The sequence below is a fragment of the Streptomyces sp. NBC_00876 genome (assembly GCF_045207435.1).
In the GTDB taxonomy this organism is placed as follows: Bacteria; Actinomycetota; Actinomycetes; order Streptomycetales; family Streptomycetaceae; genus Streptomyces.
Genome location: NZ_CP108800.1, coordinates 1,545,417 through 1,659,344, shown reverse-complemented (window position 1 = coordinate 1,659,344; position 113,928 = coordinate 1,545,417). Strand labels below are relative to the sequence as shown.

The 113,928-nt window shown below is 71.1% G+C and carries 98 protein-coding genes, 1 tRNA gene and 1 pseudogene (2 of these 100 running past the window's edge); 58 read left to right on the top strand and 42 right to left on the bottom strand.

From position 1 onward, the window contains the following. On the top strand, nt 1–390 hold the 3' portion of the coding sequence (gene soxR / locus OG782_RS07250; protein ID WP_406448569.1) for a redox-sensitive transcriptional activator SoxR. Its footprint begins 96 nt before the window's first position; 390 of the gene's 486 nt are visible here — the last part of the coding sequence; its start codon lies beyond the left edge, outside the window; the stop codon is at nt 388–390. Nucleotides 391–553: 163 nt separating this feature from the next. On the opposite strand, the gene OG782_RS07245 is transcribed toward soxR, so the two are convergent. After that, entirely contained in the window at nt 554–1,165 is a 612-nt protein-coding gene (locus OG782_RS07245) for a hypothetical protein (protein WP_406448568.1), read from the bottom strand. A 230-nt stretch (nt 1,166–1,395) separates the two neighbouring features. Here OG782_RS07245 and OG782_RS07240 point away from each other — a divergent pair, with 230 nt between their 5' ends. After that, nucleotides 1,396–4,242 (top strand): penicillin acylase family protein, encoded by a 2,847-nt coding sequence (locus OG782_RS07240; RefSeq protein ID WP_406448567.1) that lies wholly within the window; start codon nt 1,396–1,398, stop codon nt 4,240–4,242. A gap of 137 nt (nt 4,243–4,379) precedes the next feature. Here the strand turns inward: OG782_RS07240 and OG782_RS07235 are convergent, their stop codons facing one another. Next, nucleotides 4,380–5,660: an exo-beta-N-acetylmuramidase NamZ domain-containing protein gene (locus tag OG782_RS07235; RefSeq protein ID WP_406448566.1), complete on the bottom strand. Its 1,281-nt coding sequence runs from the start codon at nt 5,658–5,660 to the stop codon at nt 4,380–4,382. 184 nt (nt 5,661–5,844) lie between these two features. Between OG782_RS07235 and OG782_RS07230 the strand changes: the two genes are divergently transcribed. The 4 genes from OG782_RS07230 (at nt 5,845) to OG782_RS07215 (ending at nt 9,142) form a co-directional block, all read left to right on the top strand. Then, nucleotides 5,845–6,609 (top strand): SDR family oxidoreductase, encoded by a 765-nt coding sequence (locus tag OG782_RS07230; RefSeq protein WP_406448565.1) that lies wholly within the window; start codon nt 5,845–5,847, stop codon nt 6,607–6,609. Beyond that, the gene (locus OG782_RS07225; protein WP_406448564.1) at nt 6,606–8,273 is read left to right on the top strand and encodes a class I adenylate-forming enzyme family protein; all 1,668 of its coding nucleotides are present in this window, start codon (nt 6,606–6,608) and stop codon (nt 8,271–8,273) included. Before OG782_RS07230 ends, OG782_RS07225 begins: the two co-directional genes overlap by 4 nt. Before the next feature lie 28 nt (nt 8,274–8,301). Beyond that, nucleotides 8,302–8,895, top strand: coding sequence for a TetR/AcrR family transcriptional regulator (locus OG782_RS07220; RefSeq protein ID WP_406448563.1), 594 nt, complete (start codon nt 8,302–8,304; stop codon nt 8,893–8,895). 82 nt (nt 8,896–8,977) lie between these two features. Then, nucleotides 8,978–9,142, top strand: coding sequence for a hypothetical protein (locus OG782_RS07215; protein WP_406448562.1), 165 nt, complete (start codon nt 8,978–8,980; stop codon nt 9,140–9,142). A 44-nt stretch (nt 9,143–9,186) separates the two neighbouring features. Here the strand turns inward: OG782_RS07215 and OG782_RS07210 are convergent, their stop codons facing one another. Further along, nucleotides 9,187–10,401 carry an acyl-CoA dehydrogenase family protein gene (locus OG782_RS07210; RefSeq protein ID WP_406448561.1) on the bottom strand — a complete coding sequence of 405 codons (1,215 nt, stop codon included), beginning with the start codon at nt 10,399–10,401 and terminating at the stop codon, nt 9,187–9,189. 9 nt (nt 10,402–10,410) lie between these two features. Further along, nucleotides 10,411–11,451: a phosphotransferase family protein gene (locus OG782_RS07205; protein ID WP_406448560.1), complete on the bottom strand. Its 1,041-nt coding sequence runs from the start codon at nt 11,449–11,451 to the stop codon at nt 10,411–10,413. 155 nt (nt 11,452–11,606) lie between these two features. Here OG782_RS07205 and OG782_RS07200 point away from each other — a divergent pair, with 155 nt between their 5' ends. Next, nucleotides 11,607–12,896 carry a glucarate dehydratase family protein gene (locus OG782_RS07200; RefSeq protein WP_406448559.1) on the top strand — a complete coding sequence of 430 codons (1,290 nt, stop codon included), beginning with the start codon at nt 11,607–11,609 and terminating at the stop codon, nt 12,894–12,896. A 68-nt stretch (nt 12,897–12,964) separates the two neighbouring features. Continuing rightward, the gene (locus OG782_RS07195) at nt 12,965–13,909 is read left to right on the top strand and encodes an NADP-dependent oxidoreductase (protein WP_406448558.1); all 945 of its coding nucleotides are present in this window, start codon (nt 12,965–12,967) and stop codon (nt 13,907–13,909) included. 45 nt (nt 13,910–13,954) lie between these two features. Here the strand turns inward: OG782_RS07195 and OG782_RS07190 are convergent, their stop codons facing one another. The 6 genes from OG782_RS07190 to OG782_RS07165 all read right to left on the bottom strand — a co-directional run bounded on the left by OG782_RS07190 (nt 13,955) and on the right by OG782_RS07165 (nt 17,670). Next, complete coding sequence (locus OG782_RS07190; RefSeq protein ID WP_406448557.1) at nt 13,955–14,266, bottom strand: DUF202 domain-containing protein; 312 nt, start codon at nt 14,264–14,266, stop codon at nt 13,955–13,957. Beyond that, complete coding sequence (locus OG782_RS07185) at nt 14,263–14,658, bottom strand: YidH family protein (RefSeq protein ID WP_406448556.1); 396 nt, start codon at nt 14,656–14,658, stop codon at nt 14,263–14,265. The genes OG782_RS07190 and OG782_RS07185 overlap by 4 nt, the downstream gene beginning before the upstream one ends. 43 nt (nt 14,659–14,701) lie before the next feature. Continuing rightward, nucleotides 14,702–15,214, bottom strand: coding sequence for an NUDIX domain-containing protein (locus OG782_RS07180; RefSeq protein ID WP_406448555.1), 513 nt, complete (start codon nt 15,212–15,214; stop codon nt 14,702–14,704). 32 nt (nt 15,215–15,246) lie between these two features. Then, nucleotides 15,247–16,020: a glucose 1-dehydrogenase gene (locus OG782_RS07175; RefSeq protein WP_406448554.1), complete on the bottom strand. Its 774-nt coding sequence runs from the start codon at nt 16,018–16,020 to the stop codon at nt 15,247–15,249. A 35-nt stretch (nt 16,021–16,055) separates the two neighbouring features. Next, the gene (locus tag OG782_RS07170; protein WP_406448553.1) at nt 16,056–16,685 is read right to left on the bottom strand and encodes a TetR/AcrR family transcriptional regulator; all 630 of its coding nucleotides are present in this window, start codon (nt 16,683–16,685) and stop codon (nt 16,056–16,058) included. Nucleotides 16,686–16,776: 91 nt separating this feature from the next. After that, the gene (locus OG782_RS07165; protein ID WP_406448552.1) at nt 16,777–17,670 is read right to left on the bottom strand and encodes a DMT family transporter; all 894 of its coding nucleotides are present in this window, start codon (nt 17,668–17,670) and stop codon (nt 16,777–16,779) included. Between the two features lie 218 nt (nt 17,671–17,888). Between OG782_RS07165 and OG782_RS07160 the strand changes: the two genes are divergently transcribed. Then, complete coding sequence (locus OG782_RS07160; protein WP_406448551.1) at nt 17,889–19,544, top strand: FAD-binding dehydrogenase; 1,656 nt, start codon at nt 17,889–17,891, stop codon at nt 19,542–19,544. 177 nt (nt 19,545–19,721) lie between these two features. On the opposite strand, the gene OG782_RS07155 is transcribed toward OG782_RS07160, so the two are convergent. Then, nucleotides 19,722–20,171, bottom strand: coding sequence for an ASCH domain-containing protein (locus OG782_RS07155; protein ID WP_406448550.1), 450 nt, complete (start codon nt 20,169–20,171; stop codon nt 19,722–19,724). A gap of 209 nt (nt 20,172–20,380) precedes the next feature. Here OG782_RS07155 and OG782_RS07150 point away from each other — a divergent pair, with 209 nt between their 5' ends. Then, nucleotides 20,381–21,046, top strand: coding sequence for a molybdopterin-dependent oxidoreductase (locus OG782_RS07150; RefSeq protein ID WP_406458897.1), 666 nt, complete (start codon nt 20,381–20,383; stop codon nt 21,044–21,046). Next, nucleotides 21,030–21,671, top strand: a complete 642-nt coding sequence (locus OG782_RS07145; RefSeq protein WP_406448549.1) for a cytochrome b/b6 domain-containing protein — start codon at nt 21,030–21,032, stop codon at nt 21,669–21,671. Before OG782_RS07150 ends, OG782_RS07145 begins: the two co-directional genes overlap by 17 nt. Here OG782_RS07145 and OG782_RS07140 read toward each other — a convergent pair. Continuing rightward, nucleotides 21,657–23,054: a GntP family permease gene (locus tag OG782_RS07140; protein ID WP_406448548.1), complete on the bottom strand. Its 1,398-nt coding sequence runs from the start codon at nt 23,052–23,054 to the stop codon at nt 21,657–21,659. The two genes, OG782_RS07145 and OG782_RS07140, sit on opposite strands and share 15 nt — an antisense overlap. An 11-nt stretch (nt 23,055–23,065) precedes the next feature. Next, the gene (locus OG782_RS07135) at nt 23,066–23,575 is read right to left on the bottom strand and encodes a gluconokinase (RefSeq protein ID WP_406448547.1); all 510 of its coding nucleotides are present in this window, start codon (nt 23,573–23,575) and stop codon (nt 23,066–23,068) included. A 173-nt stretch (nt 23,576–23,748) separates the two neighbouring features. On the opposite strand from OG782_RS07135, the gene OG782_RS07130 reads away from it, so the two are divergent. Continuing rightward, nucleotides 23,749–24,450: a FadR/GntR family transcriptional regulator gene (locus OG782_RS07130; protein ID WP_406448546.1), complete on the top strand. Its 702-nt coding sequence runs from the start codon at nt 23,749–23,751 to the stop codon at nt 24,448–24,450. A 104-nt stretch (nt 24,451–24,554) separates the two neighbouring features. Here OG782_RS07130 and OG782_RS07125 read toward each other — a convergent pair whose 3' ends face one another. Then, nucleotides 24,555–25,286 (bottom strand): TetR/AcrR family transcriptional regulator, encoded by a 732-nt coding sequence (locus tag OG782_RS07125; protein ID WP_406448545.1) that lies wholly within the window; start codon nt 25,284–25,286, stop codon nt 24,555–24,557. A 101-nt stretch (nt 25,287–25,387) separates the two neighbouring features. Between OG782_RS07125 and OG782_RS07120 the strand changes: the two genes are divergently transcribed. The 4 genes from OG782_RS07120 to OG782_RS07105 all read left to right on the top strand — a co-directional run bounded on the left by OG782_RS07120 (nt 25,388) and on the right by OG782_RS07105 (nt 30,509). Further along, complete coding sequence (locus OG782_RS07120; RefSeq protein ID WP_406448544.1) at nt 25,388–26,944, top strand: APC family permease; 1,557 nt, start codon at nt 25,388–25,390, stop codon at nt 26,942–26,944. Between the two features lie 53 nt (nt 26,945–26,997). Continuing rightward, nucleotides 26,998–28,635, top strand: coding sequence for an amidohydrolase (locus tag OG782_RS07115; RefSeq protein WP_406448543.1), 1,638 nt, complete (start codon nt 26,998–27,000; stop codon nt 28,633–28,635). A gap of 159 nt (nt 28,636–28,794) precedes the next feature. Next, nucleotides 28,795–29,880, top strand: coding sequence for an S-(hydroxymethyl)mycothiol dehydrogenase (locus tag OG782_RS07110; protein WP_406448542.1), 1,086 nt, complete (start codon nt 28,795–28,797; stop codon nt 29,878–29,880). Further along, the gene (locus tag OG782_RS07105) at nt 29,880–30,509 is read left to right on the top strand and encodes an MBL fold metallo-hydrolase (RefSeq protein WP_406448541.1); all 630 of its coding nucleotides are present in this window, start codon (nt 29,880–29,882) and stop codon (nt 30,507–30,509) included. Before OG782_RS07110 ends, OG782_RS07105 begins: the two co-directional genes overlap by 1 nt. A 9-nt stretch (nt 30,510–30,518) precedes the next feature. Here the strand turns inward: OG782_RS07105 and OG782_RS07100 are convergent, their stop codons facing one another. From OG782_RS07100 to OG782_RS07090, 3 genes are all read right to left on the bottom strand, one after another. Then, nucleotides 30,519–31,454, bottom strand: a complete 936-nt coding sequence (locus OG782_RS07100) for a pseudouridine synthase (RefSeq protein WP_406458895.1) — start codon at nt 31,452–31,454, stop codon at nt 30,519–30,521. 181 nt (nt 31,455–31,635) lie between these two features. Then, entirely contained in the window at nt 31,636–32,865 is a 1,230-nt protein-coding gene (locus OG782_RS07095; RefSeq protein ID WP_406448540.1) for a hypothetical protein, read from the bottom strand. 14 nt (nt 32,866–32,879) lie between these two features. Beyond that, nucleotides 32,880–33,944, bottom strand: coding sequence for a hypothetical protein (locus tag OG782_RS07090; RefSeq protein WP_406448539.1), 1,065 nt, complete (start codon nt 33,942–33,944; stop codon nt 32,880–32,882). Between the two features lie 221 nt (nt 33,945–34,165). Here OG782_RS07090 and OG782_RS07085 point away from each other — a divergent pair, with 221 nt between their 5' ends. Then, nucleotides 34,166–35,236, top strand: coding sequence for a rhamnogalacturonan acetylesterase (locus OG782_RS07085; RefSeq protein ID WP_406448538.1), 1,071 nt, complete (start codon nt 34,166–34,168; stop codon nt 35,234–35,236). A gap of 54 nt (nt 35,237–35,290) precedes the next feature. Here OG782_RS07085 and OG782_RS07080 read toward each other — a convergent pair whose 3' ends face one another. Further along, a complete protein-coding gene (locus OG782_RS07080; protein WP_406448537.1) occupies nt 35,291–38,176 on the bottom strand; it encodes a glycoside hydrolase family 2 TIM barrel-domain containing protein in 2,886 nt (961 codons plus the stop codon). A gap of 246 nt (nt 38,177–38,422) precedes the next feature. Next, nucleotides 38,423–38,510: transfer RNA gene (locus tag OG782_RS07075), tRNA-Leu, on the bottom strand. A 183-nt stretch (nt 38,511–38,693) separates the two neighbouring features. Between OG782_RS07075 and OG782_RS07070 the strand changes: the two genes are divergently transcribed. The 3 genes from OG782_RS07070 to OG782_RS07060 all read left to right on the top strand — a co-directional run bounded on the left by OG782_RS07070 (nt 38,694) and on the right by OG782_RS07060 (nt 41,317). Beyond that, entirely contained in the window at nt 38,694–40,028 is a 1,335-nt protein-coding gene (locus tag OG782_RS07070; RefSeq protein ID WP_406448536.1) for a M20/M25/M40 family metallo-hydrolase, read from the top strand. A 143-nt stretch (nt 40,029–40,171) separates the two neighbouring features. Next, a complete protein-coding gene (gene chpH, locus OG782_RS07065; protein WP_406448535.1) occupies nt 40,172–40,405 on the top strand; it encodes a chaplin ChpH in 234 nt (77 codons plus the stop codon). A 138-nt stretch (nt 40,406–40,543) separates the two neighbouring features. Then, the gene (locus tag OG782_RS07060; RefSeq protein ID WP_406448534.1) at nt 40,544–41,317 is read left to right on the top strand and encodes a chaplin; all 774 of its coding nucleotides are present in this window, start codon (nt 40,544–40,546) and stop codon (nt 41,315–41,317) included. A 68-nt stretch (nt 41,318–41,385) separates the two neighbouring features. Here OG782_RS07060 and OG782_RS07055 read toward each other — a convergent pair whose 3' ends face one another. Further along, nucleotides 41,386–41,574, bottom strand: coding sequence for a DUF5703 family protein (locus OG782_RS07055; RefSeq protein ID WP_136328229.1), 189 nt, complete (start codon nt 41,572–41,574; stop codon nt 41,386–41,388). Between the two features lie 47 nt (nt 41,575–41,621). Here OG782_RS07055 and OG782_RS07050 point away from each other — a divergent pair, with 47 nt between their 5' ends. Beyond that, nucleotides 41,622–42,281: a hypothetical protein gene (locus OG782_RS07050; protein WP_406448533.1), complete on the top strand. Its 660-nt coding sequence runs from the start codon at nt 41,622–41,624 to the stop codon at nt 42,279–42,281. A gap of 98 nt (nt 42,282–42,379) precedes the next feature. Here OG782_RS07050 and OG782_RS07045 read toward each other — a convergent pair whose 3' ends face one another. Next, nucleotides 42,380–44,656: an ATP-dependent RecD-like DNA helicase gene (locus OG782_RS07045; protein WP_406448532.1), complete on the bottom strand. Its 2,277-nt coding sequence runs from the start codon at nt 44,654–44,656 to the stop codon at nt 42,380–42,382. Further along, nucleotides 44,653–45,636, bottom strand: coding sequence for an aldo/keto reductase (locus tag OG782_RS07040; RefSeq protein ID WP_406448531.1), 984 nt, complete (start codon nt 45,634–45,636; stop codon nt 44,653–44,655). The genes OG782_RS07045 and OG782_RS07040 overlap by 4 nt, the downstream gene beginning before the upstream one ends. Nucleotides 45,637–45,776: 140 nt before the next feature. On the opposite strand from OG782_RS07040, the gene OG782_RS07035 reads away from it, so the two are divergent. Beyond that, a complete protein-coding gene (locus OG782_RS07035) occupies nt 45,777–46,826 on the top strand; it encodes an LLM class F420-dependent oxidoreductase (protein WP_406448530.1) in 1,050 nt (349 codons plus the stop codon). A gap of 329 nt (nt 46,827–47,155) precedes the next feature. Continuing rightward, complete coding sequence (locus tag OG782_RS07030) at nt 47,156–47,944, top strand: ferritin-like domain-containing protein (protein WP_406448529.1); 789 nt, start codon at nt 47,156–47,158, stop codon at nt 47,942–47,944. 27 nt (nt 47,945–47,971) lie between these two features. On the opposite strand, the gene corA is transcribed toward OG782_RS07030, so the two are convergent. Continuing rightward, the gene (gene corA, locus OG782_RS07025; protein WP_406448528.1) at nt 47,972–48,958 is read right to left on the bottom strand and encodes a magnesium/cobalt transporter CorA; all 987 of its coding nucleotides are present in this window, start codon (nt 48,956–48,958) and stop codon (nt 47,972–47,974) included. A gap of 123 nt (nt 48,959–49,081) precedes the next feature. Here corA and OG782_RS07020 point away from each other — a divergent pair, with 123 nt between their 5' ends. The 5 genes from OG782_RS07020 (at nt 49,082) to OG782_RS07000 (ending at nt 55,831) form a co-directional block, all read left to right on the top strand. After that, nucleotides 49,082–49,804, top strand: a complete 723-nt coding sequence (locus OG782_RS07020) for a histidine phosphatase family protein (RefSeq protein ID WP_406448527.1) — start codon at nt 49,082–49,084, stop codon at nt 49,802–49,804. A 105-nt stretch (nt 49,805–49,909) separates the two neighbouring features. Next, complete coding sequence (locus OG782_RS07015) at nt 49,910–50,500, top strand: DUF3090 domain-containing protein (protein ID WP_406448526.1); 591 nt, start codon at nt 49,910–49,912, stop codon at nt 50,498–50,500. Continuing rightward, nucleotides 50,464–51,303 carry an SCO1664 family protein gene (locus tag OG782_RS07010; RefSeq protein ID WP_406448525.1) on the top strand — a complete coding sequence of 280 codons (840 nt, stop codon included), beginning with the start codon at nt 50,464–50,466 and terminating at the stop codon, nt 51,301–51,303. The genes OG782_RS07015 and OG782_RS07010 overlap by 37 nt, the downstream gene beginning before the upstream one ends. 138 nt (nt 51,304–51,441) lie before the next feature. Beyond that, nucleotides 51,442–52,671 (top strand): cysteine--1-D-myo-inosityl 2-amino-2-deoxy-alpha-D-glucopyranoside ligase, encoded by a 1,230-nt coding sequence (gene mshC, locus OG782_RS07005; RefSeq protein ID WP_406448524.1) that lies wholly within the window; start codon nt 51,442–51,444, stop codon nt 52,669–52,671. Between the two features lie 109 nt (nt 52,672–52,780). Continuing rightward, nucleotides 52,781–55,831: an NPCBM/NEW2 domain-containing protein gene (locus tag OG782_RS07000; RefSeq protein ID WP_406448523.1), complete on the top strand. Its 3,051-nt coding sequence runs from the start codon at nt 52,781–52,783 to the stop codon at nt 55,829–55,831. Between the two features lie 79 nt (nt 55,832–55,910). On the opposite strand, the gene OG782_RS06995 is transcribed toward OG782_RS07000, so the two are convergent. Further along, nucleotides 55,911–56,945, bottom strand: a complete 1,035-nt coding sequence (locus tag OG782_RS06995; RefSeq protein WP_406448522.1) for a PAC2 family protein — start codon at nt 56,943–56,945, stop codon at nt 55,911–55,913. A 257-nt stretch (nt 56,946–57,202) separates the two neighbouring features. On the opposite strand from OG782_RS06995, the gene OG782_RS06990 reads away from it, so the two are divergent. The 5 genes from OG782_RS06990 to OG782_RS06970 all read left to right on the top strand — a co-directional run bounded on the left by OG782_RS06990 (nt 57,203) and on the right by OG782_RS06970 (nt 63,054). After that, nucleotides 57,203–58,543 carry an L-fuconate dehydratase gene (locus OG782_RS06990; protein WP_406448521.1) on the top strand — a complete coding sequence of 447 codons (1,341 nt, stop codon included), beginning with the start codon at nt 57,203–57,205 and terminating at the stop codon, nt 58,541–58,543. After that, nucleotides 58,540–59,319 carry an SDR family NAD(P)-dependent oxidoreductase gene (locus tag OG782_RS06985; RefSeq protein ID WP_123468715.1) on the top strand — a complete coding sequence of 260 codons (780 nt, stop codon included), beginning with the start codon at nt 58,540–58,542 and terminating at the stop codon, nt 59,317–59,319. The genes OG782_RS06990 and OG782_RS06985 overlap by 4 nt, the downstream gene beginning before the upstream one ends. A gap of 128 nt (nt 59,320–59,447) precedes the next feature. Next, entirely contained in the window at nt 59,448–60,488 is a 1,041-nt protein-coding gene (locus OG782_RS06980) for a sugar ABC transporter substrate-binding protein (protein ID WP_406448520.1), read from the top strand. Between the two features lie 2 nt (nt 60,489–60,490). Then, a complete protein-coding gene (locus OG782_RS06975; RefSeq protein WP_406448519.1) occupies nt 60,491–62,005 on the top strand; it encodes a sugar ABC transporter ATP-binding protein in 1,515 nt (504 codons plus the stop codon). Continuing rightward, nucleotides 62,002–63,054, top strand: coding sequence for an ABC transporter permease (locus OG782_RS06970; RefSeq protein ID WP_406448518.1), 1,053 nt, complete (start codon nt 62,002–62,004; stop codon nt 63,052–63,054). The genes OG782_RS06975 and OG782_RS06970 overlap by 4 nt, the downstream gene beginning before the upstream one ends. A gap of 117 nt (nt 63,055–63,171) precedes the next feature. Here the strand turns inward: OG782_RS06970 and OG782_RS06965 are convergent, their stop codons facing one another. From OG782_RS06965 to OG782_RS06945, 5 genes are all read right to left on the bottom strand, one after another. Next, entirely contained in the window at nt 63,172–63,843 is a 672-nt protein-coding gene (locus OG782_RS06965; RefSeq protein WP_406448517.1) for a FadR/GntR family transcriptional regulator, read from the bottom strand. Nucleotides 63,844–64,054: 211 nt separating this feature from the next. Continuing rightward, nucleotides 64,055–65,668 carry an FAD-dependent oxidoreductase gene (locus tag OG782_RS06960; protein WP_406448516.1) on the bottom strand — a complete coding sequence of 538 codons (1,614 nt, stop codon included), beginning with the start codon at nt 65,666–65,668 and terminating at the stop codon, nt 64,055–64,057. A 5-nt stretch (nt 65,669–65,673) separates the two neighbouring features. Then, nucleotides 65,674–67,215: a glycerol kinase GlpK gene (gene glpK / locus OG782_RS06955; protein ID WP_406448515.1), complete on the bottom strand. Its 1,542-nt coding sequence runs from the start codon at nt 67,213–67,215 to the stop codon at nt 65,674–65,676. A gap of 56 nt (nt 67,216–67,271) precedes the next feature. Continuing rightward, on the bottom strand, nt 67,272–68,063 hold the full coding sequence (locus tag OG782_RS06950; RefSeq protein ID WP_406448514.1) for an MIP/aquaporin family protein: 792 nt from the start codon (nt 68,061–68,063) through the stop codon (nt 67,272–67,274). 228 nt (nt 68,064–68,291) lie between these two features. Continuing rightward, nucleotides 68,292–69,074 carry an IclR family transcriptional regulator gene (locus tag OG782_RS06945; protein ID WP_406458893.1) on the bottom strand — a complete coding sequence of 261 codons (783 nt, stop codon included), beginning with the start codon at nt 69,072–69,074 and terminating at the stop codon, nt 68,292–68,294. A gap of 220 nt (nt 69,075–69,294) precedes the next feature. Here OG782_RS06945 and metH point away from each other — a divergent pair, with 220 nt between their 5' ends. From metH to OG782_RS06930, 3 genes are all read left to right on the top strand, one after another. Next, nucleotides 69,295–72,807, top strand: a complete 3,513-nt coding sequence (metH, locus tag OG782_RS06940; protein ID WP_406448513.1) for a methionine synthase — start codon at nt 69,295–69,297, stop codon at nt 72,805–72,807. 119 nt (nt 72,808–72,926) lie between these two features. Beyond that, entirely contained in the window at nt 72,927–73,628 is a 702-nt protein-coding gene (locus OG782_RS06935; protein ID WP_406448512.1) for an HAD family hydrolase, read from the top strand. 357 nt (nt 73,629–73,985) lie between these two features. Beyond that, nucleotides 73,986–75,587 (top strand): ABC transporter substrate-binding protein, encoded by a 1,602-nt coding sequence (locus tag OG782_RS06930; protein WP_406448511.1) that lies wholly within the window; start codon nt 73,986–73,988, stop codon nt 75,585–75,587. Nucleotides 75,588–75,612: 25 nt separating this feature from the next. Here the strand turns inward: OG782_RS06930 and OG782_RS06925 are convergent, their stop codons facing one another. Further along, complete coding sequence (locus OG782_RS06925) at nt 75,613–76,284, bottom strand: response regulator (RefSeq protein ID WP_406448510.1); 672 nt, start codon at nt 76,282–76,284, stop codon at nt 75,613–75,615. 9 nt (nt 76,285–76,293) lie between these two features. Then, the gene (locus tag OG782_RS06920) at nt 76,294–77,139 is read right to left on the bottom strand and encodes a RecB family exonuclease (RefSeq protein ID WP_406458891.1); all 846 of its coding nucleotides are present in this window, start codon (nt 77,137–77,139) and stop codon (nt 76,294–76,296) included. A 171-nt stretch (nt 77,140–77,310) separates the two neighbouring features. Between OG782_RS06920 and OG782_RS06915 the strand changes: the two genes are divergently transcribed. From OG782_RS06915 to OG782_RS06905, 3 genes are all read left to right on the top strand, one after another. After that, the gene (locus OG782_RS06915; RefSeq protein ID WP_406458889.1) at nt 77,311–78,561 is read left to right on the top strand and encodes a site-2 protease family protein; all 1,251 of its coding nucleotides are present in this window, start codon (nt 77,311–77,313) and stop codon (nt 78,559–78,561) included. 60 nt (nt 78,562–78,621) lie between these two features. Further along, complete coding sequence (locus OG782_RS06910; protein WP_406448509.1) at nt 78,622–79,527, top strand: tRNA (adenine-N1)-methyltransferase; 906 nt, start codon at nt 78,622–78,624, stop codon at nt 79,525–79,527. Nucleotides 79,528–79,858: 331 nt separating this feature from the next. Then, on the top strand, nt 79,859–80,443 hold the full coding sequence (locus tag OG782_RS06905) for a hypothetical protein (protein ID WP_406448508.1): 585 nt from the start codon (nt 79,859–79,861) through the stop codon (nt 80,441–80,443). Nucleotides 80,444–80,483: 40 nt separating this feature from the next. Here OG782_RS06905 and OG782_RS06900 read toward each other — a convergent pair whose 3' ends face one another. Continuing rightward, on the bottom strand, nt 80,484–80,795 hold the full coding sequence (locus OG782_RS06900; RefSeq protein ID WP_406448507.1) for a ferredoxin: 312 nt from the start codon (nt 80,793–80,795) through the stop codon (nt 80,484–80,486). 241 nt (nt 80,796–81,036) lie between these two features. Here OG782_RS06900 and arc point away from each other — a divergent pair, with 241 nt between their 5' ends. The 6 genes and pseudogenes from arc (at nt 81,037) to prcA (ending at nt 86,905) form a co-directional block, all read left to right on the top strand. Then, nucleotides 81,037–82,803: a proteasome ATPase gene (arc, locus tag OG782_RS06895; RefSeq protein WP_406448506.1), complete on the top strand. Its 1,767-nt coding sequence runs from the start codon at nt 81,037–81,039 to the stop codon at nt 82,801–82,803. A gap of 237 nt (nt 82,804–83,040) precedes the next feature. Then, nucleotides 83,041–84,552: a depupylase/deamidase Dop gene (dop, locus tag OG782_RS06890; RefSeq protein WP_406448505.1), complete on the top strand. Its 1,512-nt coding sequence runs from the start codon at nt 83,041–83,043 to the stop codon at nt 84,550–84,552. Between the two features lie 120 nt (nt 84,553–84,672). After that, on the top strand, nt 84,673–84,891 hold the full coding sequence (locus tag OG782_RS06885) for a ubiquitin-like protein Pup (protein ID WP_406448504.1): 219 nt from the start codon (nt 84,673–84,675) through the stop codon (nt 84,889–84,891). Between the two features lie 93 nt (nt 84,892–84,984). Further along, nucleotides 84,985–85,176: pseudogene (locus OG782_RS06880) on the top strand (endonuclease domain-containing protein); the annotation flags it as partial. Continuing rightward, nucleotides 85,128–85,973, top strand: a complete 846-nt coding sequence (gene prcB, locus OG782_RS06875; RefSeq protein ID WP_406448503.1) for a proteasome subunit beta — start codon at nt 85,128–85,130, stop codon at nt 85,971–85,973. The pseudogene OG782_RS06880 and the gene prcB, both read left to right, overlap by 49 nt. Before the next feature lie 59 nt (nt 85,974–86,032). Beyond that, a complete protein-coding gene (prcA, locus tag OG782_RS06870; protein ID WP_406448502.1) occupies nt 86,033–86,905 on the top strand; it encodes a proteasome subunit alpha in 873 nt (290 codons plus the stop codon). A 54-nt stretch (nt 86,906–86,959) separates the two neighbouring features. Here the strand turns inward: prcA and OG782_RS06865 are convergent, their stop codons facing one another. Continuing rightward, on the bottom strand, nt 86,960–87,997 hold the full coding sequence (locus tag OG782_RS06865) for a LacI family DNA-binding transcriptional regulator (protein ID WP_406448501.1): 1,038 nt from the start codon (nt 87,995–87,997) through the stop codon (nt 86,960–86,962). 131 nt (nt 87,998–88,128) lie between these two features. Between OG782_RS06865 and OG782_RS06860 the strand changes: the two genes are divergently transcribed. The 12 genes from OG782_RS06860 to OG782_RS06805 all read left to right on the top strand — a co-directional run bounded on the left by OG782_RS06860 (nt 88,129) and on the right by OG782_RS06805 (nt 100,213). Beyond that, a complete protein-coding gene (locus tag OG782_RS06860; RefSeq protein WP_406448500.1) occupies nt 88,129–89,388 on the top strand; it encodes an MFS transporter in 1,260 nt (419 codons plus the stop codon). Between the two features lie 9 nt (nt 89,389–89,397). Next, nucleotides 89,398–90,759 (top strand): Pup--protein ligase, encoded by a 1,362-nt coding sequence (pafA, locus tag OG782_RS06855; RefSeq protein WP_148016152.1) that lies wholly within the window; start codon nt 89,398–89,400, stop codon nt 90,757–90,759. A 127-nt stretch (nt 90,760–90,886) separates the two neighbouring features. After that, nucleotides 90,887–91,843 carry an FKBP-type peptidyl-prolyl cis-trans isomerase gene (locus OG782_RS06850; protein ID WP_406448499.1) on the top strand — a complete coding sequence of 319 codons (957 nt, stop codon included), beginning with the start codon at nt 90,887–90,889 and terminating at the stop codon, nt 91,841–91,843. A 43-nt stretch (nt 91,844–91,886) separates the two neighbouring features. Then, nucleotides 91,887–92,261 carry an FKBP-type peptidyl-prolyl cis-trans isomerase gene (locus tag OG782_RS06845; RefSeq protein WP_406448498.1) on the top strand — a complete coding sequence of 125 codons (375 nt, stop codon included), beginning with the start codon at nt 91,887–91,889 and terminating at the stop codon, nt 92,259–92,261. A gap of 114 nt (nt 92,262–92,375) precedes the next feature. After that, nucleotides 92,376–93,329, top strand: a complete 954-nt coding sequence (locus OG782_RS06840; protein WP_406448497.1) for a helix-turn-helix transcriptional regulator — start codon at nt 92,376–92,378, stop codon at nt 93,327–93,329. Nucleotides 93,330–93,342: 13 nt separating this feature from the next. Next, a complete protein-coding gene (locus OG782_RS06835; protein ID WP_406448496.1) occupies nt 93,343–94,299 on the top strand; it encodes a helix-turn-helix transcriptional regulator in 957 nt (318 codons plus the stop codon). A gap of 18 nt (nt 94,300–94,317) precedes the next feature. After that, a complete protein-coding gene (locus OG782_RS06830; RefSeq protein ID WP_406448495.1) occupies nt 94,318–94,596 on the top strand; it encodes a hypothetical protein in 279 nt (92 codons plus the stop codon). Nucleotides 94,597–94,644: 48 nt separating this feature from the next. Next, nucleotides 94,645–94,842: a hypothetical protein gene (locus tag OG782_RS06825; protein WP_406448494.1), complete on the top strand. Its 198-nt coding sequence runs from the start codon at nt 94,645–94,647 to the stop codon at nt 94,840–94,842. Nucleotides 94,843–95,101: 259 nt separating this feature from the next. Beyond that, nucleotides 95,102–95,392 carry a Sec-independent protein translocase subunit TatA gene (gene tatA / locus OG782_RS06820; protein ID WP_406458887.1) on the top strand — a complete coding sequence of 97 codons (291 nt, stop codon included), beginning with the start codon at nt 95,102–95,104 and terminating at the stop codon, nt 95,390–95,392. A gap of 49 nt (nt 95,393–95,441) precedes the next feature. Next, nucleotides 95,442–96,407 (top strand): twin-arginine translocase subunit TatC, encoded by a 966-nt coding sequence (gene tatC, locus OG782_RS06815; RefSeq protein ID WP_406448493.1) that lies wholly within the window; start codon nt 95,442–95,444, stop codon nt 96,405–96,407. Between the two features lie 18 nt (nt 96,408–96,425). Beyond that, nucleotides 96,426–97,334, top strand: coding sequence for a diacylglycerol kinase (locus tag OG782_RS06810; RefSeq protein WP_406448492.1), 909 nt, complete (start codon nt 96,426–96,428; stop codon nt 97,332–97,334). Between the two features lie 44 nt (nt 97,335–97,378). Continuing rightward, entirely contained in the window at nt 97,379–100,213 is a 2,835-nt protein-coding gene (locus OG782_RS06805; RefSeq protein ID WP_406448491.1) for a DEAD/DEAH box helicase, read from the top strand. Nucleotides 100,214–100,332: 119 nt separating this feature from the next. Here the strand turns inward: OG782_RS06805 and atzF are convergent, their stop codons facing one another. From atzF to OG782_RS06785, 4 genes are read right to left on the bottom strand one after another with little or no spacing between them, the layout of a single operon-like run. Then, complete coding sequence (gene atzF, locus OG782_RS06800) at nt 100,333–102,090, bottom strand: allophanate hydrolase (RefSeq protein WP_406448490.1); 1,758 nt, start codon at nt 102,088–102,090, stop codon at nt 100,333–100,335. 43 nt (nt 102,091–102,133) lie between these two features. Then, nucleotides 102,134–105,730 carry a 5-oxoprolinase/urea amidolyase family protein gene (locus OG782_RS06795; RefSeq protein ID WP_406448489.1) on the bottom strand — a complete coding sequence of 1,199 codons (3,597 nt, stop codon included), beginning with the start codon at nt 105,728–105,730 and terminating at the stop codon, nt 102,134–102,136. Further along, nucleotides 105,727–106,350 (bottom strand): urea amidolyase associated protein UAAP2, encoded by a 624-nt coding sequence (locus OG782_RS06790; RefSeq protein ID WP_406448488.1) that lies wholly within the window; start codon nt 106,348–106,350, stop codon nt 105,727–105,729. Before OG782_RS06790 ends, OG782_RS06795 begins: the two co-directional genes overlap by 4 nt. Then, nucleotides 106,347–107,165: an urea amidolyase associated protein UAAP1 gene (locus tag OG782_RS06785; RefSeq protein ID WP_406448487.1), complete on the bottom strand. Its 819-nt coding sequence runs from the start codon at nt 107,163–107,165 to the stop codon at nt 106,347–106,349. The genes OG782_RS06790 and OG782_RS06785 overlap by 4 nt, the downstream gene beginning before the upstream one ends. 171 nt (nt 107,166–107,336) lie before the next feature. Here OG782_RS06785 and OG782_RS06780 point away from each other — a divergent pair, with 171 nt between their 5' ends. Then, on the top strand, nt 107,337–107,981 hold the full coding sequence (locus OG782_RS06780) for a TetR/AcrR family transcriptional regulator (RefSeq protein ID WP_406448486.1): 645 nt from the start codon (nt 107,337–107,339) through the stop codon (nt 107,979–107,981). A 457-nt stretch (nt 107,982–108,438) separates the two neighbouring features. Here OG782_RS06780 and OG782_RS06775 read toward each other — a convergent pair whose 3' ends face one another. The 5 genes from OG782_RS06775 to OG782_RS06755 all read right to left on the bottom strand — a co-directional run. Then, entirely contained in the window at nt 108,439–108,888 is a 450-nt protein-coding gene (locus OG782_RS06775; RefSeq protein WP_406448485.1) for an SPW repeat protein, read from the bottom strand. 97 nt (nt 108,889–108,985) lie between these two features. Beyond that, nucleotides 108,986–109,975: an ADP-ribosylglycohydrolase family protein gene (locus OG782_RS06770; RefSeq protein ID WP_406448484.1), complete on the bottom strand. Its 990-nt coding sequence runs from the start codon at nt 109,973–109,975 to the stop codon at nt 108,986–108,988. 4 nt (nt 109,976–109,979) lie between these two features. Continuing rightward, nucleotides 109,980–111,518 carry an amino acid permease gene (locus OG782_RS06765; protein WP_406448483.1) on the bottom strand — a complete coding sequence of 513 codons (1,539 nt, stop codon included), beginning with the start codon at nt 111,516–111,518 and terminating at the stop codon, nt 109,980–109,982. Nucleotides 111,519–111,673: 155 nt separating this feature from the next. Next, nucleotides 111,674–112,324, bottom strand: coding sequence for a fasciclin domain-containing protein (locus OG782_RS06760; protein ID WP_406448482.1), 651 nt, complete (start codon nt 112,322–112,324; stop codon nt 111,674–111,676). A 108-nt stretch (nt 112,325–112,432) separates the two neighbouring features. Continuing rightward, on the bottom strand, nt 112,433–113,928 hold the 3' portion of the coding sequence (locus OG782_RS06755; protein WP_406458885.1) for a molybdopterin-dependent oxidoreductase. The gene runs 43 nt beyond the window's last position; 1,496 of the gene's 1,539 nt are visible here — the last part of the coding sequence; the start codon falls outside the window, past its right edge — the gene reads right to left on this strand; its stop codon occupies nt 112,433–112,435.

The following is a 113,928-nucleotide window of genomic DNA, read 5'->3' as shown; positions in this document are numbered from 1 at the left end:
AAGGGCCTGATCAGCAGCACCCGCACCAGTGGCAACCAGCGCCGCTACAGCAGGGACGCGCTGCGCCGGGTCGCCTTCGTCCGCGCGGCGCAGCGGGTCGGCATCCCGCTGGCCACCATCCGTGACGCCCTGGCCGAACTCCCCGAGGAGCGCACCCCCAACCGCGACGACTGGGCGCGGCTCTCCGAGGCGTGGCGCTCGGAGCTGGACGAGCGGATCCAGCAGCTGGCCCGGCTGCGCGACCACCTCACCGACTGCATCGGCTGCGGCTGCCTCTCGCTGGAGAACTGTGTGCTGTCCAATCCGGACGACATCTCCGGTGAGCGGATCAGCGGCTCGCGCCTGATGCCGGAGCGCAGGTCCCCGGACCGGCCCGCCGAGGGTTGCTGAGGCCGCACCCGGCGTACATGCCGGGCGTGCGTGCCCGGCGTGCATGCCCGGCGTGCATGCCCGTCCGGCTGCCGCGGTCCCGGGCACCGGACGGGCCGTCCCCGGCCTCGGGCCACTGGTCGCCGGCCCCCGTCCCCGGGCGCCGGGCGGGCCGTCCCGTTCCTCAGGCCGCCGATGCCAGGCCGCCCAGCCTGGCCCGCCGGGCCTTGGCCAGCGCGGCCGGGGTGAGCACAGGCTGCGGCACCACGATCCCGCACCCGGCGCACACCGGGCCGGACCAGGGCTCGCGGTCCAGGTCCTGCCGCCAGACGATCCGGGCCTGCGCGCACACCGGGCAGTCGGTGCCGGGCTCCGCCTCCAGGGCCCGGATCAGCCGGGCCAGTACCTCGGCGAGCGGCGCCGCCGGGTGCACGGCCGGGTCGTCGCACCGTGCGACCCCGTTGCCGCCCCAGGTGCGCCGGTGCCAGTCGTCGAACGCGCCCGGCCGGCGCAGCCCGTCGTGCTTCTCCCGCCTGCGGCGCTCGGCGAACCCCGCCTCGTAACCGAGCCAGACCCCCCGGGCCGTCTCCAGCTCCTCCAGCGCGCGCATCAGCCGCGCCGGGTCGGGCGCCCGGTCCTCGGGGCCTATCCCGTGCCGGGCGCACAGGTGGTCCCAGGTCGCCCGGTGTCCGTACGGTGCGAAGCGCTCCAGGCATTTGCGCAGCGAGTACCGCCGCAGTGCCAGATCGCTCCGCGGATCACGGACCTGTCTCGCAAGACTCCGGAACCCGGCCATCGCGCCGCCACCTCCGTCGCTCGTACTCCGTCGCCCGCACTTCGGCGTCAGTGAGTGGACGTACGAGTGCCCGGATCGGCTCCATCCAAGGGTGCGGCCGTCCGGTGGGTGAGATGACAGGCCGTCATGTGACGGCATGTGGCGATTCGGAGAAGGTGATTGATGTTCACCTTACCGAGGGGTCATACCGTCGGTAACCTCCGGCGCACAGGCCTCTCGGAGGAGCACGCATGCCCCCACGCACCCGTATGTCCGCACGCACCGGCAGGACGCGGGCCGCCGCCGTCGCAGCCGTTCTCGCACTCGGTACGTCCCTGCTGGCCTCCGCGCCCCACGCGGGCGCCGCCGAGGCGGAACCCGTCCCCGTCGTCGACTACTGCCGGGGGCAGTGCGACGACATCCTGCCGCCCGGCGAGAACGGCAACGCCACCCTCGTCGAGATCCTCGGCAACAAGGCGTTCGGCACCCATCCCGCGCACAGCGACGACCAACTCGACCGGTACGACGGCCTGGTGGCCGGACACACCGGCCTCACCGACCGGAAGCTGACCGACTTCTTCAACGACGCCTCCTTCGGCGTCGCGAAGGATCAGGTCGAGTCCGTCACCTCGCCCCGCGACGACGTCACCATCACCCGCGACAAGGTCTCCGGCGTCCCGCACATCAAGGGCACCACCCGGTACGGCACCGAGTTCGGCGCCGGATTCGCGGCAGGTCAGGACCGGCTCTGGCTGATGGACCTCTTCCGCCACATCGGACGCGGTGAACTGACCTCGTTCGCCGGCGGCGCACTGGCCAACCAGGGCCTGGAGCAGCAGTTCTGGCCGCAGGCCCCGTACACCGAGGCCGATCTGCAGGCGCAGGTCGAATACATCAGGACCCAGGAGGGCGCCCGCGGCGAACAGGCGATGGCCGACGCGCAGGCGTATGTGGACGGCATCAACTCCTACCGGGAGAAGTCGAAGAAGGGCCGCTACTTCCCCGGCGAGTACGTCCTCACCGGCAAGGTCGACGCCATCACCAACATCGGTGAGATCCAGCCGTTCCAGCTGACCGACCTGATCTCGATCGCCTCGGTGGTCGGCGGCCAGTTCGGCGGCGGTGGCGGCGGCGAGGTGCAGGCGGCGCTCTCGCTGCTGTCCGCCCAGCAGAAGTACGGCGTCGCCGAAGGGACCAGGGTCTGGGAGTCGTTCCGTCAGCGCAACGACCCCGAGGCCGTGCTGACCGTCCATGACGGAACCGCGTTCCCCTACGCGAACAAGCCCGACCACGCCGTCGGCACGGCTCTTCCCGATCCCGGCTCCGTCACCGCGGAACCACTGATCTACGACCGCACCGGCTCCGCGGGCACCAACGCGAAGGCCCCCGTCAAGGCCCCGGCCATGCTGAAGAAGGCCCAGGGAATCTACGACGGGGGAGTCATCCCGGAGGGCTCGCTCCCGGGCTCCGGCTCGGGCGCCCAGAAGCGCGGCATGTCCAACGCCCTGCTGGTCTCCGGCAGGAACACCGCGAGCGGAAACCCGATCGCGGTCTTCGGCCCGCAGACCGGGTACTTCGCCCCGCAGCTGATGATGCTCCAGGAGCTCCAGGGCCCCGGCATCAGCGCCCGAGGCGTCTCCTTCGCCGGAGTCGGCATGTACATCCAGATGGGGCGCGGCCAGGACTACGCCTGGAGCGCCACCTCGGCCGGCCAGGACATCACCGACACCTACGCCGTCGACCTGTGCGAACCCGACGGTTCCGCCCCCACCAAGAACTCCACGCACTACCTCCGTGGCGGCGACTGCACCGCCATGGAGAAGCTGGAGCGCTCCAACTCCTGGAAGCCGACCGTCGCCGACTCCACGGCGAAGGGCTCCTACCGGATGCAGGTCCGGCGCACGGACTACGGCATCGTCACCCACCGCGCCACCGTGGACGGCAAGCCCGTCGCGTACACCACGCTGCGCACCACCTACCGGCACGAGGCCGACTCGATCATCGGCTTCCAGATGCTCAACGACCCGTCCTACGTCACCGACGCCGCCTCCTTCCAGCGGGCGGCGAGCAACATCGACTACGCATTCAACTGGTTCTACGCCGACTCCCGCACCGCCGCCTACTACAACAGCGGCATGAACCCGGTGCGCGCGGCGGGCGTCGACCCGGCGCTGCCCGTCAGGGCCGGGAAGGCGTACGAGTGGAAGGGCTTCGACCCGGCGGCCAACACCGCCGCCTACACCCCCTTCGCCGAGCACCCGCACTCCAGCGGCCAGGACTACTACGTCTCCTGGAACAACAAGCAGGCCGAGGGGTTCGCCTCCGCGGGCTTCGGGCTCAGCGCCGTGCACCGCGCCGACCTGCTCGACGACCGGGTGTCGAAGCTGGTGGAGGAGGGCGGCGTCACCCGCGCCTCCCTCACCCGTGCGATGGCGGACGCCGCGCTCACCGATCTGCGCGGGGAGCAGCTGCTGCCCGAGCTGCTGAAGGTGATCCGCTCCCAGCCGGTCACCGACCCGGACCTCGACGCGGTGGTCCAGCAGCTGGACTCCTGGCGGGCGGCGGGCGCCCAGCGCAAGGAGTCCAGCCCGGGTTCGCACGCGTACACCCACGCGGACGCGGTACGGATCATGGACGCGTGGTGGCCCGAGCTCATCGAGTCGGAGTTCAAGCCGGGGCTCGGTGACGACCTCTACGGGGCGCTGACCGCCAACCTCGCCACCGACGAGTCCCCGGCCGCCAGCCACGGACCGAGCGGTGCGCACAGCGGATCGGCGTTCCAGTACGGCTGGTGGGGCTTCGCCGACAAGGACCTGCGCCAGGTGCTGGGGCAGCCGGTCAAGGGGCCGCTCGCCAGGACGTACTGCGGCAACGGTGACCTGAGCAGCTGCCGCGCGGCGCTGCTGTCCACGCTGAAGCGGGCGGCGGCGGTTCCGGCGGCCGAGGTGTACCCGGCCGACGGCACCTGCAAGGCCGGTGAGCAGTGGTGCACCGACTCGATCATCCACCGGGCCCTGGGCGGGATCGGGCAGAAGGCGGTCCACTGGCAGAACCGCCCGACCTACCAGCAGGTGGTGGAGTTCCCGGCACACCGCTGAGGCCGAACCCGCCGGGCGGGCAATCCAAGCCCGTCCGGCGGGTCAATCAAGCCCGTCCGGCGATTGAGGACGGAACCGGAAGGCCGGGCGGGCCCGCACACATGGTTCACCCATGCACGCGGGCCCGCCCGCCAGGCTCACCGGTACTGCAGGTACCGCTTCCGTACAGCCCGGAACGCGGCGAGGTCCGCCGCCCACGCGCCGACCACCTCGTCCGTGTCCGCGCCCGCGTCGATCATCGTGCGGACCCGGGTGTTGCCGGTGAGCTTGTCGATCCAGTTGTCGGAGCGCCAGGCGAACCCGCTCCAGGTCTGCTTCGCCGTGACCAGCAGCGCGATCCCGGTGCGCACCGGGTCGAAGACCTCGCGGTCCAGGACGTGCACCTGCACCCCGCCCACCGTCCTGCCCTGGAACTTGGAGAACGTCGGCGCGAAGTACGCCTCGCGGAAGGCCACCCCGGGCAGCCCGAGCGCGTTCGCGGCAGCCGCCCACGTGTGGTCGATCCCCTCCGCGCCGAGCAGCTCGAACGGCCGTGTGGTGCCCCGCCCTTCGGAGAGGTTGGTCCCCTCGAAGAGGCAGGTGCCGGAGTAGACGAGCGCGGTGTCGGGCGTCGGCATGTTGGGGCTCGGCGGCACCCACGGCAGCCCGGTCCCGTCGAAGAAGTCCGAGCGCGACCACCCCGACATCTTCACGATCTCCAGCTCGGCCGGACGGTCCGCCAGGAACTCCCCGTTGAACAGCAGCGCCAGCTCGGTGACCGTCATGCCGTGCGCCTGCGCGATCTCCCGGCGGCCCACGAAGGTGCCGAACGCGGGGTCCAGCACCGGGCCGAGCGCCGCCCGCCCCGTCACCGGGTTCGGCCGGTCCAGGACGACGAACCTCTTGCCCGCGAGGGCCGCCGCCTCCATGCAGTCGTACAGCGTCCAGATGTACGTGTAGAAGCGGGCGCCCGCGTCCTGGATGTCGAAGACGATCGTGTCCACGCCCGACGCCGTGAAGACGTCGGCGAGCGCCTGCCCGCTCTTCAGATACGTGTCGTAGACCGGCAGCCCGGTCGCCGGGTCGTCGTAGCGCCCCTCCGAACCGCCCGCCTGCGCGGTGCCGCGGAATCCGTGCTCGGGGCCGAAGACGGCGGTCAGGTTCACCCGGTCGTCCGGGTGCATCACATCGACGATGTGGCGCACGTCGGAGGTGATTCCGGTCGGGTTCGTGACGATGCCGACCCGCTGCCCCTTCAGCAGCGCGTAGCCGTCCGCCGCCAGCCGGTCGAAGCCGGTGCGCACCCGGCCGCCCTGCCCGCCGCCGTGCCCCTTGCCCTGTGCGGCCCGGGCGGCGGCGGGTCCGGCCGACGCGGCGGTCGCCGCGAGAGCTCCCACCGCACCGCCGGCGGCCAGCAAACCACGTCTGGACAGGCTCATCGGGCTACCTCCATGATCGCGACGACTGTCATGGCCACGCACGCTAGCGCGCGTTCGGGCCGCAGGGAACGTGCCGGACGGGGCGGCTGTGCACGGAGTGGCGGATGAGAGGCTCCAGCCTCTTCCCGGACGACATACCGACCGGTTAGTCTGCCGGTGCAGTCGGCTGAGAGAGGCGGGAGCGATGAGTACGGTGCAGGGCGCGGGCGTAGTGGTCACGGGGGCCGGAGGCGGCATCGGCGCCGCGCTGGCCCGCAGATTCGCCGCCGAGGGCGCGCGGGTCGTGGTCAACGACCTCGACGAGGGCCGGATCAAGGCACTCGCCGAGGAGATCGGCGCCGTCGCGGTCGCCGGTGACGCCTCGCGGATCGTCGACGCCGCCCGTGACGCGCTGGACGGCACCGTGGACATCTACTGCGCCAACGCCGGCCTCGCCTCGCCCGGCGACGTCTTCGCCGACGAGGAGGTCTGGGCCGCCGCCTGGGACGTCAACGTCATGGCCCACGTCCGCGCGGCCAAGGCGCTGGTGCCGGACTGGCTGGAGCGCGGCAGCGGCAGGTTCGTCTCCACCGCCTCCGCCGCCGGACTGCTGACGATGATCGGCGCGGCGCCGTACAGCGTCACCAAGCACGGCGTGGTCGCCTTCGCCGAATGGCTCTCCCTCACCTACCGCCACCGCGGCATCAAGGTCCACGCGATCTGCCCGCAGGGCGTGCGTACGGACATGCTCACCGCCGCCGGATCGGCCGGGAAGCTCGTGCTCGCCCCCAGCGCGATCGAGCCCGAGGACGTCGCCGAGGCCCTCTTCGACGCGATGGCCCAGGACCGCTTCCTCGTCCTGCCGCACCCCGAGGTCGCCGGGTACTACCGGGCCCGCGCCAAGGACACCGACCACTGGCTCGGCAGTATGAACCACCTCCAGCGCAAGTGGGAGGAGACCGGCGCATGAGCGAGTCGATCTACGCGGCGAAGCCCTGGCTCCCGCTGCTCAGCGAGGCCCAGCGGGCCCCCGTCAGCCCCGCCGCGACCCTGGTGCACGCCTTCCGTGACTCCGTGGCCCGGACCCCCGCCCATCCGGCGCTCGCCTACTTCGACGGACGCCTCAGCTACGCCGAGACCGACGCGCTCTCCGACTCCGTGGCCGGGCACCTCGCCGCCCGGGGGCTGCGGCGCGGCGAGCGGGTCGCGATCATGCTGCAGAACTCGCCGCAGTTCGTGCTCGCCCTGCTCGGCGCCTGGAAGGCCGGGGCGACGGTCGTCCCGCTCAACCCGATGTACAAGTCCGCCGAGGTCGGCCATGTACTGAAGGACGCCGAGGTCACGGCGCTGATCTGCTCCGACCGGGCCTGGGAGGCGTATCTGCGGGACACCGCGGCCGGCGCCCCGGCCGTCCGGATCGCCCTCACCGCCTGCGAGCTCGACCTCCAGACGGAGAACGACGAGCGGGTCCTCGGCTTCGACCGGCTGCCGCCCGCCGGCGACGCCGACGACCTGGTGGCCGTCGCCCGGCAGGGCCTCGCCGGCCCGGCCGGCCGGGAGCTCACCGCCGACGACGTGGCGCTGATCAGCTACACCTCCGGGACCAGCGGCACCCCCAAGGGCGCCATGAACTCCCACGGCAACATCATGGTCAACGCCGAGCGCCAGCGCGCCGGCCACCCCATCGCCGAGGGCGCCGCCTACTTCGCGCTCGCCCCGCTCTTCCACATCACCGGCATGGTCTGCCAGCTGGCCGCCTGCCTCACCAACGCCGGCACCCTCGTCCTGGCGTACCGCTTCCACCCCGGCGTCGTCCTCGACGCCTTCGCCGAGCACCGCCCCGCGTACACCGTCGGCCCGTCGACCGCCTTCATGGCGCTCGCCGCCACCCCCGGCGTCACGCCCGAGCACTTCGCCTCCTTCCAGGTGATCTCCTCCGGCGGCGCACCGCTGCCGCCCGCGCTCGTCGAGAAGTTCCGGGCGGGCTTCGGCCCGTACATCCGCAACGGCTACGGGCTCACCGAGTGCACCGCGCCCTGCGCCTCCGTGCCGCCCGAGCGCGAGGCGCCCGTCGACCCGGTCTCCGGCACCCTCTCGGTCGGCGTGCCCGGCCCGGACACGGTCGTGCGGATCATCGACGAGCACGGCGCGGAGGTGCCCTTCGGCGAGCAGGGCGAGATCGCCGTGCGCGGCCCGCAGGTCGTCTCCGGCTACTGGCGGCTGCCCGAGGCCACCGCCGCCGCCTTCCCGGACGGCGAGCTGCGCACCGGTGACATCGGCTTCATGGACCGCGAGGGCTGGCTCTACGTCGTCGACCGCAAGAAGGACATGATCAACGCCTCCGGCTTCAAGGTCTGGCCGCGCGAGGTGGAGGATGTCCTCTACACCCACCCGGCCGTACGCGAGGCCGCGGTCGTCGGCGTGCCCGACGCCTACCGGGGCGAAACGGTGCGGGCCTACGTCAGCCTGCGGCCCGGTGCCTCGGTCGAACCCGGCGAATTGGGTGCGTACTGCAAGGAACGGCTTGCCGCGTACAAGTACCCGCGCGAAGTCGAGATCCTGACGGAACTTCCCAAGACGGCAAGTGGGAAGATCCTCAGGCGGGAACTGCGTTCACCCCGTAAGAACGGCTGACCCACGGCACGGAAGGAAGGCGGCGGCTATGGCCAAGGCGACGGACGGGAGCGGTGTCCCCGTCCCCCAGCGGCTGCTGGCCGCCGCCACCCGGCTCTTCGCCGAGCAGGGGTACGACCGCACCTCGGTCCAGGAGATCGTCGAGGCGGCAGGCGTCACCAAGGGTGCGCTGTACCACTACTTCGGCTCCAAGGAGGACCTCCTCCAGGAGGTGTACGCCCGGGTGCTGCGGCTCCAGCAGGAGCGGCTCGACGCCTTCGCGGACGCCGACGCACCGGTCGAGCAGCGGCTGCGTGACGCCGCGGCCGACGTGGTCGTCACCACCATCGAGAACCTCGACGACGCCTCGATCTTCTTCCGCTCCATGCACCATCTGAGCCCCGAGAAGAACAAGCAGGTACGGGTGGAGCGGCGCCGCTACCACGAGCGCTTCCGCGCCCTGGTGGAAGAGGGCCAGCGTGCCGGCGTGTTCTCCACGGCCACCCCGGCCGACCTGATCGTCGACTACCACTTCGGCTCGGTCCACCACCTGTCGACCTGGTACCGGCCCGACGGGCCGCTGACCCAGCAGGAGGTCGCCGACCACCTGGCCGACCTGCTGCTGCGCGCGCTGCGCCCCTAGGGCCTCTCGTTCCTCGCCGGGATCCACTGCCGCAGAGCCCGCCCCGCAGGACCGGACCGGTCCGCGGGGCGAAGCTGGATATATGGCGCACATACAGTCTTCGACGCATGTCCCCGCTCTGTGGAACGTCGCTTACGGGCCGCACCGGCCGGCGGTCGTCCGGGTCATCGCCCGGTGCCTCCTGCGGGTGCGGGCCTTCGCCCGCGAACTGGCGCTCGCCGACCACGTACCGTACGGCGGCTACTGACGGCCGGGCGGCCCGTGCGGGTCAGGGGCCGCCCGGCCGGTCGCTCACAGGTACTTCTTGATCTCCCGGCGGGCCAGCGAACGCTGGTGCACCTCGTCCGGGCCGTCCGCCAGCCGCAGCGTCCGCGCCGCCGCCCACAGCTCGGCCAGCGGGAAGTCCTGGCTGACCCCGCCCGCACCGTGCAGCTGCACCGCCTGGTCGAGGATGGCGACCACCGCGCGCGGGGTGGCGATCTTGATGGACTGGATCTCCGTGTGGGCGCCGCGGTTGCCGACGGTGTCCATCAGCCAGGCCGTCTTCAGCACCAGCAGCCGCAGCTGCTCCACCGTCACCCGGGCGTCCGCGATCCAGTTCTGCACGACGCCCTGCTGGGCGAGCGGCTTGCCGAAGGCGGTGCGCGACACCGCGCGGCGGCACATCAGCTCGATGGCGCGCTCGGCCATCCCGATCAGCCGCATGCAGTGGTGGATGCGGCCCGGACCCAGCCGCGCCTGGGCGATGGCGAAGCCGCCGCCCTCCTCGCCGATCAGATTCGACGCGGGCACGCGTACGTTCTCGAAGACGACCTCGGCGTGGCCGCCGTGGGAGTGGTCCTCGTAGCCGTACACCTGCATGGCGCGCTTCACCGTCAGGCCCGGGGTGTCGCGCGGGACGAGGATCTGCGACTGCTGGCGGCGGAGGTCGTCGCCGTCCGGGTCGGTCTTGCCCATCACGATGAAGATCGCGCAGTCCGGGTTCATCGCCCCGGAGATGTACCACTTGCGGCCGTTGATGACGTAGTCGTCGCCTTCGCGGGTGATGCGGGTCTCGATGTTGGTCGCGTCGGACGAGGCGACCTCCGGCTCCGTCATCGCGAACGCGGACCGGATCTCCCCGGCCAGCAGCGGCTGGAGCCACTGCTTCTTCTGCTCCTCGGTGCCGAACTGCGCCAGCACCTCCATGTTCCCGGTGTCCGGCGCCGCGCAGTTCAGCGCGGTCGGCGCCAGGTGCGGCGAGCGGCCCAGGATCTCCGCCAGTGGCGCGTACTGGAGGTTGGTGAGCCCGGCGCCGTACTCGGCGTCCGGCAGGAAGAGGTTCCACAGCCCCTGCCTGCGGGCCTCGGCCTTGAGGTCCTCCACCACCTGAGGGGTGTCCCACGGCGAAGCGAGCAGCGCGCGCTGCTCGTCCGCGGTCTTCTCGGCCGGGTACACGTGCTCGTCCATGAAGGTGAGCAGCCGGGCGCGCAGCTCCTCGGTACGGGCGTCGAATGCGAAGTCCATGGGGGTGGGTCAGCCTTCCTGGAGGGTGGTGAGGCCGTGCTCGATGAAGACGGGGACGAGGTCGCCGATGCGGTCGAAGCCGCCGCCGACCGTCTGGCCCAGGGTGTAGCGGTAGTGGATGCCCTCAAGGATCACGGCGAGCTTGAACCAGGCGAACGCCGTGTACCAGGAGATGGCGGAGGTGTCCCGGCCGGAACGGGCGGCGTAGCGCTCGATCAGCTCGGCGGGGGAGGGGTGGCCGGCCGCGCCGCTGGTGGTGGAGACCGGCGACTCGGGCAGGTCCAGGTCGGAGCTGTACATCACCAGCAGGCCGAGGTCGGTCAGCGGGTCGCCGAGCGTCGACATCTCCCAGTCCAGGACGGCCTTGATCTCGTCGTCGGCGCCGATCAGGACGTTGTCCAGGCGGTAGTCGCCGTGGACGACCGTCGGGGCGGGGGAGGCGGGCAGCTCCCGGCCGAGCGCCGCGTGCAGTTCGTCGATGCCCGGCAGTTCACGGTTGCGGGAGGCGTCCAGCTGCTTGCCCCAGCGGCGCAGCTGACGGTCCAGGAACCCCTCGGGCCGCCCGAAGTCGCCGAGACCGACCGCGGCGGGGTCCACGGCGTGCAGCTCGACGAGGGTGTCGACGAGGCCGAGCACCGCGCTGCGGGTGCGCTCGGGGCCGAGCGGGGCGAGCTGCTCCGCCGTGCGGTACGGGGTGCCCTCGACGTACTCCATGACGTAGAACGGCGAGCCGATGACCGAGTCGTCCTCGCAGAGCAGTACCGGTTCGGGGACCGGGACGGCCGTCGGGTGCAGGGCGCTGATCACCCGGTGCTCGCGCTTCATGTCGTGCGCGGTGGCCAGCACATGGCCCAGCGGGGGCCGGCGGACCACCCAGCGGCCGGTGCCGGCGGCGTCCGCTTCCGTGTCAGTGACGACGTATGTCAGGTTCGAACGGCCGCCCTCGATGAGCCGGGCCGCCAGCGGTCCGTTCACCAGGCCCGGCCGCTCGCGGTCGAGATGTCCGCGCAACCGGTCGAGGTCGAGACCTGGCGGGTGGACTGGGCTCATCGTGCGCACCTCCGGAGGTGGAAAAGCAGTCGGTGCTCATGATGCCGACCAGTCGGTATGTCGTCCAGTGAACTTCCGGAACCGGATGCGCGGAATCCGGTCCGAATGGTGGCCGGACCCTGGCGCCCGGTCGTATCCCTGAATAGAGTTCACGTATGGATACAGCGTTGTTGATCGACGAAGTCCGGCTGACTCCGATCCTCATAGCCGACCCGCCCCTGCTCAACACCCAGGGCGTCCACCAGCCGTACACCCCGCGGCTCATCGTGGAGGTCGTCACCCGCGGGGGAGTGACCGGCATCGGGGAGACCTACGGCGACGGCAAGTACCTCGAACTGGCCGAGCCGCTCGCCGCGGCCCTGGCCGGACGCCCGGTCAGCGATGTGAACGGACTCTTCGCCCTCGCCGACGAGGTGTGCGGAGATTCACGCGCGGCCGACGAGCGGGTCGACGCGGGCGGGCTGCGCGGCGTCCAGACCGCGGACAAGCTGCGCCTCTCGGTGGTCTCCGGCTTCGAGGTGGCCTGCCTGGACGCGCTGGGCAAGGCCCTCGGCCTGCCCGTGCACGCCCTGCTCGGCGGCAAGGTCCGCGACAGCGTCGAATACAGCGCCTACCTCTTCTACCGGTGGGCCGGACACCCGGAGGGCGGCGAGCGCGACGACTGGGGCGCGGCCCTCGACCCGGCCGGAGTCGTCGCCCAGGCGCGGCGCTTCGCCCGCGAGTACGGCTTCTCCTCCTTCAAGCTGAAGGGCGGCGTCTTCCCGCCCGACGAGGAGATCGCCGCCGTCCGCGCGCTGGCGGAGGCGTTCCCCGGGCAGCCGCTGCGGCTGGACCCCAACGGCGCCTGGTCCGTCGAGACCTCGCTGTACGTCGCCGCGCAGCTCGAGGACGTCCTCGAATACCTGGAGGACCCGGCGGGCGGCACGGAGGCGATGGCCGCCGTCGCGGCCGGCACCGCTGTGCCGCTGGCCACGAACATGTGCGTCACCACGCTCGCCGAGGTCCCGGAGGCCTTCGCCCGGGGCGCCGTCCAGGTCGTCCTCTCCGACCACCACTACTGGGGCGGCCTGCACCGCACCCGCGAACTGGCCGGGATCTGCCGCACCTTCGGCGTCGGGCTCTCCATGCACTCCAACACCCATCTCGGGATCAGCCTCGCCGCCATGACCCACGTCGCGGCCACCGTCCCCAACCTCGACTACGCCTGCGACAGCCACTACCCCTGGCAGGGCGAGGACGTGATCACCGCCCGCCATGTCTTCGAGAACGGCCGGCTCGCCGTGTCCGACGCCCCCGGCCTCGGTGTCGAACTCGACCGGGAACGCCTCGCCGCACTGCACCGCCGCTGGCTCGACGACGACGGCACGATGCGCGAGCGCGACGACGCCGCCGCGATGCGCAAGGCCGAACCGCAGTGGCGGACGCCGCAGGTCCCGCGCTGGTGAGCGCCGGTGCGTCCGGGCCCGCGCCGGCCTGAGTTGCGGACGCCGCGCCCCGCCCCGAGGGTCGGTACATGAAGGCGATCAGTTACCACGCGTACGGCGGGCCCGAAGTCCTGGAGTACGGCGAGCGGCCCGACCCCAAGGTCGGCCCCGACACCGTCCTGGTGAAGGTCCGGGCCGCGGCGGTCAACCCCGTCGACCGGCACGCCCGGGAGGGGCACCTCGACGCCGTTCTGGAGACGGTCTTCCCCGTGATCCCCGGCTGGGACGTGTCGGGGGTGGTCGTCCAGCCCGGCGTCGCCGTCGACGAGTTCGCCGTCGGCGACGAGGTCATCGGATACGTGCGGGAGGACTTCCTCAGCCGCGGCACCTTCGCCGAGTACGTGGCCGCCCCCGTGCGCACCCTCGCACGCAAGCCGCTGAGCCTGAGCTTCGAGGAGGCCGCGGGGCTGCCCCTGGCCGGCCTCACCGCCTACCAGGTGCTCCACCGGGCGCTGCGCATCCGCAACGGGGACACCGTCCTCGTCCACGCGGCGGCGGGCGGCGTCGGCTCGCTCGCGGTGCAGATCGCCCGCCACACCGGATGCCGGGTCATCGGGACCGCGAGCGAGCACAACCACGACTACCTCCGGCAGCTCGGCGCGGAGCCCGTGGAGTACGGGGACGGTCTCGCGGACCGGCTGCGGGCGCTGGCCCCGGACGGGATCGACGCCGCCTTCGACACCGTGGGCGGTGAGGCCCTGCGGGTGTCCGCCGAGACCCTCGCGCCGGACGGGCGCCTGGCCTCGATCGTGGACCCCGAGGTGTTCTCGTACGGCGGCAAGTACGCCTTCGTGCGCCCCGACGCCAAGGATCTGGCCCATCTGGCGGAGCTGGCCGAGCGGGGCATCGTCTCGGTCCATGTGGACCGGGTCTTCCCCCTCGCCGAGGCCGCCCGGGCCCACCGGCTCAATGCCGAGGGCCGCACCCGCGGGAAGATCGTCGTCACCGTCGACTGGGACGCCCCGGAGGACTGAGCCGCGGGGCCGTTGGTCCAGGGGCTCCGGTTCAGGGCCGCCGGTTCAGAACAGCATGGCCGCGGCGAACACGGCCAGCGCGACCGTGCACGCCGCAGCCGTCAGGGCCGCCCGGGGCCCGAGCGGCTGCGGACGGGCGGTGCCCATGCCCTGCACGCGGCGGTTGGCCACCCGCAGGAACCCCAGCCAGGCCAGCACGCTCAGTGCCAGCGCGACGATCCCGGCCCCCGTCGCACCGCCGTGCAGCGCCTGCTTGCCCGCCAGCAGCGCCACCACCGTGCAGGAGAGCGTGGTACGCCGCCATGCCAGCCGCGTCCGCTCGGGCTGGAGCCCCGGGTCGCGCCCGGCGGCGGTCACCGCCCCTCCCAGCCGAAGAGGACCACCACCACCATCGCCACGGCCACCACGGCGACCGCGACACTCAGCAGCGTCGGGAACCGGGACACCGGCAGATCCTCCCCGCGCCGCATCGCCCGCTCGCACCGCACCCAGTGGTTGACGGCCCGCAGCGCGCACAGCACACCGGCGGCCAGCAGCGCGAGCGCCAGACCGGCGCGGACGCCCCACGCCAGTTCGGGCAGGAACTGGTCGACCGCGAAACCGCCGCCGATCAGTGCGAGGGCCGTCCGGATCCAGGCGAGGAAGGTCCGCTCGTTGGCGAGCGAGAAACGGTAGTCGGGGGTGTCGCCCTCGTCGCGGATCCGCTCCGGTGCGAACCACAGCCGCAGGCTCCGTACAAATTCGTTCACGTATGGACCTTATCCGCCGCTCAATCCCTCGTTCCGGGCCGGTTCAGGGCGTCCCCCGGAACGCGCGCAGCCGCCGGTAGCCTTCCAGGCCGTCCGGCACCCACGGCCAGTCCTCCAGCCGCTGTTCCAGCTCGGCGTCCGTGAGGAAGGTGTGCCAGGCGACCTCCTCCACCTGCGGCTTCACCGGCAGCTCGCACCGTACCCGGTAGACGTATGACCACCAGCTGTGCCCGGCGCTCTCGTAGAGGAACTTGAACAGCGGCTCCGGGCGGGGGAGTCCCGAGACGCCCAGCTCCTCCTCGGCCTCCCGCAGCGCGGCCTCGTCGTACGTCTCGCCGGCGCCGACGACCCCGCCGACGAACATGTCGTAGTGGGAGGGGAAAACCAGTTTGGTGGCGGTCCTGCGGTGTACGAAGACACGGCCGCCGGCGTCCCTGGCCTCGATGAAGACGCAGCGGTGGCGCAGGCCCCGCGCGGTCGCCTCACCGCGCGGTGCCTGCCCCACGACCACGTCGTGCTCGTCGACGATGTCCAGGATCTCGTCAGAAGGTGTCATGCCGCACATCCAACATCAGACCCCGCAGGCGATCACTGCCCCATGACGTACTTGACGGTCGGCCCCGTGGTCCAGCCGCCGTCCACGGCGAGTTCGGCGCCGGTGACGTACGAGGCGGCGTCGGAGAGCAGGAAGACGACGGCCTGCGCGATCTCGCCGGCCTCACCGACCCGGCCCATGGGGGTGTTCGGGTAGTTCCCGTCACCCTGGCGGATCCCCACGGACGCGGTCATCGGGGTGTACACCATGCCGGGGTGCACGGAGTTCACCCGTACCTTCGCCGTACCGAGCTCCACCGCGCCGACCTTCGTCAGTCCGCGCACGCCCCACTTCGACGCGCCGTAGCTGGAGGTCAGCGCGAGGCCCATCAGCCCGGCCGCCGACGAGATGTTGACGATCGAACCGCCGCCGTTCTCCTTCATCACCGGGATCACCGTCTTCATGCCGATGAAGACGGCCGTCAGATTGATGTCGATGACCTTGCGGAAGTGCTCGACCGTCTCCGTCTCCAGCGGCTGTCCGGTCGAGACGCCGGCATTGTTGACCAGGCCGTCGATCCGTCCGAACTCGGCGAGGGCGAAGGCGGCGACGCGCTGCCAGTCCTCCTCGGAGGTCACGTCGTGGTGGAGGAAGCGGGCCCGCGTACCGAGGGCGGCGGCGGTGGCGGCACCCTCCTCGTCGAGTACATCGGTGATCACCACGTTCGCGCCGCCGTCCACGGCGAGGCGCGCGGCCTCGGCGCCCAGGCCGCGGGCGGCGCCGGTGATGATGACGGTCCGGCCGGTGAGGCTGTTCTTGTCGGTCATGACATGTCCTTCTTGCTTCGTGTGGTGCGGGTGGTTCACGCGCCGTGCGGCGCGGGGGCGTGCAGGAATGCGGTGGTGGTGCCGACGAGATCGGCGAGGAAGAGCTCCTGGCCGGTCAGCGGCCGGGTGCCGTCGAGCCCCTGGCGGGCCCGGTCGGCCAGCGCCGCACCGATCAGGGTGAGCGCCAGATCAAGCCGCTCCAGGCGTACGGGCTCCGGCAGCGCGTCCAGCCGGTCCCCGATCCGGCTGATCAGCCGCCCGTAGGCGGTGCCGTCCAGAGCGGGGTGCGGCCGGCCGGTCCGCAGCCCGGTCTCGTGGCTCAGCTGTGCGGAGATCCGCAGACAGCGACGGCCCCGGTCGTCGGCGAGCAGGGTCGCCTCCGCCGCCAGGAGCGCGGTGAGCAGTTCCCGTACACCGCAGTCCTCGGGGAGCGCGTCGAGCAGCGGGGCGACGACTCGCTCCGTGCGCTCCTGACGGCCGGCCATCACGGCGTCCAGCAGCCCGGCGCGGGAACCGAAGTGGTACTGCACCGCGGAGGGGTTGCTCTGGCCCGCGAGAGCGACGATGTCCCGCAGCTGGGCGCCGTCCGTGCCCTGTGCGGCGAAGATCTCCTCGGCCGCGCGGATCAGCTTGTCCCGGGTCTCTTGTCCCGATGTTCTCGCCATGGAGCCAAAGTAATGCTGGCCATTATTAATTGCCAGCGCGGGCAGCCGGTTGTGAGGAAGCGGACAGTGGGACGCCCCCCCCGGGGGTCCCTCAGCGCGGCTGGAGGCGCTGCGTGCGCCGTCCGCCCACCGGCCCTTCCGGCATCGCCGGATGCAGGCCCAGCAGCACGATCCCGGCCACGATCGCCGCCAGCCCGGCCGCCTGCCCGGCCAGTGCCCCGGCGTCGGTGCGCACCTGGTCGCCGAGGAAACCGATCCCGCAGGCGATCCCGGCCAGCGGCTGGGCCGCGGTCAGCGCGGGCAGCGACATCCGCAGCGGGCCGGTCTCGAACGCGCTCTGTACGAGGATCAGCCCCGTCACCCCCAGCACCAGCACCGCGTACGGCTGCCAGCTCATCACCAGGGCCGCCCAGCCGCCGTCCGAGAACCGCTGGCCGCTCACCCGGGTGAGGGCGTCCTGGAGTCCGTAGAGCAGCCCGGCCGCCACCGCGAGCAGCGCCGGGGAGGCCCCCGACCGCGAGCGCTTCGCGAACGCGGTGAGCAGCAGGGCCAGGCCCACCACCACCCCGATCACCAGCCAGTGCCGCAGCGGACTCGACACCGCCTGCCCGCCCTTCGGCTCGCCCGCCACGAGGAAGGCGGCGACGCCGCCCGCGAGCAGCCAGAGCCCGGCCCAGCCCTGCCGGCCCAGCCGCTGGCCGGTGCGGTGACGGGACAGGGCCATCGCGAAGAGCAGATTGGTCGCGAGGAGCGGTTCGACGACGGAGACCTCGCCCTTGCCCAGGGCCAGGGCGCCCAGCACCATGCCGCACACCATCAGGCCGATACCGGCCAGCCAGCTGCGCACCCGCATCAGGTCGAGCAGCAGCCGCGGCGACAGATAGTCGCTCTTCGGGGCGTGGCGGGCCGCGGCCTGTTGCAGGACGAAGCCGAAGCCCAGACAGCAGGCCGCGCTCACGGCGAGCACGAGGACCAGCACCGACACGCTTGTCCACCCCAAGTCAGGCCGGAAGAGGGTGATTTGTTTCGACGATAACGCCTGGGTCCCGCCGGTGCGGCCGGGGCGCGGCCGACCGGGCGGTTGACGCCGGGGCGGCCGGTGCCGAAGATCTGACGCACGAGTAACTTCGCGAGCGGCCGCACGGGTGACGTGCGGTCCCTGCGCCGGACCGCGGCCCGGTCGCCCCGACAAGGATGGAACCCATGGCGTACGACGCTGATGTGATCGTGATCGGGGCAGGACTCGCGGGACTGGTCGCCACCGCGGAGCTCGTCGACGCGGGCCGCTCGGTGATCCTGCTCGACCAGGAGCCCGAGCAGTCGCTGGGCGGACAGGCGCACTGGTCGTTCGGCGGTCTCTTCCTCGTCGACTCACCCGAACAGCGCCGGATGCGGATCAAGGACAGCCATGAGCTGGCCCTCCAGGACTGGTTCGGCACGGCCGGCTTCGACCGTGAGGAGGACCACTGGCCGCGCAAGTGGGCCGAGGCGTACGTCGACTTCGCCGCCGGTGAGAAGCGCTCCTGGCTGCACCGGCAGGGCATGCGGTTCTTCCCCGTCGTCGGCTGGGCCGAGCGCGGCGGCTACGACGCGAACGGCCACGGCAACTCCGTCCCCCGCTTCCACATCACCTGGGGCACCGGCCCCGGCGTCGTCGCCCCCTTCGAGCGCCGGGTGCGCGAGGGTGTCGCCAAGGGGCTCGTCACCTTCCGCTTCCGTCACCGGGTCACCGGCCTCGGCCGCACCGGCGGCACCGTCGACACCGTGAGCGGCGAGATCCTGGCGCCCAGCGACGCGGCCCGCGGCACGGCGAGCAGCCGGGAGACGGCCGGCACGTTCGAGCTCAGGGCCCAGGCGGTGATCGTCACCTCCGGCGGCATCGGCGGCAACCATGATCTCGTCCGCAAGCAGTGGCCCGAGCGGCTCGGCACCCCGCCGGAGAAAATGCTCTCCGGCGTTCCCGCGCATGTCGACGGGCTGATGCTCGGCATCACCGAGGACGCGGGCGCCCACCACATCAACCGCGACCGGATGTGGCACTACACCGAGGGAATCGAGAACTGGAACCCGATCTGGGCCAGACACGGCATCCGGATCCTGCCCGGCCCGTCCTCGCTCTGGCTGGACGCCCGCGGCAAGCGGCTGCCCGTGCCGCTCTTCCCCGGCTTCGACACGCTCGGCACCCTCGAACACATCATGCACAGCGGCCACGACTACACCTGGTTCGTCCTGGACCAGAAGATCATCGGCAAGGAGTTCGCGCTCTCAGGCTCCGAGCAGAACCCCGATCTGACCGGCAAGTCCGTCCGTGACGTGATCGGCCGGGCGCGCGCGGACGTGCCGGGGCCGGTGAAGGCGTTCATGGACAACGGTGTGGACTTCGTCGTGGAGAAGGACCTCGGGGCACTGGTGCGCGGCATGAACGCGCTCACCGGTGAATCGCTCATCGACGAGGACGACCTGCGCCGCGAGATCACCGCCCGCGACCGGGAGATCGCCAACCCCTTCACCAAGGACCTCCAGATCACCGCGATCAGGGGCGCCCGCGCCTACCTCGGCGACAAGCTGATCCGCACGGCCGCGCCGCACCGCATCCTCGACCCCAAGGCCGGGCCGCTGATCGCCGTACGGCTCAACATCCTCACCCGCAAGTCGCTCGGCGGACTCGAGACGGACCTGTCCTCGCAGGTGCTCACCGCGGACGGCACCCCGCTGGCCGGGGTGTACGCGGCCGGTGAGGCAGCCGGATTCGGCGGCGGCGGGGTGCACGGATACCGCTCGCTGGAGGGAACCTTCCTCGGCGGCTGCATCTTCTCCGGCCGGGCGGCGGGCCGGGCGGCCGCGGCGGCGGTGGCCTGACCCGGGGGACGGATCCCGGCGGGCCGGGCGGCAGGGCGGGCCGAAGCCGGGGCCGGGCAGCCCTCGGACCGGCCAGGACCGGCCAGGACCGGCCAGGACCGGCCAGGACCGGCCAGGACCGGCCAGGACCGGCCTCCGCCGGGGCCGGGGCGGACCGCGTCCGGCCCCGGGCTGTTCTCAGCCCGCGGATGTCCCCGCGGCGGGGCCGATCAGTTCGACGACCCGGAACCGTTCGGCGACGACCAGCGTGTCGTCGTCGACCGTGAACTCCGGGTCGCCGAGCCCCTCCCGCATCTCCGCGCTGTGCCAGAACCGTTCGTGGCCGGCCCGCCATCCGGCCACCGAGGTGTCGCCCTCGCCCTCGTCGAGCACGTGCTGCAGATCGACGTCACCGAGCCGCAGGATCCGTACCTCGGTCACCTCCAGCACCGCGATCTCCTGCCCGTCCGAGTCGATCAGCGCGGACCGCTCGCCCACCGGGGGCGGTTCCTCCTTCTCCGCCTCGTACTCCGCGAGGAGTCCGGTCGTCGACACCTTCCGTCCCTCGAGAACCGCGGCGACCAGCCGATCGCGCAGCGGTCCGGGGAAGACGAGAAGGAAGGGCTTGAGGGCTTCACGGTTCGGCATGGCGCAAGTCTGCCACCGGCGGCCCGCCGGTGGCGGGGAGAATCTGACGGGACGGTGACGTACCGCCGCCGCCCCTGGCGTCCGGCGCCCCGGAGTGCTCGAATCGCGGGGTGAACAGTTCTTCCTCCGGCGCGGAACCGGATACGGAGCCGCCGGGCCCCGATCCGGACGCCACCGGCACCCCCGTGGGCCGGCGCCTGGTCCTGACGATGCTGGGTCTGGGCGCCGCCGGGCTCGTCGCCGCGCCCGTACTGCAACGGACGCTGGAATCCGGCCTGGGCGCGCTCTCCGACAAGGACCCCACCGGGCTGACCGGTCTGCTGCCCAACGGCGGCGGCTTCCGGTACTACTCCGTCGCCTCGTCCGTACCGGAGAAGAGCGCCGCCGACTACCGGCTGACCGTCGACGGCCTGGTCGGCCGCCCGGCCACGTACACCCTGGACGCGCTGAAGGAGATGGAGCAGACCCGGATGGTGCGGGACGTCCAGTGCGTCACCGGCTGGCGGGTGCCCGAGACCCCCTTCGAGGGCGTACGGCTCTCCGCCCTGCTGGACGCGGCGGGGGTCCGGCCGGAGGCGAAGGCGGTCCGCTTCACCTGCTTCGACGGCACCTACAGCGAGAGCCTCACCCTCGCGCAGGCCCGCCGGGCCGATGTACTGGTCGCGCTGCGGATGCAGGACCGGCCGGTGTCCCACTCCCACGGCGGCCCGGTCCGGCTCTACGTGGCCCCGATGTACTTCTACAAGTCGGCGAAATGGCTCTCCGGGATCACCGTCACGGACTCGGTTCGCCCCGGTTACTGGGAGAAGCTCGGATATGACGTCGACGCCTGGGTCGGCCGGTCCAACGGCCGCGACGATGCCCCCACGACCTGAGCCGGCCGCTCGCGTACGAAGGTTCAGCCGGCCGGTGCGGTGGGTGCACCGGGCCACGGCGGCGCTGACGCTGACCTGCGTGGCGACCGCGGCCTGTCTGTACGTCCCGCAGCTCGCCGAACTCGTCGGACGCCGCCACCTCGTGGTCACCGTGCACGAGTGGTCCGGGCTGCTCATTCCCGTACCGCTGCTGGCCGGACTCCTCGCGCGGTCGCTGCGGGCCGATCTGGGCCGGCTCAACCGTTTCGGACCGCACGACCGGCAGTGGCTGCGGGCGGTGCGACGGCGTGACCACCGGCCGGAGTCCCGCCCGGCCGGGAAGTTCAACGCGGGGCAGAAGCTGTATGCCGCCTGGATCGCGGGAGCGGTGCTCGTCATGGCGGGCACCGGGCTGCTGATGTGGTTCACCGGGCTCGCCCCGCTGATGTGGCGGACCGGTGCGACGTTCGTCCACGACTGGCTGGCGCTCGCGATCGGCATCGTGCTGGGCGGACACATGGCGATGGCGCTCGCCGACCCGGAGGCACGCCGTGGCATGCGCACCGGGTCGGTCGAGCGCCAGTGGGCCCGTCGCGAGCACCCGCTGTGGCGGGAGCCGGAGGAGCGGTCGCTAGAGGATCAGTGACAGCAGCATGATGAAGGCCAGCGAGACCACGGAGATGATGGTCTCCATCACCGACCAGGTCTTCACCGTCTGGCCGACGTCCATCCCGAAGTACTCCTTCACCAGCCAGAACCCGGCGTCGTTGACATGGCTGAAGAAGAGCGAGCCGGCGCCGACGGCGAGGACCAGCAGGGCCACGTGCGAGGTCGACATGCCGGCCGCCAGCGGGGCGACCAGACCGGCCGCCGAGATGGTGGCCACGGTCGCCGAACCGGTCGCGAGCCGGATCGCCACGGCGATCAGCCAGCCGAGCAGCAGGGCGGGAATCGACCAGCTCTCGGAGAAGTCCAGGATCATCTGGCCCACGCCGGCGTCGATCAGGGTCTGCTTGAAGCCGCCGCCCGCGCCGACGATGAGCAGCACACCGGCGATCGGGGCGAGGGACTTCTCCACGGTGGTGGAGAGGCGCGCCTTGGTGAATCCGGCCGCCCGGCCCAGGGTGAACATGCCCACGATGACGGCTGCGAGCAGCGCGATGAGCGGGGAGCCGATCACATCGGTGACGCGCTGGAACCCCTGCTCGGGGTCGTCCACCACGATCTCGACGAGCGCCTTGACCAGCATCAGGACGACCGGCAGCAGGATCGTCGCCAGGGTGGCGCCGAAGCTGGGCCGGCGGTCCAGGTCCTCGGCAGGGCGCTGCGGGATCATCGTCTCCGGCGCCTTGATGTCCACCCAGCGGGCGGCGTAGCGGGAGAAGACCGGACCCGCGATGATCACCGTCGGGACGGCGACCAGCACACCCAGGGCCAGCGTGACGCCGAGGTTGGCGCCCAGCGCGTCGATCGCGACGAGCGGGCCGGGGTGCGGGGGGATGAGCCCGTGCATCACGGAGAGGCCGGCCAGCGCCGGGATGCCGATCCGCATCAGGGAGTAGTTGCCGCGCTTGGCGACCAGCAGCACCACCGGGATCATCAGCACGATCCCGACCTCGAAGAACAGCGGCAGACCGATGATCGAGGCGATCAGGACCATCGCCCACGGCATGGCCCGCCTGCTCGTCTTCGCGAGGATCGTGTCGACGATCTGGTCCGCGCCGCCGGAGTCGGCGAGCAGCTTGCCCAGGATCGCGCCGAGCGCGATGAGGACGCCGACACCCGCGACGGTCGAGCCGAGGCCCGCGGTGAAGCTGGCTATCGTCTTCGCCGGCGCGGCGCCGGCGAACGAACCGAGTGCCAGCGAGCCGATGGTCAGCGCGAGGAACGCGTGCATCTTGAACTTGGTGATGAGCAGAACGATGACGGCGATGCCCGCCAGCACGGCGATGCCCAACTGCGCGTTGCCGGCCGAAGTGATCGGTTCGACGGCGTCCGCTGCCAGCATCTCGACGCTGAGACTGGTCACGGTGATGATCCTTAGTTATCGAGCCGGCGCAGTGCGGCGACGGCTCGCTGGGTGATTTCTTCGGGGCTGCCGGACACATCCACGGCGACGCCGGCCTCGTCGGCCTCAAGGGGCTGGAGGGCGGAGAACTGCGAGTCGAGGAGTGCGGTCGGCATGAAGTGGCCCTGGCGGCCCGCCATCCGCTCCTCGATGAGCGACCGGTCGCCGCTCAGATGCAGGAAGACAGCGCCGGGGGCCTCGCTGCGCAGCCGGTCGCGGTAGGACCGCTTCAGGGCCGAGCTGCTGACCACGCCGCCGAGCCCCGCCCGGCCGTGCGCCCACTGCCCGATCGCATCGAGCCAGGGCCACCGGTCCGCATCGTCCAGCGGGGTGCCGGCCGACATCTTGGCGATGTTCGCAGCGGGATGGAAATCGTCGCCCTCGGCGTACGGAACGCCCAGTGCGGCGGCGAGCAGGGGGCCGATCGTGGTCTTGCCGGTCCCTGCGACGCCCATCACCACGACGACGTGGGGGGTGCTCATTACGGTGCCTCGCTGTCCTCTTCGATGTCTTCCTCGACATCGGTCCGTCGCGCTACTGAAACCTATACGTACGACTTATTCAAGATGGTGTGACATTAACGTCGTACTTTTTGTTCCCGAGGGGGCCGTGAACCCGAGAGGGCCGCGTGAAGAGGCCCCCGTACTCTGGGTCCATGACCACACAGGGCCAGGGGCTGCATACACATGTGCTGGACACCCTGGGTCTGGAGATCGCCGCGGGTGAGCATCCGCCCGGCCAGGTCCTGCGTACGGACGAGCTGGCCCAGCGCTTCGACGTCTCACGCACCGTCGTACGTGAGGTGATCCGGGTCCTGGAGTCCATGCACCTGGTCGAGTCCCGCCGCCGGGTCGGCGTGACCGTACGGCCCACCGAGGCATGGAACGTCTACGACCCGCAGGTCATCCGATGGCGGCTGGCCGGTGCCGACCGCCCGCGCCAGCTCCGCTCGCTGACCGTCCTGCGCTCGGCGATCGAACCCGTCGCCGCCTCGCTCGCCGCCCGCCACGCCACCCCCCAGCAGTGCGCCGAGCTCACCGAACGAGCCCTCGGCATGGTCGCCACCTCGCGCGGCCAGCAGCTGGAGGGGTATCTGGAACACGACATCGCGTTCCACCGGATCGTCCTCAACGCCTCCGGCAACGAGATGTTCGCGCGCCTGGGCGACGTGGTCGCCGAGGTCCTGGCGGGCCGCACCCACCACCAGGTGATGTTCGAGGACCCCGACCCGGCGGCCGTCACCCTCCACGTCCGGCTCGCCGAGGCGGTCCGTGAGGGCGACGGCGGGGCGGCGGAACGGCTGACGAAGGAGATCGCGGTGGGCGCCCTGCACGAACTGGACGTCCTCGCGCCCTAGGGTCTTCCGTTTGGATCAGGCCGGATCAGGGAGCGAGGCCGGATGCGCGCACCGGATCCCGCGAGCCCGGCATGATCCGGACGGGAGGCCCTGAACCCGTCCGCTCAGGCGCCGGCCGGCGGGCTCGGGCGTACATGCTGCAACCGCGCGGCGGCCGAGGCCAGCACCATCTCCAGCGCCGCCGGATATCCGCTGCGTCCCATCTCCGCCACCAGTACCGCCGCGGCCGCCGCGATGTTGGGGTGTGTCCGCTCCGGCTGCCGGGCGTAGATATCCGGCCAGGCCTGCAACTCCAGGTTCCGCGCCTGCTCCGAGAGCACCAGCGTCGACGCGTCCAGCGCCGCGAACGACAGCGTCAGGTCGACGAAGACGTGGTAGACCCGGACCGCCTCGCCGTCCGGGAACCCCGCGCCCCGCAGGACGCCGAGGATCGCCTCGACCGACCGGACCTCGTGCGTACGGCCGGTCACCCGGGCGAACGTCAGCATCGCCGCCTGCGGATGCGCCAGATAGTCCGCGTGCATCCGCAGCCCCAGGTCCCGCAGGTCGCCCCGCCAGTCACCGGCCGGCGCCCAGGTGCGCAGCGTCCGGCCGATCAGCTCGTCCGCCACCGCCAGCAACAGCTCGTCGGTGTCCCGGAAGTACCGGTAGAGCGCGCTCGGATCGCATCCCAGGGCCGAGCCGAGCCGCCGCACGGTGAGAGCGGCCGCCCCGTGCTCACCGATCAGCCGCAGCGCCGTCTCCACGATCAGCTGCTCGGACAGTACGGTGCCCTGCTTGGTGGGACGCCTGCGCCGGCGCGCGCCCTCCGCCACCACCCGCTCGCTCGCGTTCATGCGAGGACCTTATGACAACGGCGTTGACATGCGGAACCCCTGAGGAGTTCGATGTGCCGCCAGCGGGCCGAAAAGCGCCCCTCGGTGAAGGAGCGACCGCGATGTCCTCTCGTACTCCCCACGGCGACGGACCACCCGGAGCGGCACAGCCGCCCGCGGCCCTGCGCAAGAGCCTCGGTGTGGTCGACGGGTTCGCCATCGCGGCCTCGTCCACCGCGGCCACCACGAGCATCGGCATCGGTCTTGGCGTCACCGCCAGCGCGGTCGGACTGCACCTGCCGATCATCATGCTGCTCGCCTTCCTGCCCATCCTGGGCATCGCGAGCGCCTACTCCCGGCTCAACAGGGTCGAGCCGAACATGGGCAGCGGCTACGTCTGGGTCGGCCGCTCGCTGAGCCCCTGGCTCGGCTTCCTCGTCGGCTGGATCGGCATCGTCTCCACGATCGTGTTCCTCGCCTACACCACCACCGTCACCGGCTCCGCCCTGCTCCAACTGGCGGGCGAGGGCGGACTGCACCAGGTGGCCGGGTTCCGGCTCGACCCGGACTCCACCGCGCAGTCGACCGTGCTCGGCATCGTCGTCCTGGTCGCCGTCACCTTCACCGCGGTCACCGGCCTGCGGTCGGCCGCCACGTTCCAGAAGTACCTGCTGGTCTTCGAGTACGCCGTCCTGCTCGGCTTCTGCGGATACGGCCTGTTCGCCGGCTCGCAGCCCTTCAGCCTCGACTGGCTCAACCCGTTCACCATCCCCTCCTTCGAGCAGCTCGCCCAGGGGCTGCTGCTCTCCGTCTTCTGCTTCTGGGGATTCGAGTCCACCTTCAGCGTCACCGAGGAGATCAAGGACCCGCAGGACGCCTCCAAGGCGGGGATCATCACGCTCTTCACGATGCTGGGACTCTTCCTGCTGGGCTCGTTCGCCTTCCAGCGCGTCCTGTCGCTCGACGAGCTGACCTCCCACGGCGCCCAGGGGCTCACCTACTTCGGCAACCAGCTGGCCGACCAGCCGCTCGCCGCCCTCCCGTTGATCGCCCTCACCCTGTCCGCCGTCGCCTCCCTGCAGTCCGGGGTGATCCCGACGGTGCGCGGCATGTTCGCCATGGGCCGCGACCGCACGCTCGGACCCCTGTGGACCAAGGTCAGCCCGCGGTACGGAACACCCGCCGCCGGAACCGTCGCGGTGGGCTGCATCGCCGCCGCCATCGCCGTGCTCTCCCTCGTCATCCCGAAGGTCGGGGACCTGATCCTGGCCTCCGTGAACGCGATCGGGGTCGTCGTCTCGATCTACTACGCCCTCACCGCGCTGGCCGCCGCTTCGCGCTTCCGCGGCTCGTTCCGGGAGAGCTGGACCCTGGCGGTGCGGGCGGTGGTGCTCCCCGTGACCAGCGCCCTCGTCCTGCTCGCGCTCGGCGGCTACCTCTGCTGGACCTTCGCCACCTCGGTGGACCACTTCGAGGTCAGCCCGGACAACGGCTGGTTCATGCTGCTGTGCCCGGCCGTCATCCTGCTGACCGGCTTCATCGCGGCGGCCTGGGCCAAGTGGGTCAGGAAGTCCCCGTACTTCGTCACCGGCCGGTCCACCGCCCCGGACGCGCTCGCGGACCCGCTCCCGCAGACCGCCCCGGAGACGGTCCGGGAGACCGCCCCGGAGACCGTCTGACCTCCCGTCACCCGCACGCCCCGAACCCGCGCAGCAACGAAACGGAAGAGCTCATGCACCGCACCCCCGCCGACCTCGTGTTCACCGGTGGTCCCGTCCACACGACCGACGCCGCCCGCACCCGCGCCACCACCGTCGCCGTCACCGGCGACCGGATCACCGCGGTCGGACACGACGAGGTACGCGACCTCATCGGCCCGCGCACCGAGGTGGTCGACCTCGCCGGCCGCCTCCTGCTCCCCGGCTTCCAGGACGCACACATCCACCCGGTCAACGCCGGGCAGGAAATGGCCCAGTGCAACCTCGCGAACACCAAGGGCACCGACGCCACCATCGCGGCCGTACGCGCCTACGCCGACGCGAACCCGGAACGTGAGTGGATCACCGGCGGCGGCTGGTCCATGGACGCCTTCGAAGGCGGCGCACCCACCCGGCAGCAGCTCGACACCGCCGTACCGGACCGCCCCGCCTTCCTGGCCAACCGCGACCACCACGGCGCCTGGGTCAACAGCCGGGCCCTCGAACTGGCCGGCATCACCGCTGGCACCCCCGACCCGGCCGACGGGCGCATCGAACGCGACGAACACGGCGAGCCCACCGGCCTCCTCCAGGAGGGCGCCATGGACCTGGTCGCCCAGCACGCCCCGCGCTCCACGGCGGCCGAGCGCCTCGCCGGGCTGCTCCGCGCCCAGCGCCTGCTCCACGCGTACGGCATCACCGCCTGGCAGGACGCCATCGTCGGCACCTACGGCTCCATGGACGACGTGGGCGACGCCTATGTGACGGCGGACCGCGACGGCACGCTCACCGCCCGCGTCACCGGAGCCCTGTGGTGGGACCGCGAACGCGGCGCCGAACAGATCCCCGGACTCGTCGCCAGGCGCGAGGAGCTGAGCGGCAGGAACTTCCGCGCCGCAACGGTGAAGATCATGCAGGACGGGATCGCCGAGACCGGGACCGCCGCCCTCCTCGCCCCGTACCTCGACGCCTGCGGCTGCGCCACCGCCAACACCGGCACCAGCTTCGTCGACCCCGTCGAACTGCGCCGTTACGTCACCGAGCTGGACGCCCTCGGCTTCCAGACCCACTTCCACGCCCTGGGCGACCGCGCGGTGCGCGAGGCCCTGGACGCCGTCGAGGCCGCCCGCGCCGCCAACGGACACACCGACACCCGGCCGCATCTGGCCCACCTCCAGGTCGTCCACCCCGACGACATCCCCCGCTTCCGCGCCCTCGGGGCCACGGCCAACATCCAGCCGCTCTGGGCCGCCCACGAACCCCAGATGGACGAGCTGACCATCCCCTTCCTCGGCGGCGAACGAGCCGCTCTCCAGTACCCGTTCGCCGCACTGCTGCGCGCCGGCGCCACGGTGGCCGCGGGCTCCGACTGGCCCGTCAGCAGCGCCGAACCGCTGCACGGCATCCACACCGCGGTCAACCGCGTCGTGCCCGGCGGCGACAGCCCCGTCTTCTTCCCGGAGCAGCGCATCTCCCTGACCGAGGCGCTGGCCGCGTACACGGCGGGATCGGCGTACGTGAACCATCTGGACGACACGGGCAGCATCCGCGCCGGCGCCCTGGCCGACCTGGTGGTCCTGGACCGCGACCTCTACGCCGCACCGGCCGAGGAGATCGCCGACGCCCGGGTCCTGGCGACATACGTGGGCGGCCGCCGGGTCTACGGGGACTGACAGCGGGCCCGTACACCGCGGGGGCGCCGCGGCAGTACCGTGGTGCGCCACCGCGGCGTGCTCCGCGCCCCCCTCGCACGGCGTACGGTTGTTCGTGATCGATCTCCGGAAAAGTCGGGAATCGATCTCAGGAGAAGTCGGGAAAGGGAGACCACGGGAATGCCGCAGCACGTACAAGGGGTCATCGCACCGGGAAAGAACGAGCCGGTACGGGTCGAGACGATCGTGATTCCGGACCCGGGCCCCGGTGAGGCCGTGGTGAAGATCCAGGCCTGCGGCGTCTGCCACACCGACCTGCACTACAAGCAGGGCGCCATCAACGACGAGTTCCCCTTCCTCCTCGGCCACGAGGCCGCGGGCGTCGTGGAGTCCGTGGGCGAGGGCGTCACCGACGTCGAGCCGGGCGACTTCGTCGTCCTCAACTGGCGTGCCGTGTGCGGACAGTGCCGTGCCTGTCTGCGCGGCCGCCCCTGGTACTGCTTCGACACCCACAACGCCAAGCAGAAGATGACCCTGCTCGACGGCACCGAGCTCTCCCCGGCCCTCGGGATCGGCGCCTTCGCCGAGAAGACCCTCGTCGCCTCCGGCCAGTGCACCAAGGTCGACCCCGAGGTCTCCCCGGCCGTCGCCGGACTCCTCGGCTGCGGTGTGATGGCGGGCATCGGCGCCGCCATCAACACCGGCCAGGTCGGCCGCGGCGACTCGGTCGCGGTCATCGGCTGCGGCGGAGTCGGCGACGCGGCGATCGCCGGCGCCCGGCTGGCCGGCGCGGCGAAGATCATCGCGGTGGACATCGACGACCGCAAGCTGGAGACGGCGAAGAAGATGGGTGCCACGCACACCGTCAACTCCCGCGCCGGCGACCCGGTCGAGGCCATCCGCTCGCTCACCGACGGCAACGGCGCCGACGTCGTCATCGAGGCGGTCGGCCGCCCCGAGACGTACAAGCAGGCCTTCTACGCCCGCGACCTCGCCGGCACCGTCGTCCTGGTCGGCGTCCCCACCCCGGAGATGCAGCTCGAACTCCCGCTGCTGGACGTCTTCGGCCGCGGCGGCTCGCTCAAGTCGTCCTGGTACGGCGACTGCCTGCCCTCGCGCGACTTCCCGATGCTCATCGACCTGCACCAGCAGGGCCGGATCGACCTCGGCGCGTTCGTCACCGAGACCATCGGCCTCGGCGACATCGAGCAGGCCTTCGCCCGCATGCACGACGGCGACGTCCTGCGCTCGGTGGTGGTCTTCTGATGACCGCCCGCATCGACCACCTCGTCACCTCCGGCACCTTCGCCCTCGACGGCGGCGAGTGGGACGTCGACAACAACGTCTGGATCGTCGGCGACGACACCGAGGCGGTCGTCATCGACGCCGCCCACGACGCCGCCGCCATCGAGGCCGCGCTCGGCGGCCGTACGCTGCGCGCCATCATCTGCACCCACGCGCACAACGACCACATCGACGCCGCCCCGGCGCTCGCCGACGCCACCGGCGCACCGGTCCTGCTCCACCCCGACGACCTGCCGCTGTGGAAGCAGACCCACCCGGACCGGGCCCCGGACGGCGAACTGGCCGACGGCCAGGAGATCCGGATCGCCGGGACGACGCTCACCGTCCTGCACACCCCCGGGCACGCCCCGGGCGCCGTCTGCCTGTACGCCCCCGAGCTGTCCACCGTCTTCACCGGTGACACGCTCTTCCAGGGCGGACCCGGCGCCACCGGCCGGTCCTTCTCGCACTTCCCGACGATCGTCGCCTCGATCCGGGACCGGCTGCTCGCCCTGGACCCGGCGACCACCGTCCGCACCGGACACGGAGACTCCACGACCATCGGCGCGGAGGCCCCGCACCTGGACGAGTGGATCACCCGCGGCCACTGACGCCGCAGGTCACCCGCCAGGCCACGCGGAGAGCCGCAGCCCGCTCCCGAAGCGGTGCGGTTCTCCCGTGACCGGGTCGGTGAACTCCAGCACACCGGCCAGGAGCTGGAGCGGCCGGGAGAAGTCGTCGGCCGCCCCCTCGGCCTCCACCACCGGATAGACGGGGTCGTTGACGAGCGGCAGGCCCAGGCTGTTCATATGGACCCGCAGCTGATGTGTCCGCCCGGTGGCGGGCAGCAGCCGGTAGCGGCCGAGCCCCTCCCGGTGCTCCAGCAGCTCGACCCGGCTCTCGCTGTTCGGCTCGCCCGGCTCCTCCCGGGCGGCGATCACCCCGCGCTCCTTCACGATGCGGCTGCGCACCGTACGGGGAAGGACCAGGCCGGGGTCGTACGGTGCCACCGCCTCGTACTCCTTGCGCACCAGCCGGTCACGGAACAGCGTCTGGTACGCGCCCCTTTCCTCGGGCCGCACGACGAACAGCACCAGGCCCGCGGTCAGCCGGTCCAGCCGGTGGGCGGGCTGCAGCTGGGGGAGCTCCAGCTCGCGGCGGAGCCGGGCCACCGCCGTCTCGGTGATGTGCCGGCCGCGCGGTGTCGTCGCCAGGAAGTGCGGCTTGTCCGCGACGACCAGGTGCTCGTCCCGGTAGACCACACCGAGGGGGAAGGGCACGGGCTGCTCCGGGGCGAAGTCCCGGTGGAACCAGAGGTAGCGGCCCGCCGCATACGGTTCGTGCCCGGACACAGGACCCCGGGCGGAGACGAACCGGCCCCCGTCGAGCATGGCCTCGACCCGGTCCGCGCCGATCGCACCGGCGAACCGGGCCACAAGATGATCACGGAGAGTGGGCCACTCCCCGTCCGGATCGTCCGGGAGCCGCACCCGGACCGGATCGATCCCGTCACGCTGCGGCAGCGGCGACGGCGGGGGCTTCGCGCGGCCCCTCATCGCAGCCCGCCGGCCGGCGGGGCCGGACCTGAAGTGCTGGTTCTCATGGTGCGGGGCATCCTTCCACAGGGACGGCGCCCCGAAGACGCGCGCGCCCCGGGTCGTCCCGAGGACGCGCATCGTCTCCCCGGGGCTCCGCGATGCCCCGCACCGTCACCCCTGGCCCCTGGCCCCGGGCGCCTCAGGCCTCGGGGTACGTCACCTTCAGCGGGCCGCAGCCGATCCGGTCGGCCTCCGCCGCGGCGTAACCGGGCAGCAGGTCGCGCGCGAGATCGAAGCCGCCGCTGTCCGTCTGCCCCAGCTGCTCCACCACGAAGACCACCGGACCGGTCTGGCACACCGCCCGGAACACCGCCCGGTTCCCGCCGAGCTTGCCGTAGCCCGTGGTGCCCTTCACGGGCGCACCCGAGCGCAGGGCGTCCCAGGAGTAGATCTCGGTCAGCGCCGGGTCCACCACCGTCGTCAGGCGCACGACGGCTTCCCGGTCGTTGCCGCCGCCTTCGCAGACCCGGGCAGGCCCGCCCGCACCGCCGACGCGGGTACGCGGGAAATCCTTGCGGTAGGCCACGGGGAGGTCGAAGTCCTTGATGCCGCAGAAGGCGGCCGCCTCGGTGTCCTGCCAGGTCACGGGGGAGGGCAGCGGGCGGGGCGTCGTATAGGACCCCGAGCAGCCGAGGGACCGGATGACGCCGTTGGCCGCCTCCACGAGGGCGCCGGTCAGGGCGGCCCGGTCCGCCTGTTCGTACTCCGACGAGAAGTCCAGGCCCGCCTGGCCCATGCCGATGTCCACCACGGTGGGGCCGGTGAAATCGTCGCGGCCCGTGCAGCTCTGCGGCAGCGCGATCCAGCCGCGCGAGGAGGACACCATCCCGGGAAGCCCCTCGCCGAGCGACACCATGCCGGCCCCGAGGAACTCCTGGGGCCACTGCCGCCCGTCGGTTCCCCTCAGACCGTCCAGCCGGTGCACCTTCAGAGTCACCTGGCGGCGGGCCCGGTCGTCCTTGTAACTGGTGATGCGGCACTGGCCGAACGACAGGCCGTCGCCCACCGGGTCGGTCCGCAGTGACTGCTCCTCGACCTCGGTCCTGCGGTCGCCGAAGAGCTCCGACATGGTGGAGCCGTCCAGCGAGTCCCAGCAGGGCGCCGGCCCGAGCAGCGGGAGCGTGTCGGTGCGCCAGGCCACCGCACCGGCCCCGACGAGCGCCCCGGCCAGCGCGGCAGCGGTGACGGCCCGGACGGTACGGCTGCGCAGCACGCGGCGCGCGAAGGAGGGCCGAGGGCCCCCGGGAGGAGTGGTGTCGGTGGGGACGGCGGCTTCGGGAGGGGTGTCGCCTGCGGGGCCGGCGGCCACGGGTGCGGGGCTCCCGGCGCCGGCACCCTCCTCCGCACCCTCGGTTCCGGTGCTGGTCACGGACTTCTCCTCACTCATGAGCCCTCACCGCTGTTGCAACCGATGCGCTTGCCCACGGACTGGGTGAACCGGTCGAACACCCGCCGGTCGTCAGGACGGCCCCGGCCCTTCAGACCGGTATCCACATGGCCGTAGAACACCGTCGGCTGTCCGCCGCAGCGGGTGCGGAGCAGCCCCTCGGCGGATCCCTCCGGGAGACGGTCGAACAACGCGACCAGGCGGGGCCGGCGCACCATCACATACTGCGCCGACGGCTCGTCGGGCATCCGCAGGGTCCTCCACACCACCGAGCAGGTCTGGAGCTCCTCCGTGACGGCGCCCACCTGCTGCTCGTAGCGCGAGCCCTTGCCGAAGTCGAAGGTCATCCCGGGTATCCGGCACAGCGGTGTACCGGCCGGCTCGCCGTCCTCGGCCACTGTCACGACCGGCTGCGTGATGTGCTCGGGGCCGGGTCCGCAACCCGTCTTCTCCATCACGGTGTTGGCCGCGTCGACCAGCATCCGGCCGACCTCGTTGACGCTGCCGATCGCGAAGGGCATGGCCACCTTGCCGAGATGGCCGTCGCCCGAGCTCTCGCTCCGGATCGTCACGGTGGACGGCCTGCCGTTCACATCGCATGTCACGGGCAGGACCAGCATGCCCCGGTCGGTGGCCACCATTCCGTCGAACCCCTGGGGCAGGGGCGAGGCGGAGCCGTGGAAGAACCGGGCTATCCAGGCGCGGCGCTCCGTGAACCCGGCAGGGGCGGGGCCGTACTCCAGGGTGATCCGCTCCTTGAAGGTGAGCGGCTGGTCCGAGTCGTCGTCCTCCACCTCGGACGTGACCGCCAATGTGCAGGTCCCGCTGGGACGTTGCGCCGAGGGCGGTGCGGACTCGGTGGCCCTGCGCTCCGATCCGGACTTGCCGAGCGCTTCGTCGCCGAGGAACGGAGCACCGCTGTTCTGCTCCCAGGCGCCCCAGCAGTACTGGTCGCGGAAGGGCCAACTGTCCGTCGCCCACAGGACGGTGCCGGATACGAGCACCGCCCCGGCGACCGCCCCGGCGAGGACCGCGGCCCGCCGCCTGCCACCGATGCCCATGACATTCCCCCTGGCAAATCACGAAGAGCAAAGCAAAACGCCGATGCTACGTCGTCATGGGTCACGGCCGAGGAGGGGGTGGAGAAGCCCGCATGGACTGAAAGGATTCAACCCGGGGTTCGCGGGGGAAGAAAGCGCTTGCGGTGTACGGGTGACCCCCCCCGCCACCGCACCGCACGGCCGCCAGCGCACCGCACCCGCAGCCCTGAAGGAGCCCCGCCATGTCCACTGTCCGCCTCCGCCGAACCGGCCCCGCCCTGCTGGCCGCACTGGCAGTCGTAACGGCCCTTGCCGTTCCCGCTGTTGCCGCCCCGCGCCCGGTCCCCGTCTCCGGGGCGGGGGACCTCGCCGCCTGTACGGGAACCGCTCCCGTCGTCTGTCACCTCGACGTGGCGCCGGGGACATATCGCGTCACCGCACGCATCGGCGGTGCCGCCGAAGGCCGTACGGCCGTCGGTGCCGAGACGCGGCGCACCGTGCTCGGAGAGACGCCGACTGGCCCCGGTCAACAGGTGGTTCGCTCCTTCGCGGTCGATGTACGCGACCCCGAGGGCGAACCCACCGGGGCGAGCGGCAGCCCCGGACTCGACCTCACCTTCGGCGGCCCGGCCCCGCTCCTGGCGGGCCTTCGGGTGACCCCGGCGCCGCGTACCCCGCAGCTGTTCCTGATCGGCGACTCGACCGTCTGCGACCAGCTCGCCGCTCCGTACACCGGCTGGGGCCAGGAGCTTCCGCAGTACCTCCGGTCCGGCATATCAGTCGCCAACTACGCCGACTCGGGCGAGAGTTCGCAGACATATCTCGACCAGCCCCAGCTCTTTCCCACGGTCCGCCCGCTGATCCGCCGGGGCGACACCGTGCTGATCCAGCTCGCCCACAACGACAAGCAGACGACGGAGGCCGACTACCGTGCCAACCTCACCACCATGATCGACGCAATCCGCGCCGAGGGCGGCCGGCCGGTGCTCGCCACCCCCATCGTCCGCCGCTGGTTCAACGCCGACGGCACGCTGGACAACGGAACGGCCCTGCTGGTCAACGGCCTCGGCGTCGATCTGCCGGCGCAGATCCGCTCCCTGGCCACCGAGCGCGGCGTACCTCTCATCGACCTCACCGCCCTCACCCGCCGACTGGTCGAGGAGCTCGGCCCCGACGGTTCCAAGGCGCTCTATCTGACGGACGAGAAGCGCGACAACACGCACACGTCCGAGCGCGGTGCCACGGAGTACGCGGCCATGGTCCGTGACGCCCTGCGCGAACAGCACCTGCTGCCGGGACGCCTGTTCCGCTGACCGGAGCCCCGCCCCGCCCGGCGGATCCGGGGCGGGGCGGGCCGGTTCGCGGGGTCAGCCCAGCGCCGAGAACACGAACGAGAACTCCGTCGGTGCCACCTGGAGCCGGTGCTCCGGCAGGACGCCCGGGCCGCAGGACTGGGAGCCGATGCCCTGCACCGCGTGGTCCAGGTTGACCCAGACGCGGTCCCCGGCCACCAGATCCGGCAGGTGCTCCGCCGCGTCCAGCTGCTCGCTCGTCCAGCGCCGCGCGGTGAACCAGAACGGCGCGCCGCCCTCGGCCCGCAGCCCGGCGCCGCAGCCGTCCGTCAGCTCCGCCCAGCGGACGTCCGCGCGGGCCCCGTTCTCCTGCGGCCTCACATACGGGGTCTGCAACGCGTCCACCTCCGACGCCCACTGCCCGAGCATCGCGGCGGCCCGGGTGTCCGGGTACGCCTCACCCGGACCGCCGCCGAACCACCGCGCATCCCCGTACGCCGCGGGCAGTGCGAACCGGATGCCGAGCCGGGGCAGCGGCACCCGCCAGTCGCCCACCGGCGCCACCGACACCGTCAGCCCGAGCCGGTCCCCGGCCGCCGTCCAGCGGTACGTGGTCCGCAGCCCCAGGTCCCAGCCGGCCGGCGCCACCAGGGTCCGCACGGTCAGCGCGTCCTGGCCCTCCTCGACCGCGTCGACGCGGTGCCGCATCCGGTGCAGCCCCAGCTCCCGCCAGCGCAGCCCGTACCGCTCGTCCGGCTGCCACGGAGCACCGTTGTCGTTGTCGGTGGGCGCCCGCCACACATCCAGCCGCACTCCCTCCACCTCGACGTCACCGATGCGCACCGGCGCCCCGGTCGCCGCGTCGAAGACGCCCGGTCCGAGGGTGATCACGCCGGCGGCGCGCACCGGCCGCTCGCCCGCCGCCGGGGCCGGTGCTGCCGGTGCACCCGCCTCCGCCTGGCCCCACGCCACGACGTGCCCGCGCTCGCCCCAGGCCGTGTCCCCGGCGAGCACCGCCCGTACCGTCCACACCCCGTCGCCGCCGGCGTCCGGCGTCACCTCGGCCGACGCGCCCGGGGCGAGGTCCGGCACCGCCAGCGTGCCCGAGGCGACGACCGCTCCGGCCACCTCGCGCGACCAGAGGAACTCCAGGTGCCCCAGCCCCGAGAAGTCGTACCCGTTGGTGACCGTGAACGAGCCGGCCGCCGGACCCGGGGCGATCCGCACCGGCTCGATGACCTTCTTGTACTCGACGAGCCCGGGGGAGGGGGTGCGGTCCGGGAAGAGCAGGCCGTCGCAGACGAAGTTGCCGTCGTGCAGCTCCTCGCCGAAGTCCCCGCCGTAGGCGAAGCCGTGTTCGGGATGGGCGAAGCCGTGGTCGATCCACTCCCAGACGAAGCCGCCCTGGCAGCGCTCGTACCGCTCGAACAGCCGCTGGTACTCGCTCAGTCCGCCCGGACCGTTGCCCATGGCGTGCCCGTACTCGCACATGATGAAGGGCATCGCGCGCCGCCGGGCATCGAGCTCCGCGTCGTCCCACGGCTCCTCGGCCCGCTTGCCGATGAGCTCGACCTCGGCGTGCGTCGGATACATCCGTGAGTAGAGGTCGACGTCCTTGCAGGACAGATCGCCCTCGTAGTGCACCAGCCGCTCGGGGTCCCGCCCCCGGATCCACTGCGCCATCGCGGTCAGGCCGCTGCCCGAACCGCACTCGTTGCCCAGCGACCAGATGATCACCGAGGCGTGGTTCTTGTCGCGCTCGACCATGCGGGCCGCCCGGTCGAGCAGTGCGGGGGTCCAGCGTGCGTCGTCGACCGGGTTGCCCCGCCACTCCAGGTCGACAAAGCCATGTGTCTCCAGATCGCACTCGTCGATCACCCAGAGCCCCAGCTCGTCGCACAGGTCCAGGAAGGCCGGGTGCGGCGGATAGTGGCTGGTCCGCACGGCGTTGATGTTGTGCTGCTTCATCAGCACCAGATCGCGCCGCATGGTCTGCGCGTCGACGGCCCGCCCGGTCTCCGGGTGGAACTCGTGCCGGTTCACCCCGCGGAACAGCAGCCGCCGGCCGTTGACCTTGATGACCCCGTGCTCGACGAGCACGGTACGGAAACCGATCCGCAGCGGCGTCCGCTCGCCGGGCGTCACCAGCTCCGCGTCGTACAGCCGGGGTGTTTCGGCGGTCCACGGCTCGACCGGCAGGGTCACGGATTCGCCCGCGGCGATGTCGACACCCAGCTCGGGTACGAGGATCCGCCCCTCGGCGCCCTCGCACTCCACGCGCAGTGTCCCGGAGCCGGCCAGGTGGTCGTAGCCCGCGTGCACGAAGAAGTCGCGGGCGGCGCCCTGCGGGCGGTGCAGCAGGGTGACGTCACGGAAGATGCCGGGAAGCCACCACTGGTCCTGGTCCTCCAGATAGCTCCCCGACGACCACGCGTGCACCCGTACGGCCAGCACGTTCTCGCCGGTCCGCAGCAGGTCGCCGACGGCGAACTCGTGCGGCAGCCGGGACCCCTTGAAGTCGCCCAGTTCCCGGCCGTTGAGCCAGACCCGGGCGCACGACTCCACGCCGTCGAACCGCAGGACGGTCCCACCGCCGTCCGCCCAGCCGGCGGGCAGTTCGAACGTCCGCAGATGGTCACCGGTGGGGTTCTCGGAGGGAACACGCGGCGGATCGACGGGGAAGGGATAGACGACGTTCGTGTACGCGGGAGCGCCACCGGCTCCCTGCAGCACCCAGTGCCCCGGCACGGCGAGCGTTCCCCATGCCGCGGCGTCGAACCCCGGCTGCGCGAACGACACGTCCACGGTTCCCGCGCCCGGCGACAGCCGGAAGGCCCACTCGCCGTTCAGGGACATCCGCCGGGCATCGGACGCCGCGTACCAGGACCGCGGCGCGAGTCCACCCGAACCGGGGCTCGGGTCCTCGTACCAGGGCAGCGTGTCCGTGTCTGTGCGGGTCATGGTTCTCCTCGTTCGGTGACGCCCTTCTCAAGGGTGGACGTTAGTCACGACTGAACCGTTTCAACAAGGGTGGGCGCACGGTTGGTGAGGGCGCGGTGGGGCGGTGTTCCGGTACGGACCGGCCGGTCGCCCGAAGGGGGACGCGGCCGGTGAGGGCGCCGGGTGGAGCGGAGGTGGGGTCCGGGTGGGTATCCACTCGGACAACGACACAGCCCCACGGTCCGTGAAGGACCGTGGGGCTGTGATTGGTGTCCGAGGGGGGACTTGAACCCCCACGCCCGATAAAGGGCACTAGCACCTCAAGCTAGCGCGTCTGCCATTCCGCCACCCGGACAAGGTGTCTGTCTCGCGGGCTCGGCCCGTTCCGACGTGGAAAACCATAGCAAACATTCGAGGGTGCTCGATCACGCCCCGGTCCTCGTGAAGGGCGCATGACGGGGGGCGGGGGGCCTTGGGTGTGCGGGCCGGGCGCGGGAGGATGAGGGGGAGCACCACAGCGACAGTGGAAGGAACCAGCGTGAGTGAGACCAAAGCGGCCCGGACCGGTTCGGGTGAGAACGCCGAGAACGAGGTGGCGGACCTCTGTCGTGACCTGATCCGGATCGACACCAGCAACTACGGCGATCACTCGGGACCGGGCGAGCGGCTTGCCGCCGAGTACGTCGCGGAGAAGCTCGCGGAGGTCGGCCTCGAGCCGCAGATCTTCGAGTCCCACAAGGGCCGCGCCTCCACCGTGGCGCGGATCGAGGGCGAGGACCCGTCCAAGCCCGCCCTGCTGATCCACGGCCACACCGACGTCGTCCCGGCCAACGCCCACGACTGGACGCACCACCCCTTCTCGGGAGAGATCGCGGACGGCTGCGTGTGGGGCCGGGGCGCGGTCGACATGAAGGACATGGACGCGATGACCCTGGCGGTCGTGCGCGAGCGGATGCGCAGCGGCCGCAAGCCCCCGCGCGACATCGTGCTCGCCTTCCTCGCGGACGAGGAGGCGGGCGGCACGTACGGGGCCCGTTATCTGGTCGACAAGCACCCGGACCTGTTCGAGGGCGTCACGGAGGCCATCGGCGAGGTCGGCGGCTTCTCGTTCACGGTCAACGAGAACCTGCGGCTCTATCTGGTCGAGACCGCCCAGAAGGGCATGCACTGGATGCGGCTGACCGTGGACGGCACGGCCGGCCACGGCTCCATGACCAACAACGACAACGCGATCACGGAGCTGTGCGAGGCGGTCGGCAGGCTCGGGCGGCACACCTGGCCGGTGCGGGTCACCAAGACCGTGCGTTCCTTCCTGGACGAGCTGTCCGACGCGCTCGGCACCCCGCTGGACCCGGAGGACATGGACGCCACACTGGCCAAGCTGGGCGGCATCGCCAAGATGGTCGGCGCCACCCTGCGCAACTCCGCCGCCCCCACCATGCTGGGCGCCGGCTACAAGGTGAACGTGATCCCGGGCCAGGCCACCGCCCATGTCGACGGCCGCTTCCTGCCGGGGTACGAGCAGGAGTTCCTGGCCGACCTCGACCGGATCCTCGGCCCGCGGGTCCGGCGCGAGGACGTGCACGGCGACAAGGCGCTGGAGACCGACTTCGACGGCTCGCTCGTGGACGCGATGCAGATCGCGCTCAAGGCGGAGGACCCGATCGCCCGCGCCGTCCCGTACATGCTCTCCGGCGGCACGGACGCCAAGTCCTTCGACGACCTGGGCATCCGGTGCTTCGGATTCGCCCCGCTGAAGCTCCCGCCCGAGCTCGATTTCGCGGGCATGTTCCACGGTGTGGACGAGCGGGTGCCGGTCGACGGCCTGAAGTTCGGTGTGCGGGTTCTCGACCGTTTCATCGACAACAGCTGACCTCCCGTCCCGGTAATCGCCCGGGTGTACGCATATAACCGGAACGAGTGAAAGGGGCGTTCCGCTCGTAGCCCGATTACTTCTTCCTCGTTACAGGTGATGCGGTCCGCGGCTGGGACCGCATTTGCCAACTAGGAGGAATAATGATCAAGAAGATCGTCGCCGCTGCGGCTGTCACCGGTGGTCTGGTTCTCGCGGGCGCCGGCATGGCCGTCGCGGACTCCGGCGCCCAGGGTGCCGCCATCGGCAGCCCCGGCGTGCTCTCGGGCAACGTCATCCAGGTTCCCGTCCACGTTCCCGTCAACGTGTGCGGCAACACGATCTCCGTGATCGGGCTGCTGAACCCCACCTTCGGCAACACCTGCGTCAACGCCTGACGTTGTGCGTCAACCCGTAAGGGTTTGAACCCGTTCGGCCCCGGAGCGCACGCCATGTGCTCCGGGGCCGTCGGGTCCTTTGCCCCCGCACGGTCAAGTCCGGGGGTATTTCCGGAAGGTAGAAGGCAGGAACAACCTATGCGACAGGTCACGCGTAAAGGCCTGATCACCATGGCGGCCGCCGGCGGCGTTCTCGCGCTCAGCGGCGGTTACGCGCACGCCGACGCGGGAGCGGCCGGCGGCGCATCGAATTCCCCGGGGGTGCTTTCAGGGAATTCGGTACAGATTCCGGTCGACGTGCCGGTCAACGTGTGCGGCAACTCCGTGAGCGTCGTCGGACTGCTCAACCCGACCGCGGGAAATGCCTGCGGAAACGGTTCGGAAGGTGCGTCCGCCGGCCGCCACGGTTCGACCGCGGGGACGCCGGGCAGCCACGCGGCGGACGGCCGGGCATCGGACGGCCGCGGCCAGGGGGTGCGGGCGGGCACCGGGAAGCACCGGGCCGTCAGCAATGACGACAGGGGGGGCGCGACGGCGCAGGGGTACGCCCAGGGCTCGCCCGGTCTGCTCTCGGGCAACCAGGTCCAGGCGCCCATCGACATCCCCGTGAACGCCTGCGGCAACAGCGTCACCATCGGTGGCCTGCTGAACCCCGCGCTGGGCAACTCGTGTGAGAACGACAGCACACCGCCGGTCGGCGTTCCGGTCACCCCGGTCACCCACGAGGCGCCGCCGGCGCCCGGACCGCGCACCATCCCGAACGCGCCCGGGACGCAGACCCTGCCCGCGAGCGCTCCACAGCTCGCACACACCGGAGCGGGCGGGCTCGACCTGCTCGTCCCGGCGAGCGCGGGTCTGCTGCTGGCAGGCGCGGGCACGGTGCTGTACCGCCGCGCAAAGGCCGCCGCCTAGGGTCTTTCGTCTGGATCAGGCAGCACGGCGAAGGGAGCGGGCCCCGCAGCAGCGGGGCCCGCTCCGTCTCACCAGGTGGCCCGGAGCTGGCGGATGATCCGGCGGCGCAGCCGCACCCGGCGACTGCCGTCCAGGCGCAGCGTCAGTCGGTCCAACTCCCAGTGCCCGTACTCGGCATGGTCGGTCAACAGGCGGGCTGTCTCCTTCCGGGACACCCCGCGCGGCACGTACACGTCGACAAATTCGTATTCCGGCATCGCATCTATTGTGCGGGCAGAGCCTCTGTACGGATAGCGTCTGCCCTATGTCTGATGCTGCGCAGCCCACCGCTGCCGAGGTACGCGCCGCCGCCGATGCGGTCAAAGCCGCGATCGACCACCACCTCGAGGCGGTCGAACGCCGGTCGGGGGACGACGACCCCGCTGTCTACGACGCGTTCAACGCACTGGCCGCTGCGGCCGAGGTCTACGACGAACTGCTCTACGACCGCCATGACGAGGTGACCCCGTTCGAGATCCCGGGGGCGCAGGACTCGCTGCCGCCCTACAGCGGCCCGGAGGAGCCGAACGCGCTCAGCGTGCTGATCCGCCGCGACTACGCGGTGGTGGAGCCGCAGCGGCTGCTCGCGCAGGCGCAGCGCCTTGCCGACGTGGACTCCGACGAGCGCGGCAGCGAGACCGCGGCCGTGGTCGGCAGCAGTGTTCATGCGGCGCTCGGGGTGCTTTTCGGGGAGTACGAGGCGGACGAGATCGCCTCCCGGCACACGGAGTTCGGTCTGGAGGAGGGGGACTCCACCCTCTGGGTCGCTGCGGCGGAGGAACTGCCGGAACCGGGGGACTGGCTCGCCGCACCCTTCGACGACGCGGACCCGCAGCTGGTGGTCTGCCGCTTCGATGTCAGTGCCGTGTTCGACGAGGACGATCTGGACGAGGAGCTGGACGGTCTGGCGCGGGACAGCACTTGATCTTTCCGTTGACTGACAGCACCTGATCCGTCTTCGCCGACAGGTGCCGAACCGAAGGGCCCGGTGGACGCGTCACGCGTCCGCCGGGCCCTTCGGCATCAGCCGTCGGAGGCTTCCAGCAGGGCGCGCAGCCGGGTGGTGCGCTCCTGAGCGGGGGCCTGGGCCACCGCGCGCGGCAGGGCCTGGTCGACCCCGTGCACCACGGACAGATGCCGTTCGCCCCGGCTGAAGGCGGTGTAGACCCAGGGGCGGCTCAGTCCCTGCGCCGCGTCACCGGGCAGGACGACGACGACCGCGGGCCACCGCATTCCGGCCGCCTGGTGGGCGCTGAGGGCCCAGGCGTGGCGGACGGACGCCGCCACCCGCTCCTGCGGTACGACGACCGGGGTCCCCGCACAGTCCAGGTGCAGCCCCTCGGTGTCGGCCGAGACGACCACGCCGGGAACGGTCCTGCCAGGTGCGGGGACATGGGCGATCCGGTCGCCCGGGTCGAAGCCGCCGAAGCGTCCGGGGCCCGGGTTGAGCCGCTGCTTGAGCGCCTCGTTCAGCGCGCGGGTGCCGGCCGAGCCCCCGTGGCCGACGGTGATGACCTGGGTGTCGCCGGACGGCACCCCGATGGCGCGCGGCACCGAGTCGGCGACCAGTTGCACCGTGCGGTGCACCGCCTCGCCCGCGTCGCGCACGGGGACGATCACGACCTCCTTGCCGGGCGCCTCCACCTGGTTCAGCTCGCCGATGCCGATGCCCGAGACCAGCTCGCCGATCGGACCGGGGTCCGGGGTGCGGGAGACGATCCGGGGGCAGGCGCCGGCGGCCAGCACATCCGCGAACACCCGCCCCGCACCGGCCGACCCCAGCACACCCGGATCGCCGCTGAGCACCAGACGGGTGCCGTCGGCGAGCGACTCCACCAGCATCGCGCCGGTCTCGACGTCCAGTTGCGGGGCGTCCAGCACGACGAGCAGGTCGACGGCGAGCGCCCCCTCCTCGTCCCGTCCGGGGCCCTCCGCGCCCGACAGCAGCCCGGCGAGGGTGACGGCCGCCGACGGGTCACCGACGGCCCCGGCCAGCCGCTGCCTGCCATTGACGCTGTGCGCGGCACCCAGGGCCCGCAGGCCGAGGCCGCTCGCCGCGGCGATCAGCGCGGCGGGTTCGGCCCTCGCCGCCTCACCGCCGGTGTGCGCGACCAGGCCGTGGGCCGCGGCCGTGCGGATCAGCTCGGTGGCCGAGGGGGAGGGGGCCGACGAGGCCGCGTCCGACCAGTCGGCGTCCTTCTCGCAGGCGTTGACCAGCCGGGCCAGTCCGTCGGCGAGGCTCTCCTCGGCCAGTGCGTAGCGGTCCAGGCCCAGGAGCACCTGCACCGGCTCGGCCGGCTGCGCGTCCTCCTGCGCGGCGGTGTCCGCCCCGCCCTCGCCCTCGTCCTGTGGCTCCTCGGCCGCCTCGTCGTCCGGGCCGTCCTGGAAGACCAGGACGACGCCCTCGGCGATGGCGTGCTGCACGGCCGCCCCGGGGTCCGCCACCGCATGTCCGGCGAGCGCCGCGCGGACGTCTTCCGCGTCCTGCGCGGTGTGGCCCTTCAGCGCGGCGCGCTCCAGCAGCCAGCCGACCAGGGCGGCGGTACGCCGCTCGTCGTCGGGGCCGCAGCCGGTGCCCAGCAGGGCGCGGGCGAAGCCGTCGGCCTGCTCGGGGCCAACGCCGGGCAGGGACAGCAGCTGCCAGGGGTCCTCGCGCAGCAGACCGGCGGCCTGGGCGCCGAGCGTGGCCGCCGCGGGCCCCGCCAGGGCCTCGGGGGCCCCGCCCTCGGCCAGCACCGCCGCCACGGCGGCGACGGCCTCGGGGGACGCGCCCAGCGGCGCTCGGGCGGGCTCGGGGACCCGTACCCGCGCCGGTCCGGGAGCGGGGACGGTCCGGCGGGCCGGAGACGGGGCGGGGGAGTCGAAGAACGCGGTGCCGGGCTTCTCGCCGCTCTCGACGGCCCGCACGGCCGCCAGCAGGTCGGCTGCGGGCCCGCTCAGCTTCGCACCGGCGGCGATGGGGCCTTCCTTCTCGGCCTTGCGCTTCTCGATCCGCTCGCGCAACTCGCGCTGGGCGGCCAGTTCCGCTTCGGCCTCGGAGAGCACCGGCGCAGCCGCGGTCTCACCCGCGGCACTCTCCTCAGCGGCGGCCCCTTCGGCTTCCGCTGGCCCGTCCGTCCCTTCGGGGCCGTCGGCGGCCTGCGCGTCCGCGGACGTCTCCCCGTCCTCGGCGCCCTCCCCGCTCTCGGCTCCGGCGGCGGCCTCGTCGGCGGGTGCGGGCGCGGTGGCGGACTCGTCCGCGACGACGTGGTCGTCGGTGGCCGAGGGGCCGGGGGATTCCCCCCGGGGCAGCGCAGTCACAGCGTGCTCCAGTCCTGGTCGGGATAGCGGTGCACGGGCGCCGACACATCGTCGAGCGCCTGGCAGATCTCGTCAGGAAGACTAAGCGCCTCCACTGACAATGCCTCCGCGAGCTGCCGCGCGTTGCGCGCGCCGACGATGGGGGCCACCACGCCCGGCCGGTCCCGTACCCAGGCGAGGGCCACCTGCAGCGGCGTCGTGGCGAGGCCGTCCGCCGCGGTCGCCACGGCGTCCACGATGCGGCTCGCCGGATCGTCGAGGTACGGCTCCACGAAGGGGGCCAGCAGCTCGGAGGCGCCGCGCGAGTCCGCGGGGGTTCCCGTGCGGTACTTGCCGGTCAGCACCCCCCGGCCCAGGGGCGACGACGGCAGCAGCCCGACGCCGAGGTCGAGCGCGGCCGGCAGCACCTCGCGCTCCACGCCCCGCTGGAGCAGGGAGTACTCCATCTGCGTACTGGCCAGCCGGGTCCGCACCCCGGGCGAGGCGAGCTGCCAGGTCGCGGCCTTGGCCAGCTGCCAGCCGCAGTAGTTCGACACCCCCGCATAGCGGGCGCGCCCGGAGGACACCGCCAGGTCCAGGGCCTGGAGGGTCTCGTCCAGCGGGGTCTCCGGGTCGAAGGCGTGCACCTGCCACAGGTCCACGTAGTCCGTGCCGAGCCGGGCCAGCGAGGCGTCCAGGGCGGCCAGCAGATGCCCGCGCGAGCCGTCGAACCTGCGGTACGGATCGGCCACGCTGCCGGCCTTGGTCGCGATGACCAGATCGCGCCGGGGCACCAGCCCCTCGACGAGCCGCCCGAGCAGGTACTCGGCCTCGCCGCCGCCGTACACATCGGCGGTGTCGACCAGGGTGCCGCCCACCTCCCAGAAGGCCTTCAGCTGCTCGGCAGCGTCGTGCTCGTCGGTGTCCCGGCCCCAGGTGAGGGTGCCGAGCCCGATCCGGGACACTCGAAGGCCGGTGCGGCCGAGTTGCCTCTGCTCCATGGGCGCTGAGATTACTGGCCAGGACCCCGCCCGGCGCAGGCCTGTGGACAACCGGGGCCCGGCCGTCCCCTGCCGGATCCCGTTCCCGCGCGCTAGAGTCCGAGGCTCAGGGACGTTACTGATCAGTAAGGGGAGCGGCTATGCGGCTCGGCATCAATCTCGGCTACTGGGGCGCGGGTATGGACGGCGACAACCTCGCCGTCGCGCAGGAGGCCGACCGGCTCGGTTACGACGTCTGCTGGGCGGCCGAGGCGTACGGCTCCGACGGGCCGACCGTGCTGGCCTGGGTGGCCGCGCAGACCGAGTCCATCGACGTCGGCTCCGCGATCATGCAGATCCCGGCCCGTCAGCCCGCCATGACCGCCATGACGGCGGCCACCCTCGACTCGCTCTCCGGCGGCCGCTTCCGGCTCGGCCTCGGGGTGTCGGGACCGCAGGTCTCCGAGGGCTGGTACGGCGTCAAGTTCGACAAGCCGCTGGCCCGCACCCGCGAGTACGTCGAGATCGTCCGCAAGGCGATGACCCGCGAACGGCTCTCGTACGAGGGGCAGCACTGGACCCTTCCGCTGCCGGACGGGCCGGGCAAGCCGCTCAAGCTGACCGTCCACCCGCAGCGTGAGCACATCCCGCTGTACATCGCCGCGATCGGGCCGAAGAACCTGGAGCAGACCGGCGAGATCGCCGACGGCGCCCTGCTGATCTTCCCGTCCGCCGATCACCTCGAGGACACCGCGGTGAAGCACCTGCGGGCGGGCCGCGAGAAGGCCGGCCTGACGATGGACGGCTTCGACGTCTGCCCGACGGTGCCGCTCGCCGTCGGCGACGACGTCAACGGACTCGCCGACATGTTCCGGCCCTACACCGCGCTCTACGTCGGCGGCATGGGCAGCCCCAAGCAGAACTTCTACAACCAGCTCGCCCAGCGCATGGGGTACGAGAAGGAAGCCGCCGAGATCCAGGAGAAGTACCTGTCCGGCGACAAGAACGGCGCGGCCGCCGCCGTACCGCACCAGCTGATCGACCAGACCACGCTGCTGGGTTCGGTGGAGCGGATCGCCGAGCGGATGCAGGCGTACGCGGCCGTGGGTGTCACGACCCTGACCCTCGCCCCGGCGGGCTTCACGCTCGACGAGCGGATCGCCGCGCTGCGGGCCGGTACGGACGCGCTGGAGCGGGCCGGGCTTGCGTAAGGCCCTCTCGGGCCGGATCACGCCGGGCCCGTCGCCCGGGTGTGCCGCTACGGCCGTGGTGGGGGCTCGGGGGGTCCTCCCCGCCACGGCCGTCGTGCGGAACAACGCGGGAGGGGGCGGTTGGGTTACGGGACAGGCGAGGAAACGGTTCGCCCGGGGCATCCGAATGCCATCGCCGGATGCCATCGCCGGGCGCCGCGGGTCCGTCCCGCGGGCCGGTCCCACGGGACGGGAGCCCGTTCGGCGCAGCCTGCGGGCCCTCCTGTTGCCGCTCGGAGCCGGGCGCACTTGACTGGCGCTCGGCGGACGCCGGTACGGAGGTGGCAGTGATGCTCTCGGCAAAGAACCTGTTCCAGGAGATTCTCGACGACGACGAGTCGTTCCGGCTGTTCTGCTCCATCGCTGCCAGCGGGGAGTCCCAGGGCGGCTGGGAGAACGGCCGCATCGCGGCCCTCGTGCCCGTGAGCCAGCGCGCGCTGGCCCCGAAGATCGCCCGGCACGGCGCCGACGAGGACAAGCACGGGCGGATCTTCAACGCCCTGCTGAGGAAGCGCGGTCTGGAACCGGTCGAGGTCCCGCACGAGACCGACTACACGATGCTGCTGGAGAAGCACGGCATCGGCCTCGCCCACGAACAGCTGGGGGGCGAGGAGCCGCTCACCGAGCGCGACATCATCACGTACCTGTCCCACAGCCGGGTGACCGAGCAGCGCGCGGCCGAGCAGATGCAGCTGCTGCGCAAGCACTTCGCCGACCACCCGGACCTGGGCCGCGCGGTGAAGATGATCTCGAACGACGAGGACAACCACCTGGCGTACTGCCACGAGGAGCTGCTGCGCTTCGCGCGGGCCGGACACGGCCGGACGATCCAGCACATCCTGCGCGAGTGCGCGCTCGCCGAGATCCGGGTGTACCGCGACGTCAGCCTCGCCGTGATGGAGCACATGGGCCGGGTCCTGGGCTGGTCCCGGGTCAGGGCCGCGGTGCTGGCGGCGGGAATCCACGCCGTCTACGCGTACGAGCGCCTCGTGGGCTGGCGGCGCATGGTCAGCCTCACCCTGCCCGAGCGGCTCGACGCGCTGGGCGGTCCGGCCGTACCGGCGCCCGAGTTCGCCTGAGCCCCGTCGCTGCGGCGCGCGGCCCTCTCAGAGCCAGCCGCGGCGCTTGAACTGCCGGTACAGCCCGACGACGGCGCCCGCCATCAGCAGGATGACCGCCGGATAGGCCCAGATCCACCGCAGCTCCGGCATGTGGTCGAAGTTCATGCCGTAGATCCCCGCCACCATGGTCGGTACGGCGGCCATCGCCGCCCACGCGGAGATCTTGCGCATGTCGTCGTTCTGCCGCACCCCCATCTGCGCGAGATGCGCGGACAGGATGTCGGAGAGCAGCCGGTCCAGCCCCTCCACCTGCTCGTTGGCGCGCGTCAGGTGGTCCTGGACGTCCCGGAAGAAGGGCTGCGAGTGCTCGTGGACGAACGGCACGCCCGCACTCGCCAGCCGGGCCATCGGCGCGGCCAGCGGCATCGCGGCCCGGCGGAACTCCAGCACCTGGCGCTTGAAGGTGTAGATGCGGGCGGCGGTGTTCTTGGAGTCGCCGGTGCCGTCCGGGGCGAAGACCTGCGTCTCCAGCTCCTCCAGGTCGACCTGGAGCTCACCGGCGACATCGATGTAGTGGTCCACGATCGCGTCGCTGATCGCGTACAGGACCGCCGTGGGCCCGTGCTTGAGCACCTCGGCCTCGGCCTCCAGCCGGCGGCGTACCGCGGCCAGTGGCGCACCCTCCCCGTGGCGGACCGTCACCACGAACGAGTCGCCTATGAACACCATGAGCTCGTCGGCACTGACCGTGTCGCTCTCGTGGTCGTACACGATCGGCTTGATCACCGCGAACAGCGAGTCGTCGTACACCTCCAGCTTCGGCCGCTGGTGTGCGGCCAGCGCGTCCTCCACCGCCAGCGGGTGCAGCCCGAACTCGCTGCTGACCAGTGCGAACTCCTTCTCCGTGGGCTCGTGCAGGCCGATCCACAAGAACGCGTCGCCGCCGGCCCGCGCCTCGTCGAGGGCATCGGAGAAATCAGCGGGGCCCTCGGTGCGGCGTCCGTCCCGGTAAATGGCGCAATCAACAATCATCTGGACATTCTTCCTGGTGGCGGGCCATAGCGTACGAGGGCGGCGTCCACGATCACGCGCGCATTCTTCCCTGCTCCGCTCCCCGGCGCATCTTTGCGGGGACATCGGCCTACGCTGGCCGTTATGCCGACCCTGATCCTCGTACGTCATGGACGCTCCACCGCCAACACGGCCGGGGTGCTCGCCGGCCGCACCCCCGGTGTCACGCTCGACGAGCGCGGCGCCGAGCAGGCCGCCGCACTCCCCGGACGGCTGGCCGCGCTGCCCCTCGCCGCCGCCGTCAGCAGCCCCCTGCAACGCTGCCGGGAGACGCTCCGGCCGCTGCTGGAGGCCCGCCCGGACCTGCGGCTGCACACCGAGGAGCGGATCAGCGAGTGCGACTACGGCGACTGGTCGGGACGCAAGCTCGCGGAACTCGCCGACGAGCCGCTGATGACGGTCGTGCAACAGCACCCGTCCGCAGCGGCGTTCCCGGGCGGCGAGTCGATGCGGGCGATGCAGGCACGCGCCGTCGACGCGGTGCGGGACTGGAACGCGAGGATCGAGGAGGAGCACGGCGAGAGCGCCTGCTACGTCATGTGCTCGCACGGGGACATCATCAAAGCCCTGGTCGCCGACGCGCTCGGCATGCATCTGGACCTCTTCCAGCGCATCCACGCCGACCCGTGCTCGGTCACCGCGATCCGGTACACGAGGCTCCGGCCCTTCCTGCTGAGGCTCGGCGACACGGGCGACCTCGCCCCCCTGGCGCCCCGCGAACCGGGCCCGGACGCGGACGCCGCGACGGGCGCGGACGGCGGCGGCGATGCGAACGCGGCGGTAGGGGGCGGCGCTGGGGCGCCGTGATCGCCGCGCGCAGTAGGGTGGACGCGCCGTAGGCGCCTTTCCGGGAGAACTCTCCCGGGCCCCGGCCGACCCTCATCTGCCGTCAACTTTCAAGGGAGACAGGACGTGTCCCGTCAGGTGTTCCTCTACGACCCCCCGGACCGTTTCGTGGCCGGTACGGTCGGGCTGCCTGGACGTCGTACGTTCTTCCTGCAGGCTTCCTCAGGCGGACGTGTCACCAGTGTGGCCCTGGAGAAGACCCAAGTCGCCGCGCTCGCCGAGCGGGTCGACGAACTGCTCGACGAGGTGGTGCGGCGTACCGGCGGGAACTCCCCGGTGCCCGCCGTCGCCCCGATGGACGTCACCGACACCGCTCCGCTGGACAACCCCGTCGAGGAGGAGTTCCGGGTCGGCACCATGGCACTCGCCTGGGACGGCGAGGAACAGCGCATGATCGTCGAGGCGCAGGCCCTGGTCGAACTGGACGCGGACTCCGTCGAGGACCTCGCCGAGGCCGAGGAGCGGCTGCTCCAGGACGAGGAGAACGGCCCGCCGATGCTCCGGGTCCGGCTCAGCGGCGCCCAGGCCCGGGCCTTCGCCAAACGCGCCCTCGGTGTCGTGAACGCCGGCCGCCCGCCGTGCCCCCTGTGCAGCCTGCCGCTCGATCCGGAAGGACACGTATGCCCGCGCCAGAACGGATACCGTCGCGGGGCCTGAGCGACGCCGAGCTGATCACCCTGCTCGGCAAGGGGCAGCTCACCGTCCTCGGCCAGGTCCGCGGCGCGTCCAACGCGGTGCTCCACTGCTCGGTCGAGTACGAGGGCGAGCAGACGCGCTGCGTGTACAAGCCGGTGGCCGGGGAGCAGCCCCTGTGGGACTTTCCCGACGGCACCCTCGCCCAGCGCGAGGTGGCCGCCTACGAGGTCTCCGAGGCGACGGGGTGGGGTCTGGTGCCCCCGACCGTGCTGCGGGACGGACCGTACGGCCAGGGGATGTGCCAGCTGTGGATCGAGGCGGCGCCCCAGGAGGACGACGCCCCCGGGCTGCTCGCACTCGTCGAGGACGAGGAGCCGGGCGAGGGCTGGAAGCCCGTGGCCCTCGCCGAGGTGGGGGAGGGGAAGACCGCGCTGCTCGTGCACGCGGACGATCCCCGGCTGCGCCGCCTCGCGGTCCTCGACGCGGTGATCAACAACGGCGACCGCAAGGGCGGCCACCTGCTGCCCGCTCCCGACGGCCGGCTCTACGGCATCGACCACGGTGTGACGTTCAACGCGGACGACAAGCTGCGCACCCTGCTGTGGGGCTGGGCCGGTGAGCCGCTGCCGGCGGAGGCCGTCGAGGTGCTGGACCGGCTCGCCGCGGAACTGGAACCGGGGGCCGCGCTGGTCACCCGGCTGGCCGAACTCATCACGGCGGCCGAGATCGAGGCCCTGCGGGCCCGGGTGGCGGGTCTGCGGGCCACCGGGCGCCACCGGGAGCCGAGCGGCGAGTGGCCGGCCATCCCGTGGCCGCCGGTGTGATCAGGCCACCCCGGCCCCCGCGAGGGCCGGGGAGCCGCCGGGGCAAGCACCTTCCGGGCCCGGGCGCAAGGGTGCCTCTTCGGTCAGGATCCCCCCTCCGGTTCGTATCCGGAAGCCGCGTCCGGTTACGCTCGTGGCATGCATGCCTGGCCCGCTTCTGAGGTCCCCGCCCTGCCTGGCAAGGGCCGCGACCTTCGGATCCACGACACCGCGACCGGCGGACGGATCACCCTTGACCCCGGTCCCGTCGCCCGCATCTATGTCTGCGGCATCACGCCGTACGACGCGACCCACATGGGTCATGCGGCGACCTACAACGCGTTCGACCTCGTCCAGCGCGTGTGGCTCGACACCAAGCGGCAGGTTCACTATGTCCAGAACGTGACCGACGTGGACGACCCGCTGCTGGAGCGGGCCGTGCGCGACGGGCAGGACTGGACCGAACTCGCCGAGCGCGAGACGGCCCTGTTCCGCGAGGACATGACCGCCCTGCGCATGCTCCCGCCGCAGCACTACATCGGAGCCGTCGAGGCGATACCCGGCATCGTGCCGCTCGTCGAACGGCTCCGGGACGCGGGCGCCGCCTACGAACTCGACGGCGATGTGTACTTCTCCGTCGACACGGACCCGCACTTCGGTGAGGTCTCCAACCTCGACGCCGACGCGATGCGGCTGCTCTCCGCCGAACGCGGCGGTGACCCGGAGCGCCCGGGCAAGAAGAACCCGCTCGACCCGATGCTCTGGATGGCCGCCCGCGAGGGCGAGCCGAGCTGGGACGGGGCCTCGCTCGGCGCCGGCCGGCCCGGCTGGCACATCGAGTGCGTGGCCATCGCCCTGGACCACCTCGGCATGGGCTTCGACGTCCAGGGAGGCGGCTCCGACCTCGCCTTCCCGCACCACGAGATGGGCGCCTCGCACGCCCAGGTGCTGACCGGCGAGCACCCGTTCGCCCAGGCGTACGTGCACGCCGGCATGGTCGCCCTGGACGGCGAGAAGATGTCCAAGTCCCGGGGCAACCTCGTCTTCGTCTCGGCGCTCCGCCGCGACGGCGTGGACCCGGCGGCGATCCGTCTCGCCCTGCTCTCGCACCACTACCGCTCCGACTGGGAGTGGACCGACCAGGTGCTCTCCGACGCGGTGGAGCGGCTCGCACGGTGGCGCGCCGCCGTCTCTCGCCCCGACGGGCTGTCCGCCGACGCGCTGGTCGAGGAGGTCCGTGAGGCCCTCGCCGACGATCTGGACGCCCCGGCAGCCCTGGCCGCCGTGGACCGCTGGGCGGCGCGGCAGAGCGCCGAGGGCGGTACGGACGAGGGGGCACCGGGCCTCGTCTCGCGCACCGTCGACGCGCTGCTCGGTGTCGCGCTGTAACTGCCCGCCGTATTACGTCCGTTCACCGGCCCCGAACTTCTTGATGAAGTTCGGGGCCGGTTCCGTTTTGTCCATGGTCAAATGCTCGATGCTGCGCTAAAAGCGCTCTATGCAATCATCAACGCGCATCAGAGGGGCAGTAGTTGCAGCGCTGCTGGGACTGCTCGCCGCGGTCTCGGGGCCGGGCAGCGCCCAGGCCGCCGACCCGGCCGAATCCGCCGGCACGACGGTCGGCGACCTCACCGGTTTCACGGCCGACGGACCGGTCTACCGGCTGGACGCGGGGGCCGCGAAGGCCCGCGTCAGCTTTGTGTCCGAGGAGACCTTCCGTATCGAACTCGCCCCCGACGGGACCTTCCAGGACCCGGCGGGCGACGCCATCGTTCTGCCGCAGGGCACCCCGCCCCGCACCCGGTGGAAGGAGCGCGGCGACCGATACGACCTCTCCACGGGCGATGTCACTCTCCGTGTCTACAAGTCGCCCCTGCGGTTCGCCCTCTACCGGGCCGACGGCAGTCAGGTCTGGTCCGAGGCGAAGGGGCTGAGCTGGGACGCCGAGAAGACCACCCAGACCCTCGCCCGCGGAGCCGACGAGCAGTTCTACGGCGCCGGCATGCAGAACGGCCGCGGCAACACCTCGCACCGGGACAAGACCGTCGAGGTCGGCGTCGACTACAACTGGGACGACGGCGGGCACCCCAACTCGGTGCCCTTCTACCTCTCGTCGGCCGGCTACGGCGTCTTCCGCAACACCTTCGCACCGGGCACCTACGCCTTCACCGACCCGGTGACCACCACCGAGCAGGAACAGCGCTTCGACGCCTACTACTTCGCGGGCGACAGCGCCAAGGACGTCATCGGCCAGTACACGAAGCTGACCGGCAAGCCGTTCCTGCCCCCGGTGTACGGCATGGAGATCGGCGACGCCGACTGCTACCTGCACAACGCCAACCGCGGTGAGCGCCGCACCCTGGACTCGCTCAAGGTCGCCGACGGCTATGTCGAGAACGACATGCCGAACGGCTGGATGCTCGTCAACGACGGCTACGGCTGCGGCTACGAGGACCTCGCCGAGACCTCGAAGGGTCTCCAGGACCGCGACATGCAGCTCGGTCTGTGGACCCAGGACGGCATCGAGAAGATCGCCGACCAGGTCAAGGCCGGCCAGCGCGTCGCCAAGCTGGACGTCGCCTGGATCGGCGAGGGCTACAAGTTCGCCCTGGACGGCTGCAAGGACGCGTACAAGGGCATCGAGGACAACAGCGACGCCCGCGGCTTCACCTACGCCCCCGAGAGCTGGGCGGGCGCGCAGCGCTGCGGCGTCCAGTGGTCGGGCGACCAGTCCGGCACCTGGGACTACATCCGCTGGCAGATCCCGACCTACGCGGGTGCCACGATGTCCGGCCTCGCCTACACCACGGGCGACGTCGACGGCATCTTCGGCGGCAGCGCCAAGACGTACACCCGTGACCTCCAGTGGAAGATGTTCCTCGGCACCACGATGACCATGGACGGCTGGGCGGCCAGCGACAAGCAGCCCTTCCGCTACGGCGAGCCGTACACCTCCATCAACCGCGACTACCTCAAGCTGAAGGAGTCGCTGCTGCCCTACCAGTACTCCTACGCGCACGAGGCGACGAAGACCGGCGTCGGCATGGTCCGCCCGCTGGTGCTGGAGTACCCGGACGACCCGAAGGCGGCGACGGACGCGGCCAAGTACGAGTTCATGTCCGGCGAGGACTTCCTCGTCGCCCCGGTCTACCAGGACAGCACCGAGCGCGACGGCATCTACCTGCCGAAGGGCACCTGGACCGACTACTGGACCGGGCGGACCTACCGTGGCCCGGTCACCGTCGACGACTACAGCGCACCGCTCGACACGCTGCCGCTGTTCGTCAAGGGCGGTGCCAGTGTGCCGATGTGGCCGGGCATCCGCTCGTACAAGGACCGCACCGCCGGCTCCCCGCTCGCCTGGGACATCTACCCGCAGGGCGATTCCTCGTTCACCCTGTACGAGGACGACGGCGTGACCCGGCAGCACCGCGACGGCGCGTACGCCACCCAGACGGCCGATGTCCACGCACCGGCCAGGGGCGCGGGCGACGTCACCGTCAGCATCGGTGAGAGCAAGGGCAGGTTCACCGGGAAGCAGAGCACCCGTCCGTACGAGTTCAGCGTGCACACCGGCTCCGCGCCGGGCGCGGTGAAGCTCGGCTCCAAGCTGCCCAGGCTGGACTCGGCCGCCGCGTACGCCTCGGCGAAGCAGGGCTGGTGGTACGACCGCGACGACCGCGGCGGTGTCGTGAAGATCAAGACCGCGCCGCTGTCCACGGGCAAGAAGTTCTCCGTGGAGCTGGAGAACACCAGCGCGGTCGGCGGCCGCGACGCCGCCGCGACGGCCACCGTCTCCGCGCCGCAGGGGCAGGAGATCGGCGCCGGGGCCACGGGCACCGTCGCCGTCGACATCACCGCAGGCAAGGCCGATGTGACGGACGCCGCGCTCTCGCTCGACGTTCCCGAGGGCTGGCAGGTCACCCCGGCCGCGGCCGTGGACCGGATCCCGGCGGGCACCACCCGGCGGGTCGAGGTGAAGGTCACCCCGGCGAAGGACGCCGGGGCGGGGGAGGCGCGGATTACCGCGCTCGCGCGCTACCGCTCCGCGGGCGAGTCCCGCACGGCCGCCCAGCGGTTCGCGGCCGCCGTGATGCCGGCGCCGCCCACCGGTGAGGTGTGGGCGAGCGACCTGGAGTGGCTGACCTCGGCCAACGGGTACGGGCCGGCGGAGCGCGACCGCAGCAACGGCGAGTCGGGCGCGGCCGACGGGCACCCGCTGACCCTGGCCGGGAAGGTCTACGAGAAGGGGATCGGCACCCACGCCGACTCCGACATCGAGGTCTATCTCGGCGGACACTGCACGAAGTTCACCGCGGACGCCGGGATCGACGACGAGATCAACGGCTACGGCGAAGTGGCGTTCTCCGTCGAGGCTGACGGCAAGGTGCTCTGGACCTCGCCGAAGGTGACCGGGGCGTCGGCGACCGTACCGGTCGACGTGGCACTCGACGGCGCGCGCCATGTGCGTCTGAAGGTCACGGACACCAACGGGCTCAAGACCGGGGACCACGGGGACTGGGGCGCGGCGCGCTTCACCTGTTCCTGATGTCCGCTGTTCCTGAATGTCCGCAGTGACGCAAGGGAGCCGGGCGGGTACGTACCCGCCCGGCTCCCGTCTGCCCGGATCAGTCCTCCGACGAATCTTCCGGGGAATCCTCCGGCGGTTCCGGCGGGGAACCCGTCCCGGGGCCGGTACCGCTCACCGGCCCGGGGCCGGTCTCCGGCCGGATCGGCTTCGGCGGCCGGGTGCGCCCGCTGGAGGTGTCCCGCAGATACGAACCGTCGCCGCTCTCCGTCGCGTGCCCGCCCGGCGCCGGGCCGGGATCCCGGCGCCGCAGATAGCGCTCGAACTCCCGGGCGATGGCCTCACCGCTCGCCTCGGGGAGCTCCGCGGTGTCCCGGGCCTCCTCCAGCGTCTGCACGTACTCCGCCACTTCGCTGTCCTCGGCGGCCAGTTGGTCGACCCCGAGCTGCCAGGCGCGTGCGTCCTCGGGCAGTTCGCCCAGCGGGATGCGCAGTCCGATGAGGTCCTCCAGGCGGTTCAGCAGCGCCAGGGTGGCCTTCGGGTTGGGCGGCTGCGACACATAGTGCGGCACCGCCGCCCACAGGCTCACCGCCGGCACGCCCGCATGGGTGCACGCCTCCTGGAGGATGCCGACGATGCCGGTCGGACCCTCGTACCTGGTCTCCTCCAGGTCCATGGTCCGCGCCAGATCCGGATCGGACGTGACACCGCTGACCGGTACCGGCCGGGTGTGCGGAGTGTCGCCGAGCAGCGCACCGAGCACCACCACCATCTCGACGCCCAGTTCATGCGCGAAGCCCAGGATCTCGTTGCAGAACGAGCGCCAGCGCATGGACGGTTCGATACCCCGGACCAGGACGAGATCGCGGGGCTTGTCCCCGCCGATACGGACCACGGAGAGCCGGGTGGTCGGCCAGGTGACCTTGCGCACCCCGCCGTCCAGCCAGACCGTCGGCCGGTTGACCTGGAAGTCGTAGTAGTCCTCGGCGTCCAGCGCCGCGAACACCTCGCCCTTCCACTCCCGGTCCAGGTGCGCCACCGCTGTGGAAGCGGCGTCACCGGCGTCGTTCCACCCCTCGAACGCGGCCACCATGACCGGGTCGATCAGCTCGGGAACCCCCTCGAGCTCGATCACCCAGGCCTCCTTCCGAAGTTCCCTTGCGTACGGCACAACCTTACGGCTTCCGGCCACTCCCGCCGCAGCCCCTGTGCACAGCCTGGTATACCCGGGCGTCCGGGGTGCATCACCGGCCGAACCTGGGTATCAGTCGGGCAATACATCCGAGCTGTGTGTGGTGAATTTCCGCCCAAGGCTGGACGTTGGGGTCTTCGGGGCGCTATACATCGGATGACCAGAGCAGAGGTCCGATGTTATTTCCCCTGGGGGCGCACATGAGTCAGACCGTCACGGATTTCGAGGTCCACGACATCCGTTTTCCGACCTCGGAACAACTGGACGGCTCGGACGCCATGAACCCCGATCCCGACTACTCGGCCGCCTATGTCGTACTGCGTACCGACGCCGCGGACAGTGACGAAGGCGGCGGTATCGAGGGGCATGGCTTCTGTTTCACCATCGGGCGGGGCAATGAGGTGATGGCGGCTGCCATCGAGGCGCTGCGCGCCTATGTGGTCGGGCGCCCCGTGCCCCGTACCGCGGCCGACCTCGGAGCGCTCTACCGGGACCTCACCCACGATTCGCAACTGCGCTGGCTGGGGCCCGAGAAGGGCGTGATGCACATGGCCGCCGGCGCGGTCGTCAACGCCGCGTGGGACCTGGCGGCCAAGCACGCGGGCAGACCCGTCTGGCAGTTCCTCGCCGAGATGACGCCGGAGGAGCTCGTCTCCCTCGTCGACTTCCGTTACCTCACCGACGCCCTCACCCCCGAGGAGGCGCTCGCGATCCTGCGCGCCGCCGAGCCGGGCCGGGCCGAGCGCGCGCAGCGGCTGCGCGCCGAGGGATACCCGGCCTACACCACCTCGCCCGGCTGGCTCGGCTACTCCGACGACAAGCTGGTCGGACTGGCGAAGGAGGCCGTCGCCGACGGCTTCACCCAGATCAAGCTGAAGGTCGGCGGGGACGTCGGCGACGACGTCCGCAGGCTCGCGCTCGCCCGCGAGGCCGTCGGCTCCGGCGTACGGATCGCCATCGACGCCAACCAGCGCTGGGACGTCGCCGACGCCGTGGAGTGGATGAACGCGCTCGCGCCGTACGACCCGCACTGGATCGAGGAGCCGACCAGCCCCGACGACATCCTCGGCCACGCCGCCGTGCGCGCCGGCCAGCCCGTCAAGGTCGCCACCGGTGAACACGTCGCCAACCGCGTCGTGTTCAAGCAGCTGCTCCAGGCCGGAGCCGTCGACTTCGTCCAGATCGACGCCGCACGCGTCGCGGGCGTCAACGAGAACCTGGCGATCCTGCTGCTCGCCGCCAAGTTCGGCGTCCCGGTCTGCCCGCACGCCGGCGGTGTCGGGCTGTGCGAGCTGGTCCAGCACCTCTCGATGTTCGACTACGTGGCCGTCTCCGGTACCTGGGAGGACCGGGTGATCGAGTACGTCGACCACCTCCACGAACACTTCGTCGACCCCACCGTGATCGAGTCCGGGCGCTACGCCGCTCCCGCGTCGCCGGGCTTCTCGGCCCGGATGCACCCCGAGTCGATCGCCGCACACCGCTACCCGGAGGGCCCCGTATGGCAGGCCCGCCGCACGAACGAGGAGGACGGCCGATGACCGGCACACGCGACTTCGAGGGAATGAACGCCCTGGTGACGGGCGGTGCCTCCGGCATCGGGGCCGCCGTCGCGACCATGCTGCTGGAGCGCGGGGCCCGCGTAGCGGTCCTGGACCGGGAGACGGCGGGCGCCCCCGAGGGCACCCTCGCCGTCAAGGCGGACGTCACCGACGACGCCGCCGTCCGCGAGGCGGTCGACCGTGCCGCCGCCGAACTGGGCTCCCTGCACACGCTCGTGTCCAACGCGGGCATCGGTTCCATCGGCTCCGTCGAGGACAACGACGACGACGAGTGGACCAGGGTCCTGGACATCAACGTCCTGGGCATGGTCCGCACCGCCCGCCACGCGCTGCCGCACCTGCGCAGGGCCGCGGCCGAGCGCCCCGGCGCCGTATCGATCACCCAGACCTGCTCGATCGCCGCGACCGCGGGGCTGCCCCAGCGCGCCCTGTACAGCGCGAGCAAGGGCGCCGTCCTCTCGCTGACACTCGCCATGGCCGCCGACCACGTCCGCGAAGGCGTCCGTGTGAACTGCGTCAACCCGGGCACCGCGGACACCCCGTGGATCGGCCGGCTGCTCGGGCAGGCCGGCGACCCGGCCGCCGAACGCGCGGCCCTCAACGCCCGGCAGCCGCTGGGCCGGCTGGTCTCCGCCGACGAGGTGGCCGCCGCGATCCTGTACCTCGCCAGCCCCGCCGCGGCCTCCGTGACGGGGACGGCACTGGCCGTCGACGGGGGAATGCAGGGCCTGCGCCTGCGCCCCGCCGACAGCTGACCGGAGGCGCGGTCCGAGCCGGACCATCAGGGCCGCACCTCCCGCACCACCTGCACCACGCACCCCCGCAATGCCGTCAGATCCTTCAGATCCTTCGAGCCGGTACTTCACAAGGGAACGGGACACCAATGAGAGTGCGTACGACGAGTGCGGCGGCCTGCGCCGTACTGCTGGCCGTCACTGCCCTCGCGGGCTGCAACCGCGAATCATCGGACAGTGGTGCGGGAGGCGGGAAGGTCGGCATCGACCTGCCGCGCAGCGACAGCGACTTCTGGAACTCCTACCAGAACTACGTCGAGAAGGGGGTCAAGGACGGCGACGTCGAGGCACTGCCGCTGACCAACTCCCAGAACGACATCGGCAAGCTGGTCGCCAACGTCCAGACCTTCACCGACCAGGGCGCCAAGGCCGTGGTGATGGCCCCGCAGGACACCGGCGCGATAGCCGAGTCGCTCAACACGCTGAACGAGAAGAAGATCCCCGTCATCAGCGTCGACACCCGCCCCGACAAGGGCAACATCTACATGGTGGTCCGCGCCGACAACAAGGCGTACGGGACCAACGCCTGCAAGTACCTCGGCGAGCAGCTGAAGGGCAAGGGCAAGGTCGTCGAGTTCCAGGGCGACCTCTCCTCGATCAACGGCCGCGACCGGTCCGAGGCCTTCAAGGCCTGCATGGACAAGGACTACCCGGACATCAAGGTGTTCGAGCTGGCCACCGACTGGAAGGGCGACGTCGCCTCCGCGAAGCTCCAGTCGACGCTGGCCGCCCACCCGGACATCAACGGCATCTACATGCAGGCCGGCGGCGTCTTCCTGCAGCCCACCCTGGCGCTGCTGGAGCAGAAGAAGCTGCTCAAGCCGGCCGGGACGCCGGGCCACATCACCATCATCTCCAACGACGGCATCCCGGAGGAGTTCGACGCCATCAAGGCCGGGAAGATCGACGCGACGATCTCCCAGCCCGCCGACCTCTACGCGAAGTACGCGCTGTACTACGCCAAGGCGGCGCTGGACGGGAAGACCTTCAAGGAGGGCCCGACCGACCACGACTCCACGATCATCAAGATCCCGAACGGTTTCGAGGACCAGCTCCCCGCGCCCCTGGTGACGAAGGAGAACGTCGACGACCCGAAGCTGTGGGCCAACCAGCTGGAGAAGAAGAGCTAGTCATGGACCAGGCACCACCACCTGCCGTACAGGCGGAAGGCGTCGTCAAACGCTTCGGGCCGACCGTGGCGCTCGACGGCGTGAAGCTCACGGTGCGGCCCGGTGAGTCGCACGCACTCGTCGGACGCAACGGCGCGGGCAAGTCGACGCTGGTCAGCGTGTTGACCGGGCTTCACAAGGCGGACGCGGGCTCGGTCACCTTCGGCGGGGAGCCCGCGCCCGCCTTCGGGGACACCACGGCCTGGCAGTCGAAGGTCGCCTGCGTCTACCAGAAGTCCATGGTCGTGCCCGACCTGACCGTGGCCGAGAACCTCTTCCTCAACCGGTTCGACGAGAAGGCCCGCTGGATCAGCTGGGGGCGGCTGCGCAAGCGCGCGGAGCAGCTCCTCGCCGACTACGGCGTCCAGGTCGACCCGAACACCCGGGCGCGCGATCTCGCGGTCGAGCAGCGGCAGTTCGTCGAGATCGCCCGCGCGCTGTCCTTCGGCGCGCGGCTGATCATCCTCGACGAGCCGACCGCCCAGCTCGACGCCCGGGGCATCGGCCGGCTCTTCGACAAGCTCCGGGAACTGCAGAGCCAGGGAGTGGCGTTCCTCTTCATCTCCCACCATCTGCAGGAGGTGTACGAACTGTGCACGGCGGTCACCGTCTACCGCGACGCCCGCCACGTCCTGACCGCCCCGGTCGCCGACGTCGCGAAGACGGAGCTGGTGGCGGCCATGACCGGCGAGAAGTCAGGCGGGGCCGTCGCCTGGCACGCGGCCGCCGCAGCCGCCGACGCGTCGGCGGAGCCCGTTCTGCGCACCGAAGGGCTCACCCTGGAGGGCCGGTTCGAACCACTGGACCTCCAGGTGCGTCCGGGTGAGGTGCTCGGCCTCGCCGGCTCCGCGGCCAGCGGCAACACCGCACTGGGCGAGGTGCTGGCGGGCATGCGCAAGGCGGGCGGCGGCACCGTCCGGGTGCACGGCGAGACCGTGCGCTCGGGAAGCGTGCCGCACGCGCTGGCCGCCGGGATCGGCTACATCCCCGAGGACCGGCACGACCAGGGCCTCGTGCTCGGGCGCAGCGTCGCGGAGAACGCCACCCTCACGGTCACCGACCAGCTCGGCCCGTGGGGGACCGTACTGCCCTCCCGTACAAGGGAGTTCGCCCGGGGAATGATCGAATCCCTGGACATCAAGACGCAGGGACCCGAACAGCCCGTCGCCGGGCTCTCCGGCGGCAACCAGCAGAAGGTGGTGGTCGCCCGCGCGCTGGCGCGCAAGCCCAGCGTGCTGGTGGCGGTCCGGCCCACCGCGGGTGTGGACATCAAGTCCAAGGACTCGCTCCTCGGGGTCGTACGCAGGGTCGCCGACGAAGGCAATGCCGCCGTCGTCGTCTCGGACGAGCTGGACGATCTGCGGGTCTGCGACCGGGTCCTGGCCCTGTTCCACGGGCGGGTCGTCGCGACATTCGCAAGCGGGTGGACCGACGGGGAACTCGTCGCCGCCATGGAAGGTGTGGGGGAAAGGGAATGACCGGCACGATACGGCCGTCCACGGCCGATGACATCAACGGGGCGCTGAAGGGCGGGGTGGGCGACGACAGCCCGCTGAGCCGGCTCAAGCTGATCCGGTGGAGCGACTTCTCCCTGGTGCCGGTGATCCTGGTGCTGATGGTGATCGGCTTCATCGTCTCGCCGGTCTTCCTCACCTCCGACAACCTGATCAGCGTCGTCCAGCAGTCCTCCGAACTGAGCCTGCTGGTCCTGGGCCAGGCGCTGATCCTCATCTGCGGGCGGATGGACCTGTCACTGGAGTCGACGATCGGCATCGCGCCCGTCGTCGCCATGTGGCTGGTGCTGCCCACCGAGGGCGGCCGCTTCGCCGGCCTCGGACTGCTGCCCACCTGGTCGGCGATCCCGCTCTGTCTGCTGGTCGGCCTCGCCATCGGCGCGGTCAACGGCTTCCTGATGCTGAAGCTGCGGGTCAACGGCTTCATCGCCACGCTCGGCATGCTCACCATGCTGCGCGGGCTCCACATCGGCATCACCGAGGGCAAGTCCATCACCGACGTTCCGGAGTCCTTCCGCTACCTCGGCAAGACCTCGTGGTTCGGTGCGCCGGCCGCGGTCTGGATCTGTCTGCTCCTGTTCGCGGTCGGCGGCGCGGCGCTGGCCTGGCTGCGCCACGGACGCTCGCTGTACGCGATCGGCGGCAACCCGGAAGCGGCACGCGCCGCGGGCATCCGGGTCGACCGGGTCACCTGGATCGTGCTCGCCATCGGCGGACTGCTGGCGGCGTTCGCCGGCATCCTCTACACCGGCCACTACGGGGCGGTCGCCGCCACGCAGGGCAACGGCTGGATCTTCCAGGTGTTCGCCGCGGCCGTGATCGGCGGCATCAGCCTGAAGGGCGGGCGCGGCACGCTGTTCGGCGCGCTGACCGGTGTGCTGACGCTGCAACTGGTGGTCAACGTGATGACGCTCGGCGGTGTCCCGGCCCTGTGGAACCAGTTCCTCAACGGCGCGATCATCATCGTGGCCCTGGTCATCTCCCGCTTCGCGAGCGGCGAGAAGCAGGACTGAACGGACGAGGCACACTCAGCCTCGCCGGTGGTTGAGGCGTGGGGTCCGGGGCGGAGCCCCGGACACAGGAAGGGGCGGGCAGGGGAAAACCCCACCCGCCCCTTCCCGCGGCCGCGACTAAAGCGTCGACCGCAGCCACTGCTCCACGCTCGCCACATGCACCGTCGCCCACGCCCGCGCGGCCTCCGCGTCGCGGTCCCGCAGCGCCGAGACGATCGCCCGGTGCTCGTGGAGCGTGCGGCTCACCGCGTCCTCCTGCGTCAGCCCGCGCCAGACCCGCGCCCGGGTCGTCGGACCCGAAAGACCGTCGAGCAGCGAGCAGAGCACCGAATTGCCGGACGACTGCACGATCCCGCGATGGAACTCGAGGTCGCCGGCCACCAGCTCCTCGACCGACGGGCGCTCGCCCAGGGCGTCCAGCTGGGCGCTGAGCGCGTCCAGCTGCTCCTCGCTGATCCGGCTCGCCGCCATGGCGGTCGCGGCCGGTTCGAGGATCCGGCGGACGGCCAGGAACTCCAGCACCGTGTCGTCGCGGTGGAAGTCCACGACGAAGCTCAGCGCCTCGAGCAGCAGTTGCGGGTCGAGGCTGGTGACGTAGGTGCCGTCGCCCTGGCGCACATCGAGAATGCGGATCAGCGACAGGGCGCGCACCGCCTCCCGCAGTGAGTTGCGGGACAGGCCGAGCTCCGCGGCGAGTTCGCTCTCCTTGGGGAGACGATCGCCGGGCCGTAGCGCACCCGAGACGATCATTCCCTTGATCTTCTCGATGGCCTCGTCAGTGACAGCCATGGGCGACCTCCAGACATCCGATGTATCGCTCCATTATGCGTCCCGAGGGGCGGCGGGTGCGCCCTTCGGGGCAACCCGCGCGACGCCCGTTCCATGGGAGTGCACCGCTTTGCCTGCTTATGTAAGGCAGGGTCCGAAACCGCCCGGCGTGACTCGGCACACACAGGGGCGGGGGCGGCATCCCCCCGGATGCCGCCCCCGCCCCTGTGCGTCAGCTCGCGCGGTCGCCGAGCACGGACTCGACGCCCGCACGGATCTCGTCCGTGGCCAGACCCCGGATCGTCAGCGTCGTCCGGCGCCGCAGCACGTCGTCCGCGGTCTCGGCCCACTCGTGGTCGCGCGCGTAGGCGACCTGCGCCCAGATCTCCGGTGCGTCGGGGTGGATGCGCTTCGCGAGCTCCGGGTTCTCGTTGGCCAGCCGGGCGATGTCGAAGGACAGCGAACCGTAGTGCGTGGCCAGGTGCCGCGCCGTGTCGGCCGACATCCGCGGACCGGGCGCACCGCCGTCGACCAGCAGCCGGTGGGCGACCGCGTTCGGGTTGGCGATGCCCGGCAGCGGCAGCTTCTTCGGCAGCCGGGCCATCGGCTCCATGTCCTCGGCCAGCGGGTGCCCGGGGAGCGCGGCCAGCTTGTTCATCACGGTGCGGCCGATGTGGCGGAACGTCGTCCACTTGCCGCCCGCGACCGACAGCATCCCGCCGCGCCCCTCGGTCACCACCGTCTCGCGCTTGGCCTTGGAGGTGTCACCGGGCCCGCCCGGCAGCACCCGCAGCCCCGCGAAGGAGTACGTGATCAGATCGCGCGACAGCTGCTGGTCCCGGATCGAGAACGCCGCCTCGTCCAGGATCTGCGCGGTGTCCTGCTCGGTCACCGCGACATCCGCCGGGTCGCCCTCGTACTCCTCGTCCGTCGTACCGAGCAGCAGCATGTCCTCCCACGGCAGGGCGAACGTGATGCGGTACTTGTCGATCGGCGTGGCCAGCGCGGCCTTCCAGGGGCGGGTGCGCCTGAGCACCAGGTGCGCGCCCTTGGACAGACGTATCGAAGGTGCCGCGTTCGGGTCCTCCAGCTTGCGCAGGTGGTCGACCCACGGGCCGGTGGCGTTGAGCACCAGCCGGGCGGTGACACCGAACTCCGTGCCGTCCATACGGTCCTGGAGGTCGGCGCCCGTCACCCGGCCCCGGGTGAACCGCAGACCGGTCACCGCCGCGTGGTTGAGGACGGTCGCCCCCGCCTCGACGGCCGCGCGGACCGTCATCAGCGCCATCCGCGCGTCGTTCATCTGGTCGTCGCCGTACACCGCGACGGCCTTCAGGTTGTCCGTACGCAGCTCCGGCACATCGCGCTGCGCCTTCGCCGGGCTGATCACATGGCCGACCCCGTCACCGAAGGCGGACAGCGCCGAGTACGCGAACACACCCGCGCCGAGCTTGGCCGCGCCGTGCGGCCCGCCCTTGTAGACGGGCAGGTAGAAGGTGAGCGGGTTGGCCAGGTGCGGGGCCACCTGACGCGATACCGCACGGCGCTCGAAGTGGTTCTCCGCGACCAGCTTCACCGCGCCGGTCTGCAGGTAGCGCAGACCGCCGTGGAGCAGCTTGGAGGAGGCTGAGGAGGTGGCGCCGGCGAAGTCGCCGGCGTCCACCAGAGCCACCCGCAGCCCGGACTGCGCGGCGTGCCAGGCGGTGGAGATGCCCAGAATGCCGCCGCCGATCACCAGGAGGTCGTACGTCGCCTTGGAGAGCTGCTCCCGGGTCTCGGCGCGGCTCGGAAGGGAGCCGGAGGCCGGATGCGTCCCGAGTGCGGGGACGCTCTGCAGGGTGGTCATGTTGTCTACTCCTCGTCCTCGAGCCAGTCCATGGTCCGCTGTACGGCCTTGAGCCAGCTCTTGTACTCGCGGTCGCGGGTGTCCGCGTCCATGCGGGGGGTCCACTCGGCGGCCCGGCGCCAGTTGGCGCGCAGCGCGTCGGTGTCGGGCCAGAAGCCGACGGCCAGGCCGGCGGCGTAGGCGGCGCCGAGGCAGGTGGTCTCGGCGACCATGGGCCGCACCACGGGTGCGTCCAGGAAGTCGGCGAGCGTCTGCATCAGCAGGTTGTTGGAGGTCATGCCGCCGTCGACCTTGAGCGCGGTCAGCTCGACGCCGGAGTCCTTGGTCATGGCGTCGCTGATCTCACGGGTCTGCCAGGCGGTGGCCTCGAGCACGGCACGGGCGATGTGCGCCTTGGTGACGTAGCGGGTGAGACCGGCGATGACACCGCGGGCGTCGGGGCGCCAGTACGGGGCGAACAGGCCGGAGAAGGCCGGCACGAAGTACGCGCCGCCGTTGTCCTCGACCGAGGAGGCCAGGGTCTCGATCTCCGCCGCGGACTGGATCAGGCCCATCTGGTCGCGCATCCACTGCACCAGCGAACCCGTGACGGCGATCGACCCCTCCAGGGCGTACACCGGCTTCTGGTCGCCGATCTGGTAACCGACCGTGGTGAGCAGCCCGTTGTAGGAGTTGACGGGTGTCTCGCCGGTGTTCAGCAGCATGAAGGTGCCGGTGCCGTACGTGGACTTGGCCTCGCCCTCGGCGAAACACGTCTGGCCGAACAGCGCGGCCTGCTGGTCACCGAGCGCGGAGGCCACCGGTACGCCGTCGAGCACACCGCCCCTGGCGTTGCCGTACACCTCGGCCGAGGACCGGATCTCGGGCAGCACGGCCGCCGGGATGTCCATGGAGGTGAGGATCTTGTCGTCCCACGTCATGGAGTGCAGGTTCATCAGGAGGGTGCGCGAGGCGTTGGTGACGTCGGTGACGTGGACGCCGCCGTCGGTGCCGCCGGTCAGGTTCCAGATGACCCAGGAGTCCATGGTGCCGAAGAGGATGTCGCCGCGCTCGGCGCGCTCGCGCAGTCCCTCGACGTTGTCGAGCAGCCAGCGGACCTTGGGGCCGGCGAAGTACGAGGCGAGCGGCAGCCCGGTCTCGCGGCGGAAGCGGTCCTGGCCCACGTTGCGGCCGAGCTCCTTGCAGAGCGCGTCGGTGCGGGTGTCCTGCCAGACGAGGGCGTTGTGGACGGGCTCACCGGTGTGCCGGTCCCACAGCAGCGTGGTCTCGCGCTGGTTGGTGATGCCGATCGCCTTCACGTCCGCGGCGGTGATGCCCGCCTTGACGATGGCGCTCGCCACGACTTCCTGGACGTTCTCCCAGATCTCGGTCGCGTCGTGCTCGACCCAGCCCGGCTTCGGGAAGATCTGCTCGTGCTCCTTCTGGTCGACGGAGACGATCCGGCCGTCCTTGTCGAAGACGATGCAGCGGCTGGAGGTGGTGCCCTGGTCGATGGCCGCGATGAACGGCCCGGTGCCGTGGGTGCCGGTGGTGTGTGCGTCGGTCACGGTGTGCTCCCGGAAGTCTGTGTGGTCTTGGGGGTGACGGCTCTGGGCTCTGCGGTTCAGGCGAAGGCGAGGTTGTAGAGCCCGCCGGCGAGCGCGCCGCCGATGAGGGGGCCGACGACGGGGATCCAGGCGTATCCCCAGTCGGATCCGCCCTTGTTCGGCAGCGGAAGCAGCGCGTGCACGATACGCGGACCGAGGTCCCGGACCGGGTTGATTGCGTAACCCGTCGGCCCGCCGAGCGAGAGGCCGATGCCGACGACCACCAGCGCGGTGATCAGCGCGCCGAGCGTGCCGAGGCCGTTTCCGTCGTTGTTGAGGCCCTGGGTGAGGATCGCGAGGACCAGGACGAACGTGGCGATGACCTCGGTGACGACGTTCTGCACGGCGTTGCGGATCTCCGGACCCGTCGAGAAGATGCCGAGCACCGGTCCGGCCTGGGGGGCCGCGGCCTTGTCGACCATGCCTTCCTCACCCGTATGGGCGTTCAGCACCTCGGGATCCGTCAGATGCGCCCGGAACTGTCCGTAGTAGGTCAGCCAGACCAGCACCGCGCCGATCATCGCGCCGAGCAGCTGGGAGCCGAGGTAGAGCGGTACGTCGCTCCACTCGGTACCGCCCTCGATCGCCAGGCCGATGGTGACGGCCGGGTTGAGATGCGCCCCGGAGACGCCGCCGGCCAGATACGCGCCGGTCAGCACGGCGAAGCCCCACCCGAAGGTGATGGCCAGCCAGCCGGCGTTCTGCGCCTTGGAGTGCTTGAGCGTGACGGCGGCACAGACACCACCGCCCAGCAGGATGAGCACGGCGGTACCGATGGTCTCGCCGATGAAGATGTCGGAGCTGGACACCCGCGACTCCTTTGTCCTTCGTCCAGGAACCGAACCCCGGGTCCCTCCGGTGGTCCGCGCCCTCAGGTGAGGGCGTTACCGGCCCTTGGCACGTCACACCCTAACGCGTATTTCCGTTAAGCGTTCGACAATGCCGACCGATGAACGGCAGTGTTTCTCCCAGGTGAATGCAGCGTCAAGAGGTGTGTGGCCTATGACTCGATCGTTACCGGCGGCGGCGCGGGGTGCTCAGAAGCGCCTGGCGCCCAGATCCCGGGAGACCGCGCGGGCGCAGTCCCGTACCGCCGCGACGAGCTCGGGGCGCAGTGCGCCGTCCGTGCAGACCCGCTCCACCGCACCGGTCACGGCGACCGCGCCCACCGGCATCCGGCGCCGGTCGTGGATCGGGGCGGCCACCGCGGCCACCCCTTCCCAGGTCTCCTCCACATCGGCCGCCCAGCCGCGCGCCCGGATCAGGTCGAGCATCGACTCGAACTCCTGCGGGTCGGTGACGGTGCGGGGCGTGAAGGACTGCCGCTCGGCCTCCAGGGCCTCCGTGTGGGCCACCGGGTCGTACGCCGCCAGCACCTTGCCCAGGGCCGTGGAGTGCAGCGGCTGCATGGCCCCGACCTCCAGGACCTGGCGGCTGTCGTCCGGCCGGAAGACGTGGTGGACGATCAGTACGCCCTGCTGGTGGAGCACGCCCAGGTGGGCGCTCTCGCCGCTGGAACGGGCCAGGTCGTCCGTCCAGACCAGGGCGCGGGCCCGCAGCTCATGGACGTCGAGATAGCTGTTGCCCAGGCGCAGCAGCTCGGCGCCGAGCTGATAGCGGCCGGACGCCGCGTCCTGTTCGACGAAGCCCTCGTGCTGGAGCGTGCGCAGGATGCCGTGCGCGGTTCCCTTGGCCAGGCCCAGTGAGGAGGCGATGTCCGACAGTCCCAGCCGCCGCTCGCCGCCTGCCAGCAGGCGCAGCATCGCGGCCGCCCGCTCGAGCGACTGGATGTTCTTGGCCATCGCGCCGTACTCCTCCACCTTGTTCGACAATGCTGAACACTATCGGTCGATGCCGACCCGTGCTCGATCGCAAGGGAAGTCTGCGGCACCCCACCCGTCCGGACAGCCCGCTGAACAGCATGCAGTCCGGTTCGTGGGACAGAGTGACGGCCAGGGACGCCGCCCGGCTACCCTGGCCGGGTGCGCCTTCCGCCGAAGACGCAAAGCCGACAGCCGTCGCATCCCAGGGAGTACATCCATGGCCTCGTCGCCGACCCCTTCCGCCGACAGCCGGAACCGAGCCGCAGCCCTCCGCGAGGCGCTCGCCACCCGTGTGGTGGTGGCCGACGGTGCCATGGGCACGATGCTCCAGGCACAGGACCCCACGCTCGAGGACTTCGAGAACCTCGAAGGCTGCAACGAGATCCTGAACCTCACGCGCCCCGACATCGTGCGCTCCGTGCACGAGGAGTACTTCGCCGTCGGCGTGGACTGCGTGGAGACGAACACCTTCGGCGCGAACCACTCGGCGGCGAACGAGTACGAGATCGCCGACCGGATCTTCGAGCTGTCCGAGGCCGGCGCCCGCATCGCCCGCGAGGTCGCCGACGAGTTCGCGGCGAAGGACGGCCGCCAGCGCTGGGTCCTCGGCTCGGTGGGTCCCGGCACCAAGCTGCCGTCGCTCGGCCACATCGCGTACGACGTGCTGCGGGACGGCTACCAGCAGAACGCCGAGGGCCTGCTCGCCGGCGGCTCGGACGCCCTGATCGTGGAGACCACGCAGGACCTGCTGCAGACCAAGTCCAGCCTGATCGGCGCGCGCCGGGCGATGGACGCCCTGGGCATCGACGTGCCGCTGATCTGCTCGCTCGCCTTCGAGACGACCGGCGTCATGCTGCTCGGCTCCGAGATCGGCGCCGCGCTGACCGCCCTGGAGCCGCTGGGCATCGACCTGATCGGGCTGAACTGCTCGACGGGCCCGGCCGAGATGAGCGAGCACCTGCGCTATCTGGCCCGGCACTCGCGTACACCGCTGATGTGCATGCCGAACGCGGGCCTGCCCGTGCTGACCAAGGACGGCGCGCACTTCCCGCTCGGCCCCGAGGGGCTGGCGGACGCGCAGGAAGCCTTCGTGACCGACTACGGTCTGTCCCTGATCGGCGGCTGCTGCGGTACGACGCCCGAGCATCTGCGCCAGGTCGTCGAGCGGGCCCGCGGACTCACCCCCGCTGTCCGCGACCCGCGCCCCGAGCCCGGCGCCGCCTCGCTCTACCAGACCGTGCCCTTCCGCCAGGACACCTCGTACCTCGCGATCGGTGAGCGTACGAACGCCAACGGGTCCAAGAAGTTCCGCGAGGCGATGCTGGAGGCGCGCTGGGACGACTGTGTGGAGATGGCCCGCGACCAGATCCGCGAGGGCGCGCACATGCTCGACCTGTGCGTCGACTACGTGGGCCGTGACGGGGTCGCCGACATGCAGGAGCTGGCCGGCCGCTTCGCCACCGCCTCGACCCTGCCGATCGTGCTGGACTCCACCGAGCTGCCCGTGCTGCGGGCCGGACTGGAGAAGCTCGGCGGCCGCGCGGTCCTCAACTCGGTCAACTACGAGGACGGCGACGGGCCCGAGTCGCGCTTCGTGCAGGTCACCAAGCTCGCCGCCGAGCACGGCGCCGCGCTGATCGCGCTGACCATCGACGAGGAGGGCCAGGCCCGCACCGTCGAGCACAAGGTCGCCATCGCGGAGCGGCTGATCGAGGACCTGACCGGCAACTGGGGCATCGATGAGTCGGACATCCTCATCGACTGCCTCACCTTCACGATCTGCACCGGGCAGGAGGAGTCCCGCAAGGACGGCATCGCCACCATCGAGGCGATCCGCGAGCTGAAGAAGCGCCACCCCGACGTCCAGACCACGCTGGGCCTGTCGAACATCTCCTTCGGCCTGAACCCGGCGGCCCGCGTCGTCCTGAACTCCGTCTTCCTTGACGAGTGCGTCAAGGCCGGTCTCGACTCCGCGATCGTGCACGCCTCGAAGATCCTGCCGATCGCCCGGCTGGACGAGGAGCAGGTCAAGGTCGCCCACGACCTGATCCACGACCGCCGCGCCGAAGGCTACGACCCGCTGCAGCGGCTCATGGAGCTCTTCGAGGGCGTCAACATGAAGTCGATGAAGGAGGGCAAGGCCGAGGAACTCCTCGCCCTGCCGCTCGACGAGCGCCTCCAGCGCCGGATCATCGACGGCGAGAAGAAGGGGCTGGAGGCCGACCTCGACGAGGCGCTGCAGACCCGTCCCGCTCTCGACATCGTCAACGACACCCTGCTGGAAGGCATGAAGGTCGTCGGCGAGCTCTTCGGCTCCGGCCAGATGCAGCTGCCGTTCGTGCTCCAGTCCGCCGAGGTCATGAAGACCGCGGTGGCCCATCTGGAGCCGCACATGGAGAAGTCGGACGCCGAGGGCAAGGGCACCATCGTCCTGGCCACCGTCCGCGGTGACGTCCACGACATCGGCAAGAACCTCGTCGACATCATCCTGTCGAACAACGGCTACAACGTCGTCAACATCGGCATCAAGCAGCCCGTCTCCGCGATCCTGGAGGCCGCCGAGGAGAACCGCGCCGACGTCATCGGCATGTCCGGTCTCCTGGTGAAGTCCACCGTGATCATGAAGGAGAACCTCCAGGAGCTGAACCAGCGCAAGCTGGCGGCCGAATACCCGGTCATCCTCGGCGGCGCGGCCCTCACCCGGGCGTACGTGGAGCAGGACCTGCACGAGATCTACGAGGGCGAGGTGCGCTACGCCCGGGACGCCTTCGAGGGGCTGCGCCTGATGGACGCGCTCATCGGGGTCAAGCGCGGCGTCCCCGGCGCCGTCCTCCCCGAGCTCAAGCAGCGCCGCGTGCCCAAGCGCGACACGGCCGTGCTGGAGGTTGACGAGCCGGAGGCCGGTGTCCGCTCCGACGTGGCCGTCGACAACCCGGTCCCCACCCCGCCGTTCTGGGGCACCCGGGTCGTCAAGGGCATCCCGCTCAAGGAGTACGCCTCCTGGCTCGACGAGGGCGCCCTCTTCAAAGGCCAGTGGGGCCTCAAGCAGGCCCGCGCCGGTGACGGCCCGACCTACGAGGAGCTGGCCGAGACCGAGGGACGCCCGCACCTGCGCGGCTGGCTCGACAAGCTGCACACCGAGAACCTGCTGGAGGCGGCCGTCGTCTACGGCTACTTCCCCTGCGTCTCCAAGGGCGACGACCTGATCCTGCTGCACGAGGACGGCTCGGAGCGCACCCGCTTCACCTTCCCGCGCCAGCGCCGCGGCCGCCGGCTGTGCCTGGCCGACTTCTTCCGCCCGGAGGAGTCCGGCGAGACGGACGTCATCGGCCTCCAGGTCGTCACGGTCGGCTCCAGGATCGGCGGCGAGACCGCCAAGCTCTTCGAGGCCAACTCCTACCGGGACTACCTGGAGCTGCACGGCCTGTCCGTACAGCTGGCCGAGGCGCTCGCCGAGTACTGGCACGCCAGGGTCCGCTCGGAGCTCGGCTTCGCCGGTGAGGACCCCTCCGACGTCGAGGACATGTTCGCGCTGAAGTACCGGGGCGCGCGCTTCTCCCTCGGTTACGGGGCCTGCCCCGACCTGGAGGACCGGGCGAAGATCGCGGACCTGCTCAAGCCCGAGCGGATCGGTGTCCACCTCTCCGAGGAGTTCCAGCTCCACCCCGAGCAGTCCACCGACGCGATCGTCATCCACCACCCCGAAGCCAAGTACTTCAACGCGCGGTAGGACTCCGTTCGGCGCGCGGCAGCAGCACGAGTCGTACACTGGTCGGTCCAGTGCAGGCCGGTCGCCCTTCCTCCGGGAAAGGTGGCCGGCCTTCTCGCCCCTCATGGAAGGTGTGCCGGATGACCAGTACGATCCCCGCGTCCTTGACCCGTACGGCCGAGGGCGCGGCCCTGCAGGCCGTCTTTCTCGACATGGACGGCACCCTGGTGGACACCGAGGGCTTCTGGTGGGACGCCGAGGTGGAGGTCTTCGCCGATCTGGGGCACCGGCTGGACGAGGCGTGGAAGGACGTGGTCGTCGGCGGCCCGATGACCCGCAGCGCCGGCTACCTCATGGACGTCACCGGCGCGGACATCACGCTCGACGAGCTCACCGTGCTGCTGAACGACCGCTTCGAGAAGCGCATCACCCGCGGCGTGCCGCTGATGCCGGGTGCCGCACGGCTGCTCGCCGAGCTGGGCAGGCACGACATCCCGACGGCCCTCGTCTCCGCCTCGCACCGGCGGATCATCGACCGGGTCCTGGAATCGGTGGGCCGTCACCACTTCGCGCTGACCGTCGCGGGCGACGAGGTCTCCCGGACCAAGCCGCACCCGGAGCCCTACCTCACCGCCGCGAGCGGCTTCGGGGCCGATCCGCGGCTCTGTGCGGTCATCGAGGACACCGCGACCGGAGTGGCCGCGGCCGAGGCCGCGGGATGCCGGGTGGTGGCCGTGCCGTCGGTCTCCCCGATCGCACCCGCCGCGGGCCGGGTGGTCGTGAGTTCCCTCGAGGAAGTCGATCTCGAATTCCTCAGGGGCCTGGTCACGGGAATGCGCTGATCGCATACCGAGGGCAATTCTGTGAATGAATGGAAAAGCTCTTGCGAGGGACCGTGCGTTCCATGTCGCGCACCGTGTAATTAAGTCCGGTGCATGACAAGTGCGCGAATGGGTCGCCTCGTGACCTTTGTCACCCAATCGTCGGCCGGGTGCCGTCGAGATCTGCGCGAACGCTCACCCCGGCGGACTGAAGTGTCCCGATTCGTTAATCCGTGTACGAATCCTTCCGGGAGTCGGGCGGTGATCTCCATAGCTCCCCATTGCCCTGCGATTACGAAGCGGACGGAGCCGGTCCGGCATTGCCGATGACCCCTACTAATGTCGTTTTCCCATGAGCGGATGAGGGAGAACGGCCATATGAACCGCAAGACGCTGGTGCTGCCGGCCGTGGTGGGCCTGCTCGCGCCCGTACTCGCCGCCTGCGGCGCGTCGGGCAGCGGGAGCGATGGCGACGGCGCCATCGTCGTCGGCACCACGGACCGGCTCGTCGCGTCGAAGGACGCACCCGCGCCGCTCGACCCCGCCATCGGCTACGAAGGCGGCGTCTGGAACGTGCTGCGGCAGACGGTGCAGACCCTGATGAGCATTCCGCGGGGCGGCGGCGCGCCGGTGCCCGAGGCGGCCGAGAGCTGTACCTTCACGGACAGGGCGAACGAGAGCTACCGCTGCCGGCTGCGCAGCGGCCTGGAATTCGCGGACGGCGGCGCCGTCACCGCCGAGGACGTCAAGTACTCGATCGACCGCGTCATCCGGATCAAGTCCACCAATGGGCCCGTCGCCCTGCTCGACAACATCGACACCGTCGAGACCAAGGGGGAGCGGGAGGTCGTATTCCACCTCCGGACCCCGGACGCCACCTTCCCGTACAAGCTCGCCACGCCGCCGGCCGGAATAGTCCAGCAGGACACATACCCGGCGACCGCCGCCCGCGCCGGATTCCAGGTGGACGGCTCGGGTCCGTACACCATGAAGCCCGAGGTGAAGGGCGACCGGATCGTGAAAGTTCTCTTCACGAGAAACCCCCGTTACAAGGGGGGCCTGAAAGTCATGAACGACAAGGTCGAACTCGATTACTTTCCCGATGCCGCCGCCATGGGCAGAGCGCTCGACGAGAAGAAGATCGACATGATGACCCGCACCATGTCGCCGGAGCAGGCCCAGCAGATGGTGGCCGATCCCGGGGACGGCATCAAGCTCACCGAGATGCCCGGGCTCGCCATCAGGTACCTCGCCTTCGACACCGAGGACCCGGCCGTGAAGAACAAGGCGGTCCGCCAGGCCATGGCCCAGATCATCGACCGCGGCCGGATCGCGAGCGAGGTCTACGGCACGACGGTCGAGCCGCTCTACTCGCTGATCCCGTCCGGCATCACGGCCCACTCCGACTCGTTCTTCAACAAGTACGGCGAGCCCAGCGCCGCCAAGGCCGCCGCGATCCTGAAGGACGCCGGGATACACACCCCGGTGAGGTTCACCCTGAACTACGCGAGCGACTACTACGGCCGGGAGACCGCCACCGAGTTCAGGATGCTCCAGAAACAGCTCAACGCCACCGGTCTCTTCGACGTCGGCGTCAAGGGCACGCCCTGGGCGCAGTACCGCCCCGCCGCGCTGCACGGCGACTACACGGTCTACGGCATGGGCTGGTTCCCCGACTTCCCGGACCCGGACAACTACACGGCGCCGTTCCTCGGCGCGAACAACTTCCTCAACTCGCCCTACCGGTCGGTCCGGGCCCGGACCGACCTCATCCCGCAGACCCGCCGTGAGACCGACCGCGCCGCCGCCGCCAAGACCTTCAAGCAGCTCCAGGACATCGTCGCCGAGGACGTCCCCGTCCTCCCTGTCTGGCAGGGCAAGCAGTACGTCGCCTCCCTGGACGGCCTCACGGGCGTCGAGTGGGCGGTGAACTCCTCCGCCGACATCCACCTCTGGGAACTCGGCCGCGGCACCGGCTGACCCTCCCGGACCCCGCAGGGCGGCGTCACTGCGCGCCGGGGCGCACCAGCCCGCTCTCGTACGCGTACACCGCGGCCTGCACCCGGTCACGCAGTCCCAGTTTCGTCAGCACATGGCCCACATGCGTTTTGACGGTGGTCTCGCTGACGAACAGATCGGCGGCGATCTCCGCGTTCGACAGGCCGCGCGCCACCAGCTTCAGGACCTCCACCTCGCGGTCCGTCAGCGTGTGCAGGGTGTCCGGCACCGGCTCCTCGCCGGACGGGAGATGGTCCGCGTACTTGTCCAGCAGCCGGCGCGTGATGCTCGGGGCGAGCATCGCCTCGCCGCCCGCGACCACCCGGATCGCCTGCACCAGCTCATCGGCCGGGGCGTCCTTCAGCAGGAAGCCGCTCGCACCCGCGCGCAACGCCTCCACCACGTACTCGTCGAGATCGAACGTGGTCAGCACCAGCACCTTCGCCGGACCGTCCCGGCCGGGACCGGTGATCTGACGCGTCGCCTCGACGCCGTCCATCCGCGGCATCCGGATGTCCATCAGCACCACGTCGGGCTGCAGCGCCCGCACCTGGTCGATGGCCTGGAGGCCGTCACCGGCCTCGCCCACCACCGCGAGATCACCCTCCGCCTCCAGGATCATCCGGAAACCGGTGCGCAGCAGCGGTTGGTCGTCGACCAGTAGGACGCGGATAGCCACGGAATCTCCTCAATGTCCTTCGAGGGCCGCAGGCCGGCCGGCCTCAGCCCCGACCGCGTCCATTCTGCCCTGGTCATCCTGCGCCGCGTCCGCCGGGCGCACCGACAGCGGATAGACCGGGGGAGTCCCGCCGAATTCGGGGCAGAGCGCCTGATGGTCGCACCAGCCGCACAGCTTCGTGGGCCGCGGCCGCCACTCACCCGTCTCCGTGGCCTGCGAGATCGCCTCCCACAGCGCCAGCAGCTTGCGCTCCACCCGCTCCAGGTCCGCGATCACCGGGTCGTACGTCATCACGTCGCCGCTGCCGAGGTAGACCAGCTGCAGCCGGCGCGGCACCACACCCTTGAGCCGCCAGATGACCAGGGCGTAGAACTTCATCTGGAAGAGAGCGCCCTCCGCGTACTCCGGACGCGGCGCCTTCCCCGTCTTGTAGTCGACGATCCGGACCTCGCCCGTCGGCGCCACATCGATGCGGTCGATCACCCCGCGCAGCCGCAGCCCCGACTCCAGCTCCGTCTCGACGAACAGCTCCCGCTCCGCCGGCTCCAGCCGCGTCGGATCCTCCAGCGAGAACCAGCGCTCCACCAGCCGCTCCGCCTCCGACAGCCACCCCGACAGCCGCTCGCCCTCCGCGTCCCCGGCGAAAAGCTCCGACAGCTCGGGCTTGGACTCCAGCAGCCGGTCCCACTGCCCGGGGATCAGCGCCGTGGCCCGGCCCGGCGTGCGCTCCGCCGCCGGATTGTCGAAGAGCCGCTCCAGCACCGCATGGACCAGCGTGCCCCGGGTAGCCGCCTCACTGGGCTTCTGCGGCAGTTTGTCGATGACCCGGAAGCGGTACAGCAGGGGGCACTGCATGAAGTCGCTCGCCCTCGACGGCGAGAGGGACGAGGGCGGCTGAGGCGGCCGCGGCACTGAGGTCATGACGAAGACCCTACGACCCGCCACTGACAACAACCGGCATACCATCGACCACAGACCCTCGAACACTGCATCATCGTGCCGAACGGCACCGACCGAAGGGACCCCGTGGACGAGAGCGGCGACAGCGGGCGGCCGCAGCCCGGCGCAGGGGGAACGGACCCCGGCGACGGCCCCGGCAAGGGCGCACCCAGGCGCCGGGACGAGCCGGGGGGCGGCATCCTCATGGGCCGCCCCTTCGGAGTGCCCGTCTACGTCGCACCCAGCTGGTTCCTCGTCGCGGCCCTGATCACCTGGGTCTTCGGCGGCCAGCTCGACCGTGTCCTGCCCGGCCTCGGCGCGGCCCGGTACCTCGTCGCACTGTTCTTCGCGATCGCCTTCTACGCCTCCGTGCTCGTCCACGAACTCGCGCACACGGTCGCCGCGCTGCGCTACAAGCTCCCGGTCCGCCGCATCCAGCTCCAGTTCTTCGGCGGCGTCTCCGAGATCGAGAAGGAGTCCGAGACCCCCGGCCGCGAATTCGTCCTCGCCTTCGTCGGCCCGCTGCTCTCCCTGGTCCTGGCCGGCGTCTTCTACGTGCCGCTGCACTTCGTCGAACGCGGCACCGTGCCCGGCGTCCTGCTCGGCGGCCTGATGATCTCCAACCTCATCGTCGCCGCCTTCAACCTGCTGCCCGGCCTCCCGCTCGACGGCGGCCGGATGCTCCGCGCCGTCGTCTGGAAGATCACCGGCCGCCCGATGAGCGGCACCGTCGCCGCCGCCTGGGTCGGCCGCGCCCTCGCCGTGGGCACCCTCGTCGGCCTGCCCCTCCTCACCCGCACCGGCACCCTGGGCAACGACACCAGCACCATCAGCGGCATGGACACCGTCACCGACGCCCTGCTCGCCGCGATCCTCGCCGCCATCATCTGGACCGGCGCCGGCAACAGCCTGCGCATGGCCCGGCTCCGCGAGCACCTTCCCGACCTGCGCGCCCGCAGCCTCACCCGTCGCGCCGTCCCCGTCGAGGCGGCCACCCCGCTCTCCGAGGCCCTGCGCCGGGCCAACGAGGCCGGTGCCCGCGCCCTCGTCGTCGTCGACGGGAACGGCGAACCCAAGGCACTCGTCCGGGAGGCCGCCATCGTCGCGGTCCCCGAGCACCGCCGCCCCTGGGTCGCCGTCGGCGGTGTCGCCCAGGACCTCACCGACGGAATGAAGGTCTCCGCCGAGCTCGCCGGCGAAGCCCTTCTGGACCGCCTCAAGGCCAGCCCCGCCACCGAGTACCTCGTGGTGGAGGACACCGGTGAGATCTACGGGGTGCTGTCCACCGCCGACGTCGAGCGGGCGTTCGTCGCCGCCATGGCACGGCCCGCCGCCTGACGCCCGCAGCACGGCACGGGCAGCGGTCGGAGCCCCAGGAAACACCGGTAGGCTGGTCACATGTCTGAACCGACCGGTGCCGCCCGCCGACGTGGGCCCTTCAAGGTCGGGGACCAGGTCCAGCTCACCGATCCCAAGGGACGCCACTACACCTTCACGCTCGAGGCCGGAAAGAGTTTCCACACCCACAAGGGTTCTTTCCAGCACGACGAGCTGATCGGTGCTCCCGAGGGCAGTGTTGTCCGTACCACGGGGAACGTCGTCTACCTGGCGCTGCGCCCCCTGCTCCCCGACTACGTCCTGTCCATGCCCCGCGGCGCCGCCGTGGTCTACCCCAAGGACGCGGGGCAGATCCTGGCCTTCGGCGACATCTTCCCCGGCGCCCGCGTCGTGGAGGCCGGCGTCGGATCCGGTGCGCTCTCCACCTTCCTGCTCCGCGCCATCGGCGAGCAGGGCATGCTGCACTCCTACGAGCGCCGCGAGGACTTCGCCGAGATCGCCCAGCAGAACGTCGAGCGCTACTTCGGCAGCCCGCACCCCGCCTGGCAGCTCACCATCGGCGATCTCCAGGACAACCTCACGGACACCGATGTGGACCGTGTCGTGCTGGACATGCTCGCCCCCTGGGAGTGCCTGGAAGCGGTCTCCAAGGCGCTCGTCCCCGGTGGCATCCTCTGCGCGTACGTGGCGACCACCACCCAGCTCTCCCGGACGGTCGAGTCCATCCGCGAGATCGGCTGCTTCGCCGAACCGCAGCCCTGGGAGTCGATGATCCGCAACTGGCACGTCGAGGGACTCGCCGTGCGCCCCGACCACCGCATGATCGGCCACACCGGCTTCCTCGTCACCGCCCGCCGGCTCGCCGACGGGGTCCAGGCCCCGCCGCGCCGCCGCCGCCCCTCCAAGGGTGCCTACGGCGACGACTACGACGGCCCGGGCAGCCAGAGCGGCTCCGCCCGCGACTAGGGACTGTCTCTCAGATCCGTCTGTGGGCCTCTCGTTCGGATCATGCCGGGCTCGCGGGGCCGGCCTGATCCAAACGAAAGACCCTGAGCAGCCCGGGCAACGCACCGGCGCCGCCGCCGAGTTTCCGGACCGACCCGGGAACTCGGCGGCGGCGCCTTTTCGTTGCCCGGCCACGGACCGCGACCGGCCGCGGTCCGTGGCGACCCCACCGTTCCGCTGCCGTGTGAGGTGTGGCACGATGCTGGCCACCCCCACCCCGCCGCCGACGTCCCGCCGGCGGCACTGCCCCTTCAGGCATTCGGCACCACAGGAATCACAGGAGACATCCCGCGTGCAGACCTCCGCGCTCCCGGACCTCGCGCACACCGACACCACCCCGATGCACTGGCTCGCCACCGCGGCGGCCATGGCCGCCGTCGTCGCGGCAGCCGGTCTGCTCCAGCCCGACGCGAGCGCCTCGGCCTCCACGTCCCACCGCACCGCCGTCCAGCACGGGACGGCCCCCGTGGCCGCGCCCGACCCGGCCCGTGCGGACTTCCCCCTGGAATGCGGCGGCGCGGGCACCACCGTGGCCAAGCAGGCCCCGGGCGACCTCGACGGCGACAACCGCCCCGAAACCGTCGCCGTGGTCCACTGCGCGGCCGGATCCGGCACCCCGCCCAGCGGCGTCTACGTCCTCACACAAGGAAGCGGGGCCGCACCACGGATCGTCGCGACCCTGGTGGACCCCGCCCAGAAGATGAGCGTCGGTGACTTCGCGGTGCGTGACGCAGTGGTCTCCGCCACGCTCCTCGGCTATTCCTCGCCCTCGATCCCCTCCTGCTGCCCGGACCAGCAGGAAAAGGTCACCTGGCAGTGGCAGAACGGTGCCTTCGTGCGCAGCAGCCAGTCCACCGAGTCCACGGCCGGCGTCTGACCGTCACCCTGCGTATCCGCCGGCCCGGCTCGGCCGCCGGTCAGGCGGCCTCGGGGCCGAAGACCTCGACCTTGTCCGAAACGCGCCGTACATGGATGCAGTCACCCGGGCACTCCTTGGCCGAGTCGACGACGTCCTGGAGGAGCGGCAGCGGTACGGGCGTGGTCGCCCCCTTGTCCTGCAGCAGCTCGTCCTCGTCGCTCTTCACGTACGCGAGACCGTCGATGTCCAGCTCGAAGACCTCGGGCGCGTACTGCACGCAGATACCGTCCCCCGTGCAGAGGTCCTGGTCGATCCAGACCTCCAGGTCCTGCGTCTCGCTGCCGGTGGGAGCGTCCTGCGCCACGGTCATTTCTCCTGCCGTTTCCTGCGTATCCGAACCAAAAAAAGCCAGCCCTGACGGGTGTTGAACAGTTCGACGATACAACCGGCCGCTTTCGGATGTTGAAGGGTGGGTATTCACCTGACACGAGGGAGAGTGCAAGGGTGAAGATCGGACACGCCCCACAGTCTTTGTGATCTAGGGGTTTCAATCATCACCCACCCAGGTAGGGTCAGGAAGCGTCCAGCTCCCCTTGGAGGAGGTGAGGACCGTGGCAGCCCACGACGACGACATCAACCGCGGCATCCGGCCCGGGCGGGGGTCCGATGACCCAGCCGGCCAGGTCGCCTATCTCGAGCAGGAAATCGCCGTCCTGCGACGTAAGCTCGCCGACTCTCCGCGGCATACGAGGATTCTCGAAGAGCGGATCGTCGAGTTCCAGACCAACCTCGCAGGCGTGTCCGCGCAGAATGAGCGGCTCGCCAGCACACTCCGGGAGGCCCGCGACCAGATCGTGGCCCTCAAGGAAGAGGTCGACCGGCTTGCACAGCCACCGGCCGGCTTCGGTGTGTTCCTGCAGAGCAATGAGGACGGCACCTGCGACATCTTCACCGGGGGCCGCAAGCTCCGGGTGAATGTCAGTCCCAGTGTTGAGCTCGATGACCTCCGGCGAGGCCAGGAAGTCATGCTCAACGAAGCGCTCAACGTGGTCGAGGCCATGGAATTCGAGCGGGCCGGGGACATCGTCACCCTCAAGGAAATCCTTGAGGACGGCGAACGTGCCCTGGTGGTCGGGCACACCGACGAGGAACGGGTGGTGCGGCTCGCCGAGCCGTTGCTGGACATCACCATCCGCCCCGGCGACGCCCTGCTGCTCGAACCCAGGTCCGGCTACGTCTATGAAGTGGTTCCCAAGAGCGAGGTCGAAGAACTCGTCCTCGAAGAAGTCCCGGACATCGACTACGACAAGATCGGCGGTCTGGGCGACCAGATCGAGCTGATCCGCGACGCGGTCGAGCTCCCCTACCTCCACCCAGACCTCTTCAAGGAACACGAGCTGCGGCCGCCGAAGGGCATCCTGCTCTACGGCCCGCCGGGCTGCGGCAAGACACTCATTGCCAAGGCGGTCGCCAACTCCCTTGCCAAGAAGGTCGCCGAGGTCACCGGTCAGCCGACCGGGAAGAGCTACTTCCTCAACATCAAGGGTCCGGAGCTCCTCAACAAGTACGTCGGCGAGACCGAGCGCCACATCCGCCTGGTCTTCCAGCGTGCCCGCGAGAAGGCGAGTGAGGGTACCCCCGTCATCGTCTTCTTCGACGAGATGGAGTCCCTCTTCCGCACCCGCGGATCCGGCGTCAGCTCGGACGTGGAGAACACCATCGTCCCCCAGCTGCTCGCCGAGATCGACGGGGTCGAGGGCCTGGAGAACGTCATCGTCATCGGCGCCTCCAACCGCGAGGACATGATCGACCCCGCGATCCTGCGCCCGGGCCGCCTCGATGTGAAGATCAAGATCGAGCGCCCCGACGCGGAGGCCGCGAAGGACATCTTCGCGAAGTACCTCACCCCCTCGCTGCCCCTGCACTCGGACGATCTCGCCGAGCACACCGGCTCCAGGGAAGCCGCCGCGCACGCCATGATCCAGTCGGTCGTGGAGCGGATGTACACCGAGTCCGAGGAGAACCGCTTCCTCGAGGTCACGTACGCCAACGGCGACAAGGAAGTCCTGTACTTCAAGGACTTCAACTCCGGCGCGATGATCCAGAACATCGTCGACCGGGCCAAGAAGATGGCCATCAAGGCCTTCCTCGACCAGGGCCAGAAGGGCCTTCGCGTCTCCCATCTCCTCCAGGCATGTGTGGACGAGTTCAAGGAGAACGAGGACCTTCCCAACACCACCAACCCGGACGACTGGGCCAGGATCTCCGGCAAGAAGGGCGAGCGGATCGTCTTCATCCGCACGCTCGTCACCGGAAAACAGGGCGCGGACACCGGTCGCTCCATCGACACGGTGGCCAACACCGGGCAGTACCTCTAGAACGCGGACCGGCTGCGGATGCCCGGCCGGGCATCCGCAGCCGGTTGCTTTCCGGACAGCTCCCGCGACACCGCAGTAATGACGCAATTGATCTCCCCACCGGCACAGAGGCGCTCTAGGCTCTGGCGTACCGCCCGGTCGCGCAGTGCAGGGACGGGCAACCAGCGCACGCACCGGAAAAGCAGCGGTACTTGAGCGCCGCCCCGGAAGGGAGCGCCGCCGGGCAAGGAGGGCCGCATGACCGTACGGCGAGTAATGGGCATCGAGACCGAGTACGGGATCTCCGTGCCCGGCCACCCCAACGCCAATGCCATGCTCACCTCATCCCAGATCGTCAACGCGTACGCGGCGGCGATGCACCGGGCGCGCCGCGCCCGCTGGGACTTCGAGGAGGAGAACCCGCTGCGAGACGCGCGAGGCTTCGACCTCGCCCGCGAGACCGCCGACTCCAGCCAGCTCACGGACGAGGACATCGGCCTGGCCAATGTCATCCTCACCAACGGGGCCCGGCTCTACGTCGACCACGCGCACCCCGAGTACAGCTCCCCGGAGATCACCAACCCCAGGGACGCGGTCCTGTGGGACAAGGCCGGCGAACGCATCATGGCCGAGGCCGCCGAACGCGCGGCCCAGCTCCCCGGCGCACAGCCGATCCACCTGTACAAGAACAACACCGACAACAAGGGCGCCTCGTACGGCACGCACGAGAACTACCTGATGAAGCGCGAGACGCCGTTCTCCGACATCGTGCGCCATCTGACGCCGTTCTTCGTCTCCCGCCAGGTCGTCACCGGCGCCGGCCGGGTCGGAATCGGCCAGGACGGTCACGAGCACGGCTTCCAGATCAGTCAGCGCGCCGACTACTTCGAGGTCGAGGTCGGCCTGGAGACCACGCTCAAGCGCCCGATCATCAACACGCGCGACGAGCCCCACTCCGACGCCGAGAAGTACCGCCGGCTCCATGTGATCATCGGCGACGCGAACCTCTCGGAGATCTCCACCTACCTCAAGCTGGGCACCACCTCTCTGGTCCTCTCCATGATCGAGGACGGCTTCATCAACGTCGACCTGGCCGTCGACCAGCCGGTGCGCACCCTGCACCAGGTCTCCCACGACCCGGATCTCCAGCAGCTGATCACTCTGCGCAGCGGCCGGACGCTCACCGCTGTGCAGCTTCAGATGGAGTACTTCGAGCTGGGCCGCAAGTACGTCGAGGAGCGGTACGGGGCGGACGCCGACGAACAGACCAAGGACATCCTGATCCGCTGGGAGGACACGCTCAACCGGCTGGAGACCGATCCGATGAGCCTGTCCCGCGAGCTGGACTGGATCGCCAAGCGGGAGCTCATGGAGGGCTACCGCCGCCGCGACGGCCTGGACTGGGACGCGGCCCGGCTGCACCTGGTGGACCTGCAGTACGCCGACGTACGGGCCGAGAAGGGCCTCTACAACCGTCTGGTGGCCCGCGGCAGGATGAAACGCCTGCTGGACGAGACCGAGGTCGAGCAGGCCCGTACGGCGCCGCCGGAGGACACCAGGGCGTATTTCCGCGGCCGCTGCCTGGAACAGTACGCGGACGACGTCGCCGCGGCCTCCTGGGACTCGGTCATCTTCGACCTGCCGGGCCACGACTCGCTGCAGAGGGTCCCCACGATGGAGCCGCTGCGGGGCACCCGTGAGCATGTGAAAGGCCTCCTGGACCGCTGCCGCACGGCGGAAGAGCTGGTCCGGGTGCTGTCGGGCGGCTGAAAGGGCCGCCGACTGGGAATCATTCCGATGACCTCCGGACGTTGAGACAAGTACCGGGCCAATGTCGGACCCCGTAGGTAGGGTCTGATCAAGTGCTTCGAACCGAGCGGGGTGAGCTACATGGCGACCAAGGACACCGGCGGCGGACAGCAGAAGGCGACGCGCTCCACCGAGGAGACCGAGGAGCAGGCGCAGGAAGCGCAGGGCTCCGAGGACCTCAAGGAGCGACAGGAGAAGCTGAGCGACGACGTCGACGACGTCCTCGACGAGATCGATGACGTCCTCGAGGCCAATGCCGAGGACTTCGTGCGCTCGTTCGTTCAAAAGGGCGGCGAGTAACCGGCACGGCGCCGGAGGCGGACGACCTGTGCGGTGCGGGCGAACGCCCGCACCGCACGGCCGCGGCCGCGGCAGTACGCAATCGTTCCGAATGCCTCCGCCGTACATGTGGATCACTGCCGCCGGACGGGTAGGGTCCGTGGCATACGGTGCTTCAACTGCAATTCGGCCGTAGGCAAGTTGGGAGATGATCCTGACACCTTGCGCAGGGCCATCGCTTACCTGGAGGGAAACGCGTGGAAGCCAACACTCGTAGCACCGGGCGTCTACCAGCTGCCTTCCTGACGCCCGGGTCCTCTTCCTTCATGGACTTCCTGTCCGACCAGTCGCCCGGAATGCTTCCGGGCAACCGGCAGCTGCCGCCCATGAAGGGGGCCATCGAGGCGCCGCACGGCACGACGATCGTCGCGGCGACCTTCCCCGGCGGCGTCGTCCTGGCCGGTGACCGGCGGGCGACCATGGGCAACATGATCGCGCAGCGCGACATCGAGAAGGTCTTCCCGGCCGACGAGTACTCGGCGGTGGGCATCGCCGGTACCGCGGGGCTGGCCGTGGAGATGGTCAAGCTCTTCCAGCTGGAGCTCGAGCACTTCGAGAAGGTCGAGGGAGCACAGCTCTCCCTGGAGGGCAAGGCGAACCGGCTCTCCACCATGATCCGGAGCAATCTGGCGATGGCCATGCAGGGGCTCGCCGTGGTGCCGCTCTTCGCCGGCTACGACGTCGACCGCGAGCGGGGACGGATCTTCAGTTACGACGTCACCGGCGGCCGCTCCGAGGAGCACGGGTACGCGTCGACCGGTTCCGGCTCGATCTTCGCCAAGGGCTCGATGAAGAAGCTCTACCGCGAGGACCTGACGGAGGAGCAGACGCTCACGCTCGTCGTGCAGGCGCTGTACGACGCGGCGGACGACGATTCCGCGACCGGTGGACCGGATGTGGCCCGTCGTATCTATCCGATTCTCACCGTCATCACCGACGAGGGCTTCCGCAAGCTGACCGAGACGGAATCCTCCGGGATCGCCCGCTCGATTCTGGAACGCCGGATGGAACAGCCCGACGGCCCGCGCGCCGCGCTGCTCTGACCGCCCGTACCGAGGCTTCTTCGATGCTCTTGTCACTGACAGAAAGGGACGGATAGCCGGTGTCGACGCCGTTCTATGTCTCACCTCAGCAGGCCATGGCCGACCGGGCGGAATACGCCCGGAAGGGCATCGCTCGTGGTCGCAGCCTGGTTGTGCTGCAGTACGCCGACGGCATTGTGTTCGTCGGCGAGAACCCGTCCCGTGCGCTGCACAAGTTCAGCGAGATCTATGACCGGATCGGTTTCGCCGCCGCCGGCAAGTACAACGAGTACGAGAATCTCCGCATCGGCGGAGTGCGCTATGCGGATCTGCGCGGATACACCTATGACCGCGACGATGTGACGGCGCGCGGACTGGCGAACGTCTATGCGCAGACGCTCGGCACTATTTTCTCCAGTGCGGCCGAGAAGCCGTACGAGGTGGAGCTGGTGGTCGCCGAGGTGGGTGCGCTGCCCGAGGGCGACCAGATCTACCGGCTGCCGCACGACGGCTCGATCGTGGACGAGCACGGCTCGGTCGCGGTCGGCGGCAACGCGGAGCAGATCAGTACCTTCCTGGACCAGCGCCACCGTGACGGGATGTCGCTCGCGGAGGCGCTGAAGCTGGCGGTGCAGGCTCTGTCCCGTGATCCCAACGGCAGCGAGCGGGAGATCCCCGCGGAGCGGCTGGAGGTCGCGGTCCTGGACCGTACGAGGCCGCAGCAGCGCAAGTTCAAGCGGATCGTCGGCCGGCAGCTGGCCCGGCTGCTGGAGGCGGACGGCGCCGGTTCGACACCGACGGACGCCCCGTCGGACACGGAGGACGGCGAGGGCGCCGGCACCCCCGCTGCGACGACGGACACCGGCAAGGCGGGCGGCGAGAAGGCCGCCCCGGATGCCGGCGGTTCCAAGGACGCAGGCGATTCCAAGGATTCCGGCGGAGACGTGGAGTAGACGCCCCGCAGGTTCTGGTGCCCCGGTCCGCCTTCCCGGCGGGCCGGGGCGCTGTCATGAGGTGCGTCGGCCGGCCGGTGGCGCCGTGGAACCGCGGACGATCAGCCGCACCGGCAGGCTGCCCGTTTCGGCCTGCCGGCCGTCCAGCACGGCCAGCAGGGCCCTCATGCCACGCTCACCGACCTGCTCGGCGGGCAGCTGCACGGTGGTGAGCTCGGGTTCGACGGCCGTGGCCAGGGCCAGGTCGTCGAACCCGGTGACGGAGAGGTCGTCCGGTACCCGCAGCCCGAGCCGGCGGGCGGCCTTGCAGGCGCCGGCGGCCAGGATGTCGTCGTCGCACACGAGGGCCGTGGGGCGGGGCCCGGGGAGACTCAGCGCGCGCTCCGCGGCCGCACGGCCCGCCCGCACGTCCAGCGCGGCCGCGACGGTGCGCACGTCCGTGCCCGGGACCGCCCGCAGGGCCTCGTGGAGCGCGCGGGCGCGGACCGCGAACGTCCAGGAGTCGACGGCCGAGGCGAGATGGACGAAGCGGCGGTGGCCGAGGGCGAGCAGGTGACTTGTCACCTGACGCATTCCCTCGGCGATGTCGAGGTTGACCCGGGCGGCGGGCCCCGGCGCCGCGGGATCACTGTCGAGCATGACCAGGGGCAGACCGGCGCCGTGCAGGGCGCCGAGGGCGTCGGCGGCCATGGACGAGGCGATCACCCCGTCCAGCGAGGCGCGGGCCGAGGCGAACGGGTCCCGGGCCGGGCCCGTGCCGTCGGGCGAGGGATAGAGCACGACGCCGAAGTCGTGTTCGGCGGCAACAGCGGCCGCGCCGGTGTACACCCGGGCGAAGAACTCGTTGGTGAGGGCCGGGACGACGAGCAGGGCGGTCCTGGTGCGGCCGAGGCGCAGATTGCGGGCGGCGAGGTTGGGCCGGTAGCCCAGGCTGTGGGCGGCTCCGCGCACGCGCTCCGCGGTGGCCTCGGAGACCCGGCCGCGCCACTTGCCGCCCAGGACCAGGGAGACGGTGGCCTGGGAGACGCCTGCGTCCCGTGCCACGTCGCGGCTGGTGGGCCTGGGCGGGCCGGGCGGTGCTGGGCTGGTCACACGGGCCTCCGGGCCGGTCGGGGCAGCGCCGCGCGGTGGACCTGCGGGCTGGGCTCATGGTACGTATGAACCTCGAAGTTATACGTAAAACCTGCGGTGCCGGAAGGGTGCTCCAGGGAGAGGGGCGGGACATGGCCGCGGGATATCTGGACATCCTCCGGGCGCGGCATGCCGCCCGGCTGCTGACGGGCACGCTGGTGGGACGGCTGCCGAACGGGACCGCCCCCATCGCGATCGTGCTGTTCACCCGCGCGGAGGGCGGCAGCTACGCCCTCGCGGGCGCGCTCGCCGCGGTGTACGGGCTGGGCACGGCCGTAGGACAGCCGCTGCTGGGCCGCGCCGTGGACCTGTACGGCCAGCCGCGCGTCCAGCTGCCCGCCGCCGTCCTGTCGGCCCTCGGCATGGTCCTGCTCGCCGTGGCGGGCTTCGGGTCGCTGCCGCTCGCCTACGCCGCCGTGGCTGTGGCCGGAGTCTTCACACCGCCCCTGGAGGGCGGCCTGCGGGCCCTGTGGCCGAGCGTGCTCGGCAGCGAGGACCGGGTGCACCGCGCGTACGCCATGGACGCGGTCGCGCAGGAGGTCATGTTCACGGTGGGGCCGCTGCTGGTGACCGTGCTGGTCTCCCTCTGGTCGCCCGCGGCCGCCCTGCTCGTCATCAACGCGATAGGAGTCCTGGGCGCGCTCTCCGTCGTCCTGTCCGAGCCGTCCAGGAACTGGCGCTCCGCGCCGCGCGAGGCGCACTGGCTGGGCGCGCTGCGCTCGCCGGGACTGCTGGCGCTGCTCGGCTCCTTCTTCTTCATCGGGCTGGCGCTGGGCTCCATCACCGTGGCGGGCGTGGCGTACGCGGACGACCACGGCCAGGAGTCCGTCTACGGCTGGCTGATGGCCGCGCTGGGCCTGGGCGCCCTGATCGGTGGCGTGGTGTACGGGGCGCGGCAGTGGCCGGGGCCGCCCGAGCGCAGGCTGCGGGTGATCGTGGCGCTGCTGGCGCTGGGCTATCTGCCGCTGACGCTGACGCCGGGAGTGGTCGCGATGACGGTCCTGGCCGCCGTCGCCGGCGTGTTCCTGGCCCCGGCGATCGCCTGTTCGTTCATCGTCGTGGACCGGCATGCCCCGCGGGGCACGGTGACGGAGGCGTTCTCCTGGCTCGTGACGACGTTCGGGGTGGGCGCCGCGGCGGGAACGGCCGTGGCGGGTCCGGCCGTGGAGCTGGGCGGGACGGCGTGGAGTTTCGCCGTCGCGGGGGCCGGTGGAGTGGCCGCTCTGCTCGTTCTGCTGGCCACCGGAAGGGTCCTCGCAGCTCCCGGGTATAGCGCCGTTGCGGTGCGAGGATCGGAAAATGATCGAAACGGTGCTGTCGAACCCGGTTTCAGCTCGGGCCATCAGGCGTAATGTTCAGTCATGGACCGCCGCATTTTCGGGCTGGAGAACGAGTACGGCGTCACGTGCACGTTCAGGGGACAGCGCCGACTGTCTCCTGATGAAGTGGCGCGCTACCTCTTCCGCCGTGTTGTGTCATGGGGCCGCAGCAGCAATGTCTTTCTGCGGAACGGCGCCCGCCTCTACCTCGACGTGGGATCGCATCCGGAATATGCAACCCCCGAATGCGACAACCTGACCGAACTGGTCACTCACGACAAGGCCGGCGAGCGCATTCTCGAAGGCCTGCTTGTCGACGCCGAACGCCGCCTGCACGAGGAGGGAATCGCGGGCGACGTCTATCTCTTCAAGAACAACACCGACTCGGCGGGAAACTCCTACGGATGTCATGAGAACTACCTCGTGGCCCGGCACGGAGAATTCTCCCGGCTCGCGGACATCCTCATTCCCTTCCTCGTCACGAGGCAGCTGATCTGCGGCGCCGGCAAGGTGCTGCAGACCCCGCGGGGCGCGGTCTACTGCGTCAGCCAGCGTGCCGAGCACATCTGGGAGGGCGTCAGCTCCGCGACGACACGCTCCCGTCCCATCATCAACACCCGGGACGAGCCGCACGCGGACGCGGAGCGGTACCGCCGCCTCCACGTCATCGTCGGCGACTCGAACATGTCGGAGACGACCATGCTCCTCAAGGTCGGCGCGACCGACCTGGTGCTCCGCATGATCGAGGCGGGCACGGTGATGCGTGATCTGACCCTGGAGAACCCGATCCGGGCCATCCGCGAGGTCAGCCACGACATCACGGGACAGCGCAAGGTCCGCCTCGCCAGTGGCCGCGAGGCGTCCGCCATCGAGGTGCAGCGCGAGTACTACGAGAAGGCCGTGGACTTCGTCGACCGCCGCGGCATCCGCACGGGCAACGTCGCCAAGGTCCTGGAGCTCTGGGGCCGCACGCTCGACGCGATCGAGGCCGAGGACCTCGACCGGATCGGCACCGAGATCGACTGGGTCATGAAGTACAAGCTCATCGAGCGGTACCGGGCCAAGCACAACATGACCATGTCGAATCCGCGGGTCGCCCAGATAGACCTCGCCTACCACGACATCCACCGCCGCCGCGGCCTGTACTACCTGCTGGAACGCAAGGGGCAGGCCGCCCGCATCTGCAACGACCTGAAGATCTTCGAGGGCAAGTCGGTGCCTCCGCAGACGACCAGGGCGCGGCTGCGCGGCGACTTCATCCGGCGGGCCCAGGAGCAGCGGCGGGACTTCACCGTCGACTGGGTCCATCTCAAGCTCAACGACCAGGCGCAGCGCACGGTGTTGTGCAAGGACCCGTTCCGTTCCGTGGACGACCGAGTGGAGAAGCTGATCGCGGGTATGTGAGCCGGCGCAGGACGCGCCTCGGCACCTGAGCGACTCGGGCCCCGTACGTTCCTCGTACGGGGCCCTGCGCACGCCCTAGAGTGTTCGGGACCCCCTACACATGTGTCGTCTGAGATCTGAGGAACCAGTGCGCCGACTTGCCGGCCTTCTCGTCGTCCCCCTGCTGCTGCTGTCAGCGGCCTGCGGCAACGACGACAAGGGCTCCGACTCCGCTTCCGCCTCCGCGTCCGCCCCCTCCAAGGGTGGATTCCCCGCCATCACCGCGGGCGCGAAGTTCGGCGAGAAGCCCACCCTGGCCAAGGGCACGGGAACGCCGCCCAAAGAGCTGAAGACCAAGGTCGTCAGTGAGGGTGACGGTGCGACGCTCAAGAACGGCGACGCGATCCAGGTCAACTACCTCGGGCAGGCGTGGGACTCCACCAAGCCGTTCGACAACAGTTTCGACCGCAAGCAGCCCTTCGATCTGACGCTCGGCGCGGGCATGGTCATCCAGGGCTGGGACAAGGGACTGGTCGGCCAGAAGGTCGGCAGCAGGGTCGAACTGGTCATCCCGCCGGACCTCGGTTACGGCGCGCAGGGCCAGGGCGACATCAAGCCCAACGCCACCCTCGTCTTCGTCGTCGACGTGCTGAAGGCGAAGCAGATCCCGGCGTCGGCCAAGGGCGCCGTGGTGGCCCAGGACAACGCCGATCTGCCGAAGGTGGGCACGAACACCGACGGCAAGGCCCCGACCGTCAAGGTCCCCACCAAGGCCGCCCCGCCCAAGAAGCTGGTCTCCAACTACGTCCTGGAGTCCAAGGGCGAGGTCGTCAAGGAGACCGACAGCGTCATCGTGAACTACGTGGGTCTGCTGTGGAAGGACGGCAAGACGTTCGACAGCACCTACGCGACGGGCAAGACGCAGACCTTCCCGCTGGCCCAGGTCACCCTCAAGGGCCTGAAGGACGGCCTGATCGGCAAGAAGATCGGCAGCCGCGTGCTGCTCGTCGTCCCGCCGGACCAGGCCTTCGCCGACAAGGCGCAGCAGTCCATCCCCGCGAACTCGACGCTCGTCTTCGCCGTGGACATCCTGGCGAAGATGTAAGACTGTCCCGGTTGCCCAGTTCATCATTTAGAGGAGTAAGTCAGTGAGCATCGAGAAGCCCGAGATCGACTTCCCGGGTGGCGAGCCGCCGGCCGACCTGGAGATCAAGGAGATCTGGGAGGGCGACGGCGCCGTGGCCCAGGCCGGCCAGACCGTCTCCGTCCACTACGTGGGCGTGGCCTTCTCCACCGGTGAGGAATTCGACGCCTCCTGGAACCGCGGTACGCCGCTGAAGTTCCAGCTCGGTGCCGGCCAGGTCATCAAGGGCTGGGACCAGGGCGTGCAGGGCATGAAGGTCGGCGGCCGTCGCCAGCTGACCATCCCCGCGCACCTCGCGTACGGCGACCGCGGCGCCGGCGGCGGCTCGATCGCCCCCGGCGAGACGCTGATCTTCGTCTGCGACCTGGTCGCCGTCTGATCCCGCGCCCCTGCGCTCCGAGGGCCCGTGCCGCAAGGCACGGGCCCTCGCTTTTGTCCGGACACCCCGGAGCGGTACGGTCGAGGGTCGTAGAGCAAAACAGAAAGGGCGTCGATGGCGATTGCCAAGGCCGAGCGGCTGATGAACCTCGCGCTGTGTCTGCTGGGGACCCGGCGCCCGCTCAGCAAGCGCGAACTGCGCGGTTCCATCGAGGCCTATCTCGAGGCCGGCGCCGACGACGCCTTCAACCGGATGTTCGAGCGCGACAAGGACGATCTGCGTGAGCTCGGTCTGGTGATCGAGACCGTGGAGAACCTGGACGGCGACACCGGCTACCTCGCCCGCCGCGACAGCAACCGGCTGCCGCCGATCACGCTGGACGCCGAGGAGGCCGCCGCGCTCGGACTGGCGGCCAAGGTCTGGCAGCAGGCCCGGCTGGCCGGCGCGGCCAGTGGCGCCCTGCAGAAACTGCGGGCCGCCGGTATGCCCGAGGCCGAGGACGCCTACGAGGTGCACAGCGCCCTCGAACCCCGTATCCCCGTGCACGAGGCCGCGTTCGAGCCGCTGATGCTGGCCTGCCGCGACCGCCGGCCGGTGACCTTCGACTACCGCAAGGCCAACGCGGCCCGCCCCGAGCAGCGTCAGGTCGAGCCGTGGACGCTGGAGTGCTGGCGCGGCCACTGGTATCTGGCCGGCTGGGACCGGGGCCGGGGCGCCGAGCGGGTGTTCCGGCTCTCGCGGATCACGGGCAAGGTGCGTTCGCGCGCCGGGGCCTTCACCGCGGAGGTGCCCGACGTGGTCACCGTCCGCGAGACCGTCGAGAGCTGGGCGGGGGAGACGGCCACGCGCACCGCGCTGATCAGGCTGCGGGCCGATTCCGGCTACCCGCTGCGGGCCCGGGCCATATCGGTCCGGGAACTCGGGGACGGGTGGGAGGAGTTGGAGATCCCGTACGGACACGGTCTGGACGCCTGGCTCGTCGAGTTCGGCCCCGACGTCGTCGTACAGGAACCTGCGGATCTGCGGGCCGATGTGGTGGACCGGCTGCGCGCCGTGGCCAAGGACTGAGGGGACCGTACTCATGGCCACGAACGCCATCGACCAGACCCGCCGGATGCTCTCCCTGGTGACATACCTGCGTGAGCGCCCCGGCGCCCATGTCCAGGACGTCGCACGGGCCTTCGGGATCACCGAGGACGAGCTGATCTCGGACCTCGACGTGCTGCCCATGTGCGGGACCAGCTTCCGCGGCGGGGATCTGCTCGACATCGACACCGACGGCGATCGCATCTGGTGGCACAACCCGGACGACGTCGCCGAGCCGCTGCGGCTCGCGGCCGACGAGGCGACGGCCCTGCTGGTGGCCGCCCGCGCCGTCGCGACGCTGCCCGGACTGCGCGAGAGCGACCGGCAGGCACTGCTGCGGGCCACGGCCAAACTGGAGGCCGCCGCCGGCGAGGTGGGAGCCGCGAGCTCCCGGCTCTCGGTCACCTTCGAGTCCGAGGGCGGCGTCTTCGCCGACGTGGACCGGGCGATCTCCGAGCGGCGCAGGCTCTGGCTGCGCTACTACTCGCCCGCGCGCGACGAGCTCACCGAGCGCGAGGTGGACCCGATCCGGCTCTTCGCCGTCGGCCACACCTACATGGAGGCCTGGTGCCGGTCCTCCGAGGACCGGCGCACCTTCCGTCTCGACCGGGTCGCCGAGATCCGGCTGCTCGACGAGCCGGCCGCGCCGCCGGAACTGGAACTGCGGGATCTGTCGGAGGGGCTGGTGCAGCCCTCCGCCGAGGACCCGGAGGTCGTGGTCGAGGTCGGTCCCGGCGGGCGCTGGGTCGCCGAGTACTACCCGCACGACAGCGCGCAGGAGCTGCCCGACGGAGGTCTGCGGATCACCCTGCGCACGCCCGACCCGGCCTCGCTGCGCAGGCTCGCGCTCCGTCTCGGCGGGGAGGGACGCATCGTCTCGCCCCCGGAACTGGCGCAGAGCGCGCAGCGTGCGGCCCGCGCGGCGCTCGCCGCCTACGACGGCCCGGCCTGAAGGGATACCTGAAGAGATATGAGCAATATGTCTGCGGTGTCCGATGTTTCTGCCGTTCCGACCGTGGTCGTTCCCGATTCCGTGCGCTTCAAGGCCGCCTGCCCGGACTGCCGTGCACGGTTCGAGCTGGCGGCGGCCGCGTTCCGGCTCGTCATCGGTGCCACCAGCCGGACCACGTTCTACTCCTTCACCTGCCCCGAGTGCGGCGCCTCCGTCCGCAAGCCCGCGGGGGAGCGGATCGTCGAGCTCCTCACCGGCGGCGGGGTACGGACGCTGCGCCTGCACACGGGTCCCTGAGGCACCGCCTCCGGACCTTCGGACACTAGACATATCGAGGCTCTGCGCATGTTCTGGCCCATGCTCGCCATCGCCCTGGGGTTCCTCGGGATCGCCGTGCTCGGGGTGCTGGCCGTCAAGGTCTTCATCGAGGCCCAGCGCCTCGGTCACCAGGTGACCCGCACCACCGAGCGCATCAACAGGGCCGCCGAGGACCTGGAGCGCGCTGCCGTGAACCTGGCGGCCGCGGGGGAATCGGTGAGTTAGCCGTCCGGCAGAACCGGGCCGGAAGCGGCCCGGCGGGCCCGCTCGATCCGAGGGGGCGCGGCCTCCTGTTTCTCAGTTTCGGGAGGTACGCTGCTGGTGACGGCCCAGGCAGAGGTGCGGGCCGCTATCGAATGTATGCACGGGCATTGCCTCGCGTTTACTCCCGCGGGTTACGATCGCTCCCAGCGAAATGGTCGGATGTGTGTCCGGCCCAAGGGCAGCGAGCCCACCGCCAGCCGCCTCAGCGAGAAGGAAGCACATCATGGGCAATCTGAAGCCTCTCGAGATCGTTCTGATTATTGCTGTCATCCTGCTGTTGTTCGGTGCCAAGAAGCTTCCCGACATGGCCCGTTCGCTCGGCAAGTCGGCCCGCATCCTCAAGAGCGAGGCCAAGGCGATGAAGAAGGACGACGAGCCGGCGGCCCCGACGGACACGGTCGCCGACCAGAGTGCCCAGCAGCCCGCCGCCGCGCGCACGATCCAGGCCGCTCCCGGCGATGTCACGAGCTCCCGCCCGGTGAACGAAGCGAAGCCCACCACCCAGAGCTGATCGCTGGCGGGTCTCCCCGACAGCTGCCGCACGAGACGAGGGAAGTGGGTTGCTCAAGTCTGCCCGCAAGCAGGAGAAGGACGGCGAGGGGCGGATGCCCCTCGCTGATCACCTGCGCGAGTTGCGTAACCGACTGCTGATCGCGGTCGTGGCGGTCATCGTGATCACGTCGGTCACGGCCTTCTTCTACCAGGACCTGATCGACTTCCTGATCCGGCCCATCCTGGAGTCGGTCGGGTGCACGAACGGCCAGAAGAAGCAGGCGAACGGTCACCCCTGCGCCGAGATGACGGTGAACGGTCTGGTCGCCCCGTTCTCCATCGCCCTCAAGGTCTCCCTCATGGCGGGCGTGGTGTTCTCCACTCCCGTCTGGCTCTACCAGCTCTGGGCGTTCCTGGCCCCGGGTCTGCACAAGAGCGAGAAGAAGTACGCGCTGAGCTTCGTCGGTGCGGGCGTGCCGCTCTTTCTCGTCGGCGCGGCACTCGCGTACATCCTGATGCCGCAGACCGCGGCGGTCCTGCTCGAGTTCACCCCGGACAACACGACCAACCTGCTGCCCGTCGACGACTATCTCGACATCGTCACGCGCATGGTCATCGTGTTCGGGCTCGCGTTCGAGCTGCCGCTGCTGCTCGTCCTGCTGAACTTCACCGGGGTGCTCACGGCCAAGCGGCTCGCTTCCTGGTGGCGCGCCATGGTCATGGGCATCACGGTCTTCGCCGCGGTGGCCACCCCGACCGGTGACCCGCTCACGATGATCTCGCTGGCCGCACCGATCGTGCTGCTCTACTTCCTCGCGCTCGGTATCTGCATCGCCAACGACCGGCGCAGGCGTCGCAACAACCCCGACGCGGAGCTGGACGACGACGAGGCCTCCGAGCTGGACCTCACCCCCGAGGACATCGGCGACATGGAGCACGTCTCCGCGTCGCGCACCACGCTGCCCGAGCAGGCCGACGGGGAACACGACGGCGGACGATCGACGCGGCGAGACGGTTACGACGACATCACCTGACCTTGTAAGGTCCCCCGGGTGACCAGCGAGATCACCCTTTTCGTCAATCCCACCGCAGGACGCGGCCGGGGCGCGCATGCCGCGCAGCCGGCCGCTTCCGCTTTGCGGGACGCAGGATTCTCCGTCCGTACGGTCCTCGGCGAGGACGCGGACGACGCGCTGCGGCGGGCGCGCCGGGCCGTCGCGGAGGGAACCGGCGCACTGATAGCCGTGGGCGGGGACGGGATGATGTCCCTCGCCCTCCAGGCGGTCGCCGGAACGCAGACCCCGCTCGGAGTCGTCGCCGTCGGCACCGGCAACGACTTCGCCCGCGCCCTCGGAATGCCGATACGGGATCCCGCCGCGGCCGGGCGGCTGGCCGCCGAGGCGCTCAAGGGCGGCGCCGTCCGGGAGATCGACCTCGGCCGGGTCGGTGAGCGGTGGTTCGGGTCCGTGCTCGCCTCCGGCTTCGACTCCCGGGTCAACGACCGGGGTAACCGGATGCGCTGGGCCGGCGGCCGGTTCAAGTACGACCTGGCGATCCTCGCCGAGCTCGCCGCCTTCAAGCCCATCACCTACCGGTTGAGCCTCGACGGCGGGCCGGTCAGGGAGATCGAGGCCACCCTCATCGCCGTCGGAAACGGATCGACCTACGGCGGCGGCATGCGGATCTGCGCGGACGCCGTCATGGACGACGGCCTCTTCGACGTGACCGTCGTCGGCGACTGCAGCCGCACCACCCTCCTGAAGGTGTTCCCCAGGGTCTACAGGGGCACGCACCTCACCCACCCCGTCGTCACCGTGCACCGGGTCTCCTCCATCGCCCTCGAAGCGGTCGGTGTCACCGCGTACGCGGACGGTGAACCGCTCGGCGCACTGCCGCTGACCGCCACGTGTGTACGGGGCGCCGTCAGGGTGCTGGGGGCGCGGTCTCCCGCGGGGAATTAAAGATCGAGTGACTGTCATGGGCGGCGGGTAGGCTCGTGGACAAGATGACAGAGGACCTCTCACCAGCTGAGCGATACCAGGCTTCCCGGATCCGAGCCGCCGAGCAGGCGACCGCGCTCGGGCCGTTCCGCGAGATGTACGAGTTCGATCTGGACCCCTATCAGATCGAGGCCTGTACGGCGCTGGAGGCCGGCAACGGCGTGCTCGTCGCGGCCCCGACCGGTTCGGGCAAGACGATCGTCGGCGAGTTCGCCGTGCACCTGGCCCTCGCCCAGGGCCGCAAGTGCTTCTACACCACGCCGATCAAGGCCCTGTCCAACCAGAAGTTCGCCGACCTGGTCAAGCGCTACGGCGCGGACAAGGTCGGTCTGCTGACGGGGGACAACAGCGTCAACGCCGATGCGCCGGTGGTCGTCATGACCACCGAGGTGCTGCGCAACATGCTGTACGCGGGCTCCCAGGCGCTGGTCGGCCTCGGCTACGTGGTGATGGACGAGGTGCACTACCTCTCCGACCGCTTCCGGGGCGCGGTGTGGGAGGAAGTGATCATCCACCTGCCCGAGTCCGTCACCCTGGTGTCCCTGTCGGCGACGGTGTCCAACGCGGAGGAGTTCGGCGACTGGCTGGACACCGTGCGCGGCGACACCGCGGTGATCGTCTCCGAGCACCGGCCGGTGCCGCTCTGGCAGCACGTGCTGGCCGGCCGCCGGATGTACGACCTCTTCGAGGAGGAGAGCGACCACGGCGGCCGCGGCGCCGGACGCCGTGAGGTCAACCCCGACCTCGTCCGGCTCGCCCGCATGGAGAACCAGCGCGGATACAACCCGCGCGAGCGCCGCCGCGGAAAGATGGTCCGCGAGGCGGACCGCGAGCGCGAGCGCCGCCAGCGCAGCCGGATCTGGACCCCTTCGCGGCCCGAGGTCATCGACCGGCTGGACGCGGAGGGGCTGCTGCCCGCCATCACGTTCATCTTCAGCCGGGCCGGCTGCGAGGCCGCGGTCCAGCAGTGCCTGCACGCCGGACTGCGGCTCAACGACGACGACAAGCGCCGGCTGGTCCGGGAGATCGTCGAACAGCGCACGGCGTCCATCCCCACCGAGGACCTGCACGTCCTCGGCTACTACGAATGGCTCGAGGGCCTGGAGCGCGGCATCGCCGCGCACCACGCCGGAATGCTGCCGACGTTCAAGGAGGTCGTCGAGGAGCTCTTCGTCCGCGGCCTCGTCAAGGCGGTCTTCGCGACGGAGACCCTCGCGCTCGGCATCAACATGCCCGCACGTTCGGTGGTCCTGGAGAAGCTCGTCAAGTGGAACGGCGAGCAGCACGCCGACATCACCCCCGGCGAGTACACCCAGCTGACCGGCCGGGCCGGCCGGCGAGGGATCGATGTCGAGGGTCACGCCGTGGTGCTCTGGCAGCGCGGAATGGACCCGGGTGCGCTGGCCGGACTCGCGGGCACCCGTACGTATCCGCTGCGCTCCAGCTTCCGGCCCTCGTACAACATGGCCGTCAATCTGGTGCAGCAGTTCGGGAAGCACCGCTCGCGCGAACTGCTGGAGACCTCGTTCGCCCAGTTCCAGGCGGACCGGTCGGTGGTCGGGATCTCCCGCCAGGTCCAGCGCAACGAGGAGGGCCTGGAGGGCTACCGCGAGGGCATGACCTGCCACCTCGGTGACTTCGAGGAGTACGCGCGGCTGCGCCGCGATCTCAAGGACCGGGAGACGGAGCTCGCCAAACAGGGCGCATCGCAGCGGCGGGTCGCGGCGGCGGCTTCCCTGGAGAAGCTCAAGCCGGGCGACGTCATCCATGTGCCGACCGGCAAGTTCGCTGGGCTGGCGCTCGTCCTGGATCCCGGGCTGCCTGCCGGGCGGACCAACGGACACGGGCATCGGGGGATGGAGTACCACGACGGGCCGCGGCCGTTGGTGCTGACGGCCGAGCGTCAGGTGAAGCGGCTCGCCTCGATCGACTTCCCGGTGCCGGTCGAGGCGCTGGAGCGGATGCGCGTCCCGAAGTCGTTCAACCCGCGTTCGCCTCAGTCACGCCGCGATCTGGCGTCGGCGCTGCGGACGAAGGCCGGGCACATCGTGCCGGACCGGCACCGCAGGGAGCGGTCCGTCGCCGCGGACGACCGGGAGATCGCCCGCTACCGCGCCGAGTTGCGCGCCCACCCGTGTCACGGGTGCGACGAGCGCGAGGACCATGCGCGCTGGGCCGAGCGGTATCACCGGCTCCAGCGGGACACGCGGCAGCTGGAGCAGCGGATCGAGGGGCGGACGAACACGATCGCCCGTACCTTCGACCGGATCGTCGCCCTGCTCACCGAGCTCGACTATCTGCGCGGCAGCGAGGTCACCGAGCACGGACGGCGACTTGCCCGGCTGTACGGCGAGCTGGACCTGCTGGCGAGCGAGTGCCTGCGGGCGGGTGTGTGGGAAGGCCTCAACCCTGCCGAACTCGCGGCGTGCGTCTCGGCGTTGGTGTACGAGGCGCGGCAGGCCGACGACGCGGTGGCGCCGAAGCTGCCGTCCGGGCCGGCGAAGACCGCGATGGGCGAGATGGTCCGGATCTGGGGGCGGCTCGACGCCCTGGAGGAGGACTTCAAGATCAACCAGGCGGAGGGGGTCGGGCAGCGCGAACCCGATCTCGGATTCGCCTGGGCGGTCTACATGTGGGCGTCCGGGCGGACGCTGGACGAGGTGCTGCGCGAGGCGGAGATGCCGGCGGGGGACTTCGTGCGGTGGTGCAAGCAGGTGATCGACGTGCTGGGGCAGGTGGCGGCGGCGGCTCCGCGCGAGGGGAGTTCCGTGGCGCGGAATGCGCGCAAGGCGGTTGATGAGGTGCTGCGGGGAGTGGTGGCCTACAGCTCCGTGGGGTGAGGTGGGGCGGTGCGGGGTGGGGCGGTGCGTTGTCGGGTGCGGGTGGGGTGCGCCTGCGGCGGGCCTGTTCCCCTCCCCGCCCCTTCCCGTAACCGGGGCTCCGCCCCGGACCCCGCTCCTCAATCGCCGGAGGGGCTGGAAGGTACGCCGGAGGGGCTGGAGGGGGTGCGGGAAGGGCTGGAAGGTACGCCGGAGGGGCGGGGTGGGGACGGGGCGAAAGGTGTGGCTGAGGTTGCTGACCTGTACGCGCGCCAGCCGCCGTACTCCGTGATGTCCTTCGCCCCCTCCACCGCGTACGGCTCGCAGAGGAAGCCCGGGGCCGTTGTGCCGTCCGACAGGTCCACCCGGCCCAGGACCATGGGGTGCGGGAGGGCTGCCGTCAGGGTGCCGAGGCCTTCGGCCGGGAGTTCCCAGATTTCTGTTTCGATGGCCGCGCCCCCCTCGTCCGTGCGGACCAGGCCCGGCTTGGGCGGCGTTGTCGCCAGAGCGTGCAGGCGGTAGACGGGGGCCGTCGTCGTCGTACGGATCAGGCGGGCGCCCAGGGAGAGCAGTTGGGGGTTGAGCGGTTCGCCGGTCAGGTGGGCGCCGGCCACCGCGACGCGTACCGGCGGGGGCAGCAGGGCTGCGATCCGGGTCAGGCGTTCGTCCGTGTGGGCCGGGCCGATCAGCATCACGCCGAAGGGCAGACCGGCCACCTGGCCCGCCGGAACGGCCACCGCGCACTGGCCGAACAGGTTGGTGGAGTTGGTGAACCGGCCGAGCCGGGCGTTCGTGCCCAGCGGGTCGGCCGCCACCTCGGCGAGCGTGGGGTGGCCGGGTGCGGTGGGGAGCAACAGGGCGTCCGCGTCGCCGAGTGCGGCCTCGGCGGCGGTACGGAGTTCCGCCAGGCGGTCCCGGTCCGCGAACAGGCGGTGTGCCGGGATGTCCCGGGCCGCCGTGATGATGCCCGCCACCGTGGGGTCCAGGCCGGCGGGGCCGCTGTCGACGAACGCGCCCACCGCGGTGTAGCGCTCGGCGACGAACGCCCCCGCGTACAGCATCGCCGCCGCCTGTGTGAACGGCGTCAGGTCCACGGGCCGCAGCACGGCGCCCGCCGCACGAAGGCGGACCGTGGCGGATGCGTAGGCCTCGGCCCAGCCCGGATCCAGCTCGCCCAGCTGCTCCACCGGCGGTACCGCGATCCGCCACGGGCCCGGGACGCGGGCAGGAACGGGGAGGGGAGTGGGGATGGGGGTGGGGGTGGTCATCAGGGTGAGCGCCGACTCCGCCTCGGGGAGCGTACGGGCGAAGACGGTGACGCAGTCCAGGCTTGCGCAGGCCGGGACCACGCCGTCCGTCGGGACGAGTCCGCGGGTCGGCTTCAGCCCCACGACGCCGTTGAACGCCGCGGGGACCCGGCCCGAGCCCGCCGTGTCCGTGCCGAGTGCGAGATCCGCGATGCCCAGGGCCACGGCGACCGCCGAACCGGAGCTGGAGCCGCCGCTGATGCGGTCGGGGTCAAGTGCGTTGCGGACCGCGCCGTAGGGGGAGCGGGTGCCGACCAGGCCCGTGGCGAACTGGTCCAGATTCGTCGTACCGATCACCAGCGCCCCGGCGGCCCTGAGGCGGGCGACTGCGGGGGCGTCCGCCGGGGGATCGTAGGCGTAGGAGGGGCAGCCCGCCGTGGTGGGCAGGCCGGCCACGTCGATGTTGCCCTTGACGGCAACCAGCCGGCCCGCCAGGGGGAGGAACTCACCCGCTGCCAGGCGGGGTTCGAGGGCGCGGGCCTCCTCCTCCAGGTCGGACTTCGGGCGCAGAGTGATCCAGATCTCCGGGCGGTCCACCGCTGTGATGCGGGCGTACGCGGCGCGGATCCGGGCGAGTACGGGAGTGGACATCGGGGTGCTCCTCAGTTCGTACGGGTGAGGGCGGGAGTGGACATCAGGGTGCTCCTCGGTTCGTACGGGTGAGCGGGGCCAGGGTCAGCAGAGCTGTGCCCGCTTCCACCTGGGCGCCCGGGCGGGTGAGGATCCTGTCCACCACGCCGTCGGCAGGGGCGTGCACCCGGGACTCCATCTTCATCGCCTCCAGTGCCAGCAGCGGCTGACCCGCCGTCACCGTGTCGCCCTCCGCCACGTTCAGCTGCCAGACCGATGCCGCGAACTCGGCCTCCACCAGCCGGCCGCCCGGCACCACCGTCACCTCGGCGGCGGGCGGCGCCGGTGCGTCGGCGGCGTCGGCACGGGCGAACTCGCCCGCGGCCTCCCACGCGTCCCGCTCGGCGGCGAAGGCCTTGCCCTGGCTGCTGCGGAACTTGGCGATCGAGTCCGCGTTCCGGGCCAGGAACTCCTCGTACGCGGCCAGCGAGAACTCGCCCTCCTCGATCCGCGGGACGAAGCGGCCGGAGACGAGGTCCGCACGCAGCTCCAGGAGTTCGTCCGCCTCCACCGGATACCACTTGATGCGGTCGAAGAAGCGGAGCAGCCACGGTGAGCCCGGCTCGAAGGCGCCGCGCTGCTGCCAGCCCGACCAGACCTGGGTGGTGCGGCCCACGAACTGGTAGCCGCCGGGCCCCTCCATTCCGTAGATGCAGAGGTAGGCGCCGCCGATGCCGACGGAGTTCTCCGCGGTCCAGGTGCGGGCCGGGTTGTACTTGGTGGTGACGAGGCGGTGGCGCGGGTCCAGCGGGGTGGCCACCGGTGCGCCGAGGTACACGTCACCGAGCCCCATCACCAGGTACTCGGCGTCGAAGACCGTGCGGTACACGTCGTCGACCGAGTCCAGGCCGTTGACCCGGCGGATGAACTCGATGTTCCACGGGCACCACGGCGCGTCGTCCCGGACCCCCGCCATGTAGCGCGCGATGGCCTCGCGGGTCGCCGGATCGTCCCAGGACAGGGGGAGGTGCACGGTGCGGGAGGGGACGGTCAGAGCGTCGGTGGGCGGGAGGGCGGCCTCGGTGCGGTGGAGCAGCTCCAGCAGTTCGGTCTGGGCGAGGACCGTGGGGTCCGTCTGGATCTGGAGCGAGCGGATGCCCGGGGTCAGGCCGGTGATGCCGGGGACGGCCGCGGCCGTCAGGGCTTCCATCAGGGCGTGGACGCGCATGCGCAGGGCCACGTCCAGTTGCATCGGCCCGTACTCGACCAGGACGTTGTCGTCGCCGCTGCGGCGGTAGGTGAGGGTGTCGTCGCGGAACAGGATGCCGCCGTCGGTGATCTCGGGGCGGGGCTCGCCCGTCACCGTCACGGGCAGGAAGCGGACCGTGTCGCCGGGGCGCAGCTGGCCCAGCTTCCAGCGTTCGGACGTCACCACCGTCGCCGGGCAGACGAAGCCGCCGAGCGACGGACCGTCGGGGCCCAGCAGTACGGGCATGTCGCCGGTGTAGTCGACCGCGCCCACGGAGTACGGCGTGTCATGGATGTTGGAGGGGTGCAGCCCCGCCTCGCCGCCGTCCGTCCGGGCCCAGCGCGGCTTCGGGCCGATGAGGCGGACACCGGTGCGGGCCGAGTTGAAGTGGACCTTCCAGCCGGCCGCGTAGAAGTCGTGGATGTCCTCCTCGGTGAAGAACTCCGGCGCCGCGTGCGGACCTTCGGCGGCGGCGATGTGCCAGCTGCCCGTGAGGAGGGGGCGCTCGGCCACGGGGACGGGGAGCGCCGCCGGTGCGAGGCCTCCCCCGTGCAGGACATCGCCGGTGCGCAGGGCCCGGCCGCCGTGCCCGCCGAAGCCGCCGAGCGTGAACGTGGCCGCGCTGCCCAGGAACTCCGGGACGTCCAGACCGCCGCCGGCGAAGAGGAGGTACGTACGCAGCCCGTGTTCCGCCGGTGCGCCGATGGTGAGCGCGGCGCCCGCCGGAACGGTCAGCGGCTCCCACTGCGGGACCGGTGCGCCGTCGACGGTCACCGGGGCCGGGGCGCCTGTGACGCACACGGTGGTGGGGTGCGTGAAGCGCAGCGTGGGTCCCTGGAGGGTGCACTCGAGGCCGGGGGCGCCCGGGGCGTTGCCCAGGGCGGTGTTGCCGAGCCGGAACGACAGGTCGTCCATCGGACCCGACGGGGGCACGCCGACCTGCCAGTAGCCGGTGCGGCCGGGCCAGTCCTGCACGGTGGTGAGGGTGCCGCCGGAGACCACCTCGACGCGGGGCGCCGGGTCGGTGATCGTGGCGAGTGTGGCTGTGGAGTGCGACGCGGTACGGAACCGGTCGTCGGCCAGTGCCGCCCGGACCAGGCCCAGATTGGTCTCGATGCCGTCGATACGGGTGGCGGCCAGCGCCTCGTCCAGCCGGGCCAGGGCCTCGGCACGGTCGGCGCCGTACGCGATGACCTTGGCCAGCATCGGGTCGTAGGCCGTCGTCACCTCCGTACCCGTCTCGATCCAGCCGTCCACCCGCAGGCCCTCGCCCCGGGGGAACTCGACCCGGGTCAGCAGCCCGGCACCGGGGCGGTGGTCGCGGCTCGGGTCCTCGGCGTAGACCCGGGCCTCCACCGCATGGCCGCGGGGCGCGTCCGGCTGCCGTACGACCGCGGTGTCGCCCTGGGCCAGGCGCAGCATCCACTCGACGAGGTCGACGCCGTGGATCTCCTCGGTGACCGGGTGCTCGACCTGGAGGCGGGTGTTGACCTCCAGGAAGTACGCCTCGGCGCGCTCCGCGTCGTACACGAACTCCACCGTGCCGGCCGAGCGGTAGCCGACCGAAGCGCACAACTCACGTGCAGAATCGATGAGGTGTGTGCGGATGCGGTCGGGGAGGCCGGGAGCCGGGGCCTCCTCCAGGACCTTCTGGTTGCGGCGCTGGAGGGAACAGTCGCGGTCGCCGAACGTCACCACCCGGCCGTTCCCGTCGCCGAACACCTGTACCTCGACATGGCGGGCGTTCTCCACCAGGCGCTCCAGGAAGACCCCCGCCGAGGAGAACGACGCGGCGGCGACCCGCTGCACCCGCTCCCACGCACCGGCGAGCTCCTCGGCCGACCGGCAGGCCGACATGCCGATTCCGCCGCCGCCACCCGTGGCCTTCAGCATCACGGGATAGCCGATCCGTTCCGCGGCGGCCAGCGCCGACGGCAGATCCGGGAGGAGCCCGGTGCCGGGGGCGAGCGGCACGCCCGCGGCCTCGGCCGCGGCGCGCGCGGTGTGCTTCGCGCCGAAGAGATCCAGCTGGGCGGCGGTCGGGCCGACGAAGACGATCCCGGCGTCCTCGCAGCGCCGCGCGAACTCCGCGTCCTCGGAGAGGAACCCGTAACCGGGGTGGATGGCCCCGGCCCCGCTGTCCTTCGCCGCTCTCAGCACCAGATCGGCGTCCAGATAGGACTCCTTGGCCGGCGCCGGACCCAGCCGTACCGCCTCGTCGGCGAGCCGGACGTGCGGGGCCGAGCGGTCCGGGTCGGAGAAGACGGCGACCGTACGCAGGCCGAGGCGGCGGGCCGTACGGATGATGCGGACGGCGATCTCACCGCGATTGGCGATCAGCAGGGTGCCGAAGGCCGTCGGGGAACCGGAGGTCATCGGTGTGCCGGACGTCGTCGGCGTGTCGGAGGTCATCGGCCCGTCCCGGTGAGAGTGGCCTCGACCGCCGTCGGATCGAAGCCGTTGCAGGGGTTGTTGATCTGGGGGCAGTTGGAGATCAGCACGAGCACGTCCGTCTCGGCCCGCAGGGTCAGGCTCAGGCCGGGCGCGGAGATGCCGTCGACGATGCCGAGCGTGCCGTCCCGCTCCACGGGCACGTTCATGTACCAGTTGATGTTGGACACCAGGTCGCGTTTGCCGAGCCCGTGCCGGGCGCCCTCGGCCAGGAAGTTGTCCACGCAGGCGTGCTGGGACCAGGTGTGATGGCCGTAGCGCAGGGTGTTGGACTCCTTGGAACACGCGCCGCCGACCGTGTCGTGACGGCCGCAGGTGTCCGCGGTGACGGTCATCAGCGGGGTGTACTCGTTCGACATCAGCACACTGCCGGTGGTCAGGAAGATGCCGCCGCCGGCCTGGATGGTGTCGGGCGCGCTGTAGCGGACCGCCGTGTCGTGGGCGTCGTACACCAGGAAGTCCACCGCCTGGTTGCCGTGCAGATCCGTGAGGGTGAGCTGCTCACCCGCCCGGAGGGTCGCGGACCAGGCCGCGCGGGCGGGGATGACGGTCGTGGAGACAGCCGTGGCCGTCGTGGTCATGCGAGCCCCCGGGCGGTGAGGAAGCCGAGTGTGTTGAGGAAGGCGCGGCGGCCCTCCGGTGTGGCGTCCCAGAGGGCGTCGCCCGGGGCGGCCGGCCGGGCACGCCAGGCCAGCACCTCCAGCGCCGTGCTGGTGTAGGCGGGGCGCGGGTCCAGTGGATGCGGGACGTTCGCGATCAGTACGGTCACGTCCTGCTCGGCGCGCAGGGTCACCGCGGCGCCCGCTCCCGCCGAGCCGGTGAACTCCGCCGCGCCGTCCTCACCGATCCGTACCCCCTGGAAGAAGGAGAGCGACGGCGGCAGGTCGCGCGGCTCCAGGCCGTTCTTCAGAGCGGCCAGCTTCAGCAGTTCACGCCCGGCGGGGGAGGGCGACTGCGGGGTGCCGTCGCCGTACCGTTCGGTGTTCCGCCGCAGGGTGGAGGTGCCGCACAGGGCGTCGTGACGGGCCGAGGAGTCGGCGGTGACCGACGCGAGCACCCGGCCCTGGTCGGACAGGAGCAGCCGGCCGGCGCCCAGGTAGGCGTTCCACTGGACCTTCACGGTGTCCGCGGTGCTGAGCCGCTCCCACGGCCGTCCGTCCGCGTACAGCAGCAGATGCGCGCAGGCGTCGCCGGCGAGGTCGGTGAGCCGCAGCTCGGTGCCGCGCGCCAGGACACGGTGCGTGTAGTTGCCGCCCGCGACGGTCTCGGCCCAGACGGGGGTGGCGGGGGTGGTGTCCGGCCAGTCGCTCGCGGGTACCACGGGCATGGCCCCGGTGCGGGTGCCGTCCTGGGCGCGGGCGTGGTCCCGGGCCCCGTGTGTCGTCGCTGTCGCCATGGTCGACCCTCCGGCTCGACGTGGTGCCGGCCGTGACTGAGCCGACCTTGATTTCTGTCGCGTGACAGAAATTAGGAGGCGGGGGATTCGGGACCATTGCCCGTTGGTTGCGCGGGAGTTACCGAGTGCTCACCAAGATCGTGGCGTGCGGGGATGTGCGACGATCGGCCCATGCCCAGCACCCCAGGAACCGGCGGCGGACGAAGGGTCGGCCGGCCGCGCGCCACCCAGCGGCCCGACACCGGACTGTCCGCGCGTGACGAACTGCTGGCCGCAGCAGCTGAGTTGTTCACCACCCGCGGATACGCGGCCACCACCACCCGGGCCGTCGCCGAACGCGCGGGCATGCGCCAGGCGACGATGTACCACTACGTGGCGGGCAAGGAGGATCTCCTCGCGGCTCTCCTGGAATCGACCGTCACCCCGTCGCTCGCACTGGCCGGGGAGCTCCTCGCGGACGGCGGGCGGCCCGCCGAGGACCGGCTGCGGGAGCTGTGCCGTGCTGACGTGGCGCTCCTGTGCGGCGGCCCGTACAACCTGGGCGCGCTCTACGTACTGCCGGAGGTGCGGGCCGAGCGCTTCGCGGACTTCCACCGTGTGCGGGCCGAACTGCGTTCTGCGTACGGGCAGTTGCTGGTCGCCACCGATGCGGGTGCGGCACTCGCGAAGGATGAGGCGGAGCTCCGTGCCGACCTGGTCTTCGGGCTCATCGAGGGCGTGATCCTGGTGCACCTCGCCGGCGGGGAACGCGCCGTGGGCGCCTTCGCACAGGCCACGGCGGACGCGGCTCTGCGGATCGTGGGCGTCACGGTCTGAGAGCGGGCGGTCCTGGGCCCCGGCGGGCGGGCGGCGCCGGGGTTGCCCCGGGCCTCGGCCGGTTGGGGCTGGTCCGGCTGTGGTCGGCCCGGGGTGACGCGTGCGGCTGTGGTCGGCGCGGGGCGACGCGTGCGGCTGTGGTCGGCGCGGGGCGACGCGTGCGGCTCTCGTCGGCCCCGGGGTGACGAGTCCGGCCGTCAGTGGGTGGTCGTCGCTCCGACCGCCGCGCCGAAGCGGGCCCTTTCTGCCGGGTGCGACGCCAGTGGCCATGGCGGCAGGTGCCACGACGGCGCCCGTCACCAGCGCTGTCGCCGGAGCCGCACAAGCAGCCATCGTGCGCCGTGTCATCTGCCCACTCCCCGTTTCGCGTCTCCCGAGTGCGGCGGTCGGCTGCGCAGGGGGTTGCCGGCCGCTGCCGGCAACCCACAAGGCCCGTGAAGGGAATGGATAGTTGTAGTCACTTCTGGGAACGGCCTCCGATGCTTCTCATCGACGCGCCTGTGCAGACCAGCCCCAGCACGACGGCCAGACCGCCGATGATGACGTTGTTGAGCACGACGCCCATGTCCGGGCTGCTCCCCACCACCCAGGGCGAGATGATCATCCAGGCGCCCATGGCGCAGATGGCCCAGCTCAGGCCGTACATACGTTGCGGCATCGCGGTGAATCCGAGGCCCAGTACGGCAATCGCGATTCCCATGATCAGGTTGTGCGTCACCAGGGCGGACTGGGTGGTGGTGAAATGCAGCACCCAGGGCGAGACGGCGCAGTACAGACCGACCAGGAAAACCGGCCCGTCCACCAGCGCCACATCGCGGCCACCCAGCATCCGGGCGTAACGGTCGCGCATTTCGGAGACATCGGGGTGTGCGGCCATGTCGTGGCCGGCATGCGAGACGTTTGACATGAGGTCGCCTCCTTCGATCCTGCAGACCTGACCGACGCTTCGTGCGACAAGCGGCCCGCACTGCCATTCTGCTCTTATTTGTCGCTTATGTGTAGGTTCAAGGCAGCTGAACATCGGCAGGAATCGCATCGGTCCGCAAGCCGTCCAGCCGCCCGGCCAGAGCCACCAGATCCGGTGTGCGCAGCACCCGGTCGCCGTACCCCGGCAGCGGGACGTGCAGAGGCCCGGTCCACCGCGACGGGATCGCGCCGAACCCGTACGCCGCACCCGCCAGTGCCCCGGTCACCGCCGCCACGGTGTCGGTGTCCCCGCCCACATCGATCGCCGATGCCAGGGCGTTCTCGTACGAGGATGTGGTGCGCAGCGCCCACAGTGCGGTGCCCAGGCAGGGCCACACCGCACCGTTGAACTCCGTCGCCGCGTCCGGGTGCCAGCCGGGCGCGAGGACGGTGGCCCAGCGTGCGCGGTGATCCCCGTGCACGCCGGCCAGGGCGCCGGGGACGGCGGCGAGCGGGTCGGCGCCGTCCAGGGCCACCCGGATCAGTTCGTGCAGCACGGCGGTGCCCTCCCAGGCCGCCCGGTCCCCGTGGGTCAGGGCGGCGATCCGGCGGGCCGCGCCCATGGTCGCCGCCCGCGCCTCGTCCGCCGGCCGGCCGGGCCGGGCGAAGTACACGGCGGATGTGGCGGCGCGCATCAGTGAACCGTTGCCCGCCGCCCGGCCGTTGACCCGGAAATGCAGTGCCGCCGCGGTGTCCCACGGGTCACCGCTCGTCAGTACGTCCTCCGTCTGCAGGCCGATGTCCTTCGGCCCGCCCGCCGCCCACCGGCGGAACCGGCCGAACAGGTCGGGCAGGTCGAGGCCGCCGCGTTCCAGCAGTGACTCCCCGACCAGCACGGCCATCTGCGTGTCGTCCGTCGCCTCGCCGGGATCCCAGCCACCGCCGCCGCACATCGTTCCGGCACCGTCCGGGAAGCGGGTGGTGTAGACGCCCGCCGGACCGAACTCGAAGGGTGCGCCCAGCGCGTCACCGACCGCCGACCCGGCCACCGCACCGGCCACCCGGTCCTGCCTGCTCAGGGAGCCCATCCGGTCAGCGTACGGAGGCCCGGCGTTCGGCGTACGCGCGACAGGCGGCGCCGAGCAGCACCGTGGCGGCCAGGAACAGCACCGTGAACCACTGGAAGTACCAGTGCCCGCCCGCCGGGTCGTACACCGCCGCCCGGGGCCAGGCCAGATTGACGGTCATCGCCGTGCCGTACACAAAGGCCAGCGCGTTCACCGGCAGGCCCCAACGGCCCAGCGAGAAAAGGGGATGGCCGCTCTCGTCGCGCAGCGGACCGGTGGCGGGGGAGAGCGGGAGGCCGCGGAGCCTGCGCAGCAGCATCGGGCCCGTGACCATCGCGTACGCCAGGTAGAGCATCGCGATGCAGGTGGTGCCGATCGCCAGGAACGCCTCCGGGGAGGCCAGGTTGAGCAGGCCGAGCGCGGCGGCCGCCGCGCCGACCAGCAGGGCGGGGGCGGCGGGCATCCCGGTGCGCGGGGACACCTCGGCGAGCCGCGGGGAGAAGGGCAGCACCCCGTCGCGCGCCATCGAGAAGAGCATCCGGGAACCGGCCGTCTGGATGGCGAGCGTGGCCACCGCGACGGCGACCGCCACATCGGCGAGCAGAGCCCGGCCGACGCCGTCCCCGAGGCTGCTGGTCAGCACGTACGAGAGGCCTTCCGTGGCCAGCCGTCCGTCGGTCAGGTCGGGCGCCGCCAGGACGCCGGCAAGTACCAGCAGCCCGCCGAGCACTCCGGCCGAGGCCAGCGCGAGCAGGATCGTGCGGGGTGCGGTGCGGCGCGGGGAGCGGGTCTCCTCGCTCATCTCGCCCGCGCTGTCGAAACCGATCAGGACGTAGGCCGCCGTGAACGAACCGACCAGCAGCGCCCCGAGGGCGCCGCCCTGGCCGCCGGTGTGCAGCGTGACGCCGGCGCCGCGTTCGGTGTGGGTGAACAGGAGCACCAGGATGAGGACGGCGCCGATGATCTCGGCGCTCACCCCGATCCGGTTGACCGCCGACATGACCTTGTTGTCGAGCAGGTTCACCGTCGTCGTGAGGGCGAGGAGGGCGACGGCCAGGATCGCGGCGTTCGCCGCGCCCGTCGCCGCGGTGGGCGCAGGGTCCCCGCCCACCAGCTGGAACCCGGACCAGATCGCCGGCAGCACCACCTGGAGCGCGAGCGCCGCGGCGGCGACCACGACGATCTGCCCGATCACCATGATCCATCCGGCGAACCAGCCGAAGGCGGGTGTGCTCAGCCGGGTCGCCCACTGGTAGACGGCCCCGGACAGCGGGTAGCGGGCGGCGAGTTCGGCGAAGCACGCGGCGACCAGCAGCTGGCCCACGAGTACGGCGGGCCAGGTCCAGAAGAAGGCGGCCCCGCCGAAGGAGAAGCCGAACGCGAAGAACTGGAAGACGGTCGTGAGGACGGAGATGAAGGAGAATCCGGCGGCGAACGAGGCGTAGCGCCCCATGGACCGGTGCAGTTCCTGCCGGTAGCCGAAACCGGCCAGGGAGGCGTGGTCGTCGCCCTGGCCGGTTCCGGCTGGATCCGGTCGTACGTCTGTTGGTGCGGTGGCGGTCATGTCAGCCCCTGTCGCCGATTTCCTGTCGGGCGACAGAAATTAGGGACGAGCTGTTTCGTGGGCGTGACGCGACCGTGTCCGCGCGGGGCCGAAGTGCTCACGCCCTTGGGCGGGTTGCCGGGGGTGTGACGGTGAGGCCCCGCGCGGGAGAGCCGCTACTTGGCGGGCATCAGGACCGTGTCGACGATGTAGACCGTCGCGTTGGCGGTCTGGACGTTGCCGCAGACGACCTTCGACGAGTCGTTCACGGTGTACGCCGTGCCCGAACCGGATGTCGTCAGTTCGCTCTTCTCCAGGGTGTCGAAGGAGCCCTTCTCCAGCTGCTTCGGCGTCAGCTTCTGGCCCACCACGTGGTAGGTGAGGACCTTGGTGAGCGCGGCCTTGTCGGCGAGCAGCTTGTCCAGGTCGGCCTTCGGGACCTTGGCGAAGGCGTCGTTGGTCGGGGCGAACACCGTGATGTTCTGCGCGTTGTTCAGGGTGTCGACCAGGCCTGCCTTCTCGACCGCGGTGACGAGGGTGGAGAGCGCCGGGTTGTGCGACGCGGCCGTGGCGACCGGGTCCTTCGCCATGCCGTCGAAGGAGCCCGCGCCGTTCTTCGGCACCGACGAACAGGCCGGGCCGAAGGGCTGGTCCATGGGCGTGGTGTCGCCGGCGGACGCCGAGGCCGCGTCCGACGGCTTCGCCGGACTCGCGGTGGAGCCGGACGCGCTGTCCTTGGAGTCGCTGGAACAGGCCGTCAGGGCCAGTGGCAGGACGAACGCCGCGGAGAGGGCGACGGCGGCGCGACGGGCGTGGATGACCTTCATGATGGTTCTCCGGGTTCGGTTGAGTGACTGATTTGTTGCGCTGTGTAATGGATGAAGGGTGTGATGCAGGGGGCGCTCGCGGGACACGTGAGCAGGCTGGCCGTCCGCTCAGGACACGTCGACCACCACCGAGTGCCAGCCGGTCGCACCGTTGGGCACGGTGCCGACGCGCCGGCCGGTCTGGGTGGCGCCGGTGCCGTCCGTGGCACGGACCTCGAGCGTGTGGTTTCCGGAGGTGGCCGGCCATGGCCACACCCACTGGCGCCAGGTGTCCCGGCTGTCCTCGGCCGCCAGCCGCGCGGTGTTCCACGGTCCGCCGTCCACCCGGACCTCGACCCGCGAGATGCCGCGGTGCTGGGCCCAGGCGACCCCGGCGACCGGGATCGTGCCGGCCTTCGGGGAGGCGAAGGGGCGGGGGGTGTCGATACGCGACTCGGTCTTGATGGGCGCCTGCTGGGACCAGGACCGCTTGACCCAGTACGCGTCGTAGTCGTCGAACGTGGTGAGCTCGATGTCCTTGATCCACTTGCAGGCCGACACGTATCCGTACAGGCCGGGCACGACCATCCGGACCGGGAAGCCGTGATCGAAGGGCAGCGGTTCACCGTTCATGCCCAGGGCGAGCAGGGCGTCGCGTCCGTCCATGACCGTCTCGACCGGGGTGCCGATCGTCATGCCGTCCACCGAACGCGCCACGATCTGATCGGCGGGGCCGCCCCGGGACGGGGGTTTCACCCCGGCCTCGCGCAGCAGATCCGCCAGCCGCACCCCGATCCACCGGGCATTTCCGACGTACGGTCCGCCCACCTCGTTGGAGACGCAGGCCAGGGTGATGTCGCGTTCGATGATCTCCCGGCGCAGCAGGTCCTGGAAGCTCAGCGTCAGGGGTCTGTTCACGCCCTTGCCGTGGATCTTCAGCCGCCATTCGCCGGCATCGAGGCGCGGCACGACCAGGGCCGTGTCCACCCGGTAGAAGCTCTTGTTCGGGGTGATGAACGAGCTCAGACCCCGGATCCGCAGATCCGCGCCCGCCGGTACGGCCGGCGCCGCCGAGTCGGGCACGGGCAGCACCAGGTCGTGCCGTGAGGCGTCGGCCCCGGCCTGCACGTCGGACGTGAGCCGCCGGCCCAGCAGTCCGGCGCCGGCCGAGGCCGCCGCCGCGACGCTCGCCGCGATGACGAAGCCCCGCCGGTCGAAGGTGCCGAGGGCCCGCTCCCCGTCCCCACCGCCGGCCGCGGGGGAGAGGCCGGGAGCCGGTGTCAGCCGTCCGGCCAGGAGATACAGCACTCCAGCGGCGATCACGGCGCCCACCACCGAGGGCAGGGCATCGGACAGGCGGCCCTCCGGCCGCCCCACCGCCGCGACCGCCCCGACCACCCCGAAGACCAGTACGGCCGCCGAGCCGGTCAGCCGGTGCCGCAGCGCCAGCACCCCGATCGCCATGGCGAAGACCGCCAGCAGGACCAGGATGCCGAGCTCCAGCACCAGCTTGTCGTTCGTGCCGAAGTTCCGTACGGCGAAGTCCTTCAGCGCCGGGGGAGTGCGGTCGATCACCGCACCGCCCACCGCCGTGACCGGACCCGCCTCGGGACGCACGACGGCCG

What these genes read in the sequence shown, in the direction of transcription:
- OG782_RS07245 (WP_406448568.1), bottom strand. Translation starts at nt 1,165, where the DNA reads ATGGCCGGGTTCCGGAGTCTTGCGAGACAGGTCCGTGATCCGCGGAGC.
- OG782_RS07240 (WP_406448567.1), top strand. Translation starts at nt 1,396, where the DNA reads ATGCCCCCACGCACCCGTATGTCCGCACGCACCGGCAGGACGCGGGCC.
- OG782_RS07235 (WP_406448566.1), bottom strand. Translation starts at nt 5,660, where the DNA reads ATGAGCCTGTCCAGACGTGGTTTGCTGGCCGCCGGCGGTGCGGTGGGA.
- OG782_RS07230 (WP_406448565.1), top strand. Translation starts at nt 5,845, where the DNA reads ATGAGTACGGTGCAGGGCGCGGGCGTAGTGGTCACGGGGGCCGGAGGC.
- OG782_RS07225 (WP_406448564.1), top strand. Translation starts at nt 6,606, where the DNA reads ATGAGCGAGTCGATCTACGCGGCGAAGCCCTGGCTCCCGCTGCTCAGC.
- OG782_RS07220 (WP_406448563.1), top strand. Translation starts at nt 8,302, where the DNA reads ATGGCCAAGGCGACGGACGGGAGCGGTGTCCCCGTCCCCCAGCGGCTG.
- OG782_RS07215 (WP_406448562.1), top strand. Translation starts at nt 8,978, where the DNA reads ATGGCGCACATACAGTCTTCGACGCATGTCCCCGCTCTGTGGAACGTC.
- OG782_RS07210 (WP_406448561.1), bottom strand. Translation starts at nt 10,401, where the DNA reads ATGGACTTCGCATTCGACGCCCGTACCGAGGAGCTGCGCGCCCGGCTG.
- OG782_RS07205 (WP_406448560.1), bottom strand. Translation starts at nt 11,451, where the DNA reads ATGAGCCCAGTCCACCCGCCAGGTCTCGACCTCGACCGGTTGCGCGGA.
- OG782_RS07200 (WP_406448559.1), top strand. Translation starts at nt 11,607, where the DNA reads ATGGATACAGCGTTGTTGATCGACGAAGTCCGGCTGACTCCGATCCTC.
- OG782_RS07195 (WP_406448558.1), top strand. Translation starts at nt 12,965, where the DNA reads ATGAAGGCGATCAGTTACCACGCGTACGGCGGGCCCGAAGTCCTGGAG.
- OG782_RS07180 (WP_406448555.1), bottom strand. Translation starts at nt 15,214, where the DNA reads ATGACACCTTCTGACGAGATCCTGGACATCGTCGACGAGCACGACGTG.
- OG782_RS07175 (WP_406448554.1), bottom strand. Translation starts at nt 16,020, where the DNA reads ATGACCGACAAGAACAGCCTCACCGGCCGGACCGTCATCATCACCGGC.
- OG782_RS07170 (WP_406448553.1), bottom strand. Translation starts at nt 16,685, where the DNA reads ATGGCGAGAACATCGGGACAAGAGACCCGGGACAAGCTGATCCGCGCG.
- OG782_RS07160 (WP_406448551.1), top strand. Translation starts at nt 17,889, where the DNA reads ATGGCGTACGACGCTGATGTGATCGTGATCGGGGCAGGACTCGCGGGA.
- OG782_RS07155 (WP_406448550.1), bottom strand. Translation starts at nt 20,171, where the DNA reads ATGCCGAACCGTGAAGCCCTCAAGCCCTTCCTTCTCGTCTTCCCCGGA.
- OG782_RS07150 (WP_406458897.1), top strand. Translation starts at nt 20,381, where the DNA reads ATGCTGGGTCTGGGCGCCGCCGGGCTCGTCGCCGCGCCCGTACTGCAA.
- OG782_RS07145 (WP_406448549.1), top strand. Translation starts at nt 21,030, where the DNA reads ATGCCCCCACGACCTGAGCCGGCCGCTCGCGTACGAAGGTTCAGCCGG.
- OG782_RS07135 (WP_406448547.1), bottom strand. Translation starts at nt 23,575, where the DNA reads ATGAGCACCCCCCACGTCGTCGTGGTGATGGGCGTCGCAGGGACCGGC.
- OG782_RS07130 (WP_406448546.1), top strand. Translation starts at nt 23,749, where the DNA reads ATGACCACACAGGGCCAGGGGCTGCATACACATGTGCTGGACACCCTG.
- OG782_RS07125 (WP_406448545.1), bottom strand. Translation starts at nt 25,286, where the DNA reads ATGAACGCGAGCGAGCGGGTGGTGGCGGAGGGCGCGCGCCGGCGCAGG.
- OG782_RS07120 (WP_406448544.1), top strand. Translation starts at nt 25,388, where the DNA reads ATGTCCTCTCGTACTCCCCACGGCGACGGACCACCCGGAGCGGCACAG.
- OG782_RS07115 (WP_406448543.1), top strand. Translation starts at nt 26,998, where the DNA reads ATGCACCGCACCCCCGCCGACCTCGTGTTCACCGGTGGTCCCGTCCAC.
- OG782_RS07110 (WP_406448542.1), top strand. Translation starts at nt 28,795, where the DNA reads ATGCCGCAGCACGTACAAGGGGTCATCGCACCGGGAAAGAACGAGCCG.
- OG782_RS07105 (WP_406448541.1), top strand. Translation starts at nt 29,880, where the DNA reads ATGACCGCCCGCATCGACCACCTCGTCACCTCCGGCACCTTCGCCCTC.
- OG782_RS07100 (WP_406458895.1), bottom strand. Translation starts at nt 31,454, where the DNA reads ATGAGGGGCCGCGCGAAGCCCCCGCCGTCGCCGCTGCCGCAGCGTGAC.
- OG782_RS07090 (WP_406448539.1), bottom strand. Translation starts at nt 33,944, where the DNA reads ATGGGCATCGGTGGCAGGCGGCGGGCCGCGGTCCTCGCCGGGGCGGTC.
- OG782_RS07085 (WP_406448538.1), top strand. Translation starts at nt 34,166, where the DNA reads ATGTCCACTGTCCGCCTCCGCCGAACCGGCCCCGCCCTGCTGGCCGCA.
- OG782_RS07080 (WP_406448537.1), bottom strand. Translation starts at nt 38,176, where the DNA reads ATGACCCGCACAGACACGGACACGCTGCCCTGGTACGAGGACCCGAGC.
- chpH (WP_406448535.1), top strand. Translation starts at nt 40,172, where the DNA reads ATGATCAAGAAGATCGTCGCCGCTGCGGCTGTCACCGGTGGTCTGGTT.
- OG782_RS07060 (WP_406448534.1), top strand. Translation starts at nt 40,544, where the DNA reads ATGCGACAGGTCACGCGTAAAGGCCTGATCACCATGGCGGCCGCCGGC.
- OG782_RS07055 (WP_136328229.1), bottom strand. Translation starts at nt 41,574, where the DNA reads ATGCCGGAATACGAATTTGTCGACGTGTACGTGCCGCGCGGGGTGTCC.
- OG782_RS07050 (WP_406448533.1), top strand. Translation starts at nt 41,622, where the DNA reads ATGTCTGATGCTGCGCAGCCCACCGCTGCCGAGGTACGCGCCGCCGCC.
- OG782_RS07040 (WP_406448531.1), bottom strand. Translation starts at nt 45,636, where the DNA reads ATGGAGCAGAGGCAACTCGGCCGCACCGGCCTTCGAGTGTCCCGGATC.
- OG782_RS07035 (WP_406448530.1), top strand. Translation starts at nt 45,777, where the DNA reads ATGCGGCTCGGCATCAATCTCGGCTACTGGGGCGCGGGTATGGACGGC.
- OG782_RS07030 (WP_406448529.1), top strand. Translation starts at nt 47,156, where the DNA reads ATGCTCTCGGCAAAGAACCTGTTCCAGGAGATTCTCGACGACGACGAG.
- corA (WP_406448528.1), bottom strand. Translation starts at nt 48,958, where the DNA reads ATGATTGTTGATTGCGCCATTTACCGGGACGGACGCCGCACCGAGGGC.
- OG782_RS07020 (WP_406448527.1), top strand. Translation starts at nt 49,082, where the DNA reads ATGCCGACCCTGATCCTCGTACGTCATGGACGCTCCACCGCCAACACG.
- OG782_RS07010 (WP_406448525.1), top strand. Translation starts at nt 50,464, where the DNA reads ATGCCCGCGCCAGAACGGATACCGTCGCGGGGCCTGAGCGACGCCGAG.
- mshC (WP_406448524.1), top strand. Translation starts at nt 51,442, where the DNA reads ATGCATGCCTGGCCCGCTTCTGAGGTCCCCGCCCTGCCTGGCAAGGGC.
- OG782_RS07000 (WP_406448523.1), top strand. Translation starts at nt 52,781, where the DNA reads ATGCAATCATCAACGCGCATCAGAGGGGCAGTAGTTGCAGCGCTGCTG.
- OG782_RS06990 (WP_406448521.1), top strand. Translation starts at nt 57,203, where the DNA reads ATGAGTCAGACCGTCACGGATTTCGAGGTCCACGACATCCGTTTTCCG.
- OG782_RS06985 (WP_123468715.1), top strand. Translation starts at nt 58,540, where the DNA reads ATGACCGGCACACGCGACTTCGAGGGAATGAACGCCCTGGTGACGGGC.
- OG782_RS06980 (WP_406448520.1), top strand. Translation starts at nt 59,448, where the DNA reads ATGAGAGTGCGTACGACGAGTGCGGCGGCCTGCGCCGTACTGCTGGCC.
- OG782_RS06975 (WP_406448519.1), top strand. Translation starts at nt 60,491, where the DNA reads ATGGACCAGGCACCACCACCTGCCGTACAGGCGGAAGGCGTCGTCAAA.
- OG782_RS06970 (WP_406448518.1), top strand. Translation starts at nt 62,002, where the DNA reads ATGACCGGCACGATACGGCCGTCCACGGCCGATGACATCAACGGGGCG.
- OG782_RS06965 (WP_406448517.1), bottom strand. Translation starts at nt 63,843, where the DNA reads ATGGCTGTCACTGACGAGGCCATCGAGAAGATCAAGGGAATGATCGTC.
- OG782_RS06960 (WP_406448516.1), bottom strand. Translation starts at nt 65,668, where the DNA reads ATGACCACCCTGCAGAGCGTCCCCGCACTCGGGACGCATCCGGCCTCC.
- metH (WP_406448513.1), top strand. Translation starts at nt 69,295, where the DNA reads ATGGCCTCGTCGCCGACCCCTTCCGCCGACAGCCGGAACCGAGCCGCA.
- OG782_RS06935 (WP_406448512.1), top strand. Translation starts at nt 72,927, where the DNA reads ATGACCAGTACGATCCCCGCGTCCTTGACCCGTACGGCCGAGGGCGCG.
- OG782_RS06930 (WP_406448511.1), top strand. Translation starts at nt 73,986, where the DNA reads ATGAACCGCAAGACGCTGGTGCTGCCGGCCGTGGTGGGCCTGCTCGCG.
- OG782_RS06920 (WP_406458891.1), bottom strand. Translation starts at nt 77,139, where the DNA reads ATGCAGTGCCCCCTGCTGTACCGCTTCCGGGTCATCGACAAACTGCCG.
- OG782_RS06910 (WP_406448509.1), top strand. Translation starts at nt 78,622, where the DNA reads ATGTCTGAACCGACCGGTGCCGCCCGCCGACGTGGGCCCTTCAAGGTC.
- OG782_RS06900 (WP_406448507.1), bottom strand. Translation starts at nt 80,795, where the DNA reads ATGACCGTGGCGCAGGACGCTCCCACCGGCAGCGAGACGCAGGACCTG.
- dop (WP_406448505.1), top strand. Translation starts at nt 83,041, where the DNA reads ATGACCGTACGGCGAGTAATGGGCATCGAGACCGAGTACGGGATCTCC.
- OG782_RS06885 (WP_406448504.1), top strand. Translation starts at nt 84,673, where the DNA reads ATGGCGACCAAGGACACCGGCGGCGGACAGCAGAAGGCGACGCGCTCC.
- OG782_RS06860 (WP_406448500.1), top strand. Translation starts at nt 88,129, where the DNA reads ATGGCCGCGGGATATCTGGACATCCTCCGGGCGCGGCATGCCGCCCGG.
- pafA (WP_148016152.1), top strand. Translation starts at nt 89,398, where the DNA reads ATGGACCGCCGCATTTTCGGGCTGGAGAACGAGTACGGCGTCACGTGC.
- OG782_RS06840 (WP_406448497.1), top strand. Translation starts at nt 92,376, where the DNA reads ATGGCGATTGCCAAGGCCGAGCGGCTGATGAACCTCGCGCTGTGTCTG.
- OG782_RS06835 (WP_406448496.1), top strand. Translation starts at nt 93,343, where the DNA reads ATGGCCACGAACGCCATCGACCAGACCCGCCGGATGCTCTCCCTGGTG.
- OG782_RS06830 (WP_406448495.1), top strand. Translation starts at nt 94,318, where the DNA reads ATGAGCAATATGTCTGCGGTGTCCGATGTTTCTGCCGTTCCGACCGTG.
- OG782_RS06825 (WP_406448494.1), top strand. Translation starts at nt 94,645, where the DNA reads ATGTTCTGGCCCATGCTCGCCATCGCCCTGGGGTTCCTCGGGATCGCC.
- OG782_RS06805 (WP_406448491.1), top strand. Translation starts at nt 97,379, where the DNA reads ATGACAGAGGACCTCTCACCAGCTGAGCGATACCAGGCTTCCCGGATC.
- atzF (WP_406448490.1), bottom strand. Translation starts at nt 102,090, where the DNA reads ATGTCCACTCCCGTACTCGCCCGGATCCGCGCCGCGTACGCCCGCATC.
- OG782_RS06795 (WP_406448489.1), bottom strand. Translation starts at nt 105,730, where the DNA reads ATGACCTCCGACACGCCGACGACGTCCGGCACACCGATGACCTCCGGT.
- OG782_RS06790 (WP_406448488.1), bottom strand. Translation starts at nt 106,350, where the DNA reads ATGACCACGACGGCCACGGCTGTCTCCACGACCGTCATCCCCGCCCGC.
- OG782_RS06785 (WP_406448487.1), bottom strand. Translation starts at nt 107,165, where the DNA reads ATGGCGACAGCGACGACACACGGGGCCCGGGACCACGCCCGCGCCCAG.
- OG782_RS06780 (WP_406448486.1), top strand. Translation starts at nt 107,337, where the DNA reads ATGCCCAGCACCCCAGGAACCGGCGGCGGACGAAGGGTCGGCCGGCCG.
- OG782_RS06775 (WP_406448485.1), bottom strand. Translation starts at nt 108,888, where the DNA reads ATGTCAAACGTCTCGCATGCCGGCCACGACATGGCCGCACACCCCGAT.
- OG782_RS06770 (WP_406448484.1), bottom strand. Translation starts at nt 109,975, where the DNA reads ATGGGCTCCCTGAGCAGGCAGGACCGGGTGGCCGGTGCGGTGGCCGGG.
- OG782_RS06765 (WP_406448483.1), bottom strand. Translation starts at nt 111,518, where the DNA reads ATGACCGCCACCGCACCAACAGACGTACGACCGGATCCAGCCGGAACC.
- OG782_RS06760 (WP_406448482.1), bottom strand. Translation starts at nt 112,324, where the DNA reads ATGAAGGTCATCCACGCCCGTCGCGCCGCCGTCGCCCTCTCCGCGGCG.